General features: G+C 39.4%; 103 protein-coding genes and 1 tRNA gene (1 of these 104 only partly in view). 54 read left to right on the top strand and 50 right to left on the bottom strand.

Annotation, left to right across the window (positions count from 1 at the left end; genetic code table 11):
• Positions 1-58: 58 nt before the first annotated feature.
• From ESB04_RS10455 to ESB04_RS10440, 4 genes are all read right to left on the bottom strand, one after another.
• On the bottom strand, positions 59-703 hold the full coding sequence (locus ESB04_RS10455; RefSeq protein WP_129027689.1) for a SatD family protein: 645 nt from the start codon (positions 701-703) through the stop codon (positions 59-61).
• 186 nt (positions 704-889) lie between these two features.
• Positions 890-1702 (bottom strand): SMP-30/gluconolactonase/LRE family protein, encoded by an 813-nt coding sequence (locus ESB04_RS10450; protein ID WP_129027688.1) that lies wholly within the window; start codon positions 1700-1702, stop codon positions 890-892.
• A 90-nt stretch (positions 1703-1792) separates the two neighbouring features.
• Entirely contained in the window at positions 1793-2152 is a 360-nt protein-coding gene (locus ESB04_RS10445) for a bleomycin resistance protein (RefSeq protein ID WP_129027687.1), read from the bottom strand.
• A gap of 75 nt (positions 2153-2227) precedes the next feature.
• Entirely contained in the window at positions 2228-2893 is a 666-nt protein-coding gene (locus tag ESB04_RS10440; protein ID WP_129027686.1) for an SOS response-associated peptidase, read from the bottom strand.
• A gap of 188 nt (positions 2894-3081) precedes the next feature.
• Here ESB04_RS10440 and msrB point away from each other — a divergent pair, with 188 nt between their 5' ends.
• Positions 3082-3570, top strand: coding sequence for a peptide-methionine (R)-S-oxide reductase MsrB (gene msrB / locus ESB04_RS10435; protein WP_129027685.1), 489 nt, complete (start codon positions 3082-3084; stop codon positions 3568-3570).
• A gap of 58 nt (positions 3571-3628) precedes the next feature.
• Here msrB and ESB04_RS10430 read toward each other — a convergent pair whose 3' ends face one another.
• From ESB04_RS10430 to ESB04_RS10415, 4 genes are all read right to left on the bottom strand, one after another.
• Entirely contained in the window at positions 3629-4333 is a 705-nt protein-coding gene (locus tag ESB04_RS10430) for a thioredoxin domain-containing protein (RefSeq protein WP_164969643.1), read from the bottom strand.
• 118 nt (positions 4334-4451) lie between these two features.
• On the bottom strand, positions 4452-4748 hold the full coding sequence (trxA, locus tag ESB04_RS10425; protein WP_129027683.1) for a thioredoxin: 297 nt from the start codon (positions 4746-4748) through the stop codon (positions 4452-4454).
• A gap of 21 nt (positions 4749-4769) precedes the next feature.
• Positions 4770-5072, bottom strand: a complete 303-nt coding sequence (locus tag ESB04_RS10420; RefSeq protein WP_129027682.1) for a rhodanese-like domain-containing protein — start codon at positions 5070-5072, stop codon at positions 4770-4772.
• Positions 5073-5148: 76 nt separating this feature from the next.
• The gene (locus ESB04_RS10415; protein WP_129027681.1) at positions 5149-5748 is read right to left on the bottom strand and encodes a class I SAM-dependent methyltransferase; all 600 of its coding nucleotides are present in this window, start codon (positions 5746-5748) and stop codon (positions 5149-5151) included.
• A 36-nt stretch (positions 5749-5784) separates the two neighbouring features.
• On the opposite strand from ESB04_RS10415, the gene ESB04_RS10410 reads away from it, so the two are divergent.
• Positions 5785-6195, top strand: coding sequence for a DsrE family protein (locus tag ESB04_RS10410; RefSeq protein WP_129027680.1), 411 nt, complete (start codon positions 5785-5787; stop codon positions 6193-6195).
• 52 nt (positions 6196-6247) lie between these two features.
• Here ESB04_RS10410 and ESB04_RS10405 read toward each other — a convergent pair whose 3' ends face one another.
• A complete protein-coding gene (locus tag ESB04_RS10405; RefSeq protein ID WP_129027679.1) occupies positions 6248-7441 on the bottom strand; it encodes an NAD(P)/FAD-dependent oxidoreductase in 1194 nt (397 codons plus the stop codon).
• A gap of 122 nt (positions 7442-7563) precedes the next feature.
• On the opposite strand from ESB04_RS10405, the gene ESB04_RS10400 reads away from it, so the two are divergent.
• Complete coding sequence (locus ESB04_RS10400; protein ID WP_129027678.1) at positions 7564-8592, top strand: c-type cytochrome; 1029 nt, start codon at positions 7564-7566, stop codon at positions 8590-8592.
• A 15-nt stretch (positions 8593-8607) separates the two neighbouring features.
• Here the strand turns inward: ESB04_RS10400 and ESB04_RS10395 are convergent, their stop codons facing one another.
• From ESB04_RS10395 to ESB04_RS10340, 12 genes are all read right to left on the bottom strand, one after another.
• On the bottom strand, positions 8608-9027 hold the full coding sequence (locus tag ESB04_RS10395) for a hypothetical protein (RefSeq protein WP_129027677.1): 420 nt from the start codon (positions 9025-9027) through the stop codon (positions 8608-8610).
• Between the two features lie 390 nt (positions 9028-9417).
• Entirely contained in the window at positions 9418-9927 is a 510-nt protein-coding gene (locus tag ESB04_RS10390) for a DUF6691 family protein (protein ID WP_129027676.1), read from the bottom strand.
• A 5-nt stretch (positions 9928-9932) separates the two neighbouring features.
• Positions 9933-10496, bottom strand: coding sequence for a YeeE/YedE family protein (locus tag ESB04_RS10385; RefSeq protein ID WP_129027675.1), 564 nt, complete (start codon positions 10494-10496; stop codon positions 9933-9935).
• A 58-nt stretch (positions 10497-10554) separates the two neighbouring features.
• The gene (locus ESB04_RS10380) at positions 10555-10767 is read right to left on the bottom strand and encodes a DUF6132 family protein (protein ID WP_129027674.1); all 213 of its coding nucleotides are present in this window, start codon (positions 10765-10767) and stop codon (positions 10555-10557) included.
• Positions 10742-10993, bottom strand: coding sequence for a hypothetical protein (locus ESB04_RS10375; RefSeq protein WP_164969642.1), 252 nt, complete (start codon positions 10991-10993; stop codon positions 10742-10744). Before ESB04_RS10375 ends, ESB04_RS10380 begins: the two co-directional genes overlap by 26 nt.
• A 4-nt stretch (positions 10994-10997) precedes the next feature.
• Positions 10998-11279 carry a rhodanese-like domain-containing protein gene (locus ESB04_RS10370; RefSeq protein WP_205749504.1) on the bottom strand — a complete coding sequence of 94 codons (282 nt, stop codon included), beginning with the start codon at positions 11277-11279 and terminating at the stop codon, positions 10998-11000.
• A gap of 2 nt (positions 11280-11281) precedes the next feature.
• Positions 11282-12700, bottom strand: a complete 1419-nt coding sequence (locus tag ESB04_RS10365) for an MBL fold metallo-hydrolase (RefSeq protein WP_129027671.1) — start codon at positions 12698-12700, stop codon at positions 11282-11284.
• A 56-nt stretch (positions 12701-12756) separates the two neighbouring features.
• Positions 12757-13578, bottom strand: a complete 822-nt coding sequence (locus ESB04_RS10360; protein ID WP_129027739.1) for a sulfite exporter TauE/SafE family protein — start codon at positions 13576-13578, stop codon at positions 12757-12759.
• 167 nt (positions 13579-13745) lie between these two features.
• Complete coding sequence (locus tag ESB04_RS10355) at positions 13746-15140, bottom strand: OprD family outer membrane porin (protein WP_129027670.1); 1395 nt, start codon at positions 15138-15140, stop codon at positions 13746-13748.
• 81 nt (positions 15141-15221) lie between these two features.
• Positions 15222-15863, bottom strand: a complete 642-nt coding sequence (locus ESB04_RS10350; protein WP_129027669.1) for a Crp/Fnr family transcriptional regulator — start codon at positions 15861-15863, stop codon at positions 15222-15224.
• Between the two features lie 4 nt (positions 15864-15867).
• Positions 15868-16914, bottom strand: coding sequence for a Gfo/Idh/MocA family oxidoreductase (locus tag ESB04_RS10345; protein ID WP_129027668.1), 1047 nt, complete (start codon positions 16912-16914; stop codon positions 15868-15870).
• Positions 16915-16952: 38 nt separating this feature from the next.
• Positions 16953-18599: a carboxylesterase/lipase family protein gene (locus ESB04_RS10340; RefSeq protein WP_129027667.1), complete on the bottom strand. Its 1647-nt coding sequence runs from the start codon at positions 18597-18599 to the stop codon at positions 16953-16955.
• Positions 18600-18706: 107 nt separating this feature from the next.
• On the opposite strand from ESB04_RS10340, the gene ESB04_RS10335 reads away from it, so the two are divergent.
• Entirely contained in the window at positions 18707-19540 is an 834-nt protein-coding gene (locus ESB04_RS10335; protein WP_129027666.1) for an NAD(P)H-hydrate dehydratase, read from the top strand.
• 96 nt (positions 19541-19636) lie between these two features.
• Here ESB04_RS10335 and ESB04_RS10330 read toward each other — a convergent pair whose 3' ends face one another.
• Together ESB04_RS10330 and ESB04_RS10325 are read right to left on the bottom strand one after the other, a co-directional pair.
• The gene (locus ESB04_RS10330; RefSeq protein ID WP_129027665.1) at positions 19637-20662 is read right to left on the bottom strand and encodes a sugar phosphate isomerase/epimerase family protein; all 1026 of its coding nucleotides are present in this window, start codon (positions 20660-20662) and stop codon (positions 19637-19639) included.
• Between the two features lie 122 nt (positions 20663-20784).
• Positions 20785-22329, bottom strand: coding sequence for a serine hydrolase domain-containing protein (locus ESB04_RS10325; protein WP_129027664.1), 1545 nt, complete (start codon positions 22327-22329; stop codon positions 20785-20787).
• 124 nt (positions 22330-22453) lie between these two features.
• Between ESB04_RS10325 and ESB04_RS10320 the strand changes: the two genes are divergently transcribed.
• The 4 genes from ESB04_RS10320 to ESB04_RS10305 are packed head-to-tail and all read left to right on the top strand — an operon-like array spanning position 22454 to position 27632.
• Positions 22454-24058: an MFS transporter gene (locus tag ESB04_RS10320; RefSeq protein ID WP_394343743.1), complete on the top strand. Its 1605-nt coding sequence runs from the start codon at positions 22454-22456 to the stop codon at positions 24056-24058.
• A gap of 1 nt (position 24059) precedes the next feature.
• Positions 24060-24278 (top strand): DUF6814 family protein, encoded by a 219-nt coding sequence (locus ESB04_RS10315; protein WP_129027662.1) that lies wholly within the window; start codon positions 24060-24062, stop codon positions 24276-24278.
• Positions 24279-24295: 17 nt separating this feature from the next.
• The gene (gene acs, locus ESB04_RS10310; protein ID WP_129027661.1) at positions 24296-26203 is read left to right on the top strand and encodes an acetate--CoA ligase; all 1908 of its coding nucleotides are present in this window, start codon (positions 24296-24298) and stop codon (positions 26201-26203) included.
• A 1-nt stretch (position 26204) separates the two neighbouring features.
• On the top strand, positions 26205-27632 hold the full coding sequence (locus tag ESB04_RS10305; protein ID WP_129027660.1) for an ATP-binding cassette domain-containing protein: 1428 nt from the start codon (positions 26205-26207) through the stop codon (positions 27630-27632).
• 190 nt (positions 27633-27822) lie between these two features.
• On the opposite strand, the gene ESB04_RS10300 is transcribed toward ESB04_RS10305, so the two are convergent.
• Entirely contained in the window at positions 27823-29049 is a 1227-nt protein-coding gene (locus ESB04_RS10300; RefSeq protein WP_129027659.1) for a M24 family metallopeptidase, read from the bottom strand.
• Between the two features lie 362 nt (positions 29050-29411).
• Here ESB04_RS10300 and ESB04_RS10295 point away from each other — a divergent pair, with 362 nt between their 5' ends.
• From ESB04_RS10295 to ESB04_RS10210, 18 genes are all read left to right on the top strand, one after another.
• On the top strand, positions 29412-32519 hold the full coding sequence (locus ESB04_RS10295; protein WP_394343742.1) for a SusC/RagA family TonB-linked outer membrane protein: 3108 nt from the start codon (positions 29412-29414) through the stop codon (positions 32517-32519).
• Between the two features lie 41 nt (positions 32520-32560).
• Positions 32561-34072 (top strand): RagB/SusD family nutrient uptake outer membrane protein, encoded by a 1512-nt coding sequence (locus tag ESB04_RS10290; protein ID WP_129027658.1) that lies wholly within the window; start codon positions 32561-32563, stop codon positions 34070-34072.
• Between the two features lie 62 nt (positions 34073-34134).
• Complete coding sequence (locus ESB04_RS10285) at positions 34135-35340, top strand: FG-GAP repeat domain-containing protein (RefSeq protein WP_164969641.1); 1206 nt, start codon at positions 34135-34137, stop codon at positions 35338-35340.
• 65 nt (positions 35341-35405) lie between these two features.
• Positions 35406-36188 (top strand): 3-keto-disaccharide hydrolase, encoded by a 783-nt coding sequence (locus ESB04_RS10280; protein WP_129027656.1) that lies wholly within the window; start codon positions 35406-35408, stop codon positions 36186-36188.
• Between the two features lie 14 nt (positions 36189-36202).
• The gene (locus tag ESB04_RS10275) at positions 36203-38941 is read left to right on the top strand and encodes a c-type cytochrome (RefSeq protein WP_129027655.1); all 2739 of its coding nucleotides are present in this window, start codon (positions 36203-36205) and stop codon (positions 38939-38941) included.
• A 10-nt stretch (positions 38942-38951) separates the two neighbouring features.
• A complete protein-coding gene (locus tag ESB04_RS10270) occupies positions 38952-40013 on the top strand; it encodes an aldose 1-epimerase family protein (RefSeq protein WP_129027654.1) in 1062 nt (353 codons plus the stop codon).
• Between the two features lie 15 nt (positions 40014-40028).
• Positions 40029-41237, top strand: coding sequence for a class I mannose-6-phosphate isomerase (locus ESB04_RS10265; RefSeq protein ID WP_129027653.1), 1209 nt, complete (start codon positions 40029-40031; stop codon positions 41235-41237).
• Between the two features lie 21 nt (positions 41238-41258).
• The gene (locus ESB04_RS10260; protein WP_129027652.1) at positions 41259-42290 is read left to right on the top strand and encodes a sugar phosphate isomerase/epimerase family protein; all 1032 of its coding nucleotides are present in this window, start codon (positions 41259-41261) and stop codon (positions 42288-42290) included.
• A gap of 19 nt (positions 42291-42309) precedes the next feature.
• Positions 42310-43467: a Gfo/Idh/MocA family protein gene (locus ESB04_RS10255; RefSeq protein ID WP_129027651.1), complete on the top strand. Its 1158-nt coding sequence runs from the start codon at positions 42310-42312 to the stop codon at positions 43465-43467.
• A gap of 8 nt (positions 43468-43475) precedes the next feature.
• Positions 43476-44981: a sugar ABC transporter ATP-binding protein gene (locus ESB04_RS10250; RefSeq protein ID WP_129027650.1), complete on the top strand. Its 1506-nt coding sequence runs from the start codon at positions 43476-43478 to the stop codon at positions 44979-44981.
• A gap of 6 nt (positions 44982-44987) precedes the next feature.
• The gene (locus ESB04_RS10245; protein ID WP_129027649.1) at positions 44988-45935 is read left to right on the top strand and encodes an ABC transporter permease; all 948 of its coding nucleotides are present in this window, start codon (positions 44988-44990) and stop codon (positions 45933-45935) included.
• 1 nt (position 45936) lies between these two features.
• Positions 45937-46848 carry a substrate-binding domain-containing protein gene (locus tag ESB04_RS10240; protein ID WP_129027648.1) on the top strand — a complete coding sequence of 304 codons (912 nt, stop codon included), beginning with the start codon at positions 45937-45939 and terminating at the stop codon, positions 46846-46848.
• A 28-nt stretch (positions 46849-46876) separates the two neighbouring features.
• Positions 46877-48124: a glucuronyl esterase domain-containing protein gene (locus ESB04_RS10235; protein ID WP_129027647.1), complete on the top strand. Its 1248-nt coding sequence runs from the start codon at positions 46877-46879 to the stop codon at positions 48122-48124.
• A gap of 11 nt (positions 48125-48135) precedes the next feature.
• Entirely contained in the window at positions 48136-48504 is a 369-nt protein-coding gene (locus tag ESB04_RS10230) for a hypothetical protein (protein WP_129027646.1), read from the top strand.
• A 104-nt stretch (positions 48505-48608) separates the two neighbouring features.
• Positions 48609-49499, top strand: coding sequence for a hypothetical protein (locus ESB04_RS10225; RefSeq protein ID WP_129027645.1), 891 nt, complete (start codon positions 48609-48611; stop codon positions 49497-49499).
• A gap of 10 nt (positions 49500-49509) precedes the next feature.
• On the top strand, positions 49510-50937 hold the full coding sequence (locus ESB04_RS10220) for an amidohydrolase (RefSeq protein WP_129027644.1): 1428 nt from the start codon (positions 49510-49512) through the stop codon (positions 50935-50937).
• Positions 50938-50946: 9 nt separating this feature from the next.
• Positions 50947-51465, top strand: a complete 519-nt coding sequence (locus ESB04_RS10215) for a hypothetical protein (protein WP_129027643.1) — start codon at positions 50947-50949, stop codon at positions 51463-51465.
• 198 nt (positions 51466-51663) lie between these two features.
• Positions 51664-52335 carry a TetR/AcrR family transcriptional regulator gene (locus ESB04_RS10210; protein ID WP_129027642.1) on the top strand — a complete coding sequence of 224 codons (672 nt, stop codon included), beginning with the start codon at positions 51664-51666 and terminating at the stop codon, positions 52333-52335.
• A 308-nt stretch (positions 52336-52643) separates the two neighbouring features.
• Here the strand turns inward: ESB04_RS10210 and ESB04_RS10205 are convergent, their stop codons facing one another.
• Together ESB04_RS10205 and ESB04_RS10200 are read right to left on the bottom strand one after the other, a co-directional pair.
• Positions 52644-55028 carry a zinc-dependent metalloprotease gene (locus ESB04_RS10205; protein ID WP_129027641.1) on the bottom strand — a complete coding sequence of 795 codons (2385 nt, stop codon included), beginning with the start codon at positions 55026-55028 and terminating at the stop codon, positions 52644-52646.
• Between the two features lie 372 nt (positions 55029-55400).
• On the bottom strand, positions 55401-55721 hold the full coding sequence (locus tag ESB04_RS10200) for a hypothetical protein (protein ID WP_129027640.1): 321 nt from the start codon (positions 55719-55721) through the stop codon (positions 55401-55403).
• A gap of 179 nt (positions 55722-55900) precedes the next feature.
• Between ESB04_RS10200 and ESB04_RS10195 the strand changes: the two genes are divergently transcribed.
• Positions 55901-56992, top strand: coding sequence for a helix-turn-helix transcriptional regulator (locus ESB04_RS10195; RefSeq protein WP_129027639.1), 1092 nt, complete (start codon positions 55901-55903; stop codon positions 56990-56992).
• Positions 56993-57144: 152 nt separating this feature from the next.
• Here the strand turns inward: ESB04_RS10195 and ESB04_RS10190 are convergent.
• The 3 genes from ESB04_RS10190 to ESB04_RS10180 all read right to left on the bottom strand — a co-directional run bounded on the left by ESB04_RS10190 (position 57145) and on the right by ESB04_RS10180 (position 60707).
• Positions 57145-57217: transfer RNA gene (locus ESB04_RS10190), tRNA-Thr, on the bottom strand.
• Positions 57218-57291: 74 nt separating this feature from the next.
• Positions 57292-59205: a DUF349 domain-containing protein gene (locus tag ESB04_RS10185; protein WP_164969640.1), complete on the bottom strand. Its 1914-nt coding sequence runs from the start codon at positions 59203-59205 to the stop codon at positions 57292-57294.
• A 20-nt stretch (positions 59206-59225) separates the two neighbouring features.
• On the bottom strand, positions 59226-60707 hold the full coding sequence (locus tag ESB04_RS10180; RefSeq protein WP_129027637.1) for a glycine--tRNA ligase: 1482 nt from the start codon (positions 60705-60707) through the stop codon (positions 59226-59228).
• Between the two features lie 95 nt (positions 60708-60802).
• On the opposite strand from ESB04_RS10180, the gene ESB04_RS10175 reads away from it, so the two are divergent.
• Positions 60803-61768, top strand: coding sequence for a glycosyltransferase family 9 protein (locus tag ESB04_RS10175; protein WP_129027636.1), 966 nt, complete (start codon positions 60803-60805; stop codon positions 61766-61768).
• Positions 61765-62631, top strand: a complete 867-nt coding sequence (locus ESB04_RS10170; RefSeq protein ID WP_129027635.1) for a carbon-nitrogen hydrolase — start codon at positions 61765-61767, stop codon at positions 62629-62631. Before ESB04_RS10175 ends, ESB04_RS10170 begins: the two co-directional genes overlap by 4 nt.
• A 131-nt stretch (positions 62632-62762) precedes the next feature.
• Here ESB04_RS10170 and ESB04_RS10165 read toward each other — a convergent pair whose 3' ends face one another.
• On the bottom strand, positions 62763-63755 hold the full coding sequence (locus ESB04_RS10165; protein WP_164969639.1) for a glycosyltransferase family 2 protein: 993 nt from the start codon (positions 63753-63755) through the stop codon (positions 62763-62765).
• Between the two features lie 10 nt (positions 63756-63765).
• The gene (gene polA / locus ESB04_RS10160) at positions 63766-66609 is read right to left on the bottom strand and encodes a DNA polymerase I (protein ID WP_129027633.1); all 2844 of its coding nucleotides are present in this window, start codon (positions 66607-66609) and stop codon (positions 63766-63768) included.
• A 64-nt stretch (positions 66610-66673) separates the two neighbouring features.
• Between polA and pdxH the strand changes: the two genes are divergently transcribed.
• Positions 66674-67306 carry a pyridoxamine 5'-phosphate oxidase gene (pdxH, locus tag ESB04_RS10155; RefSeq protein WP_129027632.1) on the top strand — a complete coding sequence of 211 codons (633 nt, stop codon included), beginning with the start codon at positions 66674-66676 and terminating at the stop codon, positions 67304-67306.
• 174 nt (positions 67307-67480) lie between these two features.
• Here the strand turns inward: pdxH and bshB1 are convergent, their stop codons facing one another.
• The 3 genes from bshB1 to trxB are packed head-to-tail and all read right to left on the bottom strand — an operon-like array spanning position 67481 to position 70249.
• Positions 67481-68200 carry a bacillithiol biosynthesis deacetylase BshB1 gene (gene bshB1 / locus ESB04_RS10150; protein ID WP_129027631.1) on the bottom strand — a complete coding sequence of 240 codons (720 nt, stop codon included), beginning with the start codon at positions 68198-68200 and terminating at the stop codon, positions 67481-67483.
• Between the two features lie 3 nt (positions 68201-68203).
• A complete protein-coding gene (locus tag ESB04_RS10145; protein WP_129027630.1) occupies positions 68204-69301 on the bottom strand; it encodes a peptidoglycan DD-metalloendopeptidase family protein in 1098 nt (365 codons plus the stop codon).
• Positions 69302-69310: 9 nt separating this feature from the next.
• Entirely contained in the window at positions 69311-70249 is a 939-nt protein-coding gene (gene trxB, locus ESB04_RS10140) for a thioredoxin-disulfide reductase (protein ID WP_129027629.1), read from the bottom strand.
• 130 nt (positions 70250-70379) lie between these two features.
• Between trxB and ESB04_RS10135 the strand changes: the two genes are divergently transcribed.
• Complete coding sequence (locus ESB04_RS10135; RefSeq protein ID WP_129027628.1) at positions 70380-71639, top strand: cation:dicarboxylate symporter family transporter; 1260 nt, start codon at positions 70380-70382, stop codon at positions 71637-71639.
• A gap of 18 nt (positions 71640-71657) precedes the next feature.
• Positions 71658-73934 (top strand): NADP-dependent malic enzyme, encoded by a 2277-nt coding sequence (locus ESB04_RS10130; RefSeq protein ID WP_129027627.1) that lies wholly within the window; start codon positions 71658-71660, stop codon positions 73932-73934.
• Here the strand turns inward: ESB04_RS10130 and ESB04_RS10125 are convergent.
• Both ESB04_RS10125 and ESB04_RS10120 read right to left on the bottom strand, forming a co-directional pair.
• A complete protein-coding gene (locus tag ESB04_RS10125; RefSeq protein WP_129027626.1) occupies positions 73924-75774 on the bottom strand; it encodes a M61 family metallopeptidase in 1851 nt (616 codons plus the stop codon). The genes ESB04_RS10130 and ESB04_RS10125 overlap by 11 nt on opposite strands.
• A gap of 2 nt (positions 75775-75776) precedes the next feature.
• The gene (locus ESB04_RS10120; protein WP_129027625.1) at positions 75777-76985 is read right to left on the bottom strand and encodes an ABC transporter permease; all 1209 of its coding nucleotides are present in this window, start codon (positions 76983-76985) and stop codon (positions 75777-75779) included.
• Positions 76986-77064: 79 nt separating this feature from the next.
• Between ESB04_RS10120 and ESB04_RS10115 the strand changes: the two genes are divergently transcribed.
• Both ESB04_RS10115 and guaA read left to right on the top strand, forming a co-directional pair.
• Positions 77065-78240 (top strand): exo-beta-N-acetylmuramidase NamZ family protein, encoded by a 1176-nt coding sequence (locus ESB04_RS10115; protein ID WP_129027624.1) that lies wholly within the window; start codon positions 77065-77067, stop codon positions 78238-78240.
• A gap of 72 nt (positions 78241-78312) precedes the next feature.
• The gene (guaA, locus tag ESB04_RS10110; protein WP_129027623.1) at positions 78313-79836 is read left to right on the top strand and encodes a glutamine-hydrolyzing GMP synthase; all 1524 of its coding nucleotides are present in this window, start codon (positions 78313-78315) and stop codon (positions 79834-79836) included.
• 126 nt (positions 79837-79962) lie between these two features.
• Here guaA and pepT read toward each other — a convergent pair whose 3' ends face one another.
• Positions 79963-81231, bottom strand: coding sequence for a peptidase T (pepT, locus tag ESB04_RS10105; RefSeq protein ID WP_129027622.1), 1269 nt, complete (start codon positions 81229-81231; stop codon positions 79963-79965).
• Between the two features lie 182 nt (positions 81232-81413).
• On the opposite strand from pepT, the gene ESB04_RS10100 reads away from it, so the two are divergent.
• Both ESB04_RS10100 and ESB04_RS10095 read left to right on the top strand, forming a co-directional pair.
• Positions 81414-82685, top strand: a complete 1272-nt coding sequence (locus ESB04_RS10100; protein ID WP_129027621.1) for a citrate synthase — start codon at positions 81414-81416, stop codon at positions 82683-82685.
• Positions 82686-82789: 104 nt separating this feature from the next.
• Positions 82790-83281 (top strand): septal ring lytic transglycosylase RlpA family protein, encoded by a 492-nt coding sequence (locus ESB04_RS10095; protein ID WP_164969638.1) that lies wholly within the window; start codon positions 82790-82792, stop codon positions 83279-83281.
• A 3-nt stretch (positions 83282-83284) separates the two neighbouring features.
• Here ESB04_RS10095 and ESB04_RS10090 read toward each other — a convergent pair whose 3' ends face one another.
• On the bottom strand, positions 83285-84535 hold the full coding sequence (locus ESB04_RS10090; RefSeq protein WP_129027619.1) for an OmpA family protein: 1251 nt from the start codon (positions 84533-84535) through the stop codon (positions 83285-83287).
• A gap of 2 nt (positions 84536-84537) precedes the next feature.
• On the bottom strand, positions 84538-85185 hold the full coding sequence (locus ESB04_RS10085) for a 7-carboxy-7-deazaguanine synthase QueE (protein ID WP_235832227.1): 648 nt from the start codon (positions 85183-85185) through the stop codon (positions 84538-84540).
• A 99-nt stretch (positions 85186-85284) separates the two neighbouring features.
• Here ESB04_RS10085 and ESB04_RS10080 point away from each other — a divergent pair, with 99 nt between their 5' ends.
• From ESB04_RS10080 to ESB04_RS10045, 8 genes are all read left to right on the top strand, one after another.
• Positions 85285-85590: a hypothetical protein gene (locus ESB04_RS10080; RefSeq protein WP_129027618.1), complete on the top strand. Its 306-nt coding sequence runs from the start codon at positions 85285-85287 to the stop codon at positions 85588-85590.
• Positions 85591-85595: 5 nt separating this feature from the next.
• A complete protein-coding gene (gene nadE, locus ESB04_RS10075) occupies positions 85596-87527 on the top strand; it encodes an NAD(+) synthase (protein ID WP_129027617.1) in 1932 nt (643 codons plus the stop codon).
• Between the two features lie 3 nt (positions 87528-87530).
• A complete protein-coding gene (locus ESB04_RS10070) occupies positions 87531-88298 on the top strand; it encodes a type III pantothenate kinase (protein WP_129027616.1) in 768 nt (255 codons plus the stop codon).
• A gap of 2 nt (positions 88299-88300) precedes the next feature.
• Entirely contained in the window at positions 88301-89350 is a 1050-nt protein-coding gene (locus ESB04_RS10065) for an agmatine deiminase family protein (RefSeq protein ID WP_129027615.1), read from the top strand.
• Entirely contained in the window at positions 89347-90036 is a 690-nt protein-coding gene (locus ESB04_RS10060; RefSeq protein ID WP_129027614.1) for a hypothetical protein, read from the top strand. Before ESB04_RS10065 ends, ESB04_RS10060 begins: the two co-directional genes overlap by 4 nt.
• 87 nt (positions 90037-90123) lie before the next feature.
• Complete coding sequence (locus tag ESB04_RS10055) at positions 90124-92379, top strand: peptidylprolyl isomerase (RefSeq protein ID WP_129027613.1); 2256 nt, start codon at positions 90124-90126, stop codon at positions 92377-92379.
• Positions 92380-92386: 7 nt separating this feature from the next.
• A complete protein-coding gene (locus ESB04_RS10050) occupies positions 92387-93745 on the top strand; it encodes a peptidylprolyl isomerase (RefSeq protein WP_129027612.1) in 1359 nt (452 codons plus the stop codon).
• Positions 93742-94704 carry an AAA family ATPase gene (locus tag ESB04_RS10045; RefSeq protein WP_129027611.1) on the top strand — a complete coding sequence of 321 codons (963 nt, stop codon included), beginning with the start codon at positions 93742-93744 and terminating at the stop codon, positions 94702-94704. Before ESB04_RS10050 ends, ESB04_RS10045 begins: the two co-directional genes overlap by 4 nt.
• Before the next feature lie 111 nt (positions 94705-94815).
• On the opposite strand, the gene ESB04_RS10040 is transcribed toward ESB04_RS10045, so the two are convergent.
• Genes ESB04_RS10040 through ESB04_RS10030 form a run of 3 tightly spaced genes read right to left on the bottom strand, consistent with a single transcriptional unit; the run spans position 94816 to position 97393 of the window.
• Complete coding sequence (locus ESB04_RS10040) at positions 94816-95610, bottom strand: thymidylate synthase (RefSeq protein ID WP_129027610.1); 795 nt, start codon at positions 95608-95610, stop codon at positions 94816-94818.
• A gap of 3 nt (positions 95611-95613) precedes the next feature.
• The gene (locus ESB04_RS10035) at positions 95614-96051 is read right to left on the bottom strand and encodes an OsmC family protein (RefSeq protein ID WP_129027609.1); all 438 of its coding nucleotides are present in this window, start codon (positions 96049-96051) and stop codon (positions 95614-95616) included.
• A 1-nt stretch (position 96052) separates the two neighbouring features.
• Positions 96053-97393: an alkaline phosphatase D family protein gene (locus ESB04_RS10030; protein ID WP_129027608.1), complete on the bottom strand. Its 1341-nt coding sequence runs from the start codon at positions 97391-97393 to the stop codon at positions 96053-96055.
• A 44-nt stretch (positions 97394-97437) separates the two neighbouring features.
• On the opposite strand from ESB04_RS10030, the gene lysA reads away from it, so the two are divergent.
• Complete coding sequence (gene lysA / locus ESB04_RS10025) at positions 97438-98673, top strand: diaminopimelate decarboxylase (RefSeq protein WP_129027607.1); 1236 nt, start codon at positions 97438-97440, stop codon at positions 98671-98673.
• 132 nt (positions 98674-98805) lie between these two features.
• Here lysA and ESB04_RS10020 read toward each other — a convergent pair whose 3' ends face one another.
• Positions 98806-100236 carry a circularly permuted type 2 ATP-grasp protein gene (locus ESB04_RS10020; protein WP_129027606.1) on the bottom strand — a complete coding sequence of 477 codons (1431 nt, stop codon included), beginning with the start codon at positions 100234-100236 and terminating at the stop codon, positions 98806-98808.
• Positions 100237-100529: 293 nt separating this feature from the next.
• On the opposite strand from ESB04_RS10020, the gene ESB04_RS10015 reads away from it, so the two are divergent.
• Complete coding sequence (locus ESB04_RS10015; protein ID WP_129027605.1) at positions 100530-101015, top strand: methylated-DNA--[protein]-cysteine S-methyltransferase; 486 nt, start codon at positions 100530-100532, stop codon at positions 101013-101015.
• Positions 101016-101029: 14 nt separating this feature from the next.
• Entirely contained in the window at positions 101030-102703 is a 1674-nt protein-coding gene (locus ESB04_RS10010; RefSeq protein WP_129027604.1) for a helix-hairpin-helix domain-containing protein, read from the top strand.
• Here the strand turns inward: ESB04_RS10010 and ESB04_RS10005 are convergent.
• Complete coding sequence (locus ESB04_RS10005; RefSeq protein WP_129027603.1) at positions 102693-103415, bottom strand: LOG family protein; 723 nt, start codon at positions 103413-103415, stop codon at positions 102693-102695. The genes ESB04_RS10010 and ESB04_RS10005 overlap by 11 nt on opposite strands.
• A gap of 80 nt (positions 103416-103495) precedes the next feature.
• Here ESB04_RS10005 and rpiB point away from each other — a divergent pair, with 80 nt between their 5' ends.
• A complete protein-coding gene (gene rpiB, locus ESB04_RS10000; RefSeq protein ID WP_129027602.1) occupies positions 103496-103936 on the top strand; it encodes a ribose 5-phosphate isomerase B in 441 nt (146 codons plus the stop codon).
• Here the strand turns inward: rpiB and ESB04_RS09995 are convergent.
• The gene (locus tag ESB04_RS09995) at positions 103930-105300 is read right to left on the bottom strand and encodes a hypothetical protein (protein WP_129027601.1); all 1371 of its coding nucleotides are present in this window, start codon (positions 105298-105300) and stop codon (positions 103930-103932) included. The two genes, rpiB and ESB04_RS09995, sit on opposite strands and share 7 nt — an antisense overlap.
• 85 nt (positions 105301-105385) lie before the next feature.
• On the opposite strand from ESB04_RS09995, the gene rbfA reads away from it, so the two are divergent.
• Complete coding sequence (gene rbfA, locus ESB04_RS09990; RefSeq protein WP_129027600.1) at positions 105386-105760, top strand: 30S ribosome-binding factor RbfA; 375 nt, start codon at positions 105386-105388, stop codon at positions 105758-105760.
• A gap of 14 nt (positions 105761-105774) precedes the next feature.
• Positions 105775-106998: an ABC transporter permease gene (locus ESB04_RS09985; RefSeq protein ID WP_129027599.1), complete on the top strand. Its 1224-nt coding sequence runs from the start codon at positions 105775-105777 to the stop codon at positions 106996-106998.
• Here the strand turns inward: ESB04_RS09985 and ESB04_RS09980 are convergent.
• The 5 genes from ESB04_RS09980 to ESB04_RS09960 are packed head-to-tail and all read right to left on the bottom strand — an operon-like array spanning position 106985 to position 110837.
• Positions 106985-108223, bottom strand: a complete 1239-nt coding sequence (locus ESB04_RS09980; protein ID WP_129027598.1) for a dicarboxylate/amino acid:cation symporter — start codon at positions 108221-108223, stop codon at positions 106985-106987. The genes ESB04_RS09985 and ESB04_RS09980 overlap by 14 nt on opposite strands.
• 4 nt (positions 108224-108227) lie before the next feature.
• Positions 108228-108674, bottom strand: coding sequence for an SRPBCC family protein (locus tag ESB04_RS09975; protein WP_129027597.1), 447 nt, complete (start codon positions 108672-108674; stop codon positions 108228-108230).
• Between the two features lie 11 nt (positions 108675-108685).
• On the bottom strand, positions 108686-108997 hold the full coding sequence (locus tag ESB04_RS09970) for a hypothetical protein (RefSeq protein ID WP_129027596.1): 312 nt from the start codon (positions 108995-108997) through the stop codon (positions 108686-108688).
• Between the two features lie 7 nt (positions 108998-109004).
• Positions 109005-109679: a cell envelope integrity protein TolA gene (locus ESB04_RS09965; RefSeq protein WP_129027595.1), complete on the bottom strand. Its 675-nt coding sequence runs from the start codon at positions 109677-109679 to the stop codon at positions 109005-109007.
• Between the two features lie 57 nt (positions 109680-109736).
• Complete coding sequence (locus tag ESB04_RS09960; RefSeq protein ID WP_164969636.1) at positions 109737-110837, bottom strand: class I SAM-dependent methyltransferase; 1101 nt, start codon at positions 110835-110837, stop codon at positions 109737-109739.
• Between the two features lie 164 nt (positions 110838-111001).
• On the opposite strand from ESB04_RS09960, the gene ESB04_RS09955 reads away from it, so the two are divergent.
• From ESB04_RS09955 to purL, 4 genes are all read left to right on the top strand, one after another.
• Entirely contained in the window at positions 111002-111490 is a 489-nt protein-coding gene (locus tag ESB04_RS09955) for a (2Fe-2S)-binding protein (protein WP_129027593.1), read from the top strand.
• Positions 111487-113670, top strand: coding sequence for a xanthine dehydrogenase family protein molybdopterin-binding subunit (locus tag ESB04_RS09950; RefSeq protein WP_129027592.1), 2184 nt, complete (start codon positions 111487-111489; stop codon positions 113668-113670). The genes ESB04_RS09955 and ESB04_RS09950 overlap by 4 nt, the downstream gene beginning before the upstream one ends.
• Positions 113667-114245: a nucleotidyltransferase family protein gene (locus tag ESB04_RS09945; RefSeq protein WP_129027591.1), complete on the top strand. Its 579-nt coding sequence runs from the start codon at positions 113667-113669 to the stop codon at positions 114243-114245. Before ESB04_RS09950 ends, ESB04_RS09945 begins: the two co-directional genes overlap by 4 nt.
• A 111-nt stretch (positions 114246-114356) precedes the next feature.
• Positions 114357-115343, top strand: partial view of a phosphoribosylformylglycinamidine synthase subunit PurL gene (purL, locus tag ESB04_RS09940; protein WP_129027590.1) — the 5' end (the start) only. Its footprint extends 1242 nt past the window's final position; only the first 987 of its 2229 coding nucleotides appear in the window; the start codon lies at positions 114357-114359; its stop codon lies beyond the right edge, outside the window.

The raw sequence follows: 115343 nt of genomic DNA, 5'->3' as shown, positions 1-115343 counted from the left end.
TAAAGTAAGGTTGAAAAATATTTCTCCCGTGGAGAAAAGCAGCAAGAAGGCGATTGTTTTATCTAAAATCATGCAATTTGCACAGGTTAAGGATGATGTTTTTGCTCGTTCGATACTCGTCTATCAGCAAGCTTTTTTTTCTTCTCCAAGTAGTTGATTTATTCAAATTTAATTGAGAGGCAATCTTTTTGTAATCTTCATTCATTAAGAACTGATGTACCAAGGGATAATCCTTTACTTTCCATGAATCAATAAAGTGCTGGTATAGTTTGAATGAATCATTTAATGTTGTTAGCATAATATGGTCAGCTGTACTGCTGGTAAGTAAAAATCGTGCTTCTTTATTTTTTAAGTTATTCAATTGCTTTCTAGCATGGGTTAATCCTTCCCCCATCATCTCATGAGCATTTTTTGTATTGATGGGCGTCTCTATTTGTCCTTGTGCCAAAATATAGCGCAGTTTGAAATCAAACGCATTGGCTAAGATAAATTCCTCCATGGCCAAAATGAGTAAAACTCCCGAGGATACGCTAGTGCTTATGCCCTGAAATTCATCTCCTAAAGTAATGGTTAGGGGAGAAATAATGGTATCAGCAAACTGATTATTTATAGCCTTAACTGTTAGCTTAAATTGATCCAGTAATTGAGCTGCATCTTTTTTATGGCTACTGATAACGTCGGCCATGAGGATGGAATGAAGCATATTGTTGCGTTTTTTATGCAAAATTATAAAAATTGCATAATTTATGCAACATTATTAATTATTGCAAATTTTGTGCAACAATTAGCTTGTGCAATTTTTTACTTCAAAATCAGCATTTAAGCCATAAAAAAACACCCAGAAGAAAGTTAAAGACATCTTCTGGGTGTTTTGATTCTACGGCTATTTTTATTTGAGTTTATACGCCACTACCGATTTTTTGAAAAATGTAGGCACATAAACCATGCGATCCTTTGGATTATAACCGATGTCAGCGGAGTTGTATTTTATACCTCGAGTATCTAGCATGGTGGTCAATTGACCTGACTTGTCCATATAGTAAATGATACCTGGCCAACAAGTAACTACGAAATCTCCTTGACCAACTGGCTCGATTCCATCTCCACCCACCTCAGTGGTGGCTACAGATACGAGTTTTTTATCAGCACCTGCTTTGAAAATAACATTGGCTGTCAGCATATACAACTCATTGTCTACCGCCTTCAGTCCATTCACGCCCTTCAAATCACTTAAATAGAGGCTAGCTTTGCCCTTTTCTATGCGGTGCACGTTTCCGAGTTTGGAGTCTGAAACATAAACAATGCCATTTTTATCTACGGTAATATCATTTAATCCGGTTGCACCTTCCACAGGTATTTTGCGGATGATTTTACCACTTGATGTATGTATCACCACGACCTCTGAAACGTCGGCCACATATAATTCTTGTTTCCATATACCCATGCCTTTCGGGGCATTTAGTCCTGTTACCCAAGTAGCATTTATGATTTTACCGTTTTTATCCATTTTGCCAATCTCTCCTTTGCCATCCACGTCCCATGGTTGCCCATTGATCAAGGCAACATAAAGTCCACCTGCATGATATAAAACCGATTCAGGTATGGCGAGAGTCGTATCGCTTTCCCAAACCTTCACTAAGCTATGTTGTGCTTGTGCTGTCAAAGAAATAGCCCAAAACAGGCCTAATAGTAGTTTTTTCATAGTTAAGAAGATAAGTAGATTGGAAAAATATATTTTTGAACGATTAATATACAAACTTTTAAATGGGCTTTACATCATAATTCATTCTTATCAGGGCAGAGCCTCCCCAAAGGTCAATAAATTATTATCTGGATCGAGTAAAGCGAATTCTTTCTGTCCCCAGGGTTTAATCTCTAATTTTCCGTTGGGGTGAATAGCTACTTGATTGTCTAAAAAGGCTTGGTAAACGGACTCAATGTGCTGTGTTCGGATATACACTTGTCCGTCATTTTCTTCTGGAATCAAGTTTTTATGTTCAAAGAAATGTATTTGAATTTGATCTTTTTGTATCATCAAATACCCCTCATAGTCCTCACGACCTATATCTTGAAATCCTAACTGTTGGATGTAATAATCCCTAGTGATGGATTTATTTCGCATGGGTAATTTGGGGTGAATTTCGCAAAGCATAGAATCTAATTTTTAAAGTACAATTTCAGTGGACTTAGATTAAAGCAAAAATAGAAAATGATTGGATTTGAAACATTAGGCAAATAGCTGGGTTTGTTCTCCTCCTTTATGGACCTTCTCTGCTTTCATGGCAGAGCTTTTAAATGGCTTAAAAAAGGATTTAATCTCCTCTGTGGAAATTGGAGCCAGCCAGTTTCTCTCTTGTTCTTCCGAAAGAATCAAAGGCATTCTCTTTTTGGTATTATGTATTTCTTCCATTAATTCATTTGCAGGAGTGGTAATGATGGAAAAGGAGGGTTCCCACTGTAAATTTCTAGGATTTTTCCAGATGGCATATATGCCTGCCAATGCAAAGGGGCCGTCTTCCTTCAACTGAATAAGGTATTCTATTTTTTCTTTGCCTACTTGTTGCCATTCATAAAAACCATCTACTAGCACCAGACAGCGCTGTTTCAACATGGATGGCTCAAAAGAAGCCTTTTCAAAAAGGCTCTCTGATCTGGCATTCAGGGTAAGTTGGGGTAATTCTTGAGCTTGCTGTTCAGAGGCCCAAGCAGGAATCAGACCCCAAGGAATTAATTGAATTAGACTAGGTTTGGCTTGTGTGATGACTGGTAATGCAGCTCGAGTAAATCCCGAAATCTTACCTTTTTGAGCCATAGTTTCATCATATTTAGCTTGTGCTTTGAATCTTTTCTCTAGAGCTTTATTGGAGCTTACCTGGTCAGTATAATAGCACATGGAAATTACAGATTATAAAGTACAAATTATTTTGATTTCGAGATCAATGAGATCCATTTGGTTAAGAACTCGTGGTTGATTACAATTTTATTGGTACTACTAAATTTATCATTTATAATCTAAAAAAGGACATTTCCTTTTTTAAAACAATCTCCTTTTTTTCTCGTTATTTGATAAAAAAAAGAATTATGAAATCATTCTTTATTTCTTGTATTGTTTTTTTATGTTTTCAAGCTTGTGGTCAACGACCTAAAGAAGCTGCTCAAGCGAATATACCTATGAAAGATTTACCTAAGTCAGAGGCTGAATGGAAAGCCCGATTAACCCCCGATGAATATTATATTTTGCGTCAAAAAGGTACGGAGAGACCCTTTACTGGAAAGTTTTTGATGCATAATGAAAAGGGAATTTATACTTGTCGGGGCTGTGGAGCTCATTTATTTACCTCTGATTCAAAATTTGATGCGCATTGTGGCTGGCCAAGTTTTGACAAGGAAATAAAGAAGGGTGTGATCAAAGAAACAGTAGATAATTCACTGGGTATGCGACGAATCGAAATTACTTGTGGAAAGTGTGGTGGACACCTTGGGCATGTTTTTGATGATGGCCCTACGGAAACAGGTTTACGCTACTGTGTGAATTCCGTCTCTTTGAGTTTTGAGCCTGCTAGTAAATAATCACAAAATCATGGTTAGTCTATCTGAAATCTTCCGATCGACTAACCATGATGTAATTTTATAATTTATCTAGTTCCGATCGTCCGATTAATCCTACGTTTTTCCAAGTTAGTTTGCCATCCTGGTATAATTCTAAGTAGGGGATAGCTTCAATGTTTTTGGCTTTGGCTAATTCTGGATTCTCATCTACGTCAATTTTAATGAGTTCTACGGCACCGTTTTGATCCTTCACATAGGCCTCTAAAATGGGACTAAGTTGCTTACAAGGTCCGCACCAGGTAGCATTGTAATCAATAATAACCTTTTTCTTGCCTTTAATTTTAGATTCAAAGGCGGCTAAGCTTAGGCCAGCTTGAGGAGCTAGAGCGCCTGCTTCCATCGACAAGGGTAAGCTGGCCGCATTCCAAGCCAAGATTCCCCCACCTAAATTTTTCACGTCGCTAAAGCCCATGTCAACTAATTGCTTAGCTGCCTGGCTGGATCTGCCACCTGATAAACAGTACACATATACCGGTTTGGTTTTGTCTAATGCTTCAGCAGCCTTTTGGAATGCCTCAGAACTAATATCAGCAGAAATAGCCCCTGCAATATGTCCACCTGCATATTCATCGGGTGTTCTAACATCTAAAATTTGAGCAGTACTTTGGCTTTTTATGCCCTGATTAAAATCATTGGCACTGATATCCTCTAATCCTTTTCCAGCGGGTTGGGAACAGGAAAACAGAGTTAAAGAAATAAATAGGGAGAATAGGAGTGATTTCATGGGAATGTAGAAGTTAGAATTGGGTATGTAGAATGTAGAATAAAGCATTTGGCCTGTTTAGGAAAGAAGTATAACTAACTTTTTTAACCCAATTCTACATTCCTAATTCTACTTTAATTTAGCTGTATTGTTGTATAATTCCTACCAAAGTATTGGCAGGTAAAACACCTGATTGTCTCCAAACGGATTTACCATTTTTGAATAAGATTAAGGTAGGAACTGATCTAATCTGAAATTTCTCGGCTGTTTTACGGTTTTTATCTACATCTACCTTGATGATTTTGGCAGAGTCACCTATTTTGGCCTTTACTTGCTCTAAAATAGGCTTCAATTGCTTACATGGACCACACCATTCGGCAGAAAAGTCTACCAACACTGGTTGTTCTGATTTCAATAATTCTGAAAAGTTACTCATGACAATGTTTTTGCTTTTAAACTATTGTAAAGACATCCAAGTTCCCCCATTGTGCACATTTTCAAAACCATGGGATTTTAATACCCTTTTAGCTGCGCCGCTTCGCATTCCTGAGGCACAACATGTGATAATTGTATCCTCTTTCTTCAATTTACTCAATTGGCTTGATATGGTCTGAAGAGGGATGTTGATTGAACCTTTTACATGTCCTTGTCGATACTCGGCCGGAGTGCGCACGTCCACTACTTTAGCACCCGATTTTATGAGTGCTTTAACATCTACTTTTGGCCCTAGGCCCAATAAATTTTTAATAAATCCCAACATACAATCTTGATTTTATGTCACAAAGATAAGAGACCGATATTTTGCCGTGCGTGACAATAGTCTCTCTCTGCTTAGTTTATAAAGGATTGGTAGCTAGTAGGTTAACGACGATAGCGTTGCCTTGATGTAAGGGGCCTTCATCCAATATCTTTTTCTTCTCTTTGAGGCTAAGGATGTTTAATCCTTGAAAATCTAGCTTTAGTTCATCCTGATCAAATAGCATGTTCAAATCTTTGGGTCCTCCAGAGCTAAACCCCAATTGTTTTTTATGAAATCCTTCTAATATTAATTGGCCACCTGGCTTAAGCCATTTGACGCATCGTTGATGAAAGGCTTGTCGCTCTTCTGGGGGTAGATGGAAGAATACTAGAGCTATGGCATCAAAGGATTCCAAAGGAAATCGTACTTGATGAGCATCGATGCAATCATAATGTAGGTTCACCGATTTTTCACTTGCCAATTTTATCGCTTTGCTTTGAGCGGTATCGCTGCTGTCAAAGGCATAGACTTCCCAGCCTAACTGGGCTGCAAAGACTGCATCACGACCTTCTCCTGCCGCAGGAATTAAAATCCGTCCGGGAGGTAGTTTTAGTAGTTCTTTTTTGAAAAATTGATTGGGTTCTGTTCCGTATTGATATTCTTTTGAATCATATCGGGCATTCCATATGGCTTTCATGTGTAGATTGCTTACTTTAGAAAAAAAATATTTACTATGAAAAAATTTGTCTTGTTCACAGCCTTGGTGCTATTGACCAGCTGGCAACTTCTTGCTCAATCTCCTGCTCATAAAATTGTGATTCAGGTTAATACTTCGGACACCACCGCTTGGCATGGTGTTATACGCAATATTGGTAATCTTCAAACGGCACTTGGACCTAATACGAGCATTGAAGTGGTAGCTCATGGATCAGGTATTGGCTTATTAATTGATTCCAAAACCACACAAAAGGCGAAAATTGCTGAATTATCAGCCAAAGGTGTGTCTTTTGTGGCTTGTGAAAATACCATCCGAATGAATAAAATAGATAAAGCTACCATTTTACCTCAATCGGGCTTTGTTCCTTCCGGAGTGGCAGAAGTAGTTCTCAAACAAGAGGCAGGTTGGTCCTATATTAAGCCTTAACTAGTCTGTATATTCAAAGAGCTGGGGCATTCCAAAGAGGGCCCTAGCTCTTTTACATTTTACCCGGTAATATTTCATTCCAGTACAGCCAAGGCAATATTTTTGTCTTGAGTTGATACATGGACCAACGTTCTTTGGATTGGTCAAACGGAAAGGTTTCTCTGGGAATATTATCGTAATCAAATTCTGCTAATATCAATTTGCCATACCCCGTTACGATAGGGCAGGAGGAATATCCGTTGTAGTATGCTTTCATTTCTTCACCTTTCATATAAGAGATTAAGTTAGCAACTAACACGGGAGCTTGTTTACGTATAGCGGCTCCCGTTCTTGAAACGGGTAGGCCAGCAGCATCGCCACAAGAGAATACATTAGGGAAACGGGTATGCTGTAAACTATGCTTATCCACCTCTACCCAGCCAGCTGCATTGGCTAAACTACTATTGCGGATAAAATCAGGTGCTGATTGCGGAGGGGTAACATGAATCATATCATATTCCACCCAGTATTCCTGATCTTTATTGGATTCTCCAATGCCCACAAACTTGGCTTTTTTGCTTGCACCGTCTATTTCATCTAAACGAACAAAGAATTGCGTTTGAATGCCGTAACGTTGAATGACTTTTTTCAGTGTTTTTTCGTATTTCTCCACGCCAAACACACGAGTTCCTCCGCTCCAAAATTCCACTTTAGCCCCCTTATGGTGCTTTTTGAAATAGTCGGATGATAAATACATGACCTTTTGAGGTGCTCCACCACATTTTACGGGAGTAGGAGGGTTGGTAAAAATGGCTTTTCCACCCTTGGGTAAGGATTGTACACATTTCCAAGTATACGGAGCCGTTTCAAAGCTGTAATTGGAGCAAACCCCATTTTTACCTAAACTTTCTTTCAGGCCTTTAATGGCTGACCAATTCAGTTGAATACCCGGACTAACCACCAGATAATCATAGTAAATGGATTGCCCATTACTTAATTCCAATTTGTTTTTTTCAGCTTGTACTTCCGTTACCATGGCTTGAATCCATCGTACTTTATCAGGCATGACGGACGCTTCATCGCGAACGGTTTTTTGAATATCAAATTCTCCGCCACCCACTAATGTCCAAGCAGGCTGATAATAATGCTTTTCTGCAGCATCAATCAAGGCAATATCTAAGCTAGAATCTTTACGTAACAATTGGCTAGCAACGGAAATTCCTGCATTTCCTCCACCAATGATGATGATTTGATGATGAATTCTCATGTGGTTTTTGTTTTAATTCTATGTAATATTATGGCTTTCAATATTAGTCTGACGTGATATTTGTCACTCTATGTCGGTCAGGGAGCAGCTAATTTTGAATACAAATACATCGATTACCACCTATGAAATACTCATCATCTCGCCCCAATAGCCTTGATACCTTGATTCGTTTTTTATATGGAATAGCCTTCCTTTTACTAGGTTTCATGCTTTATTTGGTCGCTGGGCCATATTTTCTTGAGAGTTCAATAAGTAACATAGAGACTGACTCCACGAAATTATGGAAAGCACCCAATCCTAAATTTGTTCATGTTTGGACGGCACCGTCCGACTGGCGGATGATGTATTTGTCGGATCAAGAAAAGGAATTAGTGAAATACGGTCGTGAATTGATTGCCCATACCTCGGATTATTTAGGGCCTAAAGGTTCGGTGAGAGCTATGTCCAATGGAATGAATTGTCAGAATTGTCATCTGAATGCGGGTACACAGCCTTGGGGGAATAATTATTTTGCTGTTCAGTCAACCTATCCCAAATTCAGAGCGCGTTCGGGAACGATAGAGAACCAAGTGAAGCGCGTGAATGACTGTTTTGAACGTAGTTTAAATGGGAAGAAATTAGATTCTACTAGTATGGAAATGCGGTCAATTTTAGCCTACATTGCCTGGTTAGGGCAAGATGTTCCCAAGGATTCTATCCCTAAGGGTGCTGGTATATTTAAGTTGAAATATTTAAAAAGAGCCACCGATCCAGTTCAGGGTAAGCAAGTTTATGAAGCCAAATGTCAATCTTGTCACCAGTTGAACGGTGAGGGTGTCTTAGCCGAAGGAGGTAAATCTTATACCTATCCTCCACTTTGGGGGGCACATAGCTATAATCAAGGAGCGGGATTGTTTCGGATCTCCAATTTGGCAGGATATGTCAAATACAATATGCCCTTAGGTACCACTTATGAAAAACCTCAATTAAGCGATGAGGAAGCTTGGGATGTGGCTGCTTACATCAATTCGATGCCGCGACCTAGCATGGATGTAAGCAAAGATTGGCCGAATATCGCTAAAAAGCCATTTGATCATCCCTTTGGTCCCTATGCGGATCCATATTCGGAAACGAGGCATAAGTATGGGCCGTATTTATCGACTAAGAAATAATTTAGTATTAGGCTTTTATGCCTTGTAACGGTAATGAATGAAAAGCACTAGGCTAATCACACTAAAAAAGGTGAGTTTTTGCATATGAGGTAAAATCTCGTGGGGGCCTGCCCCATAAATGAATAGGGTAGCGTAGAATATCAACAGGCAGATGACACAGAGAATTTTTAATAAATGCTGCTTTAACTTGAATATATACACGGTGAGATAAAATAGGCTGATCAAAAAACAAATGCTGGAGACTACGACCATTGGGTCATGGTATGGAGTTACAATTAAAAAGTTGAAAAACATACCAGCGGAGCCTAGGTAACGAACTATTTTCTGGGAGCCAGGATGAGGTAATTGGCTGGATATTTGAATAAAGAAATAGCTTAAACTGACGGAAAATACCAGTATGGCAGCATTGGCCCAGATTCTAGATGGGTTCCCCATTGATCGCTTTTTCTGCGAATAAATTTGAAATAAAATTATTTTTCCAATCAAAGACAGGGGCATTTTTGTCGAAAATAGAGCCACCTGGATATTGTTTAATGGCAATTACAAATAGCAAGCAAGCCGCAATAATTCCGATTAAAAGATAGGTGTTTTTTTAGCATACCAAGATTTGTAATTTGTTTTTAGGTGGCCAATTATTAAAGACTAGTAATCAGCTTGTTGGAACTATTTTAGACAGGTTGTGTTTCCAAAACTGCTTTTTCATAGCTTAAGTTAATGGATTTGTCTAATTTATTCCCCAAACCCAAATGTGTTTGATTGGAGTGCACAAAAAAAGACCACCACCTCTCGGTAATGGTCTTTCGACAATCTAAAATCAAAGTATTATTAATGGGGTAATTTTTCGCGTAAATATCCGTAGGTCCAAGTACCTGCAATGGCACTTAAAATCACGACGGAGATGGATAATACTCCCGTACCCAATTGAGCAAAGAGTGGTCCTGGACAGGCTCCTGTGATGGCCCAGCCGAAGCCAAACATCAATCCACCATAAATCTGTCCCTTATTGAATTTTTTATCGGTAAAGGTGATTTCCTCGCCGTGGATGGTTTTCACTTTAAACTTCTTGATCAAATAGACGGAAATGGCTCCAACTACTACGGCAGTGCCAATAACTCCATACATGTGGAAGCTCTGCAAACGAAACATCTCCTGAATTCTAAACCAAGAGATAATCTCCGCTTTGACAAACACCACTCCAAATACTAAGCCTACGGCCAAATATTTGAAATTATACCACCAAGGGTGCTTTAATTCAGACTCATTGATGCACATGGCATCTAATGATCTTACTTCAAAATCAACTGGGTTGCTATGTATTACTGTTTTATTTTCCATGGATATTAAAGGCTAAGAATGTAAGGTAAAATGAAATTGGCCATGATGAAACCTCCGATCATGAAGCAGATGGTGGCTACCAAAGAAGGCCACTGAAGGTTACTCAAACCCATAATGGCATGTCCAGAGGTACAGCCACCCGCATAACGAGTGCCAAATCCTACTAAAAATCCGCCTCCAATCATCATGATCAATCCTTTGGCTGTGAATAAAGATTCAAAAGAGAATAATTGCACGGGAACTAAGCCAGAAAAATCAGTTACTCCATAGCTGGCTAATTCTTTGGCTAAGTCTGGATGTACTTGTATCGGTTCACTGGACCCTAAATATTGTGCGGACAAGAAGCCTCCTATCAGGATACCCCCTACAAAAAATAAATTCCAAGATTCTTTCTTCCAGTCGTATGTAAAGAAGGGAATATTGCTTGGAAAACAAGCCGCACAGATGTGTCGTAAGTTGGAAGATATTCCGAAATGTTTATTGCCTAAAAGTAATAAGGCGGGTACTATTAAGCCGATTAAGGCCCCTGCCACGTACCATGGCCAAGGTTGAGTTATTGTTTCTATCATGTTGTTTATGGTAAGCTTATTTTAGTTATTAGTGTTTAATTTTTCTTTCAATTATAAACTAATCTCTATTCACTGTTTGTTTTTTGTTGTTAAAAAATCCACTAAAAATATACCCTAAAAAAGCAAAATACAAGGTACTATTTAAGGGTTGGGAAGTCAGTGGACAAGTACCTGTGCTGCATCCTATTTCTTTCCAGTAAAAATATCCTGCCATGGCACCAGCCAGTGTGAAGATGATACTTAATTTATGGTTTTGAATGAACTTCTTCATAGCTTGTTTCTTCTGGTGTAGTAGAAGACATTTTTTTCTGATGGAAGGGAACATTACAGCCCTGAGCCCCACATCCCCAATTAAACCACGCTTGGAGCAATAAAATTCCCGCCAAGAGGCCTAAAAATAATTCTTGGGTGCTGATGGCCTCATACATGGCATAGCCGCCCATTAAAAGGCGAGCTATGCGCATGAGATCCCATGGTTGTTTCAAGGTATTCCACATAAGATTAATTTTCTGAATAGACCAACATATCGTGTAAGCCGCCTCCATTGTATACTTCTGGTATACCCATTTGCTTTAAAATGTTTTGAGCCATTCCGGAGCGATTGCCACTTCGACAATACACAATGATGGGGCCTTCCATGGATTTAAACTTGTCAATTTGATTGGGGATAGTACCCAAAGGGATGTTGATGGCTCCTTCGTAATGCCCTTGCATATATTCTCCCACTTCACGTACATCTACGACGCTGGTTTTTGGGTTATTGATTAATTCTTGCATGTTCATTTTTATAAAAGTGTTGATGGACAAACGTAGTCCGTAATTTGAAATTTATTGGATTCTTTGATGGCTTTGAAACCTCCGTTCACGTCAATCAAATTATGGTATCCACGAGCTCTAAGCGTGGAGTTGAAAATCATAGAACGATAACCACCCGCACAGTGTACAAAGTAGGTCTTGTTCTTGTCAATTTTCAACATACTCTCATTGATGAAATCCAAAGGAGCATTTTCAGCTTCTATTACATGCTCGCTCAAATACTCTGAGTTTTTGCGTACATCAAGAATTTCTCCTTCACCGGCAGCCACTCGCGCAGCTACCTCATCAGCCGAAATGGATTCAATGCTATCTACCTCTTTACCCGCTGCTTTCCAAGCGGCAAAACCTCCTTTTAAATAACCAATGGTAAAGTCATATCCTACACGAGCCAAACGAGTGATAACCTCTTCTTCACGGCCTTCCTCTGTAATCAACAAGATTTCTTGCTTGATATCTGGAATCATAGCGCCCACCCATGGAGCAAATGACCCATCGATACCGATATTGATGGAATTAGGTACGAAACCTTTGGTAAAGCTTTGTGGATCACGTGTATCCAATATCAAGGCCCCTGTTTCATTGGCTGCAGCTTCAAATCCTTCCGGTGAAAGTGCGTGCTGACCTCTTTCTAGTACTTTGTCAATGCTGTCATACCCTTGAATATTCATCAACACGTTCAATGGGAAATAGGATGGAGGAGCCACTAGACCTGTTAATACTTCTTTTTTGAACTCTTCTTTCGTTAGGTTAGGGTTCAAAGCATAATTGGTTTTCTTTTGGTTGCCCAAAGTATCCGTAGTTTCTTTGCTCATGTTTTTACCACAAGCAGAACCTGCCCCGTGCGCTGGATATACGATGATATCATCGGCTAATGGCATGATTTTGTTACGAAGTGAATCATACAGATGTCCTGCCAAAATATCCTCCGTCAAGTCGGCCTTTACTTTTTGTGCTAAATCTGGACGACCTACATCACCGATGAATAAGGTATCACCTGAGAATAAACTGGTTTCTTTTCCCGTTGAATCAATTAAAAGAAAACACGTACTTTCCATGGTGTGGCCAGGCGTGTGAATCACCCGAATTTTGGCATCGCCTAAAGGGAATTCTTGACCATCCTCAGCTGAAATACAATCAAATGCACAAGCGGCATTGGGTCCGTAGACGATAGGAGCACCTGTTTTAGCAGATAAATCAATGTGTCCAGAAACGAAGTCCGCATGAAAGTGTGTTTCGAATACATACTTGATTTTAGCCCCATTACGTTCTGCTTTCTGAATGTATGGCTCTACTTCACGCAATGGATCTATGATAGCGGCTTCACCGTTGTTCTCAATGTAATAAGCACCTTGTGCTAAACATCCTGTATAAATTTGTTCTACTTTCATTTTCTTGTTGATTCTAATTTGTAAATATGGTGTTTTTAATGTGTTGTATCTATGCTTTATTTCAAAGGAAAGGCTAATTGCTGTATTAGAATATACACTCCCATCACTAGCACAAACCATCCAAATCCTCTTTTTAGTTTATCGCTGTCGACATTTTTACTGAATTTATCCCCAACGAAAATTCCAGCGATGGCCAAACCTGTGATAGTTAATAACAATGGCCAGTCGATCACCTGATGCCCTAAATCGCCCGTGAAACCAATCAATGATTTCATTGCGATAATCAGGAGTGAGGTTCCTACCGCCTGTTTCATAGGCAACTTGGATAAGACTACTAGTGCGGGAATAATCAAGAATCCACCGCCTGCACCCACCAATCCAGTCAATAATCCAACAACCAGACCTTCCAGGATAATGATGGGATAATTAAATGATTGTTCTTTGGGTTCTGTCTCTTCAGCATTTTCTTTTCCACAGTTTTCGCAATTACCTCGAATCATGGAGATGGAGGCTGCTACCATGAGTATAGCAAACAAGACCATCATTAAAATGGATTTAGTTACTACTAAGCCACCCAATTCTAAAATTTCAGAGGGGATTAATGGAACAATGTATTTACGAGTAGCATACACCGAAATGATGGAAGGTATACCAAAAATGATGGCTGTCCTTAGGTTAACCAGTCCTTGTTGGTATTTGGGAAATGCACCAACTAAACTACTCGCTCCCACAATGAATAGGGAATAGGCCGTAGCTAACACAGGATTGATGCCGAATAAATATACTAATACTGGAACAGTCAAGATAGATCCACCGCCCCCTATGAGTCCTAATGAGATTCCAATCAGCAAAGAGGCTAAGTATCCGATAATTTCCATATTGTTGTTTTCTGTTATGATGATACAAATGTCAAGCATTTATTTGTTCCAATTCGTGATTTTTATCACAAGTCAAAAAAATCTTAGATTGGGCTTATTGCTTTAACTTGATAATTTGGTAAGCTAAAATGAAATGCTTAATTTATTGTATTTCAATGTTTTGCAAGCTACCAAGTGTAATTTATCACAAAATTAATTTGCTTCATGTTGACCTTGTTGATGGTATACTTATCTTCAATTAGAGCAGAATCAATAGCATTTTTTAAGACCCAAATTAAGGAGAGTGAGATACCTTTCCATTTTCCTTTGGGCTCATAGTTCAAATCTATGTTGGTCTGTGCATAGGAGGGCATGGCATATTTATTTAAAGCCACTTGATTGACCGCTGGCAAATAAAATAATCCATGTGAAATCTGAGTTTTTAAGGGTAGTTTAGGCCAAAGGTAAGCGACTCTAGCTACATAGGCATTGACACCTCCAAATCCTTCATTTCTTTCACGAGGCATAAAGGTGTAAAATGGGTCTTTACCCCATTCTCGGGGCATCAAATACCGTCCTTCGCCCGTAATCCTATTGAAGTTTAAGGATGTTTTCCATTGCTTATTTTCCCAACCTAATTTTGCTCCCCAAGTTCTGGACATCGCTCCGGGATTCATGTACTGTTTGGAAGGGTTGATATTATGGCTCGTCAAAGAATGTTGTTCCATGTATTGTAGTCCTGTAACCCACTGGCTACGTTTATTGGCCGCCCATTGGGCATCTGCCTGCAACATCCACGTATACATGACCTGGTCTACATACATATTCCAAATTTGGAATTGAACTGGTTTTATTTGTTTAAAGGTAATCCCTAAAAGACCTATGCCTTGTGATGGGACGTTCCCTAGATAATTGGATTTGCTGCCATCAGGATTAAAGCCCTGAGGATAAATGCCTATGGATTCTCCGATACCGTACCAATGGGTGGTGCTTCTTGGCGAAATGGCCTGCAAGTATCCAGCTTCAATTTTAGTTGCGGGTATTTGATTCCAATCCAACCAAATTCCCGACACGGCAGTAGGTCGTAATCTTCCGTCTTGAGGGTTGATAAAAGGTGTATTGATGACTTGTCGGCCCAGCTTGATCGATGATTTTCGATATGAATAATGGAGGTAAAGTTTTTCCAAGCGGCCTAAAACCGCTGAGGAGCTAGGATTTGTCAGATCAAATAATCCCATCTCATAGCGGTTGAGTATGGTTGATTGGGGCGTAGTAGAGAAGGAACTAGATCCTAAGTTATACATCCATTGGCCACTAATACCAGCACTAATACCTTTCCAGGGATGCGTTTCATAGGATATTCCCCAGCCTAGTCCGTTGGCATAAGCATCGTAATTATCGCCTGAATTATCAGTATTCATGTAGAAATAGCGGATATTGGGGTGCAATTTTCCGCCAAACAGGGCTTTTCCTACCGACTTCAATTGACTCGAATCAATGTATGCCCATTCGGCGAATGAGCTGTTGAAGAGCCCAAAGAATAGAAATAAAAATAGCAGTATATGTGGGTAAGCTTTTGGCATAAATGATTGATTTATGCCAACAAATTTCTCTTGATTATCTCGTAAGGGGCGTGATTTACGTCACAGGAGGGGGGCGGGGATCTACATTTTTAGATTCAGAATCTCAATTTCATTTTTATGTAATTTGATGTGCCCTTTCTCTGCCAATTTTTTCATGAGGCGTGAAATAACTTCTCTGGAAGAGTTTAATTCCAAAGCAATGTCAGTGAATGAGGCTTTGATAAAATTACTTTTCAAGCTTTTTTGATGCTGCTTAAGGTACCAAAGAAGTCTTTCATCTAAATTACGGAAGGCAATATGGTCCAGCGTATCTAGTAATTCTTCAAATCGGGAACGGTAGGTCTCCAAGACAAATTGGTACCAAGAGCGATATTTCAAAGCCCATTCATCCATGAGTTCTACAGGAATGACCAATACCTCTGAATCCACCAAGGCTTTTGCCATAATTTGACTGGATAATTGTCTGGTAGCGCAGGTCATGGAAATGGCGCAGGCCTCTCCTGGGTGAAGGTTGTACATGAAGACCTCATTGCCCTCATCATCTTCCCTAAATACTTTAATGACACCTTCCAAGACCAGCACGGCTGAGCGTATTTGTTGGCCCGTCTGCATTAAAAAATCTTCCGCTTTGAATTTACGAATGACGCCTACTTGCTGTACTTTTTTCAGCAATTCCGGTTCAAATTGTTGGAATAATTGTTGGGTGGTGGAAGAGCTTGCCATAAAATTAACCTAATGTAATAATCGCTTGTTGACGGTGACTTTCGTAGGCTGCATCCACGATGCGCATGCTACGAATACCATCCTCAACAGAAACGGCAGGCTTTTCGTTCCCAAGTAATGTTTGATACACATTCTCAAAGAAGGCCATGTAATTGCCTGCTTCTGAAGGAACGGCTCTCGGGCTTTCTTCACCATCGATCCAAATTTGGCCATATTCTTTTTCCTCATCCTCACCCCAATGAGGAGTATTTGGGAGCTTAGCTAATTGTAAATCAGCCTCTTGTCTGTCAGATCTGGTTTTTAAGAAGCTACCTTGTTTACCGTGCAGTTGAAAAGAAGGAACGGGCAATTTCACAAAATAACCTGCCTTTAGTCGAACCCTTAAATCAGGATAATACAAAAGAATTTCAAAATAATCGTCTACCTGCGTATTTTTCCTTGTTTTACGTAAATCTGCAAATACTCGCTCTGGCATGCCAAACAAAGTGATGGCTTGGTCTATGATATGCGGCCCTAGGTCGGTGACTACCCCCACGCCAACACCGGCCGTTTCTTTATGAGCTTTGTATGATAGGTTACCATCAAAACGGTCGTAGTGGAATTCTGCCTCTACCAATTCTCCCAAAATGCCAGACTCTTTTATTTTTTTGACGGTTAAAAAATCGGAATCCCACCTACGGTTTTGGAAGACGAATAGATGTTTCCCTGCTTTTTCCACCGCTGCTTTCAGTAGGATGGCCTCTTCAGCCGTTCGGGTAAAGCATTTTTCCACCAAAACATGTTTGCCTGCTTCTAAGCATTTTAAGGTATAATCAAAATGCGTGGCAATGGGAGTGTTGACTACGACTAAATCAATAGAATCATTGGCTAAAATTTCCTCCAATGAATCGTAGCTTTTAACCTCTGGATACCTAGATTGAATGTTTTTCTGAGATCTTTCCCAGCATCCATCTAAGTGGAATCCTGGATGAGTAGCTAGGAAAGGGGCATGAAAAACACGGCCAGACATTCCGTAAGAAAGTATGGCCGTGTGAAATATGTTGGATTGCATGTGATAGGTTTACGTTATATTAGGTAAAAATAAGCAATTTATTTTTTACCTGAATCTTGATCTAAAAATTCATAACGCGCGTCTTTTTCTCCGCGAATGACCTTAGATTCTACGTCTAGCAACATAAGTTCTGGTTTAGCTTCATTTTTGGCAGCAGGCCAATTAGCTAAATTAGCTCCATTGGGATTCCAGTTTTTGATGAAATTGGCGAAGTACTCTTGCATTACCTGAGATACTTTGTAATCTTCTGGAGTCCAGGCATAGGTTAAATTAGTGGATAAATTACCCAAAGCATATTCAATCTCAGCTGAGTGAACGGCACCTTTTGGTTTCGGGGCTTTCGGTGCATTCGGATCTCTTTTTACTACTCCTCCTGCTAAAGCTGCCTCTACGTCTTTTTGGACCATATCTGGTCTAGGACGCGCGAAATAGTAGCGATAAACCGGTTGTTGGCTATGCTTACGGTGTAGGTCGAACCATTTCCAAGTGGAAAAGCCCAAGAATCTATCACCAGCCAAATCGGTGGCTGATTGCTCAGCTTCCTCAGCCGTTTTTCCTGGGTACAATTGCATGATTTGGTCGGCTTTGTCTTTGTAAAGTTCTTTAACTACTTCGGCATACAATTCCGGTGTTACCGTTTTACCTTTGGTAATAGCACGATAGCTCATTTCTTCTGAGTTCCAGCCTACTAGCAAAGGTACTTGCGATTGCTCTCCTGCTTCAAAAATTTCACGTACGGTTTTTGGCATGAAATAACCGTCAATATTTCCTGGGAAACTTAGTGTTTTGGAGTCGACCATTTTTTGGTATAAATCATAGGTTGACATTGCTCTTAATTCTTTTAATGAGCTGGCACCGATTTTTTTAGCCCATTCTTCACCAAATTTCTCCGAATCTTTTAAGCTCATAGGAGCTAAGGTATTACTTAACCAACCACCACTTTCTCCAATGGCACCTTGGAACAATCCTTTGGCTAATGGAGAGGCCATTTGAGCAGAAACGGCAATAGAACCCGCAGATTCTCCTGCGATGGTTACGTGATTGGGATCACCTCCAAACTGAGCAATATTCGCTTTCACCCATTTCAAGGCGGCTACCATATCCATATACCCATAATTTCCGGATGCCTTATTAGGTGATTCCTTGGTTAATTCAGGATGAGAGAAAAACCCGAACAAATTCAAACGGTAGTTGATGGTCACTGAAACGATGCCCTTTTTAGCCATCGATTCTCCATCGTAACGAGGTTCTGAACCATCGCCTGCCATAAATCCTCCCCCATAAAAATAGACTAATACGGGAAGTTTTGCCTCAGTCGATGGCTTAGGTGTCCAAACATTAAGATATAAACAGTCTTCGCTCATACCATTACTACGGAAGCCCATATCGCCAAAGATGGGTGTTTGGACTGCTTTAGGTCCAAATTGCTTGGCTTGTAATACACCTGACCATGGTTTGGGGTCTTGAGGGGCTTTCCAGCGTAAATCTCCTACTGGAGGCTGCGCAAAGGGAACGCCTTTAAAACTTACGATTTTTGAACGAGTATCCAATTCTCCTTCCACAGTTCCGTTTTTGGTTTTAACTTGTACGTCAATACCATTTGAGTTTTTGGGGCCTTGTGCATGCATAGTCAACAGGGATAGGCTGAAAAGACAGCCTGCAGCTAGTTGTAAGATTTTTTTCATGTGAGTATAAAGCTTTATTGTATCCTTTTGTTACAATAGTAATCCTCGATCACTAGAATTGCAAATTTGGGCATAAATTTTATTTTTTTACGATAAAATAGCATAAAATGGTCATGATTTTACAGGAAGATTGGGTGCAAAGTCACCGCAAATGGAGAGCCTCCGATGGCCATAAAAGAAGTTTTGGCCATGTCTGGGTTATGGCAGGAAGTGAAGGCAAAATAGGGGCTTGTATATTAGCTTCCCGGGCTGCCTTACGCTCGGGTTGTGGTTTAGTGACTGCTATTCTACCACCTGGGGGAGTATATCCCTTGTTAGCTTCCAATCCTGAATTGATGTATGAGATTAATTCGGGTAAATCTTTGCTGGAACGTTTGCCTATTCATGAAGAACACACTGCCATTGTTTTTGGTCCGGGAATTGGTTTGAGTGAAGCTTCAGCGGAGGCATTGTTGTTTTTATTAACACATTATAAGGGTCCCTTGGTGATAGATGCGGATGGATTGACACTATTGTCCAAACATCCCGAATGGTATGCTTTGTTACACGAAAATCATATCTTAACCCCGCATTTAGGAGAGTTAAGTCGATTAGTAGGTAAACCTGTCCAATCTGAAACTGCTTTAGAAGAAGCCCGGAAATTTGTGGGAAATTATCCTGTTCAATTAGTCATCAAGGGAAAAAATTCTCAAGTACTTACTTCGGATGGTCGGCATTTCGTCAATAGTACTGGGAATGATGGCATGGCTACGGCAGGAAGTGGCGACGTTCTATCTGGAATGATTGCTTCTTTAGCAGCTCAAGGTTACCCTGCTTGGCTTGCTACTTGCCTAGCGGTTTATTATCATGGTTTGGCGGGGGATATGTATGCCGTGGCAAATTCCCATTCTAGCTTGATTGCTAGTGATTTGGTGGATATGCTAAAACAAATTGAGATCTAAGATTTATATTTTCTCACAGCAAAAAAATGGGTGAAAAAGCTAAACTTTTCCACCCATTTATGTTTGTATGATTTCAGGTAATTTTTTACCTATTTCTTATCCCAATAAGATAGCTTTAGCATAAGCCACACATTTATTCACCTCTGCTACGGGATCTGAACCCGCTGGGATATCATATTCCAACTCGATGGTAGCTGGGAATTTGTATTTTTTCTCCTTCATCAAGGTTAAGATTTCTTTTAAAGGAGTGTTGCCTTGTCCCCAAACTTGGTTTTGGCCACCATTTTCCTTGTTTTTTCTGTCCTTGATGTGCATAGAAGTGATACGGTCCGCTTTTGCTTCAATCAACTTCAACAAGCTAGCAGGAGTATTATTTCCACCTGCCGCGATGTAGTGACCGCAATCCAAGTTCATGGAATTGTATGGCGACTGTGCCAATGCTACATCCCAAGCTGTATCAGTAGCAGTAGTGTGTAGGTGATAGCCAATGTAGACTTTGTGCTTAGCTCCTAAATCGCCCAAGCGCTGAGATTGCGCTGGATCAGTAGGTAATTCTATGGTTACGGATTTCGCTCCTAAAGCTTTGGCAGCTTTTAATGCATATTCCACCTCTGCATCTGTATTGTTTGGTCCTAATGCATTTGGTTTAAATGCATAGATACTAATGCCAGCCTTATCAAACATTTGCTTAACCTCTTTGAACTTGTCCATGGAAGCATTGGCTCGCCACTCCGCTACTTCTTTTTGATAGGCGGCCATTTTAGCTCTTTGTTCATCCGTCATGGGTGCACGTTGCGCACCTGGAGCAGGAGGACCCATGGGTCTTGGATTTGGATTTTTAGGTTTGCCTGCATAGTCCTCAGCGGCATCTCCCATTAATTCTATGGCAGAAATATTACTATCAATACAATATTGTAAGATTTGCTCAATACTTCCAGGTAAACTACGGTAGGAATATGTAATGGCTCCAATTTGTACACCAGCAAATTTAGAATTTGGCTTGGCAGCTAACAATAAGGAAGAAGCATTTGCTTTTCCTGCGAGGAATAAGCCCATAGTGGCCAACGATCCCGAAAGTAAAAACTGACGACGAGATGTGTTTTGAGGTAAATGAGTTGACATAGATTTTTGATTTAAATGTAATCTGAATATTGCACAAGCGTGCAATTGTACAATGTTAGAAAAAGTTTTTAATATTCTTATACGGCATTCTCTATTTTGCGACGAGTAGGGGATTAGATGGGTTAAAGTTTTACATTACCGCTTACTTTGATGGTGTTTAGTCGATCAAAGGAGTTTTTGATTTCCATCTGTAGCTGACCATTTTCCCAATGGGCCGTCCAAATCCAATGGTGTGGACTTTCATAAAATCGCAAAGTTATTTCCAAAGTATTATTGGCTAGCCATCGGTAACTAGAGGCTACTTTAAAGGGAGATTGGCCCTCCAAATTGGCTTTGGCTGCTCTTAATAAGTAGGGGCCAGGCAAATCCGTGCTAGTCATTACCCATTTGCCATGTCCAGCGGGAATCTGATGCGTTTTTTGTTGTTGGTCGACCAAAACTAAATTCAATTGATCTCCCTTCCTTTGGAATCCTATTTCTGACAAATTAAGCGCATTTTTATCTAAGCTAGCCTTATGCTTAGACCAAGTGCTAGCTTGATAGTTGCTTTCTTGTACGGGGGCAGGTAAGGTTAGTCTGCTCAAATAATTTTTCAAGGAAATAGAAGCTTGTGGGTTAGGGCTAATGGCTTTGTTCTGAAATGCGGGTAATAAATATTTCCAGACCATGTTTAAATCGTCCTGCAATTCATGAGATTCTGAGGTAATGACTACTACGGCATCTTGTTCCGGCATGACCACAATGTATTGTCCATAAGCTCCATCAGCCCGAAATGCTCCGTTTCTACAACGCCAAAATTGATAGCCATATCCTTGAAGCCAATCTGAATTGGCCTTTTTTTCTGCGCTAGCGTTAGGATCCTGATCGATGTGTTTTTGAGTAGCTTCATTAATCCACGAAGCCGGAAGGATTTGTTGGCCGTTCCATTTTCCTTGTTGAAGATATAGCTGCCCCAGTTTGGCCATATCTTCTGTTTTTACTCGGATACCCCAGCCACCCGTATTAATTCCTTTGGGGTCTACTTCCCAATCTACGCCTTGTATTCCCAGTGGTTTAAATAATCGAGGAGTGAGATAATCGACTACTTTTTGGCCAGTCACTTTTTGAATGATGGCAGAAAGCATGTAAGTCGCTAAGGTATTGTACAAGAACTTACTACCTGGCTGATAAGCGATGGGCGCGGATAAAAAGCCTCTTACCCAATCATTTTGGGTAGCAACCACAGCCCGAAGTGGCTCTACTTCATGACCAACGGACATGGTCAAGAGGTGTTGGACGGTCAAATCGGCCAAATAAGGCTTATTAGCTAAATCAGAGTGTTCTGGGAAAAATGAAATGACTTTGTCACTGACTTGTAGTTTTTTTTCAGCCACAGCAAAGCCAATGGCCGTAGAGGTCCAGCTTTTGGAAACGGAATACATGCTATGCTTCAAATTAGCCGCATAGGGTTTCCACCATCCCTCGGCAATCACTTTTCCATGTCTTATAATCATGACTGAATGTAATTCATGTTTTTTAGCATCGAAGGATTGAATGAACTCCTGAATAGCTGCTGAAGAAATACCTTCGGCCTCAGGATTACTTCTTGTAAGATTTTGAGCCAAATTTTGTCCCATGCTGAGGCAAATGACCCCAATGAGATAAATGAGGGTTAATAGTTTTTTCATGTCTGAGTCAGGATTATTCTAAAATTTTATCATTCTTATTGTTTAAAGATTTCTAAAAATAGTGAAATTATCAGTAATTTAGACCCCTGTGTCAATTGGGAGCTGGTTGAGTATAAGAAAGCACATGAAGAAACCTATCAAAACAACTATGTCATCAAATTTATCCAGCGAGGCTTTCGATGAAAAGAAGTTGCGCAAAGTCATCGCCGCCTCGTCGGTGGGTACATTAATAGAGTGGTACGATTTTTACATTTTCGGAAGTTTATCTGTAGTCATAGCCACCAAGTTTTTCCCTTCTGACAATCCTACGGCTGCCTTTTTATCTACACTTGCCACCTTTGCGGCAGGATTCGTGGTAAGGCCCTTTGGTGCCTTGTTTTTTGGTCGTTTGGGTGATTTATTGGGTAGGAAATACACTTTTTTGGTGACGCTCTTGATTATGGGTTTTTCCACCTTTGCCATTGGTTTGATTCCCTCTTATTCCAGTATCGGATTTTTGGCGCCCATCTTGGTCTTGACATTGCGTTTATTGCAAGGTTTAGCGTTGGGTGGGGAATACGGAGGAGCTGCTACCTATGTGGCTGAACATGCTGAACCCAATAAAAGAGGATTGAGGACGGCCTGGATTCAGACCACGGCTTCGCTAGGATTGTTTATTTCTTTATTGGTTATTTTAGCCACCAAGAAGTCCATGAGCTTGGAGGCCTTCAATGATTGGGGCTGGCGTATTCCTTTTTTAATTTCGATTGTAATGGTAGGTATTTCCTATTTTATTAGGAAAAATATGGAGGAGTCGCCCTTGTTCGCACAAGCGAAAAGCGAGGGTAAAATAGTGGCAAATCCCTTGAAGGAATCCTTCGGGAAGAAACTCAATTTTAAATATGTTTTATTAGCCTTATTTGGTGCGACGATGGGTCAAGGGGTAGTTTGGTATACGGGACAGTTTTATGCCTTGTCATTTCTTCAAAAAGTAGCCAATATTGAGTTTGAGCAGAGTAATTACATTATAGCCTTGGCATTGGCAGCTGGAACGGGATTCTTTATTTTCTTTGGTTGGCTTTCAGATAAAATAGGTAGAAAAGGAATCATGTTGACCGGTATGCTGATTGCCATACTTACTTATCGTCCTATTTATCAGGCGATGTATGAACAGGCAGATGTAAAATTAAAAACGGAGAAGCCTAATTCTAGGCAAATTAGGACAGATTACCACATGATAGATGGTAGCGTCACACTAAATAAGGTAACAAGGACGATTTACAGTTATACGGATGGTTCGCAGTTATTGGAAGAGACAACAGAAAAAGTTTCGCATATTCCATCCATTCAAAAGGAAAAACCGCTAATAAAAAAGACGGTTCATGTAGGCCAGCAGTCATTTATTTGGTTGGTATTAATGGTGTTTATACAAGTGCTATACGTTACCATGGTTTATGGTCCTATTGCCGCATTTTTAGTTGAAATGTTCCCAACGGCCATTCGTTATACATCTATGTCATTACCTTACCATATTGGTAATGGAATTTTTGGGGGTTTATTACCAGCAGTGGCAACCTATTTGGCGGCTAAAGCAAATTCTGCCAATGAGTTGGCCCAAGCGGCTGGCCAAGTATTACCTTATAGCAAGCCCTATTTAGAGGGTTTATGGTATCCCATCATTATTGGGGGAGTCTGTTTTGTGATTGGTTTATTATACATTAATGGAAAAGATCGTGAGATCAACGATTAGTATGAATTACATTCGACGTTTTGCTGGGGCTATTTGGATACTTTTAGGAGTAGCTGCAGCCTATTTTTTGATTGTGGAACAAGCTATTCCTTTGTTTACTAAAGGCGATATGGAAAGCTTGGTACCTGCCATTATTTATACCTTTATATTGGCTCCCATTATTACGGGAGGGATGTGTGTGTTTGGAATATATGCCTTACAAAATGAATATGAATTATAGATTAAAACAATATCCGCATGAAACTACAAGTAGATGATTTTGAAGAATACCAACAAGCCTACCAATACAGCGTGGAAAACCCAGAAGGGTTTTGGGGTGATATAGCTGAGAATTTTGTTTGGAAGAAAAAATGGGATAAGGTTCTGGATTGGAATTTTAAGGACCCCAAAATAGCCTGGTATCAAGGCGCCACGTTAAATATTACAGAAAACTGTTTGGATCGTCATTTGGTAGACAAAGCCGACCAGGCAGCCATTGTTTGGGAATCCAATGATCCAGAGGAAGCTAACAGAACATATACTTATCGAGAATTGCATCGAGAGGTTTGCACATTTGCCAATGTATTAAAACAAAATGGTGCGAAAAAAGGCGACAGGATTTGTTTATACATGCCCATGGTGCCTGAATTGGCCATTGCGGTCTTAGCCTGTGCGCGTATTGGAGCTATTCACTCCGTAGTTTTTGGTGGTTTTTCTGCTCAATCCATTGCTGACCGAATTCAAGATGCTCAGTGTTCCTTGGTGGTTACTGCTGACGGTACCCATCGTGGAAATAAGGAGATATTTTTAAAGCACATCATGGATGAGGCTATATTGACCTGTCCTTGTGTTAAAAAGGTTATTGTATTGGAGCGCTCCAAATCAGCTGTCAGTATGATTAAGGGAAGAGATGTGTTTTGGGCATCAGAAATGGATCGTATGAGAAGTTTAGGCTTGACGGATTGTCCGGCTGAGGAGATGGAGGCAGAAGACCCATTATTTATTTTATATACCTCGGGTTCAACGGGTAAACCCAAGGGAGTGGTTCATACATGTGGAGGCTATATGGTATTTACGGCCTACACCTTTCAAAATATTTTCCAATATCGTCCAGGAGAAATGTATTTCTGTACGGCAGATATCGGTTGGATTACAGGGCATTCTTACATTGTATACGGCCCATTGATCCAAGGTGCCACTAGCTTGATTTTTGAGGGAATACCTACTTTTCCCGATGCAGGTCGTTTTTGGGATATTGTAGATAAGCATCAAGTGAATATTTTGTATACGGCACCTACGGCCATTCGTTCCTTAATGCAATTTGGGTTGGATTATGTGAAAGACAAGAATTTGAGCAGTTTACGAGTGCTCGGTTCGGTAGGGGAGCCTATTAATGAGGAGGCTTGGAATTGGTATAATGAGCATATTGGTAAGGGAAAATGCCCTATTGTGGATACTTGGTGGCAAACAGAAACAGGAGGTATTTTGATTTCGCCTTTGGCACATATAACTCCTACTAAACCATGTTATGCGACGCTTCCATTACCAGGAGTTCAACCGATTTTGGTGGATGAAAAAGGTGATGAAATCAGGGGTAATGGAGTATCAGGTAATTTGTGCATCAAGTTTCCATGGCCTGGCATTTTAAGAACTACCTATGGTGACCATGAGCGATGCCGAACCAACTATTTTGCGACCTATGAAAATCTTTATTTCACTGGTGATGGATGTATGCGGGATGCGGATGGGTATTATCGAATTACGGGTCGTGTAGATGATGTGATGAATATATCTGGTCATCGAATTGGTACTGCTGAGGTAGAAAATGCCATTAATATGTTCACGGATGTGATTGAGTCGGCGGTTGTTGGTTATCCACATGATATTAAGGGGCAGGGAATTTATGCTTATGTTATCATGGCATCGACTCCCAAAGATCCTGCTTTGACGCGTAAAGATATAGCTGCTACGGTGAGTCAAATCATTGGGGCTATTGCCAGACCTGATAAAATACAATTTGTGACAGGTCTACCTAAAACTCGTTCGGGAAAAATCATGCGTCGAATTTTGCGCAAAATTGCCGAGGGAGATATCAATAATCTAGGAGATACGTCCACACTATTGGATCCATCGGTGGTAGACAAGATCAAAGAGGAAAGATTATAATATGCCAGAAATAATAGCCGACGTGCAGCATTTGAGTGCTTCTTATGGAAGTGCTCAGGTGTTGGACGATATTTCTTTTCAGATATTGGAAGGGCAAAATTGGGCTATTATTGGCCCTATGGGTTCCGGCAAAACGACTTTGGCAAAGGCTTTAACGGGCAGATTATTTCGAAAAGGTACAGCCGTATTTTTCAAAGCAAGTAAATCTACTCATCATGTTTATTGGATAGAGCAGCAGCATCGATTTAAGAATCGAAGCAATGTGAATGATTTTTATTTGCAGCAGCGTTTTAATTCTCAGGATTCAGCTGATGCCTATACTATTTTGGAAGAGCTGGCAGACGAAAACCCTGAGGAAATGGCCAAGTGGTTAGAGGTTTTTCATTTAGATTCATTAGTGCAAAAACCATTAATACAATTGTCCAATGGTGAAAATAAGCGATTACAATTAGTTAAGGCTCTTTTGCGACATCCTGATTGGTTGATTTTGGATAATCCGTTTTTGGGCTTGGATGTGTCAGGAAGGGAAATTTTGAATCGATGTTTGAATCATTTAGCATCTTTGGGTATTCATTTCATTTTAATTAGTTCCGCAATGGAATTACCCGATTCCATCAGTCATGTGATGGTTTTAGAAGGGGGCAAATCAGTTTGGAAGGGTTATATATCGGAATATCGAAATCGTCAATCCAATAAGTTCAGCCGGAGCCAAGAGGATTGGAAAGAAAAGTTGAAAGGTTTAATCGCTAGCAAAGAATCATTTCCCGCATTTGAATGGGCTATACAGATGAAAAATGTGCAGGTGAAGTATGGTGATAAAGTAATTTTGTCTGATTTCAATTGGGAGGTGAAACATCAAGATAAATATTTGATTTATGGCCCCAATGGCGCTGGGAAATCTACTATGTTAAGTTTAATCTCTGCAGATAACCCTCAGGCTTATGCTCAAAATCTGGTATTGTTTGATAGGCGACGGGGAACTGGAGAAAGTATTTGGGATATTAAAAAGAGAATAGGCTATGTGAGTCCGGAATTACATGTCTATTTTAGGGCATCTGGATCAGTTAGAGAAGTAGTTTCTTCTGGGCTGTTTGATATCATGGGGCTAGGTAAGAGAATGAGTGTAGATCAAAGTGGTAGGGTAGATAGCTGGTTGGAAATCATGGGATTGTCCCATTTATCGGAAAGGAATTTTCAACAAATATCGACAGGGGAGCAGCGCTTAGTTTTATTGACAAGGGCATTAGTGAAAAATCCTCCTTTATTAATTCTGGATGAACCTTGTCAGGGTTTGGACGAGGAGCAGGTAAGGCACGTAAAAAATGTGTTGGATTATATGGCTTCTCATGACGCATTTACATTGCTGTATGTATCTCATTATGAGCATGATGTGCCTACTTGTGTTACCCTCAGAAAAAGTATGATTTAGCTTTTTATCAGTTTATTGATTCCAATTATCAAGAAGTTGAATGTGGATTTGCTGGCTTGGGTTTAACTTAAGTTTAAGTTTAGTTTTGATTTAGGTTTTTAGGTTTAGATTTGACAACTTTTTAAAAGTTGTCAAATCTAAACCCTGAGCCAAATTAATGTGTTTTTTTAGTAATTAGAAGATTGTTTAATTATTGAAATGGCTGATCAATGGATGGGCTAGGTTGAGAAAACCAGCGAGGACCATTAGCTGTCATGTAGACGCAATCTTCTAGTCGTATACCGAATTCTCCCGGTATGGCGATGGTCGGTTCAATGCTAAAGCACATGCCCTCTTGAAGGGGTTCCTTGTTACCCTTCACCATATTTCCCCATTCATGTCCATTCATCCCTATGCCATGACCAGTTCGGTGGGGAAGTCCAGGAAGTCGATATCCTGGCCCAAAGCCGGCATCTTCCAAAACCTTTCTGGAGGCAAAATCCACTGACTCACAGGTCCGACCCAATTGAGCCGCTTGAAATCCTGCTGCTTGAGATTTTTTTTCTAAATCCCAGATTTTTTTCTGTTTGTCGCTTGCTTTACCAAACACAATGGTACGAGTGATGTCTGAACTATATCCAGCCACTACACAGCCTACATCTAAAAGAACGATGTCGCCTGATTTCAACACTTGATTTTTGGAACTTCCATGCGGGAATGAACTTGCTACACCCATGTTAACCAAGGCAAAATCATGCATGGCGCCTTGGCTACGGTGCACTTGGGCAATTTTGGCAGATACTTCGGCAGGTGTCATACCTTCTGCCAAAACGGATATTCCGGCTTTGATGGCTTCCACCGTGATATCGGTGGCTCTTTGCATCAAAGCTATTTCAGCTGGCGATTTAATCATTCGGCATGGAATGCTAATGGGGTCACCACTGACTAAATTAAAGGATGGTCCTGCTTTTCTAAGTCCATCGAAAATAAAGAAACGAGTTCTCTCCTCAATCCCTAATTTTCCAGAACGTATTCCTAGGTCTCTTAAAAGTTGAATTGTAAGGGCGAATGGGTTTTCGTGTTCTTCCCATATTCGAATATTTTTACTTAATAAATTATTCTCTCGGAACCTATCTTCTTCAAAAGCAGGACAAATGAAGCTAAGTTCTCCTGAATCAGGAATGATGGCCAACAATGATCTTTCACTAGGATACCATTTAACACCCGTAAAATATTCCATACCCGTACCCGCATCTAAAATTAGGGCTCGAATATGATTTTTTTTCAATAAGCTTTGTGCTTTGGCGATGCGTTGCATTCTTTCTTCTGTACTTATGGGCGAAATGGCAGGTGCCACTACGGAAGCATTGTTGGATAGGAAAGATGGTGCTAATAAGGCTAGGGAAGTGGATTGAAGGAATTGGCGTCGATGAATCATTTTAGGAAAATAGATCAATAAATATAAGATTTAAATTTCTCTCTTTTTTTCTAGAATTCGGAATTTGAGAACAAATTTCCCAGTAGGCATCAGGACAGTCCCGCTTTAAAATAGCCAAGCAGGAAATTTTCAAAATTATGTGCTTAAAGTACTATTTAAAGCGATTTTAAATACCATTAAATACATGAAATAGGACTTTTTTGATGAAATCTAGAAATTTTTTATTTTTTTCATAAGGATAGATAAGGACGGTTAGGGTAGTGCTATATTCTAAATTTCGACAGTTATTAATTACGTTGCTTTAAAACTCAGCTTCTGAATTAATCCAAATCACACATTTTTTAACCTTTAATTTTTTCTCTATGAAAAACAAATTTTACGACCTACGAATGGGGAATCGGGCTGGAGGCATGCTTCTAGCACTGATTTTCTTTTTGTCCTCGGTAGCAATGGCCCAGGCCCAGAATCTACGAGGTAAAGTAAGTGGTTCCGACGGGGAGCCTTTGATTGGTGCTGCAGTTACGATTGTAGGAACCACTCGTGGTGCATCCACTGATGGATCGGGTAATTTCGCCATCGATGTGAAAAATAATGAAACATTGCGTTTTAGTTCGGTAGGTTTTATTTCTAAGGATGTAGTTTACACAGGTCAAAAGACTTTGAATGTAACTTTAGCTGCAGATAACAAAACTTTGAACGAGATCGTAGTAGTGGGTTACGGTAGCCAGGTGAAGAAAGAAATCACGGGTGCTGTACAAACTATTGGTTATAAGGAATTGAAAGATTTACCTGTAACTCAAATCGGTCAAAAATTACAAGGTCAATTAGCCGGTGTCCAAATTAACCAAACTACGGGTCAGCCTGGTAAAGGTATGAACGTACGTATTCGTGGTCAATTGTCAGTTTCGGCTGGTTCTGATCCATTGTACGTAGTAGATGGTTTCCCTATCACGGGTACCATTGGTGCTATGAATCCAGATGAAATTGAAGATATCTCTGTATTGAAAGATGCGGCTTCTACTTCATTATATGGATCTCGTGCTGCCAATGGTGTGGTTTTGATTACTACTAAGAAAGGAAAAGGAAGCGGTACTAATGTAAGCTTTAATGTGTACACAGGTATTCAACAAGTTCCGATGAAAGGTCGTGTTGATATGATGGATGCAGTTGAATTTGCTCAATTTAAAAAAGAGTCTTACGAAGATGCGAAACAACCAGTGCCTGTAGAATTCCAAAATCCTTCTCAGTATGAGGGAAAGAACAATGATTGGTATGATGCGTTAATTCAAAAGAATGCTCCTATTACCAGTTATAACTTGTCCATTACCTCCAACAAAGAAAAATCTAGAACTTCTTTGGTGGCGGGTATCTTGGATCAAAAGGGTGTAGTTTTAAATACCGATTATAAGCGTTATTCATTGCGTTTAAACTCTGCTTATGATATTTCTGATAAAGTTACTATCGGTTTCAATGTGGCTCCACAGTTGACATACGATAATACACCTAGAACAGACGGAGACCGTGGAACTGGTATTTTGTTCAACGCATTGCATACTTGGCCAATCATGCCAATTTATGAAGCTGATGGAAAGACATTAACTAAATTCAATCGTTTCCCTGCCAGTACAGGTAACATCTTTGCGTATCCTAACTGGGTTAGATCTGCGCAAGAGTTAATTAATGAAACTACGACAACTAACTTATTGACTAACGCATATATTGAGTTTGAACCAATCAAAGGTTTGAAATTCAAATCTAGTATGAACGGTGAGATTTTAAGAACGAAATTCTTCTTTTTCAATCCATCGACAGCAACATCAGCGATTAACGTAGCTATTCCTACAACAGCAGTTTCTATTCGTCAAAATATTGAAAACTTGTCCTGGTTGAATGAAAATACAGTTACTTATACCAAGACTTTATTAGAAGATCATAAGTTTGAAATTTTAGGAGGTTATACAAGTCAGTATTTCCGTCAAGAATCTAGCCAAATTCAAGCAGATACTTATGCGGATGATCGTCTTCCAACAATTCAAGGTGGTATCAATATCAACCGTGGTGCTACTGTTTCAGGAGTACAAGAGTGGGGATTGATTTCTTATTTAGCGCGCTTAAACTACAACTATAAAGGTAAGTATCTATTAAATGCAGCAATTCGAAGTGATGGTTCCTCTCGTTTCGGAGCTAACAACCGTTGGGGTATATTTCCATCAATTGGTGCGGGTTGGGTTGTGTCTGATGAAGCATTCATGCAAGACATTCCAGCAGTTTCATTCATGAAAATCCGTGCTAGTTTAGGAGAAATTGGTAATAATAATATCGGTAACTACACACACTATGCCTTGATCAACAACACAGTTAACGGTGTATTCGGAAACACAGTCGCTCCTGGTGCTTCGGTAAGTTCATTAGCTAACCCTAATTTAGGATGGGAAAAAACTCGTCAATTTGATTTAGGATTAGATTTGAACCTTTGGAATGATCGTGTAAACTTTACTTACGATTATTATTTGAAAAATACCACAAACTTATTGTATTCTGTACAAATTGCTCAGGCATCTGGTTTTGGTAACTTTAATGATAATATTGGTGAGATTAAGTTCTGGGGACATGAATTTGCTGTAAATACAAAAAATACAACAGGTGCTGTGAAATGGACTACCAATGCGAATATTTCCTTCAACCGTAACGTAGTAGTGGCTTTAGCTCCAGGTATTGATCGTGTGTATGGAACATTCCATATCACCAAAGTAGGTCAGCCATTTGGACAGTTTTATGGTGTAATTGCGGATGGTGTTTACAAAAATGCTGCTGATTTAGCTAATAATCCGCAAGTACCTGGTCGTTCAACCGTTGGAAGTATTAAGATTAAGGACTTGAATGGAAATGGTATTATTGACTATGGTGGAAACAATGATGACAGAACGATAATGGGTAATCCATTCCCTGATTTCGTTTATGGTATTACCAATAATGTAACTTATAAAAACTGGGATTTCAACATCATTGGATCTGGTTCTTATGGAAACCAATTGTTAGTACGTCACATTTATTCGACAGCTAACTTAGACGGTGTATTTAACATGGTGGATGGAGCTAAATATCGTTTCCGTTCAGAGGCAAACCCAGGTTTAGGTATGTACGGAACAACCGTAGGTGGTGGTAACGTAACTGGTATTGAGCGTGACTGGATGAATAGTCGTTTCGTAGCTGATGCTTCTTATTTCACTATCCGTAACATCACCTTGGGTTATACATTCACCAAACCTTCTAAAGTGTATAAGTCGCTTCGTGTTTATGCTTCATGTCAACAAGCCTATGTTTTCACCAATTATTGGGGAGGACCAAATCCTGAAACATCTGCTCAAGGAAACGGTCAGGGTGATGGAGGTAACTTGAGCCCAGGTGTGGATTTATCTAACTATCCTGTTCCGCGTACTTTTACAATTGGTGCGAACTTTAACTTTTAATTAGGACGACGATATTCATATCATATATTTAGATAGACAAAATGAAAAATAAAATCATATTAAGCTGTATGCTAGCCCTGGGTTTGACGGGCTGCTCAGAGAGTTTCTTGGAAATCGCTCCTGAAACCAATTTAAGTTCGGTGACCTTCTTTAAAACCCAAGCGGATTTTGAGCAAGCTGTCAATGCATGTTATGTTCCATTGAGAACCATTTATAATGATCGTTCATGGTTATTGTCTGAAATGCATTCTGATAATACGTACTATTACAGAAATACAGCATTTGGAGCAACCGAGCAACAAGAGGACTTGGCAGATTTCTCCATTCCAGTATCGAATGGTTTGACAACAAATACTCACGTATTGAATCAGTATCGTCAAGATTATTTGATTATTGCACGTGCCAACCAGGTACTTGCTTTAATTGATAAAGCGGATTTTGATGCTGCAGCTAAAGCTAATTTAAAAGGGCAGGCACAATTTTTAAGAGCATTTGCTTATTTTGAGATATACAGATATTTCAATAAGGGACCTTTGCATTTGACTCCTATTACTACTAGAGAAGAGGCTGCTGCCAAGTTGGGTACTGCGGCAGATTTAGAGAAAATCATCATCGATGATTTAACTGGAGCTATTGCTTCGTTGAAGCCAAAGTCGACTCAGGAGCCAGGTAGAGCAACTTCTGGTGCTGCGAAAACCTTGTTAGCGAATTTGCATATTATCAAAAAAGAGTGGGCTGCTGCCGAGAAACTTTGTAAAGAGGTAATTGCAGAAGGGAACTATTCATTGATTCCAGATTATAACAATGTTTTCTCAACTTCAACAGGAAATAAGAATAATGCTGAAAGCGTGTTTGAAGTTCAGTTTCAAGAAGGTTCAAATGGATACAATGGTACATTTATGTACAACTTCTTGCCTCGTCCAATGACGGCAGATGAGTTGAAAACTTTATCTGGTACCTCTAATCCACAACCGCAAACTGGTGAGGGTAATAACGCTCCTACACCTAATATTATCGCGGCATATGAGCCAGGAGATTTGCGCAAGGATGCTTCAATCGGATATATTACTTGCTCAACTACTTTGTGGGAAGGTAAAACATATCCTATCATTAAGAAGTACATGAAGCCTCATTCATTGAATGGAAACCATGGTATGAATTGGCCTGTATATCGTTATGCTGAAGTAATATTATTCTTAGCGGAGGCTTTGAATGAGCAAGGAAAAACGGCTGAAGCAGCTACTTATATGAATATGATCCGTAAGCGTGCTGGTTTACCAAATACAGAAGCTACTACTCAAGCTGATTTCCGTACTGCTTTGATGAAAGAGCGTCGTGTAGAATTAGCCTTTGAAAACAAGCGTTGGCATGACTTAGTTCGTACAGATACCTATAAGCAAGTGATTACTGCTTATGGTGCTGAAATAAAGGCAAATCCATTTGCTTATTATTATCAAAAAGGATATACGCTTCGTAGTAACTCTTTTACGGTTATTGAGAAGTACTATCCAATGCCTGCCGATGAAGCAGCTTTAAATCCAAATATTAAGTAATTAATATGTTTATAAATAGCTGTCCTAGATTAGCAGGGCAGCTATTTTTTTCTCCTCTACTCATGAAAAACCTGTCCATTCTTCCTAAAGCCTTGGTTATTTCTTGTCTGTTTTTTGGGCAAGCTAATGCATCAGTGCATGTTCCAGAATTTACGAAAGTAGTACTCAGTTCTACCTTTCTTTCTGAAGGAGTATGTGTAGGGGACGTGAATCATGATGGAAAGAAAGATGTCTTGGCTGGCGCTTATTGGTTTGAAGCACCTAAATGGACCAAGCATGTCATCAGTGATGATGATATTCGATACGATAAATCGTTGAAAGCATTCCCCAAAGATCACGTATTTAAAGTGGATGAGGGTTATAGTAATTCATTTTTAAACTTTGCCCAAGATGTTAATCATGACGGATGGGTAGATTTAATTAAAGTAGGATTGCCAGGTGAGGCAGTTTATTGGTTTGAGAATCCCAAAAACAAGCCTTTACTTTGGAAAAGACATTTTTTATATGCCTCTATTGGAAATGAATCACCATTATTTGAAGATGTTAATGGTGATGGACTAAAAGATATTATTGGCAATGATTCCAAATCTAAACAAATGATTTGGTTAGAAGCTCCCAAAGCTAAACAAGATAGCACTTGGAAAGTCCATTTGATTTCATCGAATCCTAGCTTGGGAACACATAAATACACTCATGGCTTAGGGCATGGAGATATGAATGGAGATGGTAGAAAAGATATCATTTTCAAAGAAGGATGGTGGGAGTGTCCTGCCGATGTGATGGCCAATGAATGGACATTTCATCCTTTGCCTTTAAAATTTGATAGCGCACACATCATGGTCTTGGATTTGGATGGCGATGGACTAGTTGACCTGCTCAATTCCTCTGCTCATGATTATGGTATCTGGTGGCATAAGCGTAGTACACTTGGAGTAGAAACTCAAGTCATTCAAAAAGATCTTTCTCAAACACATGCCATGGCCATGGCCGATTTCAATGGTGACAAGCATCCAGATTTTGTGGTAGGAAAAAGGTTTATGGCACACAATGGAAAGGATCCTGGAGAATTTGAAAAAGCGCTCCTTCGTTGGTATGAATTTAAGCCAGGTAAAAATCCAACCTGGATTAGCCATGACATTGACGAGGACTCAGGTGCTGGTATTCACATAGTTATCGAAGATATGAATCGTGATGGGCTAAAAGATATTGTTATTTCTAATAAGAAAGGAGTTTTTGTCTTTTTTCATTACAAGAAGAAAAAGGCCTAAAACCATATAAAACATTATATAATTGATAATTTTTTCACTAATTTTTACATAAATCTATATTACCTATGAAAAAACAATTACTGTATCTGGGCCTTGTTGGGCTGATGCTACCATTTTTTGCGTTTCGCAATTCCTCGGAGGGGCCTCAGAGCAAGCCTAATGAAAAAGGGTTCAAACAAATTTTTGACGGTAAGTCGCTGAAAGGATGGGAGGGAGATCCTGCTTACTGGCGTGTGGAAAATGGAAGTATCGTGGGTGAAATTACCCCAGAAACTTCTTTGAAGAGAAATCACTTTTTAATCTGGAGAGGTGGTCAACCGGCTGATTTTGAATTTAAAGCTGATGTTAAAATTACTAAAACGGGTAATACTGGTGTTAATTATCGTTCGGAGGAGTTACTTCCCGATTTGCCATTTGCATTGAAAGGATATCAAGCTGATATTGATGGCAATAATCGTTACACGGGACAAAACTATGAGGAGCGTGCGCGTACAACCTTGGCCTACCGTGGAGAAATTTCTGTAATTAATGAGCAAACTGATCCTGAATTGAAAAATAATTTGAAGACATATTCTCAGAGAAATAACTGGACTGCTCGTCAGGTAAAAGGTTCTTTAGGTCATACGGATTCATTAAAAACCAAAATTCATTCAGAAGATTGGAATGAAATTCACATTGTAGCTAAAGGAAACCACTTATTACATTACGTGAATGGTATTTTGATGAGTGATGTTACTGACTTAGACAAGGTGAATGGTAAATCATCTGGCTGGTTAGGCATGCAAGTACACGTAGGTCCACCAATGAAGGTGGAATATAAAAACGTTCGATTAAAAATTCTTAAATAAACAATGCTAATTATATGAAAATGAGACCTCTAGTTAAATTTGGATTGGTGTTTGCCGCCATGATTGCCCTAGGCAGTTTTGGCTACAATTCACTCCACAAAGTGCAACCTGCCCTCACTGAGGGGGGAAATCCAAAAACGGATAAAATTCGTTTGCAGCCTGGATTTAAAGTTGAACATTTATTTAGTCCATCCGATGCCAAAATGGGATCTTGGGTAGCTATGTGTTTTGATGACAAAGGTAGAATGATTGCCTCTGATCAATACGGTGGACTATTCAGATTGACTATCCCAGCCATTGGTTCCAAAGACAATACTCCGAAAATTGAGAAATTGAAATTTGGAAAAGGAGCAGATACTTTAGGCATTGGAAATGCGCACGGTTTGCTTTATGCCTTCAATAGTTTATATGTGATGGTGAATGCTCGTGTAGCTCCAGCAAACCCTCCTGCTGCAAATCCTAATCGTAATCCTAATTTTGCGCCTTCATATGCACCCCGTGGTAGTGGTTTATATCGCATTCAGGACTTAGATGGTGATGATCATTTCGACAAAATCACTTTGATGAAAGAATTCAAAGGAGAGGGAGAGCATGGTCCACACTCGATTATTTTATCTCCAGATAAGAAATCCATTTATTTAATCAATGGTAACCATACGGACGTTCCTCCAATGGATGCTTATCGTTTGCCAAAGAACTGGCATGAGGATAACTTATTCCCATTGATTAAAGACCCAAGAGGACATGCGAACGATCGTTATGCTCCAGGTGGATATGTTGTTAATATCGATCCAGATGGAAAGAAATGGGAATTAGTAAGTGCTGGTTACAGAAATGCTTTTGATATTGCTTTCAATGAAGTAGGTGATTTATTTGCTTATGATGCAGATATGGAGTGGGATTTTGGTTTACCTTGGTACCGTCCAACCCGTATCAACCACGTGACTTCTGGTTCTGAGCATGGATGGAGAACAGGTAATAGTAAATGGTCACCTTCTTTACCAGACAACTTACCTCCAGTATTGAATATTGGTCAAGGTTCCCCAACCAGTTTATTGTCTTTACGTGATGCTAAGTTCCCTGCTAAATACAAGAAATCATTATTGGCTTTTGACTGGACTTTCGGTATTGCTCACTTGATTAAATTGAAACCACAAGGTTCATCTTATACAGCTGAGCGTGAAGAGTTCTTGTCTGGTATTCCACTTCCTTTAACGGATGGTCAAATTGGTCCAGATGGTGCATTGTATTTCTTAATCGGTGGTCGTCGTTTAGAGTCTGATTTGTACCGTGTATATTATGCTGGTCCGGAAGAAGCTAACACCAAACCAGTAGTTTCTCAAATCAATCCATTGAATGAATTACGTCGTAAATTGGAGGTATTCCACAATGGTCCAAACCCAGCGGCAGTTGCTACTGTTTGGCCACATTTGAATAGCCCAGATCGTTTCATTCGTTATGCGGCTCGTATTGCTTTGGAGCACAATCCTGCGGATTCTTGGAAGGATAAGGCTTTAAATGAGAAAGATCCAGTGGCAGCTATCAATGCTTTGATTGGATTAATCCGTATGGATAAGCCAGAGAATAAAAATGCGATCAATGCAGCTTTATTGAAGATTGATAACAAAGGATTCAATGAGGCATTGCAGATTGATTACATTCGTGCATTTGAGTTAAATATCTTACGTAATGGAATGCCAGATGCTGCTCAATCCGCTGCAATTGTGGCTAAGTTTGATGCGATGTATCCAGCTAAACAAATGAACTTAACTCGTTCTTTGAGCCGTATCTTGGTTACTTTGGAAGCACCGAACATCATTCCACGTACCTTAAAATTGTTAGAAACTAAGGATACTGCTTCTGTGGCAGCTTACCGCGCAGAAACAGCTACTTCTTCAGCGGATTTAATTATGCGTAACCCTCAATATGGTACAGATATCGCTCGTATGTTGGAGAAAATTCCACCAGCCCAGCAAACGTATTTAGCTACCATGTTAAGTGCTGCTAAGAATAACTGGACTCCAGAATTATATGATCGTTATTTCACTTGGTTCCGTAAAGGATTTGAGTACCAAGGTGGACGTAGTTATATCGGTTTCATTGATCGTGCTCGTAAGTTGGCCTTGAAAAATGTGCCAGAAAATCAGCGTGCTAAGTACGATAAAATGTCTGGAGCTGATTTATTGACATCTAGTGGTAATGATTTAGTAAAAGTAAATGCACCTAAAGGTCCAGGTAGAAACTGGAAAGTGGATGAGGCATTAGCTTTATTAGATGCACCATTAACTAACCGTGATTTCCAAAATGGTAAATCGATGTTCGCGGCTACTACTTGTAGAAACTGTCATGCCGTAGGTGCTGATGGAGGCGGAAACATTGGTCCAGATTTAACTAACTTAGGAACTCGTTTCTCTAAGAAAGATATCTTGGAAGCTATCATTGAGCCCAACAAGACGGTTTCAGATCAATATGCCGCCTCTCAATTGATGTTAAGAAACGGAACTTCTGTAGTAGGACGTATCACTAACCAAGATAAGGTAGCATTTTATGTATCTCAAAATCCATATGCTCCAGATCAAATTGAAAAAGTATTGAAGAAAAATGTAACTTCCGTGAAATACTCGGGTGTTTCTCCAATGCTAGCTGGTTTGGTGAATAGCTTGAACCCAGAAGAATTGAAAGATTTGATGGCTTATTTGATGTCAGGCGGTAGCGAGGCGAATGCAATGTTTGCTAAACCTGCGGCTAAATAATTTAAGAAAAATGACGTATCCTTGGAAAGATAAAATATCCAATCACAAGCAACTCGGAGGCATAGAAACCTCCACTCTTGATAATGGTGCAGGTAGAGGCGTTCGAATTGCTTGGATGGATACGGGAGCGGGATTTCGCTACAAAATAGTCCTAGACCGAGGCATGGATATTGCCGAGGCTTTTTACCAAGAAAAAAGTTTAGCATGGATTTCCCATGCTGGCATTACCAGTCCACAGCCCCTGTCTGACCAGGGGCTGCACTGGTTACGCACATTTGGAGGTGGATTGATGACCACCTGTGGTTTAGACCATGTGGGTGGACCAGAACAAGATGAATATGGTAGTCGGGGGATCCATGGAAAAATCAGCAATCAAATGGCTGAGATTACTTCCATCGTACAACCAGATATTCATGCTGGAAAATTAGATATGAGTATTTCGGGCATAGTTCGTCAGCATGTGATTTTTGGTCCTTGCTTGACGTTAAAAAGAACCATATCAGGCAGACTAGGCGAAGCATTTTTAAAAATTGAGGATGAAGTCATCAATGAGGGCAATATGGAAGCTCCTTTGATGATATTATATCATTTCAATTTTGGATGGCCTTTAGTGGATGAGGGAACTCGAATCATTGCTCCAGGAAAATGGAAATATCGTTTTGAAGGAATTCAAGAGCCGCTTATTTTTAAGGAAAGCAACGACTACAAAACTTGTCCAGCACCTTTGGATATTCATTCAGGTGGAGGAGAGGAAGTGGCTTTCATTGATGCCGCAACGGATGCTCAACATCAGGTAGCTTGTGGTTTATACAATGAGAAGCTAGGATTAGGAGTAAAGATGTCCTACGATAAAAGAGAATTACCTCAATTAACGAATTGGCAACATTGGGGAAAAGATGAGTATGTAACGGGAATTGAACCTGGAACGCATCCACCCATTGGACAAAAAGCGGCTAGAGAGGATGGTTCATTAATCTTTTTAGCACCGAGGGCAAGTAAACGTTTTTCCGTAACATTAGAAGTTTTGGATCAACAAAAACAATCAGAGAAATTAACTAAATTTATACTATAAAGATTGCCTATTCTTATGAAAAATAAAGCAGAAAAAGCCCTAGAACAAGGAAAGGGTATATTGCGTTTAGCACCTACCTGGGTACCTAGATCATTTTGCGTACCAGGTCGACGTATTAAATTGCATCCAGATGATTATTATGTACTCGGTGGAGTAAGAGGTGGAATTGATGAGCGTTGGTTATCATCTACAACCCCTGCTAAAAATGGTCCATTGACTGGGGAAAACGAAGGCTTGAGTGCCGTAGTTTATACAGATGGTGGCAAAGAGGAGCAAATCCTATTAAAGGATGTGATTGAAGAATTAGGTGCTCAAATTATTGGGGATCGTATATGGAATGAGTACAAATCTTGGCCTATGTATTCCAAGTTTTTTGATAACATGGGACCATTGCCACACCATATTCACCATAACGACGAACACGCGGCGAAAATTGGTCAATTGGGTAAGCCTGAAGCTTATTATTTTCCGCCTCAATTAAATAACCACGGAGGCGATTTTCCTTATACGTTCTTTGGTATCGCTCCAGGTACTACTAAGGAGCAAATCAAAGAGTGTTTACAGAATTTCACCAAAGGTGATAATAAAATCACCATGTTCTCTCAAGCATTTCCATTGATTCCTGGAACTGGATGGGATGTTCCTCCAGGGATGTTGCATGCACCAGGTAGCCTTTGTACTTATGAGCCACAAAAAGCTTCTGACGTATTTGCTATGTATCAATCCTTAGTAAATGAAGCTATCATTCCAGAAGAATTATTATGGAATGGTACTCCGAAGGATCAGATTGGTAATTATGACCAATTAATGGAAGTGATTGATTGGGAATTAAATACCAACCCTAATTTATTGGAAACTCGTTTTATGGCTCCAATTCCGGTGAAGGATGAGGCTGAAATGGCAAAAGAAGGTTATTCTGAGAAGTGGGTATGCTATCGTTCTGAGGCATTTTCTGCCAAAGAATTAACTATCTTCCCAGGTCAAACTGTCACCATTAAAGATGCCGCTGCCTATGGCTTAATTATGATGCAAGGACATGGTAAAATGGGTGTTTGGGACATTGAAACCCCAGCTATGATTCGCTACGGTCAGTTGACCAATGATGAGTTTTTTGTGACGGAGAAGGCGGCGCAAGAAGGAGTGGTGATTACTAACCATTCTTCTACTGACCCAATCGTGATGTTGAAGCACTTCGGTCCAAATAATCCTGATTTAAAATTGTAATCGATAAAACCGTTTGAACAAATGACACAAATAAATAAGTATCCAAAATTACACAATGCCACTTGGCCGGGTATTGTGGGAAAAGGTCCTGATTCAGAACCAGTTATTTCCTTAGATCAAATGCTTGAAATGACAGCTGCTGCTGAAGTGGATGGTGTAAAATTTGATGGAGTTGATGTGGGTTTATTTGATCCTCATTTTGACATTAACTCGGGTAAAGAAGGAGCTAAGAGATTAGCCGACAAAGTAGCAGCACATGGTTTAGAGATTGGTAGTTTGGTGGCTCCCATTTGGGGAGGTCCGGCTATTGGTTCTAAAGCTGACCAAGATACCTTCGTGGATATGGTCAAAAAATCTTGTGAAATTGGCCAAACCTTACGTGAAATGGGTATTCGTCCGAATGGCATCGTGCGTATTGACTCGGCTAGTGGGGTTTCTGATTGGGCTAAGGATCCAGTAGGAAATTCAAAAAAGATTGTGGAGACTTTCCAACGTGCTTGTGATGTAGCGGCCGACTACGGTGAGCGTTTAGCGGCTGAAGGTGAAATCTGTTGGGGTGGTATGCATTCATGGCGTCATATGGTGGCTACTTTGGAGGCTGTTGATCGTAAAAACATTGGTTTTCAGGCTGATATGTCGCATACTTTATTATACACCATGGGATATAACTCCCCAGAAGACCGTATTTTACCTGAAGGTTATGATTGGTCTGACCGTGAAGTTTTGAAAGATGCTCTTCGTAAAATTACGGCGGCATTACGTCCATGGACTATCGATTTCCACGTGGCTCAAAATGATGGGACTGTTCACGGAACAGGAAGTCATGACAAAACGGGTAGACACTGTCAAGCCACAGATCCCAATGGTAAATTATCTGTAGCAGAAGATGCAGGTTTCTGGCTTCGTGATGAAAAAGGTGAATTAACCAAAGCATTCAAGCATATCTGTTGGGATGGTTGTATGTTTAGCAATGAAGTGATGTTACAACAAAAAACATGGAATGATATTTTAGCAACCATGATTAAGGTGCGTAATGCGCATGGTTGGTCTTAATATTTTGAAAATTTGAACTATGGAAAAGAAAAAATTAAGAATAGGATTGATAGGAACGGGATTCATGGGAAGAACCCACTCCAATGGTTTTAACCGCATTACTAACTTTTTCCCTAATTTGGCTTATGAGCCTGTTTTACAGGCAGTTTGCTCTCGTAATGAGGAGAAAGTAAAAGCATTTGCTGAGCAATGGGGCTATGCTTCTTACGAAACAGATTGGCGTAAAATAATAGCACGTGATGATATCGATGCCGTGGATATTTGTACACCCAATGATACCCACGCTGAAATTGCTATCGCTGCTGCTAAAGCGGGCAAGATGATTTTATGCGAGAAGCCTTTGTCTAGAACTTTGGCTGAAGGGGAAGAAATGGTAGCTGCTATTGAGGCGGCAGGTGTGAAAAATACAGTTTGGTACAACTACCGACGTTTGCCAGCTGTTACCTTGGCTAAGCAGATCGTAGATTCAGGTAAACTAGGTCGTATTTTCCATTACCGCGCTAACTTTCTACAAGATTGGACCATTAGTCCAGATTTGCCACAAGGTGGAGCAGGTACTTGGCGTTTGGATGTAGAAGCAGCTGGTTCAGGAGTTACAGGTGATTTATTAGCGCATTGTATTGATACAGCATTGTGGATCAATGGTGGTATTACGGATGTTTCTGCCATGACTGAAACCTTTATCAAGGAGCGTGTTCATACTGATTCTGGTCAAGTACAGAAAGTAGGTATAGATGATGCTTGTTTATTCCATTGTCATTTCCAAAATGGTTCCTTAGGTTTATTTGAGTCTACTCGTTATGCGCGTGGGCACAAGGCCTTATATACTTTTGAAATCAATGGGGAGCATGCATCTTTACGTTGGGATCTACATGATTTGAACCGTTTAGAGATGTATGATCATGCCGATGCCTCTATCGTTCGTGGATGGAAATCTATCCTAGTAACGGATGGAGATCAGCCTTACATGGACAAATGGTGGGTTCCAGGTTTATCCATTGGTTATGAGCATAGCTTTGTGCACCAAGCAGCTGACTTCCTTAAGTCATTGGAAACAGGAGAGCCTTGTTCTCCAACCTTCCGTGAGTCTTTACAAACACAGAAAGTTTGTGAGGCAGTCATTGATTCAGCTAAGCAAAAACAATGGAAAGATACTCACGTAGAGTGGCCATGTTAATTTAATCCATGGAAGGTAGGGTAGTAAAGGTGGAACCAGTTCTAGAACTCAAACATGTTTCTAAGGCTTATTCAGGAACTCCCGTTCTACATTCCATTGATTTAGCTTTGTTTCCTGGAGAAATCCACGCTTTAGTGGGTGAGAATGGAGCAGGCAAATCAACCTTAATGAAGATTATTTTGGGAATCACCTCTCCTGATCGTGGAGAGGTGATTTTTTTTGGCCAAAAGCGCCTCCATGAAAATGTGAAGCAAATCATGGATGCAGGAATTTCCATGATTCATCAGGAATTGATGATGATTCCTGAGCTGAGCGTAGAGGAAAATATATTTTTAGGTAGAGAGCATGAATTGGGATTTTGGCCTTGGGAAAGGAAAAAAAATGCCCGATTGAAAACCTTGGACTTGTTGAAAGAAAATGATATTCTTCTTAACCCAAGTACTTTATTAAAGGATTTATCTATCGCAGAACAACAATTAGTTGAGATATTACGAGCAATATCTCAACGCGCTCACCTTATTTTAATGGATGAGCCAACCTCTTCCTTATCTGAAAAGGAGATTGCCTTGTTCAGGCGACTGTTATATAAATTAAAAAATGAGGGAGTAAGTGTCTTGTTTACTTCACATAAAATGGAAGAAATTTTTGGGTTGTCGGACCGAATATCCGTCTTACGTGATGGTCACTTGATTTCCTCCAAAGCAACCCAGGATTGCACTGAATGGGAAGTGGTGCAGGAAATGGTCGGTAGGGAAATGAATCAATTTTTTCCTGCTAGAGCTTACCAGCCTGGAAAAGTTAGCTTACAAGTGAGGGGCTTGGGACATTCCAAATTATTTCAACACATCGAATTTGACCTGCATGAAGGGGAGATTTTGGGTTTTGGGGGTTTGGTAGGAGCGGGTAGGACTGAAATTGGTAAAGCCCTTGCTGGATTGTTGTCACCACAACAGGGAGAAATCATTTGGAAAAATCAATTGATGAAGTTTAAAAGTCCTCAGGATGCCATTAAGCAAGGTATAGGTTATGTGAGTGAAGACAGAAAGGAAATGGGATTTATTCCTGAATTTTCCGTTCAACAAAATTTGACTCTTTCCTCCTTGATAGAATTTCAGCGCTTGGGTCTTTTAAATAGAAAAATGGAAGAGTCCGTTGCTCTGGGGCATATTGAACGACTAAAGATTAAAACGAATGGACCAGAGCAAAAGGTCATGAACTTGAGCGGTGGTAATCAGCAGAAAGTTGTTTTTGGTCGCGTCTTACAACATTTACCTGATGTATTAATTTTAGATGAGCCCACGAGAGGTATCGATGTACAAGCAAAATTTGAAATATATACCTTGATGGTTGAGTTGAGTCGACAAGGGAAATCCATCATTTTGATTTCCTCCGATTTGCCGGAATTGATGCACATGAGTGATCGCATTTTGGTCGTGTCAAAAGGAAAGCAAACTGCTATTTTGAATAAGGATGAAACGAATCCAGCAGAGATTATGTCTTTCGCTATGAAATAAGAATATATGAACTGGAAAAAAATATTTATGGGTAGTCAATCTGGTGGGATTTTCATTGCCTTGATTGCCGTGTGCGTTCTCATTACCAGCTTAACCCCTCGGTTTTTAACGGAGACAAATTTGCTGGTGATTCTTAACCAGGTTTCAGTGAATGCCATTTTAGCATTTGGAGTCACTTTTGTGATTATTTCAGGGGGTATAGATTTATCTCTGGGCTCCATGTTGGCCGTGGCCGGCGTAGTGGCTGCATTATTTGCCAAATCTATCAATGGAAATGTCTATTTAGCCTTAATAATGGCTTTAGGAGTCGGTGCTTTGATGGGGGCGCTCAATGGACTAACTGTGATACTTTCTAAAGTTCCACCATTTATAGTGACCTTGGGAACCATGACTATCGCAAGGGGAGTAGCATTAATTATTTCTTCTGGTCGTCCTGTTTCAGATTTATTGGATAGCTTTAATTATTTGGGGAATGGTGATGTTTTAGGTATTCCTATTCCCATTGGTTTTTTGATACTATCTTATTTGATTTGCCATTTTGTACTAACTCAAACTGTCTTTGGACGATATGTGACGGCCATTGGTGGAAATGAAACGGCTGCTTGGGTGGCAGGAATTCCCGTTGCCAAAGTGAAATGGATAGTGTACACCCTGAGTGGGATATTTGCCGCTTTGGGGGGTATTTTATTGTCGGCTCGTATCAATACGGGCCAACCCAATGCGGGCTTAGGGTTCGAGTTAGATGCCATAGCTGCGGTGATAATAGGAGGAACAAGTACTCGAGGAGGTAAAGGTAGCATGACTGGAACATTACTAGGTGTATTGTTTATTGGTGTCATCAATAATGGTCTCGATTTATTGAATGTTTCTGCGTACTGGCAGCAAGTGGTGATGGGGGGAATTATTATATTAGCAGTTATATTGGACAGTGTTTATCAAAAAATAAAACGTTAACATGAAATTAGGAATACGCAGTTTACTCTCTTTTTTATTCGTGGCTCTTCTATTGGCTTGTGGATCTAAGGAATCCTCGGGTGAAAAGAAGAAAATAGTCATAGGTGTGTCCATGTTAAGTTTGCAAAATGAGTTTATTCAACAAGTAAGCGCTTCTTTGGAAAAGCATGCCAAAGATGCTGATGTTGAGCTTATTGTGGTAGATGCCGAGCGCTCTGCTTTGAAGCAAGTGGAACAAGTAGAGAATTTTATTAGTCAACAAGTTGATGCCATCATCCTGAATCCAGCAGAGTTTGAGGCTAGTTCACCTGCCATTTTACGAGCAAGAAAAGCAGGAATTCCTATCGTCAATGTTAATTCTTCTACCAAGGAAAAACCAGATGCCTGGGTGGGCTCAGATGATGCTGAGTCCGCCAAAATGGCCATTGATTTTTTAGCTAAAAAACTCAATGGAAAAGGAAATATTTTAATGATTCAGGGATATATGGGTCAAGCAGCTCAAATAGATCGGGAGCGAGGTGCTATGGAAGCATTAAAGGCCTATCCACAGATTAAATTATTAGCTACTCAAACAGGAGAATGGGATAGAGCTAAATCCATGGCACTCATGGAAAACTGGATTCAGTCCTATGGAGACCAAATTCAGGGAGTATTTGCCCATAATGATGAAATGGGATTGGGAGCCATGCAGGCCTTGATGGATGCAAAGAAAAAGGATAAGGTAGTGGTGGTAAGTGTAGATGGTATTGGCGATGCATTAAAGGCGGTTCAGGCGGGTAATTTAGATGCCACTATTTTGCAAAATGCAGAACAACAAGGTGCGCAAGCCATTGCTATGGCTTTGGATTTAATTAATAAGAAGCCTATCAAAGAATCTCAGGTTTTGATACCATTCCAGGTTAAGACCCAATAGTATTCATTTGATTTTAAATCGCAATTCCATGAAAAGATTTATTCTCTTATTTTGTTTTTTAAATACGACCATTATGGCTCAGCAAAAACCCTTTGTAGCCAATTACGATGAAAGTAAGGTAGGCGCATTTACTTTGCCCGATCCTTTAGTAATGGGTTCAAAAAAAATCACGACAAAAGCTGAATGGGAAAAGAATCGTGGCTATTGGTTAGATTTGTTTGCATCTCATATGTATGGTAAACTACCCAAAAAGAAGCTCAAGCAAGTCAATACCTTGATTTCCAAGAAGGAGATTCTGGGGGGTAAAGCGATTCAGTCGATTTGGAAAATGGATTTTGAAGGTAAAGTTCAGGCCACAGTAGTGGTAATTTTGCCAACAGCTGTCAAGAAAGCTCCTGTATTTTTGGGATTAAATTTTTGTGGTAATCAGACGATTAGTACCGATGAGTCTATTCCTATGTTCGACAAATATGTGGTATGTAATAATGCACCTGATTTTGTGAACTATGTTTCTCAACCAAGTTCTAGAGGCGTTTGGGCGACTCGTTGGCAAATAGAGAAAGTGATTGATGCTGGCTTTGGGACTATTACAGCGGCATGCGGTGATTTTGAAGAAGACCATGCCAATGGCTATAAAAACGGAGTTCGTACTCGTTTAGCCTCTGCATTGGGATTGAAACCAGAGGAATGGACAGCCATGGGTGCTTGGGCTTGGGGTCTAAGTCGTATCATGGATTTGGCTCAGAATATCCAGCAAATAGATCCCAATAAAGTCATTGTTCATGGTCATTCGCGTTTAGGAAAAGCTGCCATGTGGGCTGGAGCTAATGATCAGCGATTTGCTGCCATCATTTCTAATGAGTCAGGAGAAGGTGGGGCGGCATTGAGTAGAAGAATTTATGGTGAGACCATTTGGCGTATCACCAATAGTTTCCCGCATTGGTTTTTACCCAAATATGCCACTTATTCAGATCGAGAAAATGAATTGCCTTTTGATCAACATATTTTATTGAGTTTACTGTCGCCTCGACCAGTCTATGTGGCTTCGGCATTTGGAGATCAATGGTCTGATCCGAAAGGGGAATTTTTGAGTACACGCGAAATGGAGAAAGTGTACGCTTTATATGGTAAAAAAGGCTTGGGAAACATAGAAATGCCAGGCTTAAATCAACCAGTAGGTCAATTGATTCGATACCATATTCGAGAAGGGAAACACGATATCAATGAATACGATTGGGAGCAATACATCAAGTTTGGAAAAGAAGAGCTTAATTAATGCCCTTTTTCATGTTAAAACGAAAGCTACTTTTCTTTCTTATCCTGCTGCCTTTTCTATCTTATTCTCAACAGGGGAAACCCAAAAAGCCTCTGAAAGAAAAGAAGAATTCCCATTTGCCTTATGCTTGTATTTTTGAGGATGGGACCTATCCGGCTACGGTGATTCAAAAGAATAAGTTTACGAAAGATTCCACCTATTTTGCTCGAATTTCTATTAGCATTGAAGGCTGCTTTGTGATGGCCATTCATTTTCCGGAGGATTCACGATTTATTCATGAGGCACTCAAAATCAATGATATAGATGATATAGGTAATTCCATCATCGAGGGGGAAAAGGGAAATTATTTTATCATTCAAGCCAAGTATGAACCATTGTGATATTTCTCTAGGGATGTATTTTATTCGTCCTTCTAAAGAATATAGGCCCTAGAATTACCCACTATAAATCATTTAATTTAAATTTATACTTCTTAAATTTTCCTATGAAGTTTCAACAAGTAGATGTAGCCGTTAATGTATATGGTAAACCTTATCAAACGGCCGTGAGTATTTGGTCTCTGATGAAAAATTCAGGACAACATATTCAACGCATCTATGTCACTTTGGAGAAAAGTCAACCCGAGGGATTTGACGAAGAATTGTTAAAGTCACTTTTGGATGGACTACCAATTACCTATTTTAAACCTAAGTTTTTCTTTGGCTGGTGGGAAGGAAGAAGAAAAGGACTGCTAAATAAAATTCTGCTTTATTTTAAAGACTACCGCTATTCGATTCGTAGTCAGTATCCTTGGGAAAATTGTCAGTCTAAGTATTTATTTATGATGCACAACGATATGCTTTTTAATGGCGATTTAATTGGGCATTATTTGAGTAAAATCGGTGATTCAGTAGGAATTGGTCAAGTTGGGCAGTGTTGGAACTGTCCTGCATTTGTGGGACATTGTGATGGTGATCGTTACTGGGATTTTCGTCCAACTATGGCGGAATTAAAGAAACTATACGAATCTAAACCCGATGGTAGGGCGGTGATGCATGGATTGGTGGAGGAGGGAAAAATGAGCTGGCCATTGCCTGAGTGCCGTTTGAATGAGCATGCGGCTTTAATTAATTTGGATATAGCCAGACCTGTGACTAGTCCACGTGGACCTGTGGCCCCCATTGGTTTGAAAAATAGTTTAGACAATGGAATCCCTTGGTTTCAAGGGATGACTTTGAAGGGTTTTAAAATGGTCAATGAGTCATACATGCCTTTTGCTAAGCATGCATGGACTAATGATACGGATTGTGGTCATGCTTCCTTATTTGATCGGAATTTATACGATAGGGAGGAAAAAATGGCTGAATTTGAATTGGCTAAATGGAGAAATAATTAATGATATGGTTATGAGAACGTTATTTTTGATCACCCTAGCTTTGCTTCATTTTAGCATGCTGGCTCAAGAAGCCGAAAAGCGAAAAGTAATTCAGAAAATTCAGCATAGAGAAAATCAGTATGGACAATTAGCCAATCAAATTTGGCGATTGGCTGAGGTCGGTTACAAGGAAAAACAAAGTTCAGCCTTACTGCAAGAAACTTTGCGTAAGGCTGGATTCTCCATTGAACCAGGTGTGGCGGATATTCCAACGGCTTTTGTAGCAACTTTTGGTCAAGGGAAGCCTGTCATTGGTATCATGGCTGAATATGATGCCTTACCGGGTATGTCCCAAGATTCTATCCCTATTAAAAGAAGCCTAAGTGGTTCAGCTGGCCATGCCTGTGGTCATCATTTATTTGGGGCGGGCTCTGTAGCCGCTGCCATTGCAGTCAAAGAATGGATGCAAGAAACAGGTCAAAAAGGAACAATTAAATTATATGGTTGTCCGGCAGAGGAGGGTGGTTCTGGTAAAGTGTATATGGTGCGCGCTGGATTGTTTTCTACGGCGGATGTGATGTTACATTGGCATCCCAACAACCAGAATGTAATTTCCATGAGTAATTCACTAGCCAACAAAGCAGGTAAATTTAGATTTTATGGATTGTCATCCCATGCAGCAGCTTCTCCTGAGAGAGGCAGGTCAGCTTTGGATGCGGTGGAAGCAATGAATTACATGGCCAACATGATGCGGGAGCACATTCCCTCTACCACCCGAATGCATTATGTAATTACGAATGGAGGAAAGGCACCCAATATAGTTCCGGATTTTGCGGAAGTTTATTATTATGTTCGTTCTCCTCAGCGAGATGTGGTGATGGATGTATGGGATCGTTTGGAAAATGCAGCTAAAGGCGCTGCCTTGGGAACCGGAACCAAATATGAAGCGGAGATTATTGGAGGGGTATATGAAATGTTACCCAATGACCGACTGGCCAGTTTGATGCATTCCAATTTAAGTTGGGTCGGTGGTTATCAATTGTCCCCGAGTGAATTAGCCTTCGCTAAGCAAATCCAACAATCGGAAGGAATGCCTTTGGTAGAATTATCAAGTACGAATCAAGTTAAAGGATTAAAGGATGCAGATAATTTGGCTACAGGTTCTACTGATGTAGCAGATGTGAGCTGGATGGTACCTACAATAGGCTTAGGGACGGCTACTTGGGTACCAGGAACCAGTGCGCATAGCTGGCAAGCAGTGGCAGCAGGAGGAATGTCCATCGGTCGAAAAGGTATGATGGTTGCTGCAAAAACGCTTGCTTTAACTACTATGGATTTGTTTAAACATCCTGAGTGGATTCAAGAGGCGAAGGCTGAATTCGATCAAAGAAGAGGATCTAATTTTGTCTATAAATCCTTGTTGGGAGACCGCCAGCCTGCCTTGAACTATCGGGATTAGCTTATTGCGATGAAGTTTTTGCTTTCTTTCTTGTGTATATTTAGTACAAGTCCTCTGATTCAAGCTCAAAACCAAACAGGTTTACCCTTAGCTACTGATGATTATTCCACCTATATTGTTCCTAATCTAGCCACGGGTATTAAGTTGTTAGAGGCGGATGAGGAGCTTTTTAAAGGCTGGATGAAGCAATATCAATATCAACGCTACCAGAGAGGATATGAACTAGAGTATTTGGCACCTACTACTCGGACGAACCAAATGCGCTTAATTAGAAAGGAAAACCATCAAGTAGTTTTTGCATTAAGTCCGGTCAAATTGGAATTAGTAAAGCAATTAGAACAAGAATTAATCAATTTAAAACCACAAATTAATCGGGATCAGCTTGGAATTACTTGGTATCAAAACCCAAATTTTCAGGATAATAAAAATAATAATTACAAAGTCGGCATTAAAGTTGAATCCGATACCGAAGATCGGGTTGGGAGGACCTGGTCCATCTGGTCTGTCCAAATCATTTTTCAAAAGTAGAACCAATAAAAAAGCTCTTATTCAGTGAATAAGAGCTTTTTGCATTCCTGTGTTCTATAATTGTCTTTAAATAACTTAAATGGTAGGTATTTTGTTTTGAGAAAATTAAGTTATACTCTAATAATGTATCAAAATTATACAATGAATTGTTAATAAAAAAATTATTTTTTATTTTTACGTGAAAATTATAATTTATTCATGAATATATACCAAAGAAAAGGAGAGAGGAGTCGTGAGAATATAATTTTACAAGCTTCTGATGTGTTAAATACTTATGGTTCATCCATTACGCTAGACGAGATAGCTAAGTATACTGAAATTAGCAAGAGTAAAATCACCAATCATTTTTCTACCAAGGAGAATTTATTTATTGCCATTACGGAATTATATATTAAGGATATCCAAAATTATTTTGATTCTATTACTTTTTCAAATCACTTCACATGGAAGGAATATATTTCGATTTTATCGGATATCATGGATCTCCAATTCAAATATAGAAGTGCCATTATGTTCATTTGGACAGCTTCTTTTAAATATGAAGCTTTTATGAATGAGCTTAATGAATCATTCAAGATTCGAAAAAAGAGCATGATTGCTTTGTTTGAGAAATTAATAGAAGAGTTTTATTTATCTCCTGCTGTTATGGAAGAAAAGAATTTTAAGATTTTTTACCATCAACATGCAGTTTTAGGGGTACATTGGATAAATACCTATTTAGTATTTGATTATGCTCAAAATTACTACGATGTAAAACCAACTTATTTGGCCGGTACTACGGCTATCTACAAACCATATTTAACAGAAAAAGGTCTTCGAGAGTTTGAAGCACTTAATTTGGAAAAATATTTAAAGGAGTTGAGAAAATAATTTTACTCCCATTCATCCATTTTATTTGCCGCGATTTTTATAAAATAAAAATCTCCTATTCATGGAATAGGAGATTTAGGCATTCCTGTGTTCTATAATTAATTTTTTTATTCGGATTAGGTATTTTCAATGTTACGAGAAAAATTATCTGCAACTGATTGTTGGACAAAATTATCTATTTAATAAAAATAAAAAAATATTTTTTTATTTTTATTAAAATAATATAATTTTTATGATTGTAATCACAAAAAAATCATAATAAAGATGAATTAGGGGATTTTAATGATTTATAAAGGAATACATATATTTTAGTAGCAATCCATTCCAATGGGTGCTCCGTCGGGTATAGGAGGACCAAAGCTAGCTTTCCATTCCGAAGGATTATCCAATGATTTTTGTATGTATTGCTGCATATACTGAGCAAAAGCACTAGTACTAGCTGTTTTTTGGTAAAATAATTGCCAATTTTTAATAATACTATGTAATTCTACTTTGGCCAATGGTGCCAGCTCAGGAGCATGATAAGATTGGATGAGCACATCACATACTTTAAAATTGATGGTTTCCTGAGCAGCTTGAAAATAGCTATCCTTCCAAGTTTTTTCAAGCGTCATTTTACTTACATATTGAAGCATTTCTCTCAATCCTAGATTGTCAGACTGAATGTCGTGGTTCTGTTGTATTCTCGAAATCCGATCAGGGTGGAAGAGGAATTTCAACGTAAATTCTGCTGCAGTTTCTACAGCTCCCAGGGCATCAAATGTTAGACCGGTCTTACTTTTAAAAGATTCTCTTGTTCTTGGGAATCCAAAAGCCCTGGGAGGAAATAAGCTCAATTTTTCCTTAGGTATTACTAATTCATCGGCTTGCAGGGTTCGCATTAATTGGGATAATGCCTCCAATTGCAATTTTTTAGAGGCAGGTTTGAGGATTAACTCTTTACCTCCTTTTACAGCATAATTGTATTCGTATCCTCCTACTATCTTGCTAGTAGCTTCTGTTTGATAGCGATGCATCAAATAGAGTGGAACAAACATGTCTTCCAATTTGGTATATGTTTCTCCTGTTCGAATATTATCCTTGGAAAATTGCTGAATAGCTTGTTTCCTAATTTCCATGATACGATTCAATTCATCCACAATTGTATGCCCATTATCCCATAAATGAGCATATATATGAGCGCCGCCCGGATTACGTGCATCAAAATCCGTAATAAAACGCATACCTTTTTCATAGGCAGCATCTAAAATCTTAGGTAAGTCCTCCTTCTTATGTTCCCCATAAGCATAGTCTAGGGCTACTTTGTCCCATTCTCCAATTTTACTATCATAGGCATTACTTAAATTAATCTCTTTCCCTTTAAAAGCGACCCACGGATGAGGATAGTCCATGACACTGGAATTTTCTCTAGCGCTGGCCGCATAATTATGTGCAAATCCAAGGGTATGACCTATTTCATGAGCAGATAATTGCTTGATACGTGCCAAGGCCATATCTAACATGGCTTGATTATTTTGATCGCTTTGGGCATAAGGGGCATTCATTAGTGCTTGGGCAATCATAAAATCTTGTCGGATGCGTAGACTTCCTAAGCTCACATGCCCTTTGATGATTTCTCCTGTTCTGGGATCTGAAATGCTGGCCCCATAACTCCAACCACGAGTAGAGCGGTGCACCCATTGTATGACATGATACCGCACATCCATAGGATCTACGTCGTTAGGTAAAATTTTCACCTGAAAGGCATTTTTATAACCTATGGCCTCAAAGGCCTGATTCCACCAATTTCCTCCTTCTAATAAAGCTGAACGAATGGGCTCTGGTGTGCCATTGTCTAAATAATAAATAATGGGTTTAACAGCTTCACTAAGAGCTTCTTGGGGATTTTTCTTTTCCAATCTATGCCGTGTAATCCATTTTTTTTCAATTGACTCTGTTACAGGTGTGGAATAATCATAGAAACTGATGGCATTTGATCCAGATCTTGGATCATATATTCTAGGTTGATATGAATTGTCTGGGAGTTCTATGAAGGAATGATGTTCTACTACAGTCACATAATCGGGGTTGGGGGTAACGGAGCTAATTTCAGCACCTGTGGCATGGCCAGAAAAGGTTAACCTAGCTTCAAATTCAGTATTTTTAGGGAAGGATTTAGTTCGCTCCATGAAAAGAGAACTTCTCGATTTATCCAATTGAAATGTGCCTTGCTTGTTTCTGGTTAAGGTTTTTAATACGCCATGAGCATCTTGTAATAAAAAGTCGGTAACGTCAATGAGGTAAGTGTTTTGTACTTGTCCTTCAATTTTAAACCCAAAAAGGATGGATTTGGCAAAGGCTTGTTGGACGGAGGCTTTTTCTTGAGGATTATCACTTGTCGCTCTGAACCGGTAATTGGGTTGAATTAAAAATAATTTGTTGCCTTGTTTTTCAAAATAAACCACCTGCTCATTACCCAATTGTCCACGATCAAGGCCTAAATCATTATTTCCGACACCTTGACTCAGCGAATAAACATATAAAAATTCTTGATTGAGCTTATCCACTGACAAGTAGATCTTATCGACACTTTCATCGTAGTAAAAATCGAAAAATCCCTGAAATGCTTTCATGGATCTTATTTTTTCTGTGATTTGGGCGGAGGATGAAAAACTAAAGAGCGACAAGAGAATCCATAGTTTATATGCTTTCATAAGGATGATGAAGATATTGAATAAGTAAAAACGTGGGGAATATAAAAATAAAAATTGGTTGTAATGATGTTTCAAGCCATCATTTTTATCGAAGCTTTTATGGGATATATGACCTCATTTATGGATATATCCTTGAAAATCTTTTATTGAACTAAATGGGTGAAATTTTTAAAATTTCAATTTCATTGGAAATGTAATTGACTCAATATAAATGATAGACTCTTTCTGAAATTTCAATGAATTGATATTAAAATTTTATCAAATCGACTTATTGTATTTCTTTACAAATCAGCTAACCTAGTTTTGATAAAGGGCAGATTAGGTTAATTTACATGGGTATAACTATGATTATTCAATTTAGTCCCAAGGGGATTAAGAAACCTCTAGTATTTTTTTTTCTTCCAATTGGCTTATAAAGTTTAGTCCACAGCCTATTATGAAATAACTAATTTGTGCTGTAACGCCAAGTGAATAATAACCATCTTGTGGACTTGGACCAAACATGTGATAAGGAGCCAGGATGAGGTAAAGGGTGATGCCAGATAAAAGAAGGATTATACCCACCATCCACCAACGGTATTTTGTCATAAAAGCCATACCGGCTAGGGTTTTCACGATTCCTTCGGTGGCATAAAATACAATCCAAACCAGCACTAAAGACAGCATTAAAGATTTAAGCAATTTGATGTTCATGATTTCTTATTTTTAATACCCAAAGGTCTATTTGTAGTCCGCCAAAAATTGGCGACTTTCCACATTTTTATATCTTTGAATAAATAATTTCGATGAATGGTTCAGCCTCGGTTTGATTGTAGGTGTGGCTTGTTCGTTTAGTCATTCAAATTTTAATATTATATAAGCCAGGTAATCACATGTTAGCACCTTCTGAAAGGCTTAAGGAAATCAATAATTTGTTTTTGCGAAAGGCATTTGCTGTTAACTACCTTTCGGTGAAACAGTATCTGTCAGAATATTTTGACGTATCCAACTACTCGGAGCGTAGTTTTAGTCGGGATTTGAATGCGCTACGGGAATTAGTAGGCTTGCGCTATCCCAGTTTGGAGGAGGAATCTGGGGACTTGATTCGCTACTCCCGTGCTAGGAATTGTTTTTATTACATTCGACAGGATATTTCAGCTTTTCCTTCTTTTTCTGAAAAAGAGCTAAATCAATTGGCCTCGGTGATTGATTTGAACCAGCATTTATTTACTGATGGGGCAGGGCAGGGGATTGTTAATAAATTGCGAGCCATTAGTTTAGAAAATAGTTTGTCGGCCCACCAGCAAGTAAATCACTGGCCAATCATTCAATTAATAAAAGATGGAGAACGATCAGGTTCTGAAAATATCAAGCCTTTATTAGAGGCAATTGCTGCTAAAAATGTTATTGAGTTTGATTATCAAAGCTTGTCAAAAAGTGCGCAAAGCAAGCCATATATGGGAATTCCATTACTGATTAAGGAGTATAACAATGGCTGGTATACGGGTTGGTATGTTTTGTTACAAGAAATAAATCCAATGGAAAAAATTCATCAAACTCATATCAATTCGCTTCGCTTATTTGCTTTGGATAGAATGAAGGAATTGCATGTATCCAAACACAGTTGCCGATTACGTTTTGCTCCTGAATTTAATCCATCCGATTATTTTAAGCATACCCTAGGCATACTTCGTAATAATTTGTTGGTGCCAGAACTGAAGCCAGCACATGTTTCCGTGGAAATTCATCAGGATAATTGGATTTTGGAATATCTCAGTCAATACCCTTTGCATTTTTCTCAAAAGATGATGAATCATCCCTCCAAAAAGGAGTATGTGTTGATTTCTTGGAAATTGGAATTAAATGTAGAGCTGGAGAGTTTTTTGATGCAATATGCTGCTGAACTCAAGGTGTTGTCGCCTAGTTCCTTGCAAAGTTCTATTCAGCTTAAATTAAGGGAAGCAATGGAGCGGTATGAATCGTGAGTGAGCGAGTTTTTAAATGAGAGTTTTTTGTCTGTGAATGGTGATTTTTGGGTTACAGGTCAACACCTAATGAAGCATAAATCTACTGTGAATGCGGTGTTAAAAATACAGATGACAACAAAAAAGCCCAACATTTCTGTTGAGCTTTTAAGAGCCTCCTATCGGGATCGAACCAATGACCTACTGATTACAAGTCAGTTGCTCTACCAGCTGAGCTAAGGAGGCTGAAATTGGGTATGCAAAAGTAAGCATCATGGCTTAAATTGGCAAGTGTTGCCCCAAAAAAATCGTAATATTTTTTATTCTTTTTTCAGTCGGTCTAATTCCTTTTGAGCCTGTGCAATCTTCTTTTCTACCTCTCCACGCAATTTATCTGCCCCTTTCGATTTAGCAAAAAACTCTAAGTTATTGGTTAATACAGCGATATCGTTTTCCAATGTCTGAATTCTCTTACGATTATCAGCTGATGGTATACGGCGCTCCTCAGAATGCCCTCCGTGGTCTGTAGACATGGATTTTAATTCAAATCCCCAAGCAGCTAGTTGTTCTTTCGGCTGAGTTCTAGCTAAATCAATTAAGGCATTCCATGTGGACCTGAATTTCTCTTGGATTTCTTTGACGTTTTTGCGTGGCACATAACCAATGGCATCCCAAGCCTCTTTTTTAGCTTTTAGATTGGCTAACAAAATCGGGTCTTTTAACATAGCTTCCAATTCAGCTAGTATAGCTTGTTTTGCCCCTAAATTGGCAGCAAATTCTTCATCCTGTGCTCCTTTACCCTTGCTGCGCTTTAGGTTAAAATATGCATCACAAGCCGCTTTGAATTTGGTGTAAATTTGATCCTTTAGTTTTTCTGGAACATGACCAATCTCCTTCCACTTTTTCTGTAAATCAATCACTTGCTGAGTGATTTCAGGCGTTTCTGTACCCACGGATACAATGCCTTCTACTTGCTCAATTAACTGCAATTTAGCAGCTAAATTGGCTTTTCTTTCCGCATCAATCTTGGCAAAAAACTCACTTTTATGCTTGAAGAATAACTTTAAATCAGACCAGAACTGATGGCTCACTTCCTTGCCTGATTCCCTTGGCAATCCGCCTTTTAGTTTTCCCCATTGCTCCTGCAGGGCTAAAACCGACTTCGAGGCTTGATTCCATTCTGCAATACTAGAAGATTGGAAGGTAGCATGGTGGTGCATTAAATCAGCTAATTCTTTTTTAATCTTTAGGTTTTCTTCAAAAACTGCCTTTTGAGCTTCATTGACTTGTCGCTTCTGCTCAAATAACACATCCAAAGATTTTTTAACTCGTTGCCAAAGGGCTTCATTTTCCTCACGATGAGCCGGACCAATGTGCTTATATTCATCAAACAACTCCTCAGCATCTTTCATTATTTTTTGCAAAGGAGCATTCTTTTGAACCAATTCAGCCAAGCTTTCTAATTTGACAGCAATGGTTTCTTTAGCTTGAAAATTCTTTTTTCTATCTAATTCCAACAACTCAAAAAAGATACTTCGGTTGCTGTAAAAGCGATCCACCAGTGCATGGTAGCTTTGCCAAAGTGTCTGATTCATAGGTCCCTGTACGCTACCTAAGCTTTTCCATTCTTCTTGTATTTTCTTAAATGCCTTGAAGCTAGCATTGACATGTGCTGGATCTGAATTATCATCAGCATCTACCAGGGTGCGCAATTCATTGATCAATCGAGTTTTGCCTTCCAGTGCTTTTTCTCTAACCTTTTCCAATTGCTGGAAAAATTCTTGACGCATCTTTTTAATCAGATGAATGGCTGAATCAATTTCCTGTGATAAGTCATCTACCTTAAAAGTAAATCCTTCTTCAGAGCCTTCATTAGCCTCTTTAAATTTGTCTAAGGCTGCTTGACGTTCCGCTTGTTTGATTTGATCCCAAGATTCTTTAGCTTCTTTGATTAACTCATCTACCTTTTTATATACTGCCGCACCAGCATGATGTACCACGATGTCTTTCAACTTACCAAAAAACTGATGTATATGCTCTTTGGAATGTCTATCTTCAAGGATAGGATATTCCACGGCTTTGTCATCTGCTTGGAAAATGGTTTCTGTCGGACTGCTTAAATCCATTGCTTCAGGACTTTCTTCCACCTTAGCTGTCCCTTCAGGTGATTGGGTAGTGGTGTTGACTATTTCCGTCTCTTCAGCTTTTGGTTTGGATGTCTCTTCGGTCATCATACTCATCGTTGTTTGCGTGTTTAAACCAATAATTTTTCAAAAATACGCTCCATCGATACAGCATAGCCTAATTTTTCTTTTAGGTCTGCTATAGAAATGCGCTCCTGACTCATTGTATTTCGATCACGTACTGTCACCGTGTTGTCTTCCATGGTTTGGTAGTCGACCACCACACAATAAGGGGTTCCTATTAAATCCTGACGTGTGTAACGCTTACCTATAGCGCCACCTTCATCGTAGGTTGTATTAAAGGCAAATTTCAGTGAACGGTTGATTTCCTGAGCTTTTTCAGCGAGACCATCTTTTTTCACTAAAGGCAATACCGCTACCTTGATAGGGGCTATTGCAGGATGTAAATTAAGGTAAATTCTTTGTTTTTGTTGATCTCCTTCACCAACTATTTCTTCCGTGTAAGCATTGCAAAGAACTGCTAAGAACAAACGGTCGGCACCTACCGAGGTTTCAATGACATAAGGAATGTAATTTTCATTGATCTCCGGATCAAAATACTGTTGCTTTTTCCTAGATAATTCTTGATGCGCCTTTAAATCAAAATCAGTTCTGGAGTGAATTCCTTCCATTTCTTTGTATCCAAATGGGAATTCATATTCAATATCCACTGCTGCATTCGCATAATGCGCCAATTTTTCGTGATCATGGAATTTTAATTTAGAAGCAGGTAAACCAATGGCCTGGTGGAATTTCATGCGAGTTTCTTTCCAAGTGGAGTACCATTCCATTTCACTTCCTGGACGCACAAAAAATTGCATTTCCATTTGTTCGAATTCACGCATACGGAAAATGAAATTTCTCGCGACAATCTCATTTCTAAAAGCTTTTCCAATTTGAGCTATTCCAAATGGAATCTTCATCCTGCCCGTTTTTTGAACGTTTAGAAAATTTACAAAGATTCCTTGTGCCGTCTCTGGACGTAAATAGATCAAACTGGCATCTTCTGATACAGCACCTACTTGGGTAGAGAACATCAAATTAAACTGACGAACTTCAGTCCAATTGGCCGTATTAGAAATAGGACAAGTGATGTTTTCGTCAATAATGATTTGTCTAACTGCTTCCAAGTCATTGGCATCCAAGGATTTCGCCATTTTTTGTAACAATGCCTTTCCTTTTTCTGGCTGACCTTCAGCTTCATATTGTGCTGCCCGCTCTTCTAATAAGGTATCTGCGCGATAACGCTTTTTGGAATCCTTGTTGTCGATCATAGGATCATTGAATGAATCCACGTGACCCGAGGCTTTCCATGTCAACGGATGCATGAAAATAGAGGCATCTATTCCTACGACATTATCATTAAGCATGGTCATGGCTTTCCACCAGACCATTTTTAAATTATTTTTAATTTCAACACCATTTTGGCCATAATCATATACAGCCTGTAAACCATCGTAAATTTCTGAAGAAGGAAATATGAAGCCGTATTCTTTGGCATGTGAAATAATATCCTTTAGAGCAGAGGCGGTGTCTTGTTTTTTATTTTCCATTAAAGCAATCAAATTAGTGCGCAATTTACCGAAAAGTATGAAAGTATGAGGCTTGCCCGTCGATTTTTCTTAATTTTAAAGGCTATTTGCGACCAATGAACAAAATTCTCTGCATTCGTTTTTCTTCTTTGGGAGATATCGTTTTGACAACGCCCATTATTCGGACTTTGAAAACGCGTTATCCGAATGCGCAAATCCATGTAGCTACCAAGCAATCTTACGCCAATTTGTGGCAAGGCAATCCATATGTTCATCAGGTACACTGCTATCAGGACAATTTGTGGAAGTTAGCTTCTGAACTCAGAAATGAAGGTTTTGATGCAGTCATCGATTTACATAAAAATATTAGGTCTCATCTTTTATGTTTCCTGTTAGGTAAAATCCCTTATCAGATTGATAAGTTTACTCGCGAGCGTAAATTATTGGTCAAAAAGAAAATTAATTATCTACCCAAGAAACACTTGGTAGATAGGTATTTTGATTCTTTAAAAAAGTTAGATATTCGGTCAGATGGTCAGGGGCTCGATTTTTTTATTCCGAAAGGACAAGAGTTAAATCCCAAAGAATGGGGAATTGAGGGTAAATACATCGTTTATGCCATTGGGGCTCAATATACCACCAAGGTCTTGTCGTACCCCAAAATGATTGAATTATGTGATCGCATTCAGGGGAAATTAGTTTTGATTGGAGATGCCTGGGATGAACACTTTGCCTATAGGTTACAAACTCTATTCCCAGAAAAGGTAATCAATATGTGTAACAGAACCTCTGTGGCGGGTTCTGCCTCTTTAATGAAACAAGCGGAGTTTGTGATTGCACACGATTCTAGCATGATGCATATTGCCGCTGCATTGAAAAAGAAATTATTTGTTTTATGGGGAGCTACCCACTCGGATTTTGGTTTTTATCCTTATCAAACCGAGTATACTTCCGTAGAAATGAGCTCCTTGGATTGTAGACCCTGCTCCACCCAGGGTACTAATTATTGTCCTTTAGGTCATTTTGACTGTTTAAATAAAGTATCTTTAGAACCCATCATTAGCGCTTCTCAACATATATGAAAAACGTTTCTTTTGCTCTCATTCAATTATCCGTATCAGAAAAGGTAGAGGAAAACTGGTCCAAAACCGTACAAGCTATTCGGGAAGCTGCCGCTAAAGGGGCACAGGTTATTTGTTTACAGGAATTATTCAAATCCATTTATTTCTGTTACGAGGAAGATCTTCGCCATTTTGAATTAGCTGAATCCATCCCGGGCCCTTGCACAGATGAATTGGCTTCTTTAGCCAAAGAATTGAAAGTAGTAATCATTGCTTCTCTTTTTGAAAAAAGAGCGGCTGGTTTATTTCATAATACCACCGCGGTTTTGGATGCCGATGGTACTTATTTGGGGAAATACAGGAAAATGCATATTCCGGATGATCCGGGCTATTATGAGAAATATTACTTTACTCCAGGAGATTTAGGCTATCAGGTATTCAAGACCCAATATGCCAACATTGGCGTGTTGATTTGTTGGGATCAATGGTATCCTGAGGCGGCACGGATTACGGCTTTACAAGGCGCTGAGGTCTTGGTGTATCCAACTGCCATAGGTTGGGATTTAGAAGAAAAAAATGGGGAGATTAATCGGGAACAATACCAGGCCTGGCAAACCATTCAGCGAAGTCATGCCGTGGCCAATGGAATTCCGGTAGTTTCCGTGAATCGAGTAGGTGTAGAACATGGACAACAGTTTTGGGGTGGTAGTTTTGTAGCTAATGCCTTTGGACGTGTCATGTACCAAGCTCCGCATGATCAAGAGGAGATAGCCGTTATTCCGGTGGACGTAGCATCTAGTGAATATTACCGTAAAACTTGGCCTTTTTTACGCGATCGTCGTATTGACTCCTATGAGAATATAGTGAAGAGGTTTGTAGATTAGGGCTTTGGTGGGAAAAATCTGAAGCGTAAAATTGGGAATGTAGGGGAAATGATTTAATAAATGATTTCAATAATCAACCTCAATTCAACCTAATTCAGGACAAGATATCCTACATTTTAATGGTACACTCGTCATTCCAACAAATCTCCTAAAAACATCAAGTAAGGAGCTAGTGGTTCTGAATCCATGTCCTTAAAACGGTGGTAGTAACCACTTAATAAGTTCAACAAAGTAGGTTTTAGTCGTTTCCAACGTGTCTCAGGCAGATGAGCTCTTCTATCCAAGTATTCTATTTTGGTATGTAATGCTTCCAAAGAAAGTTTTGGGTTGGTGTCTAACATTGCCTCTCTCACTTGACATAGGAAGTTCCAGGTTTTTAGGTAAGGAGCAACCTTTTCAGCATGTGGTCTGCTAATTCGATCAACTAGGGTAGGAGGTTTTCCAGCTATTCCTTTGACTCCAACTTGTTGTTCTGAATGTAAACGGTAGTGTACATAGGTAGCAGGAATGAAGTCGATCTTGTTTTCCGCCGCTGCCATAATTCCTAACCAGGCATCATGTAAAAAGGAAGAAGGTAATGAATCAGGGAAAGGACTTACTCGTTCAAAATAGGATTTTCGAATACCCATGGTGCAACCGGTTACTCGATTGCCGTCCAATAGTATCTCCAACGATTTTCCTTTTTTCCAGTCCTCTTGCTGCTTTTGTCTAAACCGAAATGATTCCCATAATTTTTTGCCGGAAGTTTGTCCAAACTCGTCAACAAGTAAGGCATCGGTAAAAATTGCATCTATCTCTGGATGAAGCTTAAAATAGGTATAAACCCGCTCTAGCTTTTGGGGAACCCAATAATCGTCTTGGTCAGCAGGGAAAATGATGTCACCATGGCACAATGAAATGGCTTTTTCGAAATTTCGGTAGGTGCCTAACTGCTGGGGATTTTTATAAATTTTAAGGGGTAATTTTTCAGCGAATTGTTCAAGAATAGATAATGTTTGATCTGTGGAGCCCTCATCGCAAACGATAATTTCATCTGCTTGTAAGGTCTGATCTACGAAGCTACTCAATTGAGTCCGTAAAAATTTTTCCCCGTTACGGGTACACAAGGCAATTGATATCTTCACAATTTACTTTTTAATGGGCTTCTAACCAGTTGGCACCCACTCCGATACCCGTTTCAATAACCACGCCCAAATCCAGTGCAGAACACATGATTTTGTCTATTCTTTCACGAAGGTAGCCAATTTCATCCATATGAGCATCAAATACTAATTCATCGTGTACGGTCAGAATCATTTTTGATTTAAGGTTTTCTTTCCAGAGAAAATCTTGAATCTGAATCATGGCCACTTTAATCATGTCTGCAGCAGAACCTTGAATGGGAGCATTGATGGCATTTCGCTCGGCAAAACCCCGCTCATTTATGTTGGCAGAAAGAATATCTTTTAAATACCTTCTTCTACCTAATACAGTTTCCACATAGCCAAAATCACGAGCTTTAGCTATGCTTTGGTCCATATATGCTTTGACTTTAGGGAATTCAATGAAATATTGGTCAATTATTTCTTTTGCCTCGGTCCGAGAAATGCCTATTTGTGCCGCAAGCCCAAAGGCAGATACGCCATAAATGATACCAAAATTGACGGTCTTAGCTTTTCTCCTCATATCGGCACTCACTTCTTCTAAAGGCACTTGGAAAACTTTGGAGGCGGTCGCCTTATGTACGTCTAAACCCTTATTGAACGCTTCGCACATAGATTCATCTTGCGAGAATGCTGCCATGATGCGTAATTCTATCTGAGAATAATCGGCCGATAATATTTGGTAATCCTCATTTCTAGGAATAAAGGCTTTTCTAATTTCTCTTCCCCTCACAGTCCGAATAGGAATGTTTTGCAAATTGGGATCTTTGGAGGACAGTCGACCTGTTGCTGTAACTGCCTGCATAAAGGAAGTATGGATTCGACCTGTTTTAGGAGAAATCAGTTGAGGTAAAGCATCCACATAAGTCGATTTCAGTTTTTGTAATTCTCTAAAATCTAATATCAGGGAAGCGATTTTATGTTCCGATTCTAATTTGGATAAAACCTCTTCTCCCGTCATGTATTGACCAGTTTTGGTCTTTTTTGCTTTGGGGTCTAGTCTTAATTTTTCAAATAAAACTTCACCTAGTTGCTTCGGGGATGCGATATTGAATGATTCACCCGCCAGCTCAAATATTTGTTTTTGAACCTCCGTGGAGTCTTTTTCCAAGGTGTTCGACATTTCCTTTAAAAATGGAATATCCAATAATACCCCTTCTCGCTCAATGTTAGATAAAACTCTTGCTAAGGGCATTTCCACTTCTTTGAAGAGTTGTAGTGTTTTATCATTCTTAGCCATCAATTGATCCAAATGAGGTTTGATTTGCCAAGTGATATCAGCATCCTCTGCGGCATATTCTTTGATTAGTTCCAGAGGAACCTCACGCATATTTCCCTGTTTGGCTCCTTTTTTGCCAATCAGCTTTTCGATGGACATGGGTTCATAATGCAAGTAAGTCATGGATAAAGCATCCATGTTATGCCGTTTTTCTGGCTCGATTAAGTAATGAGCTAACATGGTATCGTAGGTTTCACCTTGGATCTCTATGCCATAATTAGCCAGCACACTCATATCATATTTGATATTTTGTGCAATTTTTTGAATGTTTTCATTCGCAAAAAGCTCCTTGAACAAATCGATTTGTTGTTGACAAGCAGCCCCGTTCTCGGGAAATGGAATATAAAAAGCTTCTCCCTTTCGGTAGGAAAAAGACATACCCACTAATTCAGCATCAATGGCATTGATGTTGGTAGTCTCGGTATCAAAACAGAAGGAAGATTGTCTAGATAAATAACTGATTAACCCTTTGATTGCGGCTTCACCTTGAACCAAATGGTATTGATGTGGAGTATTTTCCAAGTTGGCAAATGATGTAAATGCTTCAGATTCATCCTCATCTCCGTTAGATTCTGTAGTAAATGAGGCTTCGGAAGGACTAGGACTTCCAAACATATCCATCTGGTTAGAGGCTACCTTGGGTCCGGATTTTGTTTTAGTGGCTGCTGGTTCTGGAGTAGCTTCTTCTCCCAAAATTCTTTTTCTTAAAGTTCTAAATTCTAATTCTTCTAAAAGAGGTTCAAGCAATGATTTATTGGGAGGGGTATAACGCAACTTTTCCTCCTCATATTCGATAGGTACTTCGCAAAGAATTCGTGCCAAATGCTTAGAAAGTAAACCTTGTTCTTTGAAATTCACTAAATTCTCTTGTAGTTTTCCTTTGAGTTGGTCAGTGTTTTCAAGTAAGTTTTCCAAGCTTCCAAATTGTTCAATCAGTTTTTGAGCGGTTTTTTCACCTACTCCAGGAATACCAGGGATATTATCTACGGCATCACCCATGAGGCCTAACATGTCTATGACTTGGTCCACATGTTGAATGTTCCAACGGGCACATACTTCTTCAGGACCTAAAATTTCTACTCCCTTGCCCATAAAGGCGGGTTTATACATTTTGATTCGCTCCTCAACCAATTGACCATAATCTTTGTCGGGCGTCATCATATACACCACGATTTCGGGATTTTTCTTAACGGCCTTTTTTGCTATGGTGCCAATAATGTCATCAGCCTCATAGCCATCCATGATGAGTAGGGGAATATCCATGGCCTCTACCAAACGTTTAACATACGGAATGGCAATGGTGATATCTTCTGGTTGCACCTGTCGCTGCGCTTTATATGGCGTATATTCTACATGTCGAAAGGTAGGAGCAGAAGTATCAAACGCTACCCCTAAATAGTTAGGTTTTTCTTTTTGAATGACTTCTAAAATAGTATTGGTAAATCCAAAAACTGCACTCGTATTGATTCCTTTTGATGAAATTCTTGGGGTTTTAGCAAAGGCAAAATGGGCACGATAAATCAACGCCATTGCATCAAAAAGGAATAATTTTTTCATATATTTAATCTTTAGTAATTGGGCATATCAGCCTAAACAAAGATAAGGAATAAATACGCGAATTATGAATTTAGCTGCCTTAAGAGAAAATTATCAAAAAGGTGAATTAGTAGAAAGTACGGTACATCCCAATCCATTGGAGCAATTTAAAATTTGGTTTAAAGAGGCACAAAATGCTGAATTGCCAGAGCCTAATGCTATGTTTTTAAGTACTTTGGGGAAAGACATGCGTCCATCGGGCAGGATAGTTTTGTTGAAATATGTCGATCGAGGATTTTCGTTTTTCACCAATTATTTTTCTAGGAAAGGTGGGGATTTAGCGCATCACCCGCAAGCTTCCATCACTTTTTTTTGGGGAGAATTAGAGCGTCAAGTTCGCATCGAAGGACATGTCGAAAAGGTAGATGAAAAACTTTCAAAAGATTATTTTCAATCTAGACCCAGGGCCTCTCAGATTGGTGCTTGGGTTTCAGAGCAAAGTACGAAAATTCCGAATAGAGAATTTTTAGAAGAGAGATATCAGGCTTTAGAAAAACAATTTGAAGGAAAAGATATCCCCAAGCCTGAACATTGGGGAGGTTATGAATTAATTCCTCATTACATGGAATTTTGGCAGGGTAGACCTTCTCGATTACACGACCGCGTCGTATATGAATTGATTGACGGTCAGTGGGATAGGTATCGGATAGCTCCTTGATTGTTTACAGATTATAGATTAAGGATTATAGATTAAGGATTATGGATTATAGATTAAACATTATGACACCAATTCACCACAATGATTTACAATCCATAATTTATAACTTATAATTTACCATCTACCATTTACCATTCACCATTTACAATTCGCCATTTACAATTCTCCATTCACTCAAATCAGCCCCTCAAATCCCTGTAAGCCAATGGTCCTTTGACTTTGGTACCCTTCTCCGTATTTCACGCCGATTTTGTGGCCCATTTCCATGGAACGAGCCCGGATAAATTCTAAGAAATCGGGAGAAGAAATGTAGGAGGCCGGTTCGGTGGAGTTAGGGTCAAAAAATTGACTTTTGAAAGCCCGAATAGACTGTTCTTTGATTTCCCAGTAAGCGCTGATATCGATCACAAAATCTGGCTCTAAATATCGATCTTGTATATAGTGGAACAATTGTTTAGGTCGCCAAGCGGCCTGACTATTTCCATCAGCATCCTTGGTCTCAATTTTTCGTAATCCTGATAAAAAACAAGCATCTATGGCTAATTGAGCACCTTTTCCGTGGTCAGGGTGTCTGTCTTCCAAAGCGTTTGCTAACACAATGTCCGGTTGATATTTTCTTATAACTTGAATTAATTTCAGTTGAGACTCCTCATCATTTCGGAAGAAGCCATCTCTAATACCTAAATTTTCACGGGCATGTAAACCAAGGATAGCGGTGGCAGCGGCAGATTCAGCCAAACGAATCTCGGGTGTTCCTCGTGTTCCTAATTCACCTCGCGTAAAATCCACGATTCCTACTTTTTTCCCTTGCTGAATAAGGGAAAAAATGGTTCCAGAACAAGCTAGCTCGGCATCATCCGGATGCGCGGCCATTACTAAAATATCTAGTTTCATTTCTTAATGAATGCGTAATCTTCTTCCTGCTCGAATGGTTGAGCTTAATTTTAAGCCATTCAATCTGGCTAGCTTTGTCACTGAAATACCAGCTCTTTGCGCGATGGAGTATAAAGAATCTCCCGATCGGACCCTTGTCCATGCGGTTCTTCTAGAACGAATCTTTTCTCCTGCGCTTCCATATTCATTTCTTAGGGATAATGAACGTCTATCAAATGTTCTGGCCGTAATTAATAAATGATCAGAAAGCGGTTCTCCCGTGCTCAAATTGTAGACATTGTTGGGATTGAAAGGATTTCCCTCATATCGCGTTTCAAAATGTAAGTGTGAACCAGTACTTCTACCAGTGTTACCACCCAGACCAATTTCATCTCCAGCTTTAACAAGGGTTCCTGGTTCAAAATTTCTTTTAGAAAGGTGACCATAAAGTGTTTCCAGGCCATTATAATGCCTAACTACGACATAATTACCGTATCCAGAATAATCAAATCCGGATATTCGAACAATTCCATCAAATGCCGACATGACGGGATATCCCGTTTCCAAATCTAAATCTACTCCTGCATGTAAACGGCCCCAGCGAGGACCAAATGGACTGGTTTGTTTGACCACATTTAAAGGTGGGGACCAATTTCTTCCTGAGGCTACATTGTACAATTCAATGTCCACTGGTTCATCAAAATCCTTAATGTCAATGTCGTATGGGTCTATGCTTTTGGTATCCCAAATAGCAAAATAGGAGGCTACAGTAACAAAATCTTCGCTTCCAACTGGGGCGTTTTCCTCTTCGATTTCTACTACCAAGGCTTCACCTTCATCGATGGAAGTGGTGTCGAAGTTACTGATGGTGGGATTTAATATCTTGATGGGTTCGTATTTACGCTCTTGCAACTCAGAACCTGCTACCATACCGCTAGTCTCCGTCTCATTTCTGAACTGTAGGGGAGGTAAATCATCAATTTCTTCTTTTTTCTCCTTAGTATTTGGATTTGATTTGGTTTCAATCTTAGTACTCTTTTTGAATAGATTTCTCTCCTGTGCCTGCGTATTTAGGGCACAAAAAGTAAAAGTCAGAAATAAAATCAGGTGTTTTACTGACATAAAGATTTGTTAATGTAAATGATTGGCAGCTAACCATCTCTCGGCATCTAAAGCAGCCATACAACCACTTCCTGCGGCCGTTACAGCTTGGCGATAAATGGAATCTTGCACATCACCGCAGGCAAATACGCCAGGGATATTGGTTCTTGAACTACCTTTTTCTGTGATTAAGTATTCTTGTGCATCCATGTCCAATTGACCTTTAAAAATGGATGTATTGGGTTGATGCCCTATGGCCACAAAAAAGCCTGTCAAAGCTATTTCTTCTGTTTCACCCGAGACATTATTTTTAATTCTAATTCCAGTTACTCCATTGGTATCACCTAATATTTCTTCTGTTTCTGAGTTCCAATGAATATGAATCTTGGGATTATTTTTAACTCGTTCCTGCATGATTAAGGAGGCACGCATCTCATTTCTTCGAACGATCATGTGAACCTCTGTACACAAATTAGCTAGATAACTAGCTTCTTCCGCAGCAGTATCTCCTGCTCCCACTACAGCCACTACTTGGTTTTTGTAAAAAAATCCGTCGCAAACTGCACAGGCTGATACTCCCAAACCATTAAATGTTTTCTCTCCCTCTAAACCTAACCATTTGGCAGAGGCACCAGTGGCGATAATTACTGCATCCGCTTCTAATTCAATTTGATCATCAATCCACACTTTTTTGGGTTGAGCATTAAAATCAACTCGGGTAGCCATTCCGAAGCGCACATCTGTACCAAAACGCTTAGCTTGGTTTTCTAGATCTTGCATCATGGCTGGACCTTCCACCCCATTCGGATATCCCGGAAAATTATCTACCTCGGTCGTGGTGGTTAATTGTCCACCTGGTTGTCCTCCTTGATACATGACAGGCTGTAAACCTGCTCTAGATGCGTAAATTGCTGCGGTATAACCTGCCGGCCCTGAGCCGATAATCAAACATTTAATTTTCTCTGCCATAATTTTGTTAACACCTTGATGAGCTCAAAAGGTTCATGAAGGTGCAAAATTCGATAAATAAGCGCAGAATCCCAAACGAGGATAATTTACTATTAATCCTTACATTTGTTCTTCTTCTGCATACAAACGAATGACTAAAAAGAAAATTACACACAACCTTACATTCTGGGTTTTACTTTCCATTTTTTTAGGCGTTTTGCTCGGTCACTTTAAGCCAGATTTGGCTTTACTTCCAGTCATGGATAAGAAATTCACCTATTCATTTTTAGGAGCAGAGTTGAGTATGGGGCCTAGCATCAGTGAACTATTGAGTGGTCTTTTTATCAGTTTGGTGAAGTTATTTATCAACCCAATTATTTTTCTAACTATCAGCTTAGGAATTGTTAATATGGGTAATTTAAAAAAGGTAGGTCGAGTAGGGGGAAAGGCATTGTTATATTTTGAAGTCATTACCACCGTGGCGTTGGTCATCGGTTTATTAGTCTCCCACCTATTGGTTCCAGGAGAAGGAGTGATTCGTTCTGATGTGGCCGGGGGTGATATTAGTAAGTATACCTCTAAAGCAGCCTCATTTTCTTGGCTTCTGTTTTTGAAAGAAAACTTTACCGTGCAGGTGCTATTTTTTTCCATTTTTTTTGGAATTTTTCTTAACTCCGTAAGAGGAAAAGTTCGAATGATTTCTGGTATGGAACAAGCTTCTAACTGGGTTTTCAAAGCTTTGCATGCGGTGATGTATTTGGCACCTATCGGTGCCATGGGGGGGATGGCTTACACCATTGGTAAATTCGGAATTCATTCTTTGGTGCCTTTAGCCAAATTGATGGCTTCAGTCTATATCACCATGGGGCTGTTTATATTCATTGTTCTAGCTTTGGTGATGCGCTCTTGCGGGGAAAGAATAGGCTCCTTTTTAAGCTATATCAAAGCCGAGTTACTTATTGTTTTAGGGACTTCTTCTTCAGAAGCAGCCTTGCCTTCTTTGATGCAAAAATTGGAAAAAATGGGTTGCTCTAAATCCGTGGTAGGTTTAGTAGTCCCTGCTGGTTATTCGTTCAATTTGGATGGAACAAGTATTTATTTATCTATGGCAACGCTCTTTTTGGCACAGGTTTATGGTATTCAATTAAATTGGGAGCAATTACTGACCGTCATTGGGGTGCTGATGGTAACTTCCAAAGGTGCAGCCGGAGTCACGGGTAGTGGTTTTGTGGTTTTGGCATCAACTTTGTCGGCCTTGCAAGTAATTCCATTGGAAGGCTTGGCGCTTTTGTTAGGAGTAGATCGTTTTATGTCGGAAGCAAGAGCTATTACTAATTTTATTGGCAACGGAGTAGCCACCATTTGGTTGGCCAAGCATGAAGGAGAATTTCAGGCTCCCGTATCAGAATAACATTCATCAACATATTTTATGTCTATATCATCTATTTTAAAACAAGATGCCTTAGCTTACCATTCAGAGGGCAAGCCTGGGAAGATTGAAGTAAAGCCGACTAAATCTACGGCTACCCAAAGAGACCTGTCGCTGGCTTATTCCCCTGGAGTAGCGGAACCTTGCTTGGAGATTGCTAATAATGCCGAAAAAGTATATCAATATACAGCTAAGGGAAATTTAGTAGGAGTAATCTCCAATGGAACTGCTGTCTTGGGTTTAGGAAATATTGGTCCAGAAGCTAGTAAGCCAGTAATGGAAGGGAAAGGAGTCTTATTCAAGATATTTGCTGATATCGATGTATTTGATTTGGAATTGAATTGCTTAGATCCTGATCAATTTGTGGAGACGGTCATTCGACTAGAACCTACCTTTGGAGGAATTAACTTGGAGGATATCAAATCACCTGAGTGTTTTGAGATTGAAGAAAAGCTTAAAAAAAGCCTTAAGATTCCCATCATGCACGATGATCAGCATGGTACGGCGATTATTTCCTCTGCAGCCTTAATTAATGCCTTGGAAATAGTAGGAAAAAAGATTGAAGAGGCTCGTTTTGTGGTTTCTGGCGCTGGGGCAGCTGCCATTTCTTGTGTGAAGTTGTACCTACAATTGGGTGCCAAAATTGAGAATTTCCTCATCTTTGATAAAGATGGACTAGTCTCTAAGTCGAGAACCGACCTGAATCCTTACGTGAGTCCACTTGCTTGCAAGGCAGAAGAGAACCGTACTTTGGCTGAAGCTATGAAAGGGGCAGATGTGTTTTTAGGATTGTCGGTAGGTAATATTTTAAGTCCAGCCATGATTGCCTCTATGGCCAAGGATCCAATTGTTTTCGCTATGGCAAATCCTACGCCTGAAATTGGCTATGAAGAAGCGAAGGCTGTACGAGAAGACTTGATTATGGCCACCGGAAGGTCAGATTATCCTAATCAGGTGAATAATGTATTGGGTTTCCCATTCATATTCAGGGGAGCGCTAGATGTTAGAGCGTCTGAGATCAACGATGATATGAAATTGGCTGCAGCAAAGGCTTTAGCATGTTTGGCTAAAAAACCAGTGCCTGATATCGTCAATTTGGCCTATAACGAAAAGAGCATCAGCTTTGGTCCTGAATACATCATTCCTAAACCTGTGGATCCTCGATTGATTACTACTGTTTCTATGGCAGTTGCCAAAGCAGCCATGGAATCAGGTGTGGCCACCGTACAAATCAAAAATTGGGATGAGTATGAGCATCAATTGGCTAAACGACTTGGATTAGATAATCAGGTCATGAAGTTTATTTTGAAACGTGCCAAAAGTAATCCCAAGCGTATTGTTTTTGCAGATGCCCAAAATTTGAAAGTGCTTAAAGCTGTAAGAGAAGTCTTAGATGAAGGTATAGCCCAACCGATCTTATTAGGCAATCAAGCTGCCATAGAGGCTATTTGTGAAGAACATCATATCGACCTACAAGGAACAGAAATTTTGGATTTTAAACATCCAGATTCTGAGCCTTTATTAAAGGAATTCGCGGATTTGTTTTATGAGAAGCGTAAAAGAAGGGGATACACCCGATGGGAGGCTGAGAAACAAGTTCGTAAGAGTAATTATTTCGCTGCCATGATGCTAGAAACGCATCGTGCTGATGGAGTTATTTCTGGATTAACTAAAAACTACCCAGATGCCATTCGTCCCGCTTTACAAATCATAGGTAAGAAGCCGGGTGTGAAAAAAGTAGCGGGTATGTACCTGTTATTGAGTAAAAAAGGGCCCTTATTCTTTTCTGATACCACGATTAATTTTCAACCCAATGTAGAGGATATTGTTGAGATTACCCGTCTAACAGGTGAGGCCGTGGAGCGTTTCAATTTACAACCCAGGATAGCCTTATTGAGTTATTCCAATTTTGGTTCTGCAGATGGAGAAGATGCCATTAAAATGAGGGAGGCCACGCATATTTTACAAGAAAAATTTCCTCAATGGGCCATCGAAGGTGAAATGCAGGCGCACTTGGCTTTTGATAAGGAATTACGTCAACAAAATTATCCTTTTGCCAACTTAGGAAACGAAACTGCCAATACGTTGATATTTCCTAATTTATCAGCTGCCAATATTGCTTATAATCTCCTAAAAGAGGCCGCAGAGATTGAGTATATCGGCCCCATTCTTTTGGGATTACGCAAGCCTGTGCATGTTTTACAGCTAGGGGCTAGTGTTCGGGAAATTGTCAATATGGTGGCAATAACAGTAGTGGAGGCACAAACTACGGAATAGAGTTCATCCACTGCTCACGCAATTTCAATTGGGCATCGCTCGGCTTCTTTTGGGGTACAAAAGTTCTGGGAGCGTTGCCCATACTTGTTTGAAAGGGTGCTTTCAGTCGAATGGTCTCGTAGTTTCCGTTGCCCGTTGGACGTGCTATTTCAAGTTCCACGATATCACCTAATTGTATGTCTTTAAGTACTTTAGCTACATTGGTGCTGAAACTGTCTATACTTAGAGAAAGTTGGTTCACCATCAATAATTCATCTTTGGCTTTTAGTCCCAGCATTTTCCCAAATTCATGGATACCCTCTTCTGAATTGATTACTGCTCTATGAGTTTCTGAATTGATATTGAGGGCTTGAAAATCGAAGCCTAGGGATTTAATGTCTCTGGCATCAAATTCTTGAATTTCATAACCTATGCTATGAAGCCAATCGGCCACGGGAATTTCTTCCTTTCCTTCCACATATTTTTGGAAAAAGCTTTTTAACTCAGGTTGAGCCGTAATTTTAACCAATTGATCAAAAAGCTCATTATCCTTGAAGGATTGGTGAGGGCCATAGAATTTGGCTAAATCCCGCATCATTTCCTGCGTGCCATATTTTCCTTGGCTGAGTTTTCTGAGGGTTAAATCTAAGCCAAAACCTAACCAAGCTCCTTTTTGGTATACATTGCCATATTCATCTTTGTATTTATCCAATACCTTTTCGCTCATGGTTGTAAAGGGTAAATTTCTGTCAAATTGGACATTCATGACATCCCATTTATTTTCGAAGGTCGACATGAATTTCTTTAAGTCGGTCAATTGGTATTTTAACTGAACATGATGGGCAGCATATTCCGTTAATCCCTCGTAAAGCCATAGGTGCTTAGACATTTTAGGCTGAAGAAAATTGAAGTTCCCTATTTCCTCGGAATGAATATTCAAGGGGGTGACAATATGGAAAAATTCATGGGCACATACTTCTCGGATTGTTTCTGCCAATGTTTGAATGTTTCCTTCCGGTAAATAATAAAAAGAGGATTGAGCATGCTCTAGAGCACCATAACTTCCATTTTTGATATTATCTGACAATACAATGATGAAGGCGTATTTGTTCACTGGTAACTGTCCCCCCAAATATTTTTTCTGTGCTTCCAATAAGGGTTTAATCTGTTCAGCTACCTGCGAAGCACTGCACATCTTATTAGGAGAGTAAACTGAAATTAAAATTTGAGCATTAGCTAAGGGGAAACTGACGGTATCAGGCGCTGAATACATCAAGGGGGCATCAATTAAATCCTGGTAATTTTGGGCAAGAAAAATATCGGTTTTGCTAAGACTGGTATTTTGTAAGGAACTGCCCCCATAAAATGGTTGAGGTTTATTGATACTTAATTCAACTGCCACCTTCTCATGCCCGATAAAATAACCCAGCATGGCATGGGTATTTAGAGCAAACAAACTGTCAGCTTGAAAAGAAGTTCCAGCAGGTTCAAATACATAATCTCCCGCTATTTCAGGACTATCCCAAGTATCATCTACCCAATAACGGATTTCTGCCAATGAGGAGGCTTGTGAGATTTGATAAGTATTAGGGCCTGTTTTTTTAAATTTTAGTGCTTTCCCGTTTTTGTCAATGGCCTGGAAGTCTTGTACAAATCGACCGAAGTCATAGTTAGCATAGGTTCCAGGCACAATTTTTGGTAAAGCATATACCACTTCTTTTTGTTTGAATGTGGGAGTTTTTACCTTTATTTCCAAGCGATCTTTAACTAGCTTGTTTAAGTCGATATAGTATGAAACTTTATCTTGCCCCCAAGCAAGGCTCGAAATAAAGAGCCCAATAAACAAAAGGAATTTTTTCATAATTAATGTTTGTATTGAAGTGCCTCCTGGGCTTGAATTTTTTTAATAAACAAGGTAGGCAAAGTGATGATGATAGCTACCAATAAACTAGTGCCAACATTGACCCATAACCAGGTAGACATGGACCATACAATGGGTACGGCATCCATGTAATAGCTTTCTGGGTCCAAAGGAATCAGTTGATATTCGGATTGTATATAGCAAAAAATAACAGCCAATAGATTACCAATAATCAAACCTCGCAATAAAATAAAGAAACCATTCCACCAGAAAATGGTCCGAATTTGTCGGTGGTTCGCTCCTAAAGCCTTTAATAAACCCACCATGGGAATTCTTTCCATGATTAGAACCCAAAGGGTGGCTATGAGATTGAAGCAGGCCACAATCAATAATAGAGAAATAAAGATGACAATGTTTCGATCCAGCATCATCATCCAATCAAAGAGGGCAGGATACAATTCTGTGACGGTTTGTAAACGCCATTCGGTAGGCATCTTAGATTCTATTCGGTCGGCACTGTAATACAAATCAGCTGTCTTTTTTAAAAACACCTCATAGGTGCCTATGGAATCTGCCGACCAGCCGTTCATTTTCTGCACCCAGGAAAGATCAGCTAAAATGTACATTTTGTCCAATTCCTCCAAACCTGTTTCATAAATTCCAGTTATTGTCACCTTTCTAGGCCTCTCTGGGTTACTCAGAAAGTAAAGTATGAGGTGATTGTGTAAGCCTACTTTAAGCTCTTTGGCTAAGGTTTTACTTATAATAATGTCCTGAGGATGTTTGAGTTGAGCTTTCCCCAAGCGCATACTTTTGCTGATTTGATTGGCTGGCATATCAGTGCCAATTCCCTTGATTATCACCCCAGAAAGTCCTGCATCACCCACCAAAATACCTGGCTTTTGAATATGCGCTTGGATATGATCCACCTCAGGGTTTTGCTGCATTCCTTTTTCCCAAGTTAAATTACGTTTCAGAGGACTGTCAGATAGGGAATGGTTACCCGTAATAGGCCCCACATGAATATTACCTGTAAAACTGGTCAGCTTGTCTACAATCGATTCCTTAAAACCGAATAGAATAGAAAAGGCAACTAGGATAATGCAAACCCCAATAGAAACGGTTCCAATTCCCACATAGGTAACCGTTTTAGAAAAGGAAGTTTCATGCGTATTTCGAATCCGACGTGCAACAAAAAGTGGAAAATTCATTCAGTCGATTTACATTAATTATCCTAAAATTTATCTGATATTTGAATAAAATAAATTTTAAACCGCAAAGAAAATAGGAATGCATCGATTCTACAAGCTATTCATTTTATCGTTGGTCATTTCCCTTGGCTGGTGCTCTACTGATGCTGAGGCGCAAAATAGCAAGGCTATTCCTGGAGATCAACAAATTGATACTTACTTGCCTTTGATTTTTGATAAACGAGTGGCCTTAGTTGTCAATCATACCTCAGTTTTGAACAAAACTCATTTAGCGGATACCTTATTGTCTTTAAAAGTGCCCATCAAAAAGATATTTGCTCCTGAGCATGGATTTAGAGGAACTGCAGATGCTGGTGCTCACATAGATAATGGCAAAGATGAAAAAACAGGTTTGCCCATCATTTCCTTGTACGGTTCTCATAAAAAGCCCACAAAAGCTGATTTGGATGGAATCGATGTGGTTATTTTTGATATACAAGATGTAGGAACCCGTTTTTATACCTATAGTTCCACTTTGCATTATGTGATGGAGGCTTGTGCTGAGAATAGTGTTAAGTTAATTATTTTGGATCGTCCTAATCCCAATGGTCATTATGTGGATGGACCCATTTTGGAAAAAGAATTTGCCTCATTTGTGGGTTTAAATCCTACTCCTGTGGTACATGGCTGTACTTTGGGAGAATTAGCGAAAATGATGAACGGAGAGGCTTGGTTAGACCGTGGTATTCAATGTGATTTGACCGTAATACCGGTTAAAAAATACAAGCATTCAGATAAGGTTCATATTAGTATCGCACCATCTCCCAATTTACCCAATGATCAGGCCATAGGTTTATATCCGTCCTTGTGTTTATTTGAAGGAACCAATGTTAGTATTGGAAGAGGAACCAACAAGCAATTTCAGGTGGTAGGCACGAATGTAGAAGGTTTGGGGGATTTCAGTTTCACACCAGAGCCTAAACCGGGAGCTATGGATCCACCCTTGAAAGGTAAGCCATGCTATGGATTTGATTTGACTCAAATTGATACTCGTCAGTTAGGCTTTAGCTTAAAATATTTGTTTTATTTCTTTGAAAAGACAGGAAAAAAAGAATCGTTTTTTACTAGTCCAAGTTTCTTTGATAAGTTAGCTGGTACAGACGAATTGAGGAAGATGATGTTGGAGGGAAAATCGGAAAAGGAGATTCGGGATACTTGGAAGGAGGGGCTCAGGGAATATAGAAAGATCAGGGAAAAGTATCTAATCTATCGATAGAAATTAAGCATTTATATGCGTTTTTTCGGTTAAAATTGCGACCTTTGCCGTTTATTTTTATTTAACGAAGCTATGGCGGAAAAAATTATTATTCTGGACTTTGGTTCTCAAGTAACTCAACTGATTGCAAGAAGAGTACGTGAACTTCAAGTTTACTGCGAAATTCACCCTTATAACCATATACCAGCCATTGATGCCAGTGTCAAAGGAATCATTTTATCGGGTAGTCCATGTTCGGTGCGCGATGAAGATTCTCCACGGGTAGATTTAGGCCTATTTGAAGGATTACCGGTTTTGGGAATTTGTTATGGTGCCCAATTATTGGCTCATCAAGGAGGTGGTTCCGTTCAAGCTTCTCAACATCGGGAATATGGCCGTGCTCATTTGTCGGCTTCCAAGGATTCCATTTTATGGGACGATATTTCCAGTCATAGTCAAGTATGGATGTCGCACGGTGATACCATCATGGAATTGCCTAATTCTTACGAAATCATTGGATCTACCGAGACAGTTAAGGTAGCAGCCTTTGCTCATGTTGCCAAACCTATTTTTGGTATTCAATTTCATCCAGAAGTAACTCACAGTACGGAAGGTAGCATCATCTTGCGAAATTTCGTGGTGAAGGTATGTGATTGTGCGCAAGATTGGACATCTGATTCTTTTGTAGAAACTACAGTAGCTAATTTGAAAGATAAATTAGGGTCTGACAAAGTGGTACTTGGTTTATCAGGTGGGGTTGATAGTTCTGTTGCGGCAGTGTTATTACACCGTGCAATTGGTAAAAATTTGTATTGTATTTTCGTGGATAATGGTCTGTTGCGCAAGGATGAATTCGATCAAGTACTGGAGTCATATCAATCCCTGGGCTTGAATGTGAAAGGCGTTGATGCTAAGCAGCGTTTTTATGATGCTTTAGCGGGTTTAAGCGATCCTGAGCAAAAGAGAAAGGCCATTGGCAAGACCTTCATTGATGTGTTTGACCATGAGGCTCATGCCATTGAAGGAGTAGCATGGTTGGGTCAAGGAACCATTTATCCTGATGTAATTGAATCGGTATCTGTGAAAGGGCCATCAGCAACCATTAAATCTCACCATAATGTGGGAGGATTGCCCGATTTCATGAAGTTAAAAGTGGTGGAGCCTTTGAATACCTTATTTAAGGATGAAGTTAGAAAAGTGGGTAAGACCTTAGGTATTCCACAAGATATTTTAGGTAGACACCCATTCCCAGGACCAGGATTAGCCATTCGTATTTTAGGAGATATCACTCCGGAAAAAGTAAGTATTTTACAGAAAGTTGATGCTATCTTCATTAATGGCCTTAAATCGGAGGGATTATACGATCAAGTTTGGCAAGCGGGTGCCATTTTATTGCCTATTCATTCAGTAGGAGTGATGGGGGATGAGCGAACCTACGAACAAGTGGTTGCTTTGCGTGCAGTGAGTAGTTTAGATGGTATGACGGCTGATTGGTGTCATCTGCCTTATGAATTTTTAGGAAAAATTTCCAATGAAATTATAAATCAGGTAAAAGGGGTGAATCGCGTAGTATACGATATTTCGTCTAAGCCGCCTGCTACGATTGAGTGGGAATAATCAAGAAATTGGACAACAAATAAAAAGAAAAAAACGTTGTCGCTCCGTAACGCTGTCAGCGTTTTAAACGCTAACAGCGTTGGGAAAAACGGAGCGAAATGAACAGTTTAAATCAGAAAAGGGGACTTAGGTCCCCTTTTCTGCGTAAATACTGGCCAAGTGAACGATGGTTTCAGTGGCCTTTTGCATATCCTGCACACTGACCCATTCTTGCTTACTATGGAAAGCATGTTCACCCGCAAAAATATTGGGACAAGGTAAACCCATGAAGGTCAGTCGAGAGCCATCAGTTCCCCCGCGAATGCTTTGCATTTCAGGCTGCAGGCCAGCTCTTCTCATGGCTTCCATAGCATTTTCCAAGCATTTCGGATGATGAACCAATACCTCATGCATATTACGGTATTGTTCTGTTTGTTCAAACTCAACTTTAGAATTAGGGTAAGATTGGAGCACTTCTGACGTCCAGCTTTGTAATAATTCACCAAATGTTGACAATTTTTCCGTCTTAAAATCCCTCAGAATGAATTCAATTTCAGCATATTCTACACTTCCTGTTATGCCAACGGGATGGATAAAGCCTTCTAGTTTTTCCGTACTTTCTGGGCTCAAATGATCTTTGGGTAGTTTGGCAATAATTTCAGAGGCAATTTTGATAGCACTTTCCATGCGACCTTTGGCAAATCCCGGATGTTGCGATACGCCACTAATTTTAATTTTAAATCCATCAGCAGAAAATGTTTCATTCTCCAAATGTCCTCTTTTCTCTCCGTCTATCGTATAGCCAAATTGGGCATTTACTTTATTTAAATCTACGTGGTCGGTACCTCTACCCACTTCTTCGTCAGGAGTAAAGAGAATGGAAATAGGGCCATGGGGCACGTCAGGATGTTGTAGCCAAAACTGTACAGCATCCATGATTTCGGCAACTCCGGCTTTATTATCTGCTCCTAGCAGGGTGGTTCCGCTGGCGGTAATGATATCATGGCCTATTTGTTCTGCCAAATCAGGATGCTCTGTGAGTCGAATTACAACCGACGGATCATCTGGTAAAACGATGTCTTGTCCTTGGTAATTAGGGTGCACAATAGGTTTAACCCCTTTACCAGAACAATCGGGAGAGGTATCCATGTGCGCGCAGAAACAGATAGATGGGACTTTTTGGAAAACATTGGATGGAAGATGTGCATACACATATCCATACTCATCCAAATGGGCGGATTCTACGCCTAATTGTTTTAATTCCTCGACTAAAACTTTTCCTAAATCTTTTTGTTTCTCTGTTGTCGGACTACTAGAAGAATTGGGATCTGACTGAGTGTCAATTTGGACATAAGTAAGAAAACGCTGGGTCGAAGAGAAGGAGTAGTTTTTGAATTTTTGTAAGATACTGGTCATGTAAACCGATTATTTTAGAAATATAGTAAGAAAAAATTGTGATAATTAAATTTATTTTTTTTGGATTCATAAAGGTAATTAACCTTTCAAAATTACGTATTATCTTAGAGGCTTGAATTTTGCCTGAAGCAGACAAGCTTCTTCAAATTTTAAAAACCAACCAAGTTAAGCTTATAAACATTATGTCTCAACCTGCTACTATTAACCTCGAAGGGAAATCCTTTGATTTACCTACTCTGGAGGGTACAGAGAACGAAAAGGCCATTGATATCGCCAAATTACGTGATTTGACTGGCTATATTACGTTTGATCCAGGCTTTAAAAATACTGGAGTAACGAAAAGCTCAATTACTTATTTGGATGGAGAAGAAGGAATTCTACGTTACAGAGGTTACAGTATTGAAGAACTAGCGGACAAAGCTTCCTTTTTGGAAGTAGCTTATTTGCTGATTCATGAAGAATTACCTACTCAAGCTCAACTAGATGCTTTCTCAGCAGAAATCCAATCCTACATGATTTTGAACAAGGATTTGTTTAAAATTTCAGAAGGATTCCCGGTTAGTTCACACCCGATGTGCAATATTGCTGCCTTGGTAGGAGCTATGTCGGCATTCTATTCTACGGATGAGCCAGGAGATGATGAGAAGAGTGTATTGAGATTAATGGCTCAATTACCTGTGATGGCAACTTGGTCTTACAAGAAATCATTAGGTGAGGGTGTAGTGGAACCGGATACTTCTGTTGACTACTGTTCTACTTTCTTGCAAATGATGTTTGCTAAGCCAGGTGAAGCTTATACTGCCAATGACATCGTTTCCAAGGCATTGAATAAATTATTGATTTTACATGCAGACCATGAGCAAAACTGCTCTACTTCTACCGTTCGTTTGGTAGGATCCTCTCATGCTAATTTATATGCATCTATTTCAGCAGGTATCAACGCTTTATGGGGCCCTCTTCATGGTGGTGCTAACCAAGAGGTGATTGAAATGTTGGAAGCTATTAAAGCAGATGGTGGTGATACAGATAAGTACATTGCCATGGCAAAAGATAAAAACTCTGGATTCCGTTTAATGGGATTTGGTCACCGTGTGTACAAAAACTTTGACCCTCGCGCCAAAATCATTAAGAAAGCGGCAGATGATGTATTGAAAGCTCTAGGAGTAAATGATCCAGTATTAGCTATTGCCTCCCGTCTGGAGGCAGCGGCTTTAAGTGATGAGTATTTTGTAGCGAGAAAGCTTTATCCTAATGTGGATTTTTATTCAGGAATCATTTACCGTGCCTTAGGTATCCCAACCAATATGTTTACTGTGATGTTTGCGATTGGTCGTTTACCAGGTTGGATTGCTCAGTGGAAGGAAATGCGTGCCAATAAAGAGCCGATCGGTCGTCCGAGACAAATTTACACGGGCGCCACAAGCCGTCCATTTGTTGATATCAACCAGAGATAATGGTTTATTAAACATTGATTTTAAAATCCAAAAGCCCTTCCTCAAAAGGGCTTTTTTGGTTTAATGCAGTAATAGGACTAGCTTTGCAGGCCAAAATGGAATGCATGACATTACAAATTAAGCGCTTTCTACTTCTTATTTTCCTAGTATGGGGATTATCTAGCCCAAGAGGTGATGCGCAGATTCAACAAGGTAAAGCCTCTTATTATCACAAAAACTTAAGTGGTAAAAAGACTTATAGCGGAGAACGTTATAATTCTTACTTATACACGGCTGCCCATAAAAAATTTCCAATGGGTACTTGGCTGGAAGTTACCAATATACAATCAGGAGTAAAATCTTACGTACGCGTAAATGATCGTGGACCACATCAAAAGCGATTGTTGATTGATGTTTCTTATAGCGCTGCCAAAGATTTAGGTATCGTAGGTGCAGGTATTGCTCCTGTTCAAGTTAGAGCCTTAGAAGCAGGGGAATTAGCAGATACACTTTTGACTTTTTTGCAGAGAAGGGATAGTTTGATTTTAAAGGAACATCCCTATATCATTCACGTCAAAAAGGCAAAAAAGAAGAAAAAGCGGAAAAAGAGAAAATAAGCTTTATTCGATCAGTATTATCTCAATCCTTCGGTTAAATTTTCTGGCTTCTGCTTGATTCCTGGCCACTTTGGGTCTTAAAAAGCTCATACCTTTTGTCTGAATTCTGGAGCTACTTATACCTTGTTGGATTAGATAGGTTTTTATGGCATTGGCTCTTTTTTCTGATAATAGTTGATTGGATTTGGCTAGTCCAATTTCATCCGTATGCCCTCTGATTTCAATTTTTTGATTCGGATTTTCTTGTAAATAATGGATGAGTTTTTCCAAGCTTTGGGGTATAGGCATGGGGATCTTCCATTGGTTATTGGCAAATTGGATATCATCAAAGCTTACTTCTTGAAATTGGATTTTAACGGGCTTGATTTCCTGAACTACTAAGTCAATCTTGGGAGGATTAATTTTTGCCAACCAATAACTTGGTGGAATAAGGATCCGATGAATAGCTTCTTCTATGGAATTCCCTGGTTGATTTCTCGAAATAAAAAATTCATTAGGATGAATGCCCCGGCAAATTCCAGCTTCATTGGTGGCAGAGTTTACTTCAGACAAATTTTTAGCTTCCACCCATTGGCCATTTTCTAAGCGACTTTGATAAAAATCCAATCCTCCTTTACCCCCTTTTTTATCACTGGAAAAAATCAATATTTCATTTTCATCGTACCAATAGGGCCCTTGTTCATCCGATGAACTGTTTATCTTTGTCCCAAGATTTTGGGCAATTTTCCATCTACCTTGTTCATCTTTTTCACTCATCCAAATATCCCTTTTTCCTGCCCCCCCAGGTCTATCAGAAGTAAAGTACAGTTTCATTCCATCTGCACTTAAAGAGGGTTGCCCTTCCCAATCATGTGAATTGATTTGTATTCCTAAGTTTCTAGGCTTAGTCCAGGCACCATTGACCCATTGGCTTTCATACAAATCACAAGCTCCAAAACTATTACGGTAATCACAGCCAGAAAAGATGAGGGTATTCCCATCTGCGGAAAGACAGGCTGTGCCATCATTACTTTCTTGGTTGATACTGCTGAGTGATTGAATGGAAGTGAATTGATTTCCATCCCAGGTGGCAACATGAAGTTCTTCGTCTGAGTTAATAGACGTTCGACCAGTGAAATACAATTCTTTTCTAGCAGCTGAATAAAATGGGAAATATTGAGCCTTTTGCTGGTTTATTTCAGGAATGGGACTTGAGGTCAAACTATCTACTGATAGTGTCAAGGTGCTAATTGATAGTAACCAAGCAGCTAGCATGATTATGGGATTTGCAGGAATTTATGAGTCTGTACGGATATTTGCCAACGTGGAGATTGTTTGACAAAATCTACGATCAAGGGGTTCATGTCCAGCTGCTTAGACCATTCTGGCTGCATAAGCCAAAGGCTATTTTCTGGCAAATGTGTTGTCCAAGTTTGTGCCCAAGATAAGTCGGAAGGATGATAAATGATAACTTTTAATTCATTTACCAATGGGAAAATGTCCGAATTGGGTTCTTTAAATTTTTTAGGAGAAAAGCAAACCCAGTCCCAAACACCTGTAATTTCTTTTGCCACCCCTGATGTTTCTATATGAGTTCTAAATCCAGCTTCATGTAGAGCTTCAGTTAGTGGATTTAAGTCATGCATGAGAGGTTCACCACCAGTAATAACGACAATTTTTCCGGGCTGAGCTGAGGCTTCTTCTACTAACTCTTTGACAGTCTTAATCGGATGAGTGTCAATAGGCCAAGATTCTTTCACATCACACCAATGGCAGCCTACATCGCAACCGCCTAAACGGATAAAATAGGCGGCATGGCCCTGAAATTTGCCTTCACCTTGGATGGTATAAAAAGATTCCATGACTGGGTAGGTAAATTCATCTCTTTTTAGAACCGATTTTATATCTTTGGTGTTTGATTGCATGTCAGGCTAAATTTCCGAGTAAAATTACGCTTTGATTTGTAATTTAACTAATAAGAAATCGTTCTTAGAAAAGGTTCGATTTTTTATTTATCTCCAAAAATGATCAAAACTCAAACATTCCGTTTTATTTGGATGTTCGTATTAGGCTCTACCTTATTGCTTGGGGTAAGTTCCTGTTGGTCTGCCCGTTGCCCAAGAGAGACTTGTCGGGTGAGGGTAGAACATCGTCATGGAGAAAGTTATTATCGACCTAGAGAGGCATTTTCTTGGATGTGGACTCCGCGTTATAAACACGTGAGAACTTCCAACTACGCGACAATAGGTCCCAACAAACCGACAAAGAAGAGAGCATGGTATCAATTCTTTAAACCGGCTGATCGTGTTAGTTCCCAGAAACCTCGTTAATATATATGCCTAAAACAGTTCTTGCAGCCGGGGTTCTCAATCAAACACCCCTCGATTGGAGTGGTAACTTGCAACGAATCAATGATTTGATTCAGCAAGCCCTGCAAGAGCGGGTATCTATTTTATGTCTTCCTGAGCTTTGTTTGACGGGTTATGGGTGTGAAGATCAATTTTTGAGTCCATATACCCGGGAAAAAGCCTGGGATTCCTTATTGCAAGTATTGCCCCATACCCAAAATATTATGGTTTGGCTGGGTTTACCCTTCTATTTTGAAGGAAAATTGTACAATGTGGCTGCTTGTATCGCCCATGGTAAATTGGTCGCTTTAGTTCCTAAACAGCATTTAGCGAATGATGGTGTTCACTATGAACCCCGTTGGTTTAGCCCTTGGCCAGCCGATAAACGTACACATATTTCCACTAGTCTAGGGAATATTCCCATAGGTGACTACCGAATTCAAGCCAATGGTATACATATTGGGGTTGAAATTTGTCAAGATGCTTGGGAAGGTAAGAGGCGCCCTGCCCATTCATTGGCCAAACGTGGAGTTTCTGTTATTTGTAGCCCTACGGCTTCTCATTTTGCTATTGGAAAATCTAAGATAAGGAAAGAATTAGCCATATCAGGTTCCCAAATCATTGGTGGCGCTTATGTTTTTGCCAATGTACTAGGAAATGAATCAGGTAGAACCATTTTTGATGGGGATGCATATATTGTTCAAAATGGAACCCTAATTGCGGAATCTTCTCGATTCAGCTTTCAAGACAGTCAGATGATTGTGGCCGCCGTGGAATTGAAAGCCTGGGAGGAGTCATCAGAAGATATTATTCGGGCAGATATGCCTCAATTGGACGCCAATCCCGCATATAAATTATTTGATAAGTCTTCTTGGGAGCTTTCTGAACATATTAAGGAAGAGGAATTTGCCCGTGCGGTGAGTTTAGCCCTTTGGGATTATTTAAGAAAATCCAAATCATATGGTTGGGTAATTTCCTTGTCTGGAGGTGCTGATTCTTCCGCTATATCTTCGCTGTGTTATTTGGCTATTTCCTTGGCCATGAAAGAATTATCCTGGAAAGGTGTACAAGAGAAATTTGCCTATATTCCTTGGGTGAGAGATGTAATAACTGAAAAGGAATTTTTTGCTAGAATTTTGACTACAGCTTATCAGGGAACGGAGAATTCCTCCGACAATACTAGAAAATCGGCCATGGCTTTGGCTGACTGTATCGGTTCTACCCATTATGATTGGAACATAGATGTATTGGTGAAGGAATATCGGGCTATCATTGAAAAAGCCATCGGTAGAAGTCTTACTTGGGAACAGGATGATGTTACTTTACAAAACGTTCAGGCTCGCTTAAGAAGTCCAAGTGTCTGGATGTTGGCTAATATCAATAATGCACTTTTGTTGGCCACATCTAACCGCTCTGAGGCCTCTGTTGGTTATGCCACCATGGACGGAGATACCTCGGGGTCTATCTCTCCCATTGCAGGTATAGACAAATCCTTTATTCGTCAATGGCTTATTTGGTTAGAAAAAGTAGGTTTAGAGGGTGATTTGCGGGTAGTTGGATTAGCTCATGTGAATCAATTGGAACCAAGTGCAGAATTAAGACCTCTAAGTTCCAAGCAAGTAGACGAGGAAGACCTCATGCCTTATCCTATTTTGAATGCGATTGAGCGCTGGGCGTTTTATGATAAAAAATCGCCAAAGGAGTGTTTAAAGATGTTGAAAGCGGAATATGGTTCACGTTTTACAGAAGAACAATTGCTGGCCTTTTGTCAACGCTTCTTTAGATTATGGGCCAGAAATCAATGGAAAAGGGAGCGTTATGCCCCTGGTTTTCATGTGGATGATTATAGCCTAGATCCAAAGACTTGGCTCCGCTTCCCGATTTTATCGGCAGGATTAGAAAAAGATATTATAAACTAGCGCATGCTTTTAGTCGTAGATATTGGAAATACAGACATCGTCTTTGGATTTTATTCGGAAGAGGAATGGAAATTGATTTTAAGGACACCTACTCACCAACCTTGGACGACGCTCCGTATGGAAAATTGGATTAGGCAAGCCTGGTTGGAAAAAAATATTGGTTCGCTAAAACCACAAAAACTCATCATTTCCTCGGTGGTACCCTCCGTTTCTTTTCATGTGCAGAAGGGATTGGAGAATTGGTTAGGTATTTCTGCCAAAATCATGTCTCCTAAACTTTACCAAAATTTTCCCATTGAAATTATCTCTCCTGAGGAAATTGGGTCAGATTTAGTAGCCAACACCGTTTATGCACATCATGCCTATCATTCGGACGTGTTGATCGTGGATTTTGGTACAGCCCTTACTTTTACATTAGTCAATGCACAGGGTAAAATGGAAGGTGTTTCCATAGCTCCTGGACTAAAAACAGCGGTGAAATCTTTGTTTTCTCAAACTGCCCAATTACCTGAAGTACCCTTAGAAATGCCTCATTCTGCCTTGGGTTTTGATACCGTCAGTGCCATTCAATCCGGTATTTTGTGGGGTTATGTGGGTATGGTAAAAGAGATGATTCATCGGGTGAAGGCAGAGAAAGGACTACAAGTGAAAGTGCTAGCCACCGGTGGCTTATCCTCCATTTTAACTCCTTTGGAATCCTATTTTGATGAAGTGAACAAGCTTATCACCTTAGAAGGGTTACGGCTGATTTCTGAAAATTACCTTGATTAATTATGCTATTAACACCTAAAGAAAGAGGGTATTTTTTCCCAGCTGAATGGCATCCCCATGAAGCTACTTGGATTACTTTTCCGCACAATGATCATTCATGGCAAGGGGATAAGTTGCATCATATGTATCCTGAATATTTTGCCTTAATCAAAGCTATATCTCAAGGAGAGAAAGTGAGGATTAATGTCAATAATATAGAGTTAAGAGATTTTATATTAGGAGAATTGTCCTCTTATCAAATAGATCCCAATCAAATTGAATTGTTTATTCGTCCTACCAATGATGCTTGGTGCCGTGATCATGGACCTGCTTTTTTAATAAAAAACAATAATCGTGATCGACTACTTCTAGATTGGGTATATAATGCCTGGGGAGGGAAATATCCACCATTTGACGACGATGACCGTATTCCTAAGTCCATTGCTCAAGACCTTCGATTGGAATGTATAAGTCCAGGAATAATCATGGAAGGAGGTTCTGTAGAGTTTAATGGCAAAGGTACAGTATTGACCAGTCGATCTTGTTTGTTAAATCCCAATCGGAATCCGCACCTTAATCAGGCACAAATTGAAACCTATTTGAAGGATTTTTATGGTGTTGAGCAAGTATTGTGGGTAAGCGATGGTATCGTGGGAGATGATACGGATGGACATATCGATGATACAGTTCGTTTTGTGAATGAGGATACGGTAATTACGATGGTGGAACCTAAGGTTGATGATGATAACCATCAAGTGTTGGCTCAAAATTTGAGCGAACTAAAGGAAATGAGGTTATTGGATGGCCGTCCTTTGAATATCATCGAAATACCTATGCCAGATCCCGTGGTCATTGATGAATTTAGAGCTCCTGGCTCTTATGCCAATTTTTACATTTGTAATGCTGCCGTCATTGTTCCTATATTCCAATGCCCTCAGGATGCCATTGCCTTGGATATCTTAGGTAAGTTATTTACGGATAGACCCGTCATTGGGCTGTCAGCCAGGGAGATTATTTGGGGACAAGGCAGTTTTCATTGCCTAACACAACAAGAGCCCAAGTCTGCTTTATGATGAGGTACCGCTTAGGATTTTTGGGGATTTTATGCCTTTTGATGACTTCTTGTCGTAAGGATTTGCAGACTTCCTCCAGTAATTCAGTAGTAGCGAAAGAAGTTATTAAAGAAAAAAAGGTGGAATTCCGCTGGAATCAATTAATAGCTAAGAATATTCAAGAAAACCTTACTCAGGCCGACGAGCTTTTATTGATTTATTCGTTAGTAGCTATAGAAAAAGACCAAATTGTCCAAATTCAGCCAGCATCACATTATGTAGGAAAGGTTAAACAAGGCAGTGTACTTGAATTACAAAAGATTCCAACTTTATTGATGGCCTTGAAACCGGGGCAGTCTTTAGGTATTCAAGTTTCCCTCTGGGAAGTAGATGATTATCAGCAAGTTCAACAGGTTTTACGACAAGTGAATCAATGGGGAGGTGTACTTCAAGTACCCATTTCCATGATGGAATTTTCTTCTATCACCAATCCCTTTGGTTGGTTTATGTGGGGATTGCGAGCCAGTGGCTTAGCGGTGGAACTTTTAAATAAATGGGATGGCAATGATCGATTGGGGATTTCTGAAATGCAAATTTCATGGGAAAAGCTAGAAAGTTTTCAGAAAAAGGGCTCATGGAAAAGTGGTCCTAAGATGCTGAATGACTATCACTATGATTTCTCTTATCAAATTCAGGTTAGGGACTGAGTATTTACGGGTTTATTTAGGTATTATTCGTAATTTTATAGGCTTGTTGTCGTTTAACACCCATTGGACAAGCAAAATAGTTTGATTATGCGCTTTCGTTTTTACTTTTTAGTATTCATATATTTTCTTTTTGCTTCTTCTTTGACTTGGGCACAAGAGGCTACCCCTATTCAAATTGGCCCTAAAAAGATTAGTGCGTCTCAGTTTTCTTCTATTTACCGTAGATTGATTGAGAGTGACAGTATCAAGCCTGATAATAAGAATAAGTTTCTGTCGGATTATTTAGACTTTTCTCTGAAGCTAGTGGCGGCTGAAGATGAAAAATTAGCTGAAAGTCCCGGATTCCAAGAGGAATATGCCAGTTTTCGTAAAGAATTAGCGAGTCCTTATTTAGTAGACAATGAAAAGGTAAATGCCTTAGTCAAAGAAGCCTATCAAAGGTTGAAGGATGAAAAACAAGTGTCTCATATTTTGGTGAAACTTCCAGCAAATCCTAGTCCTGGAGATACCTTAATTGCCTATCAAAAGATTGAAAATTTGTATAAGAAATTAAAAGCTGGCGAAGATTTTGCTTCTTTAGCCCAACGTTTCTCTGATGATGAATTATCTGCCAAGAAAGGGGGTAATTTGGGTTACATTACCAGTTTGCAAACGCAGTATGCCTTTGAAAATCAATTATATGCTCTTGCCCTTGGTGAATATTCCAAGCCCATTAGAACATCCAGTGGTTATCATATTATTAAGCTAAACAAGCAACGTCCTAATTCGGGAAAAATACGTTTAGCACATATTTTAATTTCCATTCCCGTAGACGCGGCAACGAACTTTCAAGTTGAAGCAAAGAAGAAAATAGAGCAAGTGGAAGCCTATTTGAAAAAAGGGGAATCTTATGAGGATGTGTGTAAAAATTATTCCGAAGACCCTTATTCCAGAGGTAGAGGAGGGGAGTTGCGTCGATGGTATTATTCTTCCGATTTAAGTGAGGAACTACAAGATAAACTATTCGGCTTGCAACGGCTGGGAGATATTTCTGAGCCAATAAGAACTAATTTAGGTTGGCAGATTTTTAAATTACTAGATAAAAAGCCATTGCTTTCTTATGAAGAAATGGCTGAATATTTACGTCAAAAGGTAGTAACTGATCCTGAGCGGAGTGCTTTGATTCGTCAATCTTTCATGAAGCGAGTTCGAGTGGAAAATCGTGTAGCCATTTTAGAGGAATCTAAGAAAATGGCCTTGGAGCGTTTCGCTAGAGATCGGGTAGGTGATGAGCCTTGGTTGCAATTCCCCTTGTTTAAAGTATTGGACAAGACTTTTACTATTCAGGAGTTCTATCAGTTCATTGGAGCTCAACAAAAAAGAAAAATTAAAGAATTAGGATATTTACCTACCATTTCTGAATCGGTTTGGTTGGAGGAGTTCATTGATGCCCAAACTTTAAAAGCTGAGGAGCAGCATTTGGAAGCCAAGTATCCTGCTTTTAAAGAGCAAATGGCTGAGTTTTTGGAAGGTAGTTTGTTGAGTAAGATTACGGATAAGGAAATTTTTGAAAAATCCTTGGACTCTTTACGTCAGATGAATTATTACCAACAAAACTTATCCATGTTTACGATGCCTGTAAGAGCAGAAGTAAAAATGATATCTTCTGATAATGTCAAGACTTTAGCTGATGCCATGGAATTGCTTAAATCAGCTCCATATCCCATGAACAAGCGTTATCCTGATATACTCTTTAAATTGGGACATTCAGAATTGAATGAAAATGCCAAGAAAGTACTTCAAGAACTAGGACTTTTGTTAAGTAAAAATAGAGACTATGTGGTGGAAGTGACAGGACATATTGACGCCTCGGAACATGATACTTTATCAGAAGGGCGTGTCAATCAGGTAGTTAGGTTTTTGTCAAGTAAAGGAATTAATGCGCTACGTGTCATAGAAAAAGACGAAGGAAAATTGGTTTTTGCTTCGAAGACTGATAAAACCAAAAATGCTCGCGTGAGTTTCCGCTTATTTTCCCAGTCGATGGATGACGTAGTAAAACGTTTTAATGCAATTAAGCCTAAGAGTTTAGAAGCTACTGAAGGATTCTTCAAAAAAGGGGAATTACCCATTTTAGATGCTCAAACTTGGCAAGTAGGTAAAAAGAATTTGGAATATGAAGGCCGCTATGTTTATCTTGAGATAAAAAAGGTAGAGGAACAGCGAGTTAAATCTTTTGATGAATGTCGTAGTAGCATTATCCGTGATTTACAAAATCAGTTGGATAAGGAGTGGATCCAAAAATTAAGGAATAAATACCCGATTGTGATCAATCAGGAAGAATTACAAAAATTAATGCAATAATAGATTTATGAAATTGACCCCGTGGATTTTTAGTGGAGCAATGGTGTTACTTTCTTGGGCCTCATGGGCGCAAGAAGCCACTAAAGGCACTTTATTGGACAAAATTATTGTCAAAGTAGACAATCACTACATTTTAAAATCAGATGTAGAACAGCAATATCAACAGTATTTAGCCAGTGGACAGGCCAATACGCCTACTCGTTGCCAACTTTTAGAAGGTTTGGTCGTCAACAAATTGATGTTAGCCAAAGCTGAGATTGACTCCGTGATTGTAGAAGACAAGCGAGTAGAAATGGAATTGAATTCCAGAATGGACCAAATGGAAACTCAATATGGTTCTGCCAAAAACATTGTTGAAGCCTTTGGTAAATCCATTGTCAACCTTAAAGAGGATTTACGTACTTCTTTGAAAGAACAATTGACTGGGCGTAAAATGCAAGACAAGATTACTAATGATGTGAAAATTACGCCTAAGGAAGTTGCGGCATTTTTCGCAGGTATTCCGGCAGATTCCTTACCTTATTTACCTTCTGAAGTTGAGGTAGGGCATATTGTTCGTTTAGCTCAGCCCAATAAGAATCAAAAGGAAGAATTGATGTCCAAGTTATTGGACTATCGTAGACGTGTAGAAAAAGGAGAGAGTTTTGAGGAATTAGCTAAATTATACTCCGAAGATTTAGGTAGTGGTAAACGCGGTGGCGATTTAGGTTTTTCTAAGCGTGGACAGATGGTGGCGCCGTTTGAGGCTGCTGCATTGAAATTGAAACCAGGGGCTATGTCGGACGTGGTGGAGTCGGAGTTTGGTTTCCATTTGATCCAGTTGTTGGAGACCAGAGGTCAAGAATACCATGCTAGACATATTTTATTGCGTCCTGATTATCAAAAACTTGATTTAACGGAACCTACTCGCTTTTTAGATAGTATCCGGGTGTTAATCCAACGCGACTCTTTGAAATTTGACAAGGCAGCTCGTGAATTTTCAGAAGATAAACCCACCCAAGATGCAGGTGGAATGTTGATTGATCCAGGTACCAGAACTACTCGTATGCCTTTTGATAGTGGTATGGAGCCTGGTTTATATTTTTCATTGGATTCCATGAAAGTAGGAACCATTTCTACACCGATTCCTTATCGAACAGAAGATGGTAGAAGTGCTGTTAGAATCTTGTATTTCAAGGCTAAACATCCACCTCATTTTGCCAATTTGAAGGATGATTACCAGAAAATTGCGGCTATTGCCTTATCTCGGAAAAAGAATCAAGCCATTGAAAAATGGTTTATGAAAGCTAAGGACGATGTATTTATTTACATCGATGATGAATATAAGGATTGTAATATATTGGCAGGTAGTGTCACAGGAGAATGATGAACGACGTACAATTAGCAGAATCTTTTGTAAGCGATTTTAAGCGGATTAAATCAGCCATAGCTGAACGAATTGTTGGTCAAGATGAGATCATCGATTTGTTATTGATTTCTTTGTTTTGTGAAGGCCATTGCTTGTTGGTAGGTGTTCCCGGATTAGCCAAGACTCGCTTGGTTCATACGGTCGCAGCCTTAACGGATTTAGAGTTTCGACGTATTCAATTTACACCAGATTTGATGCCTTCCGATATCATTGGAGCCGAAGTGATGGATGCCCAAAGGAATTTTGTGTTCAATCGCGGACCAATTTTTTCCAATATTGTCTTGGCTGATGAGATTAATCGCACACCTCCTAAAACGCAATCTGCTTTATTGGAGGCTATGCAAGAGGAAACAGTTTCCGTAGGTGGAGAGAGTTATCCTTTACCTAAACCGTTTTTTGTATTGGCGACTCAAAACCCGATTGAACAGGAGGGGACTTATCCGCTTCCTGAAGCCCAGTTAGACCGATTTTTGTTCATGTTAGTCTTGGATTATCCGAGTTACGAGGAAGAGGTGGCTGTGGTAAGAATGTCAGAAAAATCCAACGTGGAAACTTTACCAGCTTCCATTTTAAATGCACATACCTTATTAGAATACCAGCAATTGGTGAAACGAGTACCAGTACCGGATCATGTGGTAGAAACAGCGGTTAAATGGGTTCATCAAACTAGACCTAACTCGGCATTAGCCACCGAAATCACGCAATCATACATTTCTTGGGGAGCCGGTCCTCGTGCCTCTCAAAGTTTAATATTAGCAGCAAAATGCCGTGCTTTGTTGCAAGGTAGATTTTCTCCTAATGTAGAGGATGTCAGAGCTGTAGCTGTTCCAGTTCTACAACATCGCATTATCATCAATTACAAAGCGGAGTCGCAAAGTTTAACCGCTGCGGAGGTGGTGAGGAAGATTATAATCTAGAAGGTAGAATTGTTTTTAGCTAAATAGTTTTAGTACAAGACAATTTTATTATGAATTAATAATAGACCTAAAATCAACCTATATCAGGACAAGAAATTCTACATTCTTCATTTAAACTGCCACTGGTGCCTTAATTCCTGGATGTGGGTCATAATTTTCCAAGGTAAAATCCTCGAAAGTAAATTCGAAAATATCCTTAATCGCGGGATTGATTTTCATCTGAGGTAATGGTCTAGGCTCTCTAGATAATTGCTTTTCCACCTGTTCCATGTGATTGGAATATAAATGGGTATCTCCACCGGTCCAAATGAAATCACCTAAGCCTAAATCACATACTTGGGCTATCATCATAGTTAATAAGGCATAGCTCGCAATGTTAAAAGGCACACCTAAAAATACGTCGGCAGATCTTTGGTATAGCTGACAAGACAATTTGCCATCAGCTACATAAAATTGGAATAGCGCATGACAAGGCATCAATGCCATTTTGGGTAAATCAGCTACATTCCACGCAGAAACAATGATTCTTCTGGAATCTGGATTCGTTTTAAGGGTATGAATTACTTCTTTAATCTGATCAATTACTTGTCCATTTGATCCCTCCCAAGAACGCCATTGTTTTCCATAGACAGGACCTAAGTCTCCCTTTGAATCAGCCCATTCATCCCAAATAGACACATCATGATCTTTTAAGTACTTAATATTGGTTTCACCTTTCAAGAACCAAAGCAATTCGTGAATGATGGATTTGGTATGTAATTTCTTAGTAGTCACCATGGGAAAGCCTTCCGCTAAATTGAAGCGCATTTGATATCCAAAAACGCTCAAAGTTCCTGTACCTGTACGGTCAGATTTCTTAGTACCATGTTCTTTAATATGACGTAAAAGATCTAAATATGCTTTCATGAATTATTGTTCAAATACGTTTCCGTTTAACAAAAGCGAGTGAGTGATGGTCGAACTAGGCTCCAGTTGGGCTGTAGCAGAGCAATACTTATCCATGGACATTTGAATGGCTTTTAATGCCTTTCCTCCATCAATATTTCCTTTCAATTCAAATTGGATATTTATAACTCTAAATGGAGTTTTCTCTGTTCCTTCAATTTTTTCTCGTGTCCCCGATATCCTAATTTGGAAATCATCCACTACTTGTCTTTGTTTTTTAAGTATCAAAATGACATCTATGGCTGTGCAACCACCTAAGCCCATGAGCAACAACTCCATGGGTCTTGCGCCAGCATTATGACCACCAATGTTCTCAGCGGCATCAATGTGAACAGGCACCGATGAACTACCTCTGGCCTCAAAATGAAAATCTTGATCTACTCGATGTAATACTACTTCCATGTTATTTTAACTGACTAGACGTGATACGTTGTTTCCACAATTCTTTACCCTCAGCATTCACTAAATTAATCTCTAATATACGATCTTTTAATGGACCACTCACCGTTATATAAGCAAAAGACCTTTCTTTAGTTACTGTACCCGGTACTAACATGGAGTTTAAATCCTGTGGAGCGGGAATTGCCGTTCCTGCGGTTAAAGGGGAAACGGTTAAATCATATAAAGGATAAGTGCCTGGGCGTTCCATTTTCCAAAAACTTGACCAGTGTCTATCACCCGATATAAATAATACACCGGGAATATTTCTATTTTTAATCTCTTTCAATAGCTGTGTATGCTCTTGTTCATAATTAGCCATATTTTCAAAAACCTTGGCTGGATTAATCACTTGTCCACCATTGACAACAATTTTAAAACTAGCTCTACTGGTTGTTAACGCATCCAGCAACCATTGTAACTGCTTTTGTCCAAAATAATCCTTGGAAGGATTCTTCTCATCATTAGGGGCTTTAAACCATCGGTCATCCATCATGAAAAACTCGACATCGGCCCATTGGAACATTCCTGTAACGGCTTCATTGGGGAAAATGAAATTAGGATTACCCCAGTACAATTTAAATAACTCCAAGGAAGTATGCTTCAGTGCAAATGACCTATCAGCATCATTAGGACCATAGTCATGGTCATCCCAAATGGCATAGTGGTGGGTACTGGCCAGCAAGGGTTGCATGGATTTTTGTCCACGTGTATGGTCATTCCGGTGGATCATACCCGTTCTTGTATTCCAATCCGCTTCACGGTAATAGAAATTATCTCCTCCCCAAATCATAAAATCAGGTTTTTTCTGATAAATCGCCTGATAAATTTCATCGGCACCTCCATAGGGTCTGCCAGGTCTGTCGGTGGCTTCCTCATTGATATAATTGCAGGAACCAACCGCGAAACTAAAGGAAGGAGGATCGCTACGGTATTGCCAAAGCGCTTGGGTTTGAAATTCTAGTGGATAGTCAAAGTTCACTTTTTTACGATCCACCCATACTTCATACGAGTATTTTTTTCCCATGCTCATCTCATCGGCAATAATTTTTGCAATGTTGGCTTGCGCTTTTTGGGTGTTAAAAGATGTACTTAGGTGGGCAGTTTTACTAGGATCAGTTCCTTTCTCCCAATATTTTATTTGAACTTCTGATGGTTTTTGTGTTTGTACCCATATCAAAACTTCTTTCATCTCTGAATAGCCTAGCATAGGGCCACTTTTCACTTGAGCCCAAGTAGAAAATTGGGAAATAAAACCTAGGAGTAGGTAAAGGAGGATTTGTCTTATTTTGTTTGTTGACTGCATAGATAAGAAGATTAGCACTATCTTTGTGGCTTAATTTATGTATAATGGCCTATTATTCCATTCAAGGTATTCCTTTGACAAATCTTGCCAAGCAATTTGGTACACCTCTTTACGTATATAATGCCGACAAAATTAGAGAAAAAATTTCGGTTCTGAGAAGTGCATTTGATGATATATCCTTATCCATTAAGTACGCGTGTAAGGCCAACACCAATATCTCCATTTTAAAGTTAATGTTAGCGGAAGGGGTAGATTTGGATGTGGTTTCTCCTCAGGAATTAGAATTAGGTTTATTGGCAGGTTACCAAGGTAGCCAAATTACATTTACACCAAGTGGAGTCGATTTTTCTGAGATTGAATGGGCTGTTTCCAAAGGTGCCATTGTCAACCTTGATAACTTGTCGGTTTTAGAGAAGTTTGGTCAAAAATATGGGCAGACAATTCCTTGTTTGCTTCGGATTAAACCGCATGTTTTCGGAGGAGGAAATGCTAAAATCATGACCGCTCATCCAGAATCTAAATTTGGTATTTCTATTCATCAGAAAAAGGAAATTTTGGATTTGGTCAACCAATATCAAATTAGGGTAATTGGTTTACATCAACATACCGGTTCAGATATCAAAGACGGGAAGACCTTTGAAATGGCGGCATCGGCTTTATTTGAATTTGCTCAAGATTTTCCAGATTTAGAATTGATGGATTTGGGGGGAGGGTTTAAGGTGCCTTATTCACCCGAAGATCCGGGGGTAAATATGCAGGAGATAGGTCAAATCATGGGCAATGCTTTCTTGAAATTTTGCGCTCATTATGGCAAAGAATTGAAGCTTTGGGTGGAGCCAGGTAAATTTTTGGTTTCAGAAGCAGGGACCTTATTGACCCAAGCCACCGTAGTAAAGCGTGATCCTGTTAAGACCTTTTTGGGGATCAACTCAGGATTAAATCATTTGATTCGCCCGATGATGTATGGTTCATACCACTACATTTTCAACGCCTCCAATGAATCTGATGCGCAACAAGAGGCTTATCGAGTGGTGGGGAATATTTGTGAAACAGATACTTTCTCTTTTGATTTTGAAGGCAATCAAAATGAAAGAATTTTAAACGAGGTACATGAAGGTGATATCATTGCTTTTGCGAATGCAGGAGCCTATGGTTTTACCATGGCTTCTCATTATAATTCTCGTTTCCTGCCAGCGGAAGTCTTGGTGGATCAATCTGAAGCCAAACTTATTAGGAAAAGAGATACTTTGGAGGATTTGGTGAGAAACCAGATATTTTAATGGTAAATGGTTAGCGGTAAATTAACTAAGATAATTTGTCAGAAACTCTAAATCATCTACCATTTACCAATTATCACTAACCATTTACCATTCACCATTTACCATTTACCATTTACCATTTACAATTCACCATTAATAAAGCACCCACGTATCCTTTGAGCCACCGCCTTGAGAGGAATTGACTACCAAGGAGCCTTTGCGTAATGCTACGCGAGTTAAACCTCCTGGGATTACTTTTACCTCATTGCCATAAAGAATATATGGTCTCAAATCCACATGTCGGCCTTCTGCATGATCTTCAATCAAACAAGGTACTCGGGATAGGGAGATAGTAGGTTGGGCAATGTAATTTCTGGGATTAGCCAAAATGTATTGCTTAAACCTTTCCTGCTCTGCTTTCGTGGATTTTGGTCCAATCAACATACCATATCCTCCTGCTTCATTTGCTTCTTTTACCACCAGTTTATTGATATTTTCCAAAACATACTTTCGATCTGTTTCTTCACCACAGATATAAGTTTCTACATTGGGTAATATCGGGTCTTCCCCCAAATAGTATTTGATGATCTTAGGTACATAGGCATAAATCACTTTATCATCTGCTACACCTGTACCTGGGGCATTGGCTAAAGCCACACGACCATTTTTATAGACATCAAAAATACCTGGTATTCCTATCAATGAATCGGGGTTAAAGGTCTTAGGATCTAAAAAAGTATCGTCTATTCGTCGGTAAATCACATCCACAACCTTGAAACCCTTGGTAGTCCGCATTTTCACATAGCCTTCATGCACCACCAAATCTCGGGCATCCACCAATTCCACGCCCATTTGTTGCGCCAAATAAGAATGCTCAAAATAGGCTGAATTATAAATTCCTGGGGTTAAAACCACCACGGTAGGCTCCGGACGGTCGCTGATGAAGCGCAACATCTCCAATAATTTATGCGGGTAGTCAGAGATAGTTCTAATTTGGGTTTTGGCCACCACCTCCGGAAAGGTTTGTTTGAATAACTCACGGTTTTCTAGCATATAGGATACGCCTGAGGGACAACGCAGGTTATCTTCCAATACCATAAACTCTCCCTGATCCCCACGGATCAAGTCTGTACCAGTGATATGAATCCAGATGTTTTTGGGAGGCTTAATACCCATGCATGGGACCAAATAATTCTTGGAAGAGTATATAACTTCTTTTGGAATAATGCCGTCTTTGATGATTTGTTGATCCGAATAGATATCGGACAAAAACAAATTCAAAGCAGTAATACGCTGCACTAAACCCTTTTCCACATTCGCCCAATCGCTGGCATTCACAATTCTGGGAATAATGTCTACAGGCATGATTCGCTCTGTACCTTCATTTTCCGAGTAGACATTAAAGGTGATCCCCATGGCCATCAAAGCCCTCTCTGCCGATTGCTGTCTTCGTAAAAACTCTTCCTTGCTTAATTGTTCTACACGCTCTTTGAATGGTTCATATCCCTCACGAAGCTCTCCTTCTGGGCTGAACATTTCGTCGTAAAAACCCTCTGTTTGATAATCTTTAAATGAGAAATTCATAGGCCTATATTTTGTCTGAATGCTTGATTAACAATTAATTTAGGATTTTATTTCTGGAAAAAAAAGAGACGATTAATTATAAATTATGGATTATGAATGGTGAGGCTCAATTGAACTATGACCATGCCTTCATTCAAAAGAATCTGTTTCAGTTATCCTAGAATTAGTTTAATTTTAAAAATATAGATTCTGATTTTTGGTCGAACACTTGATTTCTAATGAAATTTTTTTCCAAAAACTGTCTACTTACCTCAAGACAAATCACCTGACATTTATAATTTATAACTTATATCATGTTTTTCTACCATTCGCCCATTGGCTTTATTCAGGTAAATCTATCTCCCAAAGGATTAACTTCTTTGCAATTTGTGGAACAGGCTGAGAATGACCTTATGGACCCATCTTTGATGAGTATGCAAGAAGAAGTTATTCGTAACCTAGATGGATATTTCGAAAATGCACGTTGGAAATGGACCAGTCCTTTGGATACTTCAAAAGCTACGCCATTTCAACAAAAAGTATGGTCCACTCTCATGGAAATACCTGTCTCAGAAGTATCAAGCTATCAAGAGATTGCAGAGCTTATTGATCAGCCCAAAGCGGCGCAGGCAGTAGGAAATGCTAATGCTCAAAATCCCATTTTATTACTTATACCATGTCATCGGGTAATTGGCTCCGATGGCTCCCTGGTGGGCTACCGAGGGGAACTTTGGAGAAAGGAGTGGTTATTAAAACATGAAGGTTATCCAGGTCTAAGTCATCAATTGAAACTATTTTAGAATTATCTTTGGGAATGGGAAATGATGAAATTGTTGATGCATTAGAATTATTGGTGAAACTATGGGATGTACATGGCATCAATGAGTTTAAAAGTAAAAATTTAGCCTTCGCGGCTCGTGGCTTGGATAAATACCCAGGCAATATATCTTCCTTATCAGAATCTGAATTATTGCAAATTCCCGGAGTAGGGAAGTCTATTGTTAAAATCATTTTGGATTTGGTTCAGCTCAATAGCAGTCCTGAGCTGGAAGCTATGTTGGAACAAACCCCACCTGGTATTTTAAATCTGTTGAAAATCAAGGGGCTAGGCCCTAAAAAGGTTGGTTTGATTTGGAAAGAATTAGGCATTACTGACTTAGATGATTTGGCTACCGCCTGTGAGGAGAATAAGCTAGAAACGTTGAAGGGCTTTGGTAAGGCGGTACAAGAGAATGTGCTCGTGTATATTCAGTTTTTAAAACAAAATTCCAGAAAACTACGCCTGGATAAGGCTACGCAGGTGGCTCAAATCCTAGAGGATAGTTTGCGACAGCATTTTGAAAATGTGGCTATTGCTGGAGATTTGTCCAGAAATTGTGAGGTGATATCTGAGCTCGTATTTTTAGTTCAGTCATCTGAAATTTTTGGGGCAGGAGCTTTGATAAATTCCATCGAAGGCATGGAGGAGGATTTTCAAGAGTCATCTCCTTTTACTTGGCGAGGAAAATTTCAAAGTCATTTACTGGACATACATATACATATTATTGCTCCTGAGCAATGGGAAAGTTCCTTTTTCCAACATACGGCCCATCCAAAGCATTTAAGTGCTATACAGTATTATAAGCATTTTCAATCCAAATTAATTAGCTCAGATACCGAAGTTTACGAAGTTCTTTCTTTGCCCTATATCGTCCCAGAAATGCGGGAAGGGTTTAAAGAATTTGAATGGTCTAAACATTTTACTCCCAAGGATTTAATACAGTATGCAGATTTGAAAGGTTGTTTGCACAATCATTCCACCTATTCTGATGGTAAAAATACCTTGTTAGAAATGGCGGAAGCCTGTCGAGCCTTGGGCTTACAATATTTTGGTATAGCAGACCATTCACAATATGCTGCCTATGCCAATGGTCTAAAGGAGGACAGGATAATAGCTCAACACGAGGAAATAGATCAATTAAATGCCCAATGGACTGATTTTGCCATCCTCAAAGGTATAGAAGCCGATATTTTACCAGATGGTTCCTTGGACTATGATTCGGGAATATTATCTCGCTTTGATTATGTAGTAGCTTCTGTTCATGCGCAGTTAGCCATGGATTTGGACCGTTCCATGCCTCGTGTCATTAAGGCCATTGAAAACCCATATACTTCTATTTTAGGGCATCCCACAGGTCGTTTATTGCTTACTAGGGCAGGATTCCCTTTGCAAATGAATAAAATTCTAGATGCCTGTATGGCCAATGGGGTTAGTATTGAGTTGAATGCTAGTCCTTATCGATTGGATTTGGATTGGCGCTATATCTATGAGGCTATGGATAAAGGAATTTATGTGTCCATCAACCCCGATGCCCATCAAATAGAGGGCATCAAGGATATGGAATATGGGGTAAAAGTGGGTAGAAAAGGTGGACTTTTACGTTCACTAACTTTAAACGCGTTGGATTTACCTGAATTGAAAACTTTTTTTAAGAAAATTAGAAGTTAGGTTTCAATAGGTATTTGGCATAGAATTCATCGATGACTCTTACTGCCTCCGTAGGGGTGTCCACCAAGGAAAATAAATCCAAATCTTCCTCATTGATGTTCCCTTGCAAGATCATGGTGTTTTTAATCCAATCGATTAATCCCTTCCAATAGTCGGTACCCACCAATACCACGGGGAACCTACCAATTTTATGCGTCTGAATCAGTGTCAAAGATTCAAACATTTCATCCAGAGTACCAAAGCCCCCAGGCATGATGATGAAACCCTGAGAGTACTTCACAAACATCACTTTTCGAACGAAAAAGAAATCGAAATTGATGTTTTTGTCATGGTCAATATAAGGGTTAGCAAATTGCTCAAAAGGTAATTCAATATTTAAACCTACAGATCTCCCTCCCTCCGAATTGGCGCCCTTATTACCAGCTTCCATGATGCCTGGTCCACCACCCGTAATGACGCCATAACCATGTCTGACTAGTTTAGCAGCTATTTCCTCTGCCACCTGATAATACGGATTGTCTGGTTTGGTTCTGGCAGAACCAAAAATGGAAACGCATGGACCAATTTTCGATAATTTGTCAATGCCCTCCACAAACTCACTCATGATTTTAAATATCCTCCAGGATTCTTCAGATTTGATTTGAGCCCAGGTTTTATCCCCAAAGGCTTTTTTGATTTTTTCTTCTTCGTGCTGCCGATCGTTCTCCAACATAAATTTATTCTTTTGTACTTCGCAAATGTAGGATTTATCCGCTTACCTTTGTCAAGAAATAAGAACTAAAATACGATACAATGAGCTTAACTTTTGCTGTTGGCGGTGATCACGCTGGATTTGATTATAAAAATGATTTAATTGATTTTTTGTCAGAGAGAGGCATAACAGTGAAAGATTATGGTACATTTTCGGCAGATTCAGTAGATTATCCAGATTTTGCCCATCCGGTGGCAACGGCGGTGGAAAAAGGAGAACAACGTTTTGGACTATTGCTTTGTGGCAGTGCCAACGGAGTAGCCATCACTGCTAATAAACACCAAGGAATTAGGGCAGGATTAGCTTGGAATGTTGAAGTAGCCAAGCTGATTCGTCAGCACAATGACGCCAATATCATCTGTTTACCCGTTCGATTCATCTCTTTAGAAGAGGCTAAAGCATGTTTAGCGGCTTTTATTGAAACACCATTTGAGGGTGGACGTCATCAGGGACGTGTGGGTAAGATTGCCTGCGGTTATTGATTTCTTTGGTACAATTTGGGTTCAACTTGACGATAGGATTTCTTTAAATTAGGTAAATAAACACCAAGTTTTTTGATGTTATCTTCTGCATCATAGATGTAGTCAGGAGCATCTTTTTCAAAATATTCGTGCAGAAGTACCACATTTTTGTATTGGTCCAAGTTGGAAAATAATGGTTTGGCTAAATCCCAATTGACAAATGGACCGACCATCTGATTGCCCAAATATTCTTGTATTTGTGGACCAAGGATCATTAGCCGCTGATTCTTCAAGGATAATGTAGCTGGAGGAATGCGCTCCTGATCTTTGTTTTTCAGTTCTTTTTGGACATTAAACCAAGTACCCGCTATCAATAACCAAATGGCTAATTCTTTTAATAGCGAGTTGCTACTTAGGTGAAAAATATTCAGACCAAAATAGGCCAAAGCTGGTAAAAAGAAAAGTAAATTAATACGAATTAATGAGGGTACCGTTAAAGTAGCAAAAACGGCCGTAATAATCCAAATAAGGTTGGTTTGTTGCCCTTTTTGTGCATTAGATCGAATCCTTCGGCTTCTTAAAATCAACCAAAATCCCCAAATTCCAATCAAAAGTGCAGGAGCAAAAACACCGGCAATTTGAGTTATTTCCAGTTTTTCGGGAACTTGGAATTGAAAAGCAGAGCGCTTAAATACCTGAATCATAAAAGTTAAATTTCCATTGAACAGGAAGAATAAAATATTCAAAGAAATAACCATTAGAAATCCAATAATCATTAGTACAATTTGCCTCAGGCTAATACCCGAATAAAAAAGTAAACTGAGTAAGGCCCAAAGGAAGAAAAGAGAATAACTTAGATAAAATAAACTTGCAATGGCCATATATATTCCAATCAAAATGACCCGATCATTCACTTGTAATGTTCTTTGTTGGTAAATAATTTCTCTCCAAGCCAATAACAAAAAGGTTAATCCGATCAAGGCAGGGCCAGGGGCTAAAAACTCCAAGGACAAATGAAAGATAATGGCATACATCAAAAAGGGTAAATACCCGATTTGTGGCATTAACTCGTAGCGTTGTATGGTTTGTTGGAAAATATAACTTTGGTAAATGACAATGATGGATGAAATGTAAATATTCCAATCTACGGGTATAGAGAACCATTGAATAATTTGGTAAAATAGTGCCGCTAGTGGTGCGGTGTTGTCTCGGATGTCTTCATAAATCAAAAAACCTTGATTTAATTTTTGTCCCAAAAGATAGTTTTTTATTTCCCATGGAAAAGGGGCAACTCCCCACTGGTGAATATAAACTAAACTTATGAGCCATATGGTCACGAGTAAAAGAGTAGGTAATACGGAATCAGATTTGAAGATTTGGAACATATTTTTCGAACACTGGCTCTAAATTACGTTTAATCCAATTATTATTCTGAAATTTGCAAGAATTTTAGGTAAAGAATGGAGAATTATGGAAAGTAAGCGTCAACAAAAATTTGGTCGTCTCATACAAAAGGATTTGAGTGATATCTTTCAGAAGGAATTTAAAGAGGTATTCGGCAAGGGGATGGTTACTATTACAGACGTAAAGATGAGTCCTGATTTATCAGCTGCTCGATGCTATTTGAGTTTTTTATTAGTAGAAAATCCACAAGCCATGGTGGATACGCTCAGTGAAAAAAACAAAGCTATACGTAATGCCTTGGCTACCCGAATTCGTCATCAGGCAAGAATTATACCTCATTTATCGTTTTACTTGGACGATACTGCTGCATATGCCGCTAAAATCGAAGCATTGTTTGAAGGATTAGTGATTCCTCCGGCTACTGAAGAGGAAGAAAATTAAAAATTTATTGACCCTTGAATCTACCCTTATTTGTTGCAAAAAGGTATTTTTTCACCAAGTCTAAGGCGAGTTTTATCACCTTCATTTCCCGTATTTCCATGTTGGGGGTGGGAGTGGAGGTTATGGCATTGGTGCTAATTCTTTCAGTATTTAATGGTTTAGAAGAATTTCAAAAAGGATTATTTAAAACCTATGATCCAGATTTGAAAATTGTCTCCACTCAAGGCACTCGATTTACCTTATCTCCTGCCCAATTTAATCAAGTGAAATCCATTCCTGGTATTCGCTTCATGAATCCCATTTTGGAAGATCAGGCTTTAATAAAGTATAAGAATAAACAATTAGTTGTTCGCTTTAAAGGGGTCGATTCTACCTTTTTAGCTGCGGAAAGATTGAAGAAACAAGTAGTGGAAGGAGATTATTTTGTTCAAAATGGAGATCATGCCTTTGCCATTGTGGGAATTGGGGTATTCTTGAACATGGGTATGAGTTTCGAGGATGTATTTACGCCAATAGAGGCTTGGTATCCAGATCATCAGGCGCTCAAGCGTTTTGCCATTAGTGAACAGTCCATTCGCAATAATCAGTTCTTTCCTGCAGGAGTTATGGAAGTAGAACAATCTTTTGACAATCAGATGATTTTGGTTCCGCTAACTTGGATGGAAGATTTATTAGGTGTGGAAAATCAAATCTCGGCAATGGAGATCATGCTAGAAGATAATGTACAGATGACTGAAATCAAGAAAGCTATATCTGAAACCTTGGGTGAAAAATTCCAAGTGCAGACACGAGATGAACAGCATGCTTCATTGTTAAAAGCTATCAAGATTGAAAAATTCTTTGTCTTTTTAATTATGGCTTTTGTGATGGGAATCGCCTCATTTACGTTATTTTATGCCCTTTCATTATTGGTAATTGAAAAGAAAAAAGACTTGATGACCCTCTTGGCCATGGGATATAGTAAGAAACAGATGTTTCAAACCTTTCTTTTGGTGGGTGTTTTAATCAGTTTTTCAGGAGCGATCTTGGGGATGCTACTTGGATTTGTTTTGGGATATCTCCAGCAAACCTTCGGGATTATCTCTTTGGGTATTCCCAATTCTTTGATTGATGCTTACCCAATAGAAATGAGGCTGGGTGACTTCCTTCAAACGGCAATACTTGTCATTATTATCACCCTCTTAGCGTCCGTTTTCCCAGCTAAAAAGGCCGTTGAAATGACCTTTAAGCGTTCGTAGAAGGATTAAATTCCCCTTCCCATTTGGATACCACGCAAGTGGCCACTCCATTTCCAGCTACTGAAGTAACTGTTCTCCCCATATCCAAGAATGGATCAACTCCCAATAACAAGGCTATTCCTTCTGCTGGTAAATTAAACATGGTAAGTGTGCCGGCAATAATTACCAATGAGGCCCTTGGTACACCTGCTATTCCTTTGGAAGTAATCATTAAGGTCAATAACATGGTGATTTGTTGTTCCAAACTTAAATGAACTCCATATGCCTGTGCAATAAAGCCTGTGGCAAAGGTCATATATAACATGGATCCATCCAAGTTAAAACTATATCCTAAAGGCAAAACAAATCCTACAATTCTACGACTGCAACCAAAGCGCTCCAAGGCGGCGATGGTTTGAGGGAAGGAGGCTTCTGAGCTAGCTGTGGAGAAGGAAATCAATAAGGCTTCTTTTAATTCTTTGAGAAGCGACCAATATGGGATTTTATTGACAAGACAGATAAGCCATAAAACCACCACCGTGAAGAATAATAAGCCTCCAATAAAGCATATCATCAAATATCCGTAGCTAATTAATATCGATAATCCCTTATTAGCAACCACCGAAGTCATAGCGGCAAAAACCGCGTATGGAGCTACTTCCATGACGTAATTCACCATTTTGAAAACGACCTCAGCCAAATTTTCAAATACATGAATCAGCTTTTTCCCAGTTTCTCCAATGGAACCTAAGGCTACTCCAAAGAACAAGGAGAAAATGACAATTTGTAAAATTTCATTCTCGGCTAATGCCTTAAAAAAACTATCCGGAAATATGTGCAAGATAAAGTCGCTCAATGTTTTAACTTTGGAGGCATCAATGCCGGTTGATGTTCCTGCGGCTGGCTTTGGCCAAGACTGTAAGCTGCCTGGCTGGGTGATGTTAACAACTACTAAACCTGTTACCAAAGACAAAATGGTGGCAAAATAGAAATATCCGATCGTTTTTAGTCCAATTCGTCCAACTGCCTTAAAATCACCTAATTTGGCAATTCCGACCACTAAAGTACAGAAGACCAAAGGTCCTACAATCATTTTGATGAGTCGCAGGAAAATCTTGGAAATAACTTGAATGCGTTGAGCCCACTCATGACTTTCTTCTGGAGAAAATGTGAGGAAGAAGTATTCGCCCAGAGCGAGTCCTAAAATAAATCCTAGGACGATTTTGTGAGTAAGGCTTAATTTCATTTGATTAAGGAAGTGACAAAATGGATTGATATAATGGCTTTCGATAGATAATCATTCCCCAAAGTAAGGGATAAAGTAGAATATCTAAAAATTTGGAACGAGTGGAGTAGTTAATATGATCTATTATCCAAGTTTCTCTTGAGTCAATTTTCTCTAATATATGTTGATGTTTCCAAAAGGTAATGCCCAATGGAATGCGTCTTCCTTCATCAATGAAATAGATTTTATTTTCACTTTCAAAGTCATCGGTAATTTCTGAATCCCAAATTAATCGGGTAAAGCCTAATTTAATTTCAAGCTGTACTAAGTCGCCCCTGCGACAGCCATCAAATCGGTTAATCTTTATCGGCGGAAAGGGAGGGGATAAACGAGCTAATAGGTTTTGATCAAATAAACTCCAAATATGGAGAATGGGCGCTTTGATTTTTGTTTTTACCCTAAATGAAGGCATTGTGATGAGGCTTACTTAAGTAGGAAGTTGATCAAATTCATTAAGGTAGTGAAAGCATACTTTACACCCAATAAAACGTATTTTGACCAATGTGTTCCTTCCTCTTGGGTGTTAGCATCTTGGGAATTTTGTTCTTGCTCACGCGCAGCTATTTTTGCTAAGTCTTTTTTCTCATTAACCAACAACGCCTGTTTGGCTTGCCTAGTGCTATCTGTACCCACCCAATAAGTCTGAGGCCTCATGGCTGAATATTCCACCAAGCCAAAACCACTTGTACAAATGAAGATGATACAAACTCCCAAAAAATAAATGAATTTTTTCATGGGTTAATTAGTCTTTGATTTTCTTTTTAGCTGCTTCTACTGCTTGATTTTGCAAAATTAGTGCATCCTCAGTAGCTTTTTGATCCAATTTATTTTGCTCTTGATTGGCCAATAATTTTTCCCTTTCTAGTTTAGCTTCCTCTAATCTTTTAGTCAACAATTCAGTTTGCTTCTTATTGGCTTCAATTTCTCTCATCAATCGCTCCGCCATTTTGGTGTTTTTAACCTTTTGGCTGTTTAGATTGAGTAATTTTTGTTCTTCCTTACGCACGCCTTCTTCCAAATTAACTTGTTGAATAAAATCCTCCAACCATTCACTCGCCTCTTTGAACTGAGCATGTCCGGTCTGAATATAATCATCCGGACCTAAAGAAATGGAAACAAACAATTTAGTCTTATTGTTTTCTTCTGTAATTTTCGACAGCAGAGTAAATGAGTTTTTAGAAATGGATGAAATACGGGTATCATAACTATTGATGGCTCCACCTTTGCCATTTTCAACCCTTCCAAATTTCTTTAAATACCTTTTCCAGCTTTCTGTGGCGTATTTTTCTTCAGTTCCAATGTACGTGTAGAATCCTTCTTTTTGAGCACGCTCAATTTCTGTCATACCCGAAAATATTTGGGAATGACCTGTAACAGAAGCAAAAACCAATAGGGCTAGGAAAAAATACTTAGTCATGGTCTTAATTTGTTGAATATAAAGAACAAAGGTAATTTTTTTGACGAAAATACGAAATCAATTAGGATCACATTTTTCGCAAAGGGCTACGAGTTTTTTTTGATGCATATCCTGAAAGGCAAAAAGTGTTTTGGGGCCTCCTTCTTTTATTTTCCATTTTTTTCTAATCTCTTCTGGACTAAGAGGGAAATTTCGGGTACTAATATTAGCTTTACCCTCCGTAAGATGCTCAGAGAGCCACTTTTTGTCTAAGCTGCCTTGTGCTAACACCTTGAATTTTCTTCCAGGGAAATGACTGATTTTTTCATGAGAAGCATACAAATGCGTATGTAATGCCAATTTATGAGCTGTTCCAGCAATCATTTTAAAAAAGCCTGCTTTCAAAATTCCTGCATGTGGTTCATATAAGTATTGGTCCAAATGCCCTAAGGTCGCCGTAGCTTCTCGCTCTTCACCTAGCCTTGCTTGAAATAGTAGGCTAGGATTATCACTTAGTTCATGGACTTCAATCAAAGGATCTCGATTGGAGTTGATGGATTTGAGGAACAATAATTCCTTGACTTCATTTTTTACGCAAATGATCCACACTTTATCTACTCCTTGTAAACTTTCAATGGCCCTACTGATATCCAGCAGTGGACTAGTTTTTATTAGGATTTGAGTCTTTTTATTAATTCTATCCAAAAGTTCAGTGACATTGGGCTCACAATCTTCTAATAGAATGACTTTCTCTCCTTTAGAACCTCTTCTAGCAGGATCTATATACACATAGTCCCAATCTTCTGGATGTTTTTGGAGGTATTCTCTACCATCTCCGCAGATATGATTGATGTTGTTCAATCCTAAAACCTGATGATTATAGCTACTCACTTGCGTCAATTGGGGGTCTCTTTCTATATAGGTTACCGAAGAGCAAGTTTGAGCAAAGGCCCATACATCAATACCCATTCCTCCAGTTAAGTCAAGTAAATTACCTTTCACTAATTGAGCCTTGAATAGTGCGGTATCTTGAGAAGAAGCCTGTTCCAAATGAAGTTGGGAAGGGAAAAAAATAGCAGGATTATTTACCCAGCTGGGTAATTTATGTGCCAATTTTTGACGGGCTTGAATTTGGAGAACCAATTTAGGTAGGGACAGTTTGTTGTCCCTATTTTTCATAAGACTTAACCGGTAGGGGTCTTCCTCCAAATGTTCTTGGATAAATTGTATTTCCTCTATTTTAAGCATGCTGCAATTTAATCATGTCAGTATTAAATTTTCTACATTAGACGAAAGGAATTTGATTTTATTGTAATTTCATAGTTCAATTGAAAATTTAAACTATGGGTAAGTATAGCATCAAATTGAATGGGAAGAAACATCTGGTCGATGTGGCTTCTGATACCCCTCTGTTATGGGTGATACGCGATGAAATTGGCATGACCGGTACCAAATTTGGTTGCGGTATGGGACTTTGCGGAGCTTGTACTATTTTGTTAAATGGTAAGCCAATTCGTTCTTGCTCGACTCCGATATCAACAATTAAGCCAGAAGATAAATTGGTCAGTATTGAAGGTATTTCTAGCAATACTAGTCATCCTGTTCAATTAGCATGGATCCAGGAGCAAGTTCCACAATGTGGTTATTGTCAATCTGGACAAATATTAGCTGTGGCTTCATTGTTAGAATCAAATCCAAATCCTACAGATGCCGATATTGATACGGCTTTAGCTGGAAATATTTGTCGATGCGGTACTTACCAAGAAATGCGTAAAGCTATTCATTCGGCTGCTAAATCGATGCAAGTTAATCCTAAAACGAAATCCAAATGAGCTCTCTAGATATGAAACAATCCTCTCGTAGAGATTTTATCAAGATAAGTGCCCAGGCGGCGGCTTTTCTTGCCATAGGCTTTGATAGTTTGGCCAATGGAACGGGAGTTAAGGTGAAAAAAATGCCCCATGAACCGCATATTGGGGTTGAAATTAATCCCTATGTTTTAATTAATGAGTCTGGCAAAGTTACTTTGTTTAATGCTAGGCCAGATATGGGTCAGGGTACTTCCCAATCTATCCCTATGCTCATTGCGGAGGAGTTGGAAGTGCGTTTAGATCAAGTTGAAATTGTTACTTCTGATGGTTCAGATAAATTTGGTTCTCAGATGTCCGGCGGTTCTTCCTCCGTAAGTACTCGATATCTACCAATGCGTACCGTAGGGGCTGCCGTAAAAGAGATGTTGATTCAAGCAGCTGCCAATCAATGGAAAGTTCCCGTTAGTGCTTGTTATGCCAAAGAGGGAAGAGTATATCAAAAAAATAAATCGATTAGTCTTGGATATGGGGAGTTAGTGGCCTCAGCTGCTAAATTGCCCGTTCCTAAAAATCCTACTTTAAAAAATCCAGCAGATTTCACTCAAATTGGCAAGTCGATTCCAAGGCCTGAAGTTCCATCCAAGGTCAACGGTACTGCCATTTTTGGAATGGATGTGGTCATTCCAGGGATGTTGTATGCTAGTGTTGCCCACGCACCAAGTATTCATGCCAAGGTGAAAAGCTATCAAGGAGAGAAGGCGATTGCTAGTCCGGGTGTTAAATTTGTATTAAAAACGGAACGTAAAATGCCTCATGCCAGTACAGAGGCAGTAGCTGTTTTGGCTGATTCCTATTATTCGGCATTGAAAGGTAAGCGCTTATTGGATATTCAGTGGGAAAGTGCTGAAGCTGAAACCATGAATACAGATAAATACTTTAACCAACTACATGAAGCAGGAAAATCCTCAGGATTTGAATACAAGGAATCATTAAAAGGAGATGTTGAACAAGCCTTTTCTTCCGCAAAACAAGTATTGGAAGCTTCTTATCAAACGCCTTTCTTAGCGCATGCTGCCATGGAGCCTGAAAATGCGACAGTTTATGTGCAGGATGGCAAAGTGGAGGTTTGGGCTCCTGTGCAAGGTCCAGATTCTTTAGTGACCGAATTAGCCGCTTACCTAGGATTAAAGAAAGAACAGGTTAAAATCAATGTGACCTTTTTAGGAGGAGCATTTGGTAGAAAAGCCTATTATGACTATGTCTTAGAAGCCGCTCATCTTTCCAAACAAATTAATGCCCCAGTCAAAGTAGTTTGGACTAGAGAGGATGATATTCAACAAGGGCCTTTCCGTCCAGGAATGCTTTCGGTGTTAAAAGGTTCTTTGGATGCTCAAGGTATAGTCACAGGTTTTGAACATAAAATGAATGGAGCTTCCATTTTAAACCAAGTATTTAAAGTTCCCCTTGGAAATGCACCTGACCCATGGGCGGAAGAAGGCATTAATTTGCATGATAGTCCATATGCTTTCCCAAACAGAAGAAACTCTTTTTCTTTGATAAGCACTCAAATCCCTATTTTATGGTGGAGATCAGTATATGCCTCCAATAATCTATTCGGGCAAGAGTCATTTATTGACGAGCTAGCTCATGCCGCCAAGAAAGATCCACTGGAGTTTAGATTGGAATTGTTGAAGGATTCTCCGCGTTTTGTGGCAGTGTTAAAGAAATTGGGAGAGTTGTCCCATTATCAGCAACTGAAAGCGCAGGGCAAATCGATAGGTATTGCTATCGCTCGTTCCTTTTCATCTATTTGTGCTCATGCGATTTTGGTAGAAAAGCAAGGGGCTGGAGTAACAATTAAAAAAGTTTATTCCGTTATCGACTGCGGAGTTGCGATTAATCCAAGAAACATTAAAGCTCAGGTACAGAGTAATATTACTATGGGATTGACTGCCGCCATTAAGAATGAAATTACGGTAGTGAATGGACAAACTCAACAGAGTAATTTTCATGATTATGCTGTGCTTCGGCAAGGTGAAATACCTGAAATGGAAATTTTTGTAATGATGAACAATGAAGCACCAGGCGGTGTGGGTGAGCCAGGACTTCCTCCAGTAGCACCTGCTTTATGTAATGCGGTCTTTTTAGCTACAGGAAAGCGGGTTCGAAAACTACCTTTTGACATTAGCCAAGTGTCATGATAGGTTTACTCTTAGCTGCAGGATCCTCCTCTCGATTAGGAGAACCCAAGGCATTGTTAACATTAGGTCAAAAGACCTTGGTAGAAAGAAGCTTGCAAGTCTTGCAAGCTTCTTCTCTTGAAGTAGTATTAGTTTTAGGTGCTGAAATAAATAGCATCAAAGCCATTATTCCCTCTGATTCAGTGGAGATATTTGAAAGCGAGGATTGGCAAATGGGTCAAGGTAGTACCTTATCGGAATGTTTACGATTTCTAGCTCCCAGAAAGCAGGACATCTTGGTGATGTTAGTGGATACTCCCTTTGTTCAAAACAAGCATATACTAGCTATTCTTCAAGCACATCATGATTCTCCTAATCAAGTCATCATATCTTCTTTTCATGGGCAGTCTTCGCCTCCCGTTTTGATTCCTTATCAACATCAAGAAAAATTGTATGATTGGAAAGGAGATAAGGGATTTGGTCCATTTTGGAAATCACATCCAAGTATTTGTCAATGGATATCTTTTGAGGATGAATATAGAGATTTGGATACTCCAGAAGATAAAATCTATTGGCAAGAAAAATGCGCTACATAGCTGGGTTTAATTGGAATATTCCCTATTAAATCATTTTCCTGCTGGTAAAAATGATTACCTTTGTGCTCAATTATAGGCTTCTGTGCCAAATGTTAAATTAAATATTGTATTGTGGAATCCAACGAAAGCTTACCCACCCTCGAGACTGCCAAAAAATTAGGTTTATTACCCGAAGAGTATGATCGTATTCAAGAGATTTTAGGAAGAAAACCGAACTTCACTGAATTGTCTATTTTTTCTGTCATGTGGTCAGAGCACTGTAGTTATAAAAACTCCATTGTTTGGTTAAAAACTTTGCCTAAAGACTCACCAAGAATGTTGGCTAAGGCGGGAGAAGAGAATGCGGGTTTGGTGGATTTAGGAGATGGTTTGGGTTGTGCTTTTAAAATTGAATCTCATAATCACCCTTCCGCATTAGAGCCATATCAAGGTGCAGCTACAGGTGTAGGTGGTATCAATCGTGATATTTTCACCATGGGTGCTCGTCCCATAGCACAGTTGAACTCATTGCGTTTTGGAAATATTGAATTAGCGAAGACGAAATGGTTAGTAAAAGGAGTAGTCAAAGGTATCGGTGATTATGGAAATGCCTTTGGTATTCCCACGGTAGGTGGTGAGGTTTTCTTTGATGATTGTTATTCGACTAATCCTTTAGTAAATGCTTTTTCTGCCGGTATTTTACAAGTAGGGAAACAAGCTTCAGCGATTTCTTATGGTGTAGGTAATCCCGTATTTATTGTAGGTTCTGCCACGGGTAAAGATGGTATTGGAGGGGCAAGTTTTGCATCAGAAGATATAACTGAGAAATCATCAGAAAAATTACCTGCAGTGCAAGTAGGAGATCCTTTCCAAGAGAAATTACTCTTAGAAGCGACTTTAGAAATCATTGAAGCTGGTTGCGTGATTGGTATACAAGATATGGGTGCGGCCGGTATTATCTGCTCTACTTCTGAAATGTCTGCCAAGGGCGAGCATGGTATGATCATCGATTTATCTAAGGTACCTACTCGTCAACTGAACATGAAGCCATTCGAGATTTTGTTATCAGAATCGCAAGAGCGTATGTTGATTGTTGTTCAAAAAGGTAGAGAAGAGGAA

Origin of the sequence: Aquirufa rosea (assembly GCF_004118285.1) — a bacterium.
Taxonomy (GTDB): Bacteria; Bacteroidota; Bacteroidia; order Cytophagales; family Spirosomataceae; genus Aquirufa; species Aquirufa rosea.
The sequence above is the reverse complement of the archived record's forward strand: the minus strand, read 5'-3'. Positions and strand labels throughout refer to the sequence as shown.

Excerpts from the sequence above, each read along its gene's own strand:
- ESB04_RS10100 (WP_129027621.1), top strand. The coding sequence starts at position 81,414 with ATGTCTCAACCTGCTACTATTAACCTCGAAGGGAAATCCTTTGATTTA.
- ESB04_RS10080 (WP_129027618.1), top strand. The coding sequence starts at position 85,285 with ATGATCAAAACTCAAACATTCCGTTTTATTTGGATGTTCGTATTAGGC.
- ESB04_RS10390 (WP_129027676.1), bottom strand. The coding sequence starts at position 9,927 with ATGGAAAATAAAACAGTAATACATAGCAACCCAGTTGATTTTGAAGTA.
- ESB04_RS10430 (WP_164969643.1), bottom strand. The coding sequence starts at position 4,333 with ATGAAATCACTCCTATTCTCCCTATTTATTTCTTTAACTCTGTTTTCC.
- ESB04_RS10035 (WP_129027609.1), bottom strand. The coding sequence starts at position 96,051 with ATGGAAGTAGTATTACATCGAGTAGATCAAGATTTTCATTTTGAGGCC.
- ESB04_RS10145 (WP_129027630.1), bottom strand. The coding sequence starts at position 69,301 with ATGTCAGTAAAACACCTGATTTTATTTCTGACTTTTACTTTTTGTGCC.
- ESB04_RS10285 (WP_164969641.1), top strand. The coding sequence starts at position 34,135 with ATGAAAAACCTGTCCATTCTTCCTAAAGCCTTGGTTATTTCTTGTCTG.
- ESB04_RS10210 (WP_129027642.1), top strand. The coding sequence starts at position 51,664 with ATGAATATATACCAAAGAAAAGGAGAGAGGAGTCGTGAGAATATAATT.
- ESB04_RS10120 (WP_129027625.1), bottom strand. The coding sequence starts at position 76,985 with ATGAATTTTCCACTTTTTGTTGCACGTCGGATTCGAAATACGCATGAA.
- acs (WP_129027661.1), top strand. The coding sequence starts at position 24,296 with ATGAAACTACAAGTAGATGATTTTGAAGAATACCAACAAGCCTACCAA.
- ESB04_RS10070 (WP_129027616.1), top strand. The coding sequence starts at position 87,531 with ATGCTTTTAGTCGTAGATATTGGAAATACAGACATCGTCTTTGGATTT.
- ESB04_RS10350 (WP_129027669.1), bottom strand. The coding sequence starts at position 15,863 with ATGGCAAGCTCTTCCACCACCCAACAATTATTCCAACAATTTGAACCG.
- ESB04_RS10360 (WP_129027739.1), bottom strand. The coding sequence starts at position 13,578 with ATGGAAATTATCGGATACTTAGCCTCTTTGCTGATTGGAATCTCATTA.
- ESB04_RS10085 (WP_235832227.1), bottom strand. The coding sequence starts at position 85,185 with ATGCAATCAAACACCAAAGATATAAAATCGGTTCTAAAAAGAGATGAA.
- ESB04_RS10010 (WP_129027604.1), top strand. The coding sequence starts at position 101,030 with ATGGGAAATGATGAAATTGTTGATGCATTAGAATTATTGGTGAAACTA.
- ESB04_RS09965 (WP_129027595.1), bottom strand. The coding sequence starts at position 109,679 with ATGACTAAGTATTTTTTCCTAGCCCTATTGGTTTTTGCTTCTGTTACA.
- ESB04_RS10375 (WP_164969642.1), bottom strand. The coding sequence starts at position 10,993 with ATGTGGAATACCTTGAAACAACCATGGGATCTCATGCGCATAGCTCGC.
- ESB04_RS10050 (WP_129027612.1), top strand. The coding sequence starts at position 92,387 with ATGAAATTGACCCCGTGGATTTTTAGTGGAGCAATGGTGTTACTTTCT.
- ESB04_RS10030 (WP_129027608.1), bottom strand. The coding sequence starts at position 97,393 with ATGCAGTCAACAAACAAAATAAGACAAATCCTCCTTTACCTACTCCTA.
- ESB04_RS10450 (WP_129027688.1), bottom strand. The coding sequence starts at position 1,702 with ATGAAAAAACTACTATTAGGCCTGTTTTGGGCTATTTCTTTGACAGCA.
- ESB04_RS10320 (WP_394343743.1), top strand. The coding sequence starts at position 22,454 with ATGAAGAAACCTATCAAAACAACTATGTCATCAAATTTATCCAGCGAG.
- ESB04_RS10395 (WP_129027677.1), bottom strand. The coding sequence starts at position 9,027 with ATGGGGAACCCATCTAGAATCTGGGCCAATGCTGCCATACTGGTATTT.
- ESB04_RS10340 (WP_129027667.1), bottom strand. The coding sequence starts at position 18,599 with ATGAAAAAAATCTTACAACTAGCTGCAGGCTGTCTTTTCAGCCTATCC.
- ESB04_RS10275 (WP_129027655.1), top strand. The coding sequence starts at position 36,203 with ATGAAAATGAGACCTCTAGTTAAATTTGGATTGGTGTTTGCCGCCATG.
- ESB04_RS10065 (WP_129027615.1), top strand. The coding sequence starts at position 88,301 with ATGCTATTAACACCTAAAGAAAGAGGGTATTTTTTCCCAGCTGAATGG.
- ESB04_RS10455 (WP_129027689.1), bottom strand. The coding sequence starts at position 703 with ATGCTTCATTCCATCCTCATGGCCGACGTTATCAGTAGCCATAAAAAA.
- ESB04_RS10280 (WP_129027656.1), top strand. The coding sequence starts at position 35,406 with ATGAAAAAACAATTACTGTATCTGGGCCTTGTTGGGCTGATGCTACCA.
- ESB04_RS09995 (WP_129027601.1), bottom strand. The coding sequence starts at position 105,300 with ATGTTCCAAATCTTCAAATCTGATTCCGTATTACCTACTCTTTTACTC.
- ESB04_RS10230 (WP_129027646.1), top strand. The coding sequence starts at position 48,136 with ATGTTAAAACGAAAGCTACTTTTCTTTCTTATCCTGCTGCCTTTTCTA.
- ESB04_RS10325 (WP_129027664.1), bottom strand. The coding sequence starts at position 22,329 with ATGAAAAAACTATTAACCCTCATTTATCTCATTGGGGTCATTTGCCTC.
- ESB04_RS10330 (WP_129027665.1), bottom strand. The coding sequence starts at position 20,662 with ATGTCAACTCATTTACCTCAAAACACATCTCGTCGTCAGTTTTTACTT.
- ESB04_RS10130 (WP_129027627.1), top strand. The coding sequence starts at position 71,658 with ATGTCTATATCATCTATTTTAAAACAAGATGCCTTAGCTTACCATTCA.
- ESB04_RS10170 (WP_129027635.1), top strand. The coding sequence starts at position 61,765 with ATGAAAAACGTTTCTTTTGCTCTCATTCAATTATCCGTATCAGAAAAG.
- ESB04_RS10195 (WP_129027639.1), top strand. The coding sequence starts at position 55,901 with ATGTTAGCACCTTCTGAAAGGCTTAAGGAAATCAATAATTTGTTTTTG.
- ESB04_RS10345 (WP_129027668.1), bottom strand. The coding sequence starts at position 16,914 with ATGCAATCCAACATATTTCACACGGCCATACTTTCTTACGGAATGTCT.
- ESB04_RS10415 (WP_129027681.1), bottom strand. The coding sequence starts at position 5,748 with ATGAAAGCCATATGGAATGCCCGATATGATTCAAAAGAATATCAATAC.
- ESB04_RS10445 (WP_129027687.1), bottom strand. The coding sequence starts at position 2,152 with ATGCTTTGCGAAATTCACCCCAAATTACCCATGCGAAATAAATCCATC.
- pdxH (WP_129027632.1), top strand. The coding sequence starts at position 66,674 with ATGAATTTAGCTGCCTTAAGAGAAAATTATCAAAAAGGTGAATTAGTA.
- trxA (WP_129027683.1), bottom strand. The coding sequence starts at position 4,748 with ATGAGTAACTTTTCAGAATTATTGAAATCAGAACAACCAGTGTTGGTA.
- ESB04_RS10245 (WP_129027649.1), top strand. The coding sequence starts at position 44,988 with ATGAACTGGAAAAAAATATTTATGGGTAGTCAATCTGGTGGGATTTTC.
- lysA (WP_129027607.1), top strand. The coding sequence starts at position 97,438 with ATGGCCTATTATTCCATTCAAGGTATTCCTTTGACAAATCTTGCCAAG.
- ESB04_RS10040 (WP_129027610.1), bottom strand. The coding sequence starts at position 95,610 with ATGAAAGCATATTTAGATCTTTTACGTCATATTAAAGAACATGGTACT.
- ESB04_RS10410 (WP_129027680.1), top strand. The coding sequence starts at position 5,785 with ATGAAAAAATTTGTCTTGTTCACAGCCTTGGTGCTATTGACCAGCTGG.
- ESB04_RS10260 (WP_129027652.1), top strand. The coding sequence starts at position 41,259 with ATGACACAAATAAATAAGTATCCAAAATTACACAATGCCACTTGGCCG.
- ESB04_RS10225 (WP_129027645.1), top strand. The coding sequence starts at position 48,609 with ATGAAGTTTCAACAAGTAGATGTAGCCGTTAATGTATATGGTAAACCT.
- ESB04_RS10220 (WP_129027644.1), top strand. The coding sequence starts at position 49,510 with ATGAGAACGTTATTTTTGATCACCCTAGCTTTGCTTCATTTTAGCATG.
- ESB04_RS10250 (WP_129027650.1), top strand. The coding sequence starts at position 43,476 with ATGGAAGGTAGGGTAGTAAAGGTGGAACCAGTTCTAGAACTCAAACAT.
- ESB04_RS10095 (WP_164969638.1), top strand. The coding sequence starts at position 82,790 with ATGACATTACAAATTAAGCGCTTTCTACTTCTTATTTTCCTAGTATGG.
- ESB04_RS10060 (WP_129027614.1), top strand. The coding sequence starts at position 89,347 with ATGATGAGGTACCGCTTAGGATTTTTGGGGATTTTATGCCTTTTGATG.
- polA (WP_129027633.1), bottom strand. The coding sequence starts at position 66,609 with ATGAAAAAATTATTCCTTTTTGATGCAATGGCGTTGATTTATCGTGCC.
- ESB04_RS10295 (WP_394343742.1), top strand. The coding sequence starts at position 29,412 with ATGAAAAACAAATTTTACGACCTACGAATGGGGAATCGGGCTGGAGGC.
- ESB04_RS10005 (WP_129027603.1), bottom strand. The coding sequence starts at position 103,415 with ATGTTGGAGAACGATCGGCAGCACGAAGAAGAAAAAATCAAAAAAGCC.
- ESB04_RS10365 (WP_129027671.1), bottom strand. The coding sequence starts at position 12,700 with ATGAAAGTAGAACAAATTTATACAGGATGTTTAGCACAAGGTGCTTAT.
- ESB04_RS09960 (WP_164969636.1), bottom strand. The coding sequence starts at position 110,837 with ATGAAAAATAGGGACAACAAACTGTCCCTACCTAAATTGGTTCTCCAA.
- ESB04_RS09945 (WP_129027591.1), top strand. The coding sequence starts at position 113,667 with ATGATAGGTTTACTCTTAGCTGCAGGATCCTCCTCTCGATTAGGAGAA.
- ESB04_RS09955 (WP_129027593.1), top strand. The coding sequence starts at position 111,002 with ATGGGTAAGTATAGCATCAAATTGAATGGGAAGAAACATCTGGTCGAT.
- msrB (WP_129027685.1), top strand. The coding sequence starts at position 3,082 with ATGAAATCATTCTTTATTTCTTGTATTGTTTTTTTATGTTTTCAAGCT.
- ESB04_RS10305 (WP_129027660.1), top strand. The coding sequence starts at position 26,205 with ATGCCAGAAATAATAGCCGACGTGCAGCATTTGAGTGCTTCTTATGGA.
- ESB04_RS10175 (WP_129027636.1), top strand. The coding sequence starts at position 60,803 with ATGAACAAAATTCTCTGCATTCGTTTTTCTTCTTTGGGAGATATCGTT.
- ESB04_RS10115 (WP_129027624.1), top strand. The coding sequence starts at position 77,065 with ATGCATCGATTCTACAAGCTATTCATTTTATCGTTGGTCATTTCCCTT.
- ESB04_RS10135 (WP_129027628.1), top strand. The coding sequence starts at position 70,380 with ATGACTAAAAAGAAAATTACACACAACCTTACATTCTGGGTTTTACTT.
- ESB04_RS10020 (WP_129027606.1), bottom strand. The coding sequence starts at position 100,236 with ATGAATTTCTCATTTAAAGATTATCAAACAGAGGGTTTTTACGACGAA.
- ESB04_RS10405 (WP_129027679.1), bottom strand. The coding sequence starts at position 7,441 with ATGAGAATTCATCATCAAATCATCATCATTGGTGGAGGAAATGCAGGA.
- ESB04_RS10235 (WP_129027647.1), top strand. The coding sequence starts at position 46,877 with ATGAAAAGATTTATTCTCTTATTTTGTTTTTTAAATACGACCATTATG.
- nadE (WP_129027617.1), top strand. The coding sequence starts at position 85,596 with ATGCCTAAAACAGTTCTTGCAGCCGGGGTTCTCAATCAAACACCCCTC.
- ESB04_RS10045 (WP_129027611.1), top strand. The coding sequence starts at position 93,742 with ATGATGAACGACGTACAATTAGCAGAATCTTTTGTAAGCGATTTTAAG.
- ESB04_RS10200 (WP_129027640.1), bottom strand. The coding sequence starts at position 55,721 with ATGAACATCAAATTGCTTAAATCTTTAATGCTGTCTTTAGTGCTGGTT.
- rbfA (WP_129027600.1), top strand. The coding sequence starts at position 105,386 with ATGGAAAGTAAGCGTCAACAAAAATTTGGTCGTCTCATACAAAAGGAT.
- ESB04_RS09980 (WP_129027598.1), bottom strand. The coding sequence starts at position 108,223 with ATGAAATTAAGCCTTACTCACAAAATCGTCCTAGGATTTATTTTAGGA.
- ESB04_RS10370 (WP_205749504.1), bottom strand. The coding sequence starts at position 11,279 with ATGAACATGCAAGAATTAATCAATAACCCAAAAACCAGCGTCGTAGAT.
- ESB04_RS10385 (WP_129027675.1), bottom strand. The coding sequence starts at position 10,496 with ATGATAGAAACAATAACTCAACCTTGGCCATGGTACGTGGCAGGGGCC.
- ESB04_RS10185 (WP_164969640.1), bottom strand. The coding sequence starts at position 59,205 with ATGATGACCGAAGAGACATCCAAACCAAAAGCTGAAGAGACGGAAATA.
- pepT (WP_129027622.1), bottom strand. The coding sequence starts at position 81,231 with ATGACCAGTATCTTACAAAAATTCAAAAACTACTCCTTCTCTTCGACC.
- ESB04_RS10380 (WP_129027674.1), bottom strand. The coding sequence starts at position 10,767 with ATGAAGAAGTTCATTCAAAACCATAAATTAAGTATCATCTTCACACTG.
- ESB04_RS10255 (WP_129027651.1), top strand. The coding sequence starts at position 42,310 with ATGGAAAAGAAAAAATTAAGAATAGGATTGATAGGAACGGGATTCATG.
- ESB04_RS10355 (WP_129027670.1), bottom strand. The coding sequence starts at position 15,140 with ATGCCAAAAGCTTACCCACATATACTGCTATTTTTATTTCTATTCTTT.
- ESB04_RS10335 (WP_129027666.1), top strand. The coding sequence starts at position 18,707 with ATGGTCATGATTTTACAGGAAGATTGGGTGCAAAGTCACCGCAAATGG.
- ESB04_RS10125 (WP_129027626.1), bottom strand. The coding sequence starts at position 75,774 with ATGAAAAAATTCCTTTTGTTTATTGGGCTCTTTATTTCGAGCCTTGCT.
- ESB04_RS10440 (WP_129027686.1), bottom strand. The coding sequence starts at position 2,893 with ATGTGCTATTATACTGACCAGGTAAGCTCCAATAAAGCTCTAGAGAAA.
- ESB04_RS10055 (WP_129027613.1), top strand. The coding sequence starts at position 90,124 with ATGCGCTTTCGTTTTTACTTTTTAGTATTCATATATTTTCTTTTTGCT.
- ESB04_RS10015 (WP_129027605.1), top strand. The coding sequence starts at position 100,530 with ATGTTTTTCTACCATTCGCCCATTGGCTTTATTCAGGTAAATCTATCT.
- ESB04_RS10270 (WP_129027654.1), top strand. The coding sequence starts at position 38,952 with ATGACGTATCCTTGGAAAGATAAAATATCCAATCACAAGCAACTCGGA.
- ESB04_RS10420 (WP_129027682.1), bottom strand. The coding sequence starts at position 5,072 with ATGTTGGGATTTATTAAAAATTTATTGGGCCTAGGGCCAAAAGTAGAT.
- ESB04_RS10300 (WP_129027659.1), bottom strand. The coding sequence starts at position 29,049 with ATGATTCATCGACGCCAATTCCTTCAATCCACTTCCCTAGCCTTATTA.
- ESB04_RS10180 (WP_129027637.1), bottom strand. The coding sequence starts at position 60,707 with ATGGAAAATAAAAAACAAGACACCGCCTCTGCTCTAAAGGATATTATT.
- ESB04_RS09975 (WP_129027597.1), bottom strand. The coding sequence starts at position 108,674 with ATGCCTTCATTTAGGGTAAAAACAAAAATCAAAGCGCCCATTCTCCAT.
- rpiB (WP_129027602.1), top strand. The coding sequence starts at position 103,496 with ATGAGCTTAACTTTTGCTGTTGGCGGTGATCACGCTGGATTTGATTAT.
- ESB04_RS10315 (WP_129027662.1), top strand. The coding sequence starts at position 24,060 with ATGAATTACATTCGACGTTTTGCTGGGGCTATTTGGATACTTTTAGGA.
- ESB04_RS10240 (WP_129027648.1), top strand. The coding sequence starts at position 45,937 with ATGAAATTAGGAATACGCAGTTTACTCTCTTTTTTATTCGTGGCTCTT.
- ESB04_RS10215 (WP_129027643.1), top strand. The coding sequence starts at position 50,947 with ATGAAGTTTTTGCTTTCTTTCTTGTGTATATTTAGTACAAGTCCTCTG.
- ESB04_RS10400 (WP_129027678.1), top strand. The coding sequence starts at position 7,564 with ATGAAATACTCATCATCTCGCCCCAATAGCCTTGATACCTTGATTCGT.
- ESB04_RS10290 (WP_129027658.1), top strand. The coding sequence starts at position 32,561 with ATGAAAAATAAAATCATATTAAGCTGTATGCTAGCCCTGGGTTTGACG.
- ESB04_RS09970 (WP_129027596.1), bottom strand. The coding sequence starts at position 108,997 with ATGAAAAAATTCATTTATTTTTTGGGAGTTTGTATCATCTTCATTTGT.
- ESB04_RS10205 (WP_129027641.1), bottom strand. The coding sequence starts at position 55,028 with ATGAAAGCATATAAACTATGGATTCTCTTGTCGCTCTTTAGTTTTTCA.
- ESB04_RS09950 (WP_129027592.1), top strand. The coding sequence starts at position 111,487 with ATGAGCTCTCTAGATATGAAACAATCCTCTCGTAGAGATTTTATCAAG.
- trxB (WP_129027629.1), bottom strand. The coding sequence starts at position 70,249 with ATGGCAGAGAAAATTAAATGTTTGATTATCGGCTCAGGGCCGGCAGGT.
- guaA (WP_129027623.1), top strand. The coding sequence starts at position 78,313 with ATGGCGGAAAAAATTATTATTCTGGACTTTGGTTCTCAAGTAACTCAA.
- bshB1 (WP_129027631.1), bottom strand. The coding sequence starts at position 68,200 with ATGAAACTAGATATTTTAGTAATGGCCGCGCATCCGGATGATGCCGAG.
- ESB04_RS10265 (WP_129027653.1), top strand. The coding sequence starts at position 40,029 with ATGAAAAATAAAGCAGAAAAAGCCCTAGAACAAGGAAAGGGTATATTG.
- ESB04_RS10090 (WP_129027619.1), bottom strand. The coding sequence starts at position 84,535 with ATGCTAGCTGCTTGGTTACTATCAATTAGCACCTTGACACTATCAGTA.